The organism is Bordetella tumulicola (assembly GCF_965138755.1).
Classification (GTDB): Bacteria; Pseudomonadota; Gammaproteobacteria; order Burkholderiales; family Burkholderiaceae_B; genus Bordetella_A; species Bordetella_A tumulicola.
In genome coordinates, this window is record NZ_CBCSFP010000010.1 from 1 (window position 1) to 115,343 (window position 115,343).

Consider the following 115,343-nt stretch of genomic DNA (forward strand, 5'->3'; position numbering starts at 1 on the left):
CCCCCCGGCTCCCCCAAACCACCCAAAAGAACTCAACAACCCCCTACACGCAAGACAAGGCAGCGTGCAAGCAGGCAGCCGGAACGCAAACAAGGGTGCAGCAAAAGAAAAGAGACGCCCTCGAATAAACGAAAGCGCCTCTTAAGAACCTAACGCACCCGACCGAAAATCGAGTGCAAAAAACGTATTACTTACCCTGAGCCGCCAAAGACAAGGCAGCGGCGTTGACTACCGCAGCGATACGGCCGACGTCGCGGAGTTGTTCGACGCTGAAGCCGTCTTTCTTCAGGTTTTCGTAGTGGGACTGTACGCAGAAATGGCATTTACCGATGATTGATGCGGCCAATGCGAACAGTTCGAAGCGTTTTTTGTCCACGCCGCCATGGGTCGAGTAGGCATTCATACGCAATTGGGCGGGCAGGGTCTTGAGTTGCGCGTCGCCGGTCATTTCAACGTAGGGGTACCAGACGTTGTTCATGCCCATCAGGGCCGAGGCGGTGAGGGCGGCGTTGGCGTCGGTTTCCGACAGGCCGCTCTTGAAGGCTTCGATCAGGACCGGGCTGCGGGCGGCAAAAGCGGCCGACAGGGCGGCGCCGACGGCGTCTTCGGGGGCCAGGGTGGAGCGTGCGATAACTCCGTCCAGATTCAGGCGGATGTCTTTGGCCCAGTCTGGCAGTTGTTCCTTGATTGCTGAGAGGAATTCCATAGTTTTTACCTATAATCTGGATCAGGAAAAGCCCGGCAGGGCCGGGCTAAGAAATTACAGCGTTGCGCCGCCAACCGTACGGTTGCAAGGGCACAGCTCGTCGGTTTGCAGACCGTCGAGCAAGCGCAGCACTTCTTCAGGGTTACGGCCGACGTTCAGGTTGTTGACCGAAACGTGCTGGATCGTGTTGTCCGGATCAACGATGAAGGTTGCGCGCAGGGCGACGCCTTCTTCTTTGTCGCGGATACCCAGTTGGTCAACCAGGGCGCCGGTGGTGTCGCCGAATTGGTAGTGACCCAGCTTGTTCAAGTCCGGGTGCTCGCGGCGCCATGCCAGCTTGACGAATTCGTTGTCCACGGAACCACCCAGCAGGACGGCGTCGCGGTCTTCGAAGTCTTTGGCCAGGTTGTTGAAGCCGACGATTTCGGTGGGGCACACGAACGTGAAGTCTTTGGGGTAGAAGTAGATCACCTTCCACTTGCCGGGGAAGGAGCTTTCGGTGATGTCTTCAAAAGCCGACACGCCGTTTTCTTCGTGCTGATTGAAGCCGGGTTTGACGCCGGAAACCTTAAAGGGCTCGAGCTTGTCGCCAACAGTTTTCATGAATGCTCCCGTAAGTTGTTGGGTGGAAAAAGGCACTGAATATCGTGCGCTAAGACCCAAATTTTACGCTATTGGCTATCGGTGTCTAATTGATAATTTCTAAAACGGGCTTTAGGAATCTCTATCCTTGCGGTCAGGCCGCCACCTTGGCGTTCGAGCATTTTGAGTGAGCCGCCGACGTGTTTGAGCAGGCGTTCGACGATGGCCAGACCCAGGCCGGCGCCACTGACGCCGGTGCGGGCGGCTTCGCCGCGGGAGAAGGGGCGAAGCAGGCGGTCGACGTCGTCGGGGGCGATGCCGGGACCACGGTCGGAGACCTCGATAATGTGGAAATTGCCCTCGGTGTGCAGGTTCATGCTGAGGTGGGCCTGGCCATCGGTGGAGCGGCCATAGCGACGGGCGTTTTCGATGAGGTTGCTGACGACGCGCCTGAGGTCAAGAGCAGTCACTCGGGCGAGCAGGTCGGGCTCGATCGAGGCGTCGAGATTGCCTCCCAGCGAGGCGGTGTGGCTGCGCTCGCGTTCGTAGAGCTCGTTGAGGACGGCGGAAATGTCGGTGGCGGTTTGGGGCAGGGAGCCAGCCGGGCGGGCGTATTCCATGAGCTGGCCGATGCTGTGATCGATTTGGCCCAGGTCGTCGTCGATGGCTTGGCGGGCGTCTTCGGATACGCCGCTCATTTCGATTTCGAGCCGCATGCGTGCCAGAGGGGTACGCAGGTCATGGGAGATGCCCGCCAGCATCAGTTCGCGGTCCGCTTCGGCTCGACGCAGGTCTTTGGACATGCGGTTGAAGGACGCGTTCAGGTCGCGGATCTCGAGTGGTCCGTTTTCAGGGAGTGGGGCGGGGGTATCGCCGCGGGAGAGGACTTGTGCGGCGCGCGCCAGGCGCGAGAGTGGACGGTTGACGAAGCCCACGCTGACTGCCGCGCCGACGAGCGAGAGCAGCAGGGCGGTGGCGCCCCAGCCTAGCCATTCGATACCACCGGTCAGGCCGATTTGCTCGCGCTCGAAGACGAGCCAGTACAGGTCCTGGTTGATCTGAAAGCTGACCCAGAAGCCCGGTACTTGATTGACGCCCCACATGATCTGGGTTTCAGGACCAAAACGCGTGCGGATGTGCTGGGCGACCCGTTGCCAGTAGTCGTCCTCGGGCAGGGCCTCGGTGAAGTCGGTGACTTCGCGGGGATAGACCTGGATCCCCTCGTTGGTGGCCAAGTCGAGCAGCAGCTTGCTGCGTTCGGTGCCGTCAGCGTAGATCAGCGCCGTCCGGGTGATATTGACGGCAGTGATCACCCGCTGCGCCATTTGGTTGGCGCGCGGGCCGAGCTCCATGCTGAAGAAAACTTGCAGCCATGCGCCCAGACTCACCAGCATCAGGGCTGCCAGCAGCAAAAAAGTGCGGCCGAACAGCCCCAATTTGAGGCGAGAGGTCAGATTGCGAAGGATCCTGCGTAAACCGGGCACGAGACGTCGTGCGTGTCGAGGTCCTGTGGCGTGATCAGCTGCCGCCATCCGGAACAAACACGTAGCCCAGACCCCAGACCGTCTGGATGAAGACCGGTTTGGACGGATTGGGTTCGATCAGCTTGCGCAGGCGCGAGATTTGCACGTCCAGGCTGCGATCGAAGGCTTCGTATTCTCGGCCTCGGGCCAGTTCCATCAGTTTGTCGCGCGACAGCGGGATCTTGGGGTGGCGTGCGAAAACTTTCAGGACGGAAAATTCGCCCGTGGTGATGGGAACCTGCTCATTATTGCGCGTGAGCGTACGGGTCGACAGGTTGAGCACATACGGCCCAAAGACGATGGATTCGTTTTCCTGGCTGGGAGCACCCGGGTGTTCTTCGGTACCGCGGCGGCGCAAAATGGCATTGATGCGAGCCAGCAGTTCACGGGGGTTGAATGGCTTGGACAGGTAGTCGTCGGCGCCCATTTCCAAGCCAACGATACGGTCGATTTCCTCGGCCTTGGCCGTCAGCATGATGATGGGCGTGTTGTCGTGGCCGCCACGCAGGCGGCGGCAGATCGACAGACCGTCTTCGCCGGGCAGCATCAGGTCGAGTACGAGCAGATCAAAGTGCTCGCGCTGCCAGAGCTTGCCCATTTCTTTCGCGTCTTCGGCGACAAAGACGTTGAACCCTTGCTCCGACAAGTACCGCCGTAGCAGATCGCGCAGACGCGGATCATCATCGACGACAAGGATTTTGCGGATGGGGTTGGTGTTTTGCGTGTTCATGGCCCGAAATGTAACAGTGACGAGAATCAACGGCTAGTAGCCATTCACAAGATATTACACATTGCGAGATAAGGTTGAAATCCCCCTTACACGTTCAAGAGACATTCTTGTGACTTAATGGGCCGTTCTTGTGATTTCGTACAATCGTCATCTATGGATTTGAACCTGTTGGCTCTTGAGACGTCCTCCTCGCGTTGCGGGGTGGCCCTTTTGCGCGAAACCGATGCGGGCAGCACGGTTTGCGTGCTCGAACACGAGGGTGCACAAGAGCACGCCGAGCGCTTGCTGCCCATGGCGGGCGAGCTACTGGCGCGGGCTGGGCTGGCGCCGACGGACTTGCACGCCGTGGCGTTTGGCCAGGGGCCAGGCGGCTTTACGGGGCTGCGGATCGCCTGCGGGGTCGCACAGGGCATGGGATTGGCCTTGGGGGTGCCTGTGGTGTCCGTGGTGTCTCACCTGGCGGTGGCGCACGAGACGGGCGCCGAACCCGGGGATGTCGTCTTGGTGGCCCTGGATGCACGAATGAACGAGGTCTATCTGGCGGCCTATGCGCTTGGCCGGGATGCGGATAATCCCTGGGTGACGCTTCAGGCCCCGATGTTGATCGCGGCGGCTGAGGTGGTGCCTTGGGCTGCCCATCACCTGTCGATCTGGTCGGCCAGCGAGCCGGTGAGGGGTTTGGCCATTGGTCTGGCCAATGGCGTTGGCGATGGGCTGGTGCGCGGCGACGCGTCCTCGCTGACAGTGGCCACGCCGGTCTTGGCGGGTGATGCCTGGGATGTCTATGCGGCCGAGATGGCGGCGCCGTCGGACTGGCGCCGCAGTGCGGCGACGCGTCCCCAGGCGCGTGACGTGGCCTATTTGGCCCGGCAAGCCTGGCTGCGTGGCGAAGGCGCCGCGCCGGAGCTGGCCGCGCCGCTCTACGTGCGCGACAAGGTGGCATTTACGACGGCCGAGCGTGATCGCGGGTTAGGGGGCAATCCCAAGGCCGCGCCGACCTGGTCTGCTCCTGTGCTCGAGCCGATGGCGCAAGCCGATCTGGACGAGGTGGCTGACCTCGAGGCGAATCTGCAGGCGTTTCCGTGGACGCGGGGCAATTTTGCCGATGCGCTGGCGTCGGGCTACGAGGCCTGCGTTTTGCGCCAGGCGGGCAAGGTCGTCGGATTTTGCTTGGTCATGCTGGCCCCGGATGTGGCGCATTTGCTGGTGATAGGGGTGTCTCGCGCGCACCATCGCCAGGGTATGGGCAGTATGCTGCTGGACTGGTGCGTGAAGCTCGCACGCGCCCAGGATTTGCCGGCAGTGATGCTTGAGGTTCGGCCCTCGAATCAGCCGGCTGTGGGTTTTTATGAAAAGCGCGGATTTCAGCGTATCGGCGTGCGTCGGGGCTATTATCCGACCGGTCAGGGGCAACGCGAGGATGCTTTGGTGATGCAGAAAATATGGGTGGACGAAGAGGAACCGTCGTGACGATGGTGGCGCCCCGCATCAATGCGTTGCAGAAGCTCTGGCTGCGCGAAATCGGCATTGAAAAGACCTGGCTGCAGGTTGCCGAGCCGGTAGTGGTGCCGCAGGCGTCGACCCAGGCGGAATCGTTCCATGACGAGTCGACGCAGGCCAGGGGGGCGAACGCCCCGGCAGGCGACGATTCGGTCGGAGTAGGCGGGGCCGCCAGAACGGCGGATGGCCCAGCCGCGGCGCTCAGTGCGGTGCGGGCCGCCGATGCTACAAAAGGCGAGCGCGCGGTGGCCAAGGGGCCGCTCAACGTTTCTGTGGTCCCTGCGGCCCCTGTCGCGGCGCCCCGGCCGCCTCGATCCTCGCCTTCCATTAAGCAGCCTCAACCTGCGGCAGAGTCTCGTTCGGTCACCGAGCCGGTGATTCCCGCGACCGATTTTGACGCGCTGCGCGACCAGGTTCAGCAATGCACCTCTTGTGGCTTGTGCCAGGGGCGTCGTCACGCGGTGTTTGGCATGGGTGCGCGGCCCGCTCGCTGGATGGTCGTAGGTGAGGCGCCGGGCGAACAAGAAGACCGCCAGGGCCTACCCTTTGTCGGGCGGTCCGGCCAGTTGCTGGACGCCATGTTGAGCGCGGTGGGGATGAGTCGTGAAAAAGACGTCTTTATCGCCAACGTCATCAAATGCCGTCCGCCGGGCAATCGCAACCCCAAGCCCGAGGAAATCGCGGCCTGCAGCCCCTACCTGAAGCGGCAGATTGAGCTGATTCAGCCCGAACGTATTTTGGTGCTGGGTCGTTTCGCGGCCCAGACCCTGCTGGGAACGGATGCCACGATTGGCAATCTGCGCGGGCGTCAGCACGCACTGACGACGGATGACGGGCGCAGTATTCCGGTGATTGTCAGCTATCACCCCGCGTATTTGCTGCGCAGCCCCACCGAAAAGGCACGGGCCTGGCAAGACCTCAGGCTCGCCGCGACCTCGGGCTGACGCCCGGCACAAGGTGTGTCGGCTCTGTCCGGTATTTGGCGTGTGTTCATGCGGGTTGACTCCCCATGCAGGGGCGTCGTGGCGCATAGCGCGTTTTGCGGTTCAATGCGGGGTGTCGAGCGCCCGGCCGTGACCTTCCTGGCCAATTTGCTCTTGCAGGGCGGGATTGGCAGACATGTTGCGGCGACTCCAGCGCATGAACAGCACCATCAGGATGGCGACCAGCAGGCCAAACAGCACGATCACCGTGTTGATCGGGATTTGCAGCCACAGCATCAGGGTGTACATGGCCACCATCAGCAGAATATTGAGCTGTTCATTGAAGTTCTGAACGGCAATGGAGTGCCCGGCCGATAGCAGGACATGGCCGCGGTGCTGCAAGAGGGCGTTCATGGGCACGACAAAGAATCCGGCAAGCCCGCCTGTCAGCAACAGGAGAGCGTAGACGGCCCAGGTCGCTTTGACCAGTGGCATCAACAGCACCACCAGGCCCATCAAGGCGCCCACTGGCAGCACGCACAAGGCTTTGCGCAGCGGGATGCGCCCGGCCAGAATAGAGCCCACAACCGTGCCGACTGCCGCCACGCCCATCAACATCGAGGCCTCATCCAGGCGGTATCCCAGGTGGCGTCTGCCCCATTCGATGACGATCAATTGCAAGACGGCGCCGGCGCCCCAGAAGAGCGTGGTGACGGCGAGCGAGATTTGACCCAGCTTGTCATTCCACAGGACTCGCACATAGCTGGCAAAGGCCCTGGTCAGTTTGATGGGGTTTTTTTGTTGCGGCGGGTAGCGCACGTGTGTGTGCGGAATCAGCAGGTTGCACAGCGACGCCAGCAGATACACAAAGGCAATGACCAAAATGGCCGCCTCTGCCGGCGTGTGCACCCATTTGCCGATAAATTGGTGATCCAGCAACACGAGCGAAGCAGCAGGAGAAATCAGGACGCCGCCCAGGACGGTACCCAGGATGATGGAGAACACCGTCAGGCCCTCGATCCAGCTATTGCCCTTGACCAGCATTTCGGGCGGCAGCATTTCGGTGACGATGCCGTATTTGGCCGGGGAGTACGCCGCGGCGCCCACGCCGACCAGCCCATACGCCAAGCAGACCAAATAGGTCTGGTATTGCTCGGAAACCCCTAGATTGGCATACAGGAACATCATCAGGCAGCCGCAGATCTTGAGGGCGTTGGTGGCGAACATCACCCGCCCTTTGGGGAAGGAGTCGGCCAGTGCGCCAACGAAAGCGGCCAGCACCACGTAGGACAGTGCGAATGACCACTTCATCAGCGGCGCCATCCAGTCAGGGCCATGCAATTCCAGTATCAAGGCGATCGCTGCAATGAACAGCGCATTGTCCGCCAGAGACGAGAAGGCCTGAGCAGCCATGACCAGATAAAACCCACGTTTCAAAAGACAATCCCCGGTGGCTGCCGGTCTGCTGGCAGCGGTGAAAAATCTGTATCGTATGGAAAAAAGTGTCAGCGAGTATAGCGTCTGGCGCGTGAGGCCGGGCGTTATTGTCGATTCCTGACTAAGCGCATCGACGGGCTGGGGTATCATACGAACCACATCTGATTCGCCATTTTTGGCCCTGCGGGCCAGTCTGGCATTCCCGGTTTTCCATTCCGGGTTTGTCATGGGTACGGCAGGTCTGTTCAACGCGTTTCGTTTAACCCCACCCGTCCGTCATCGTACAGTGCGCCTTACACAACTAAAACTCGCCGGATTCAAATCATTCGTCGATCCTACCGTGATCCCCGTCCCCAGTCAGTTGGTCGGCGTGGTGGGTCCCAATGGCTGCGGTAAATCCAATATTATCGATGCCGTGCGCTGGGTGCTGGGCGAGGCCAAGGCCTCCGAGTTGCGTGGCGAGTCCATGCAGGACGTGATTTTCAACGGATCGGGCCATCGCAAACCCGCCGGGCGCGCATCGGTCGAAATGGTATTCGACAATAGTGAAGGGCGTGCCGCTGGCCAATGGAGCGCGTATTCCGAGATCGCGGTGCGTCGCGTGTTGACGCGCGACGGTACCAGCAGCTATTACGTCAACAATCAGCAGGTTCGGCGTCGCGACATTCACGACATTTTCCTGGGCACCGGCCTGGGTGCGCGTGGCTACGCCATCATCGGGCAGGGCATGATCAACCGCCTGATCGAGGCGCGCCCCGAAGAGCTTCGCGTTTTCCTCGAAGAGGCTGCGGGCGTCTCGCGCTACAAAGAGCGGCGCCGCGAAACCGAAAACCGTTTGTCCGATACCCGCGAAAACCTGACACGGGTCGAAGATATCCTGCGCGAGCTGGGCTCGCAGGTGGAAAAACTCGAGGCTCAGGCCGAGGTAGCTCGGCAATACCGTGGATTGCAGGCCGATGGCGAAAAGAAGCAGTTCGCCCTGTGGCTATTGAAAGAAACCGGTGCGCGCGATGAGCGCCAGCGCAAAAACCAGGAGATGGCCCAGGCCCAGACGAACCTGGAGGCGGCCATCGCAGGGCTGCGCGCGGGCGAACTCGAGCTGGAATCACGTCGCCAGGCCCATTACGCGGCCAGTGACGCCGTGCACACGGCACAGGGGCATCTATACGAGGCGAACGCGCAAGTCAGCCGCCTCGAGGCCGAAATTCGTCACGTCGTGGATTCGCGCAACCGTCTGCAAGCACGCCGGGATCAATTGCAGCAACAGATTGCCGAATGGGAGTCCCAACAAGCGCACTGTATCGAGCAGATCGCACAGGCCGAAGACGACCTGGCGACCGGCGCGGCCCGCACCGAAGAGGCCCGCGCGCTAGCCGAGGAGGCCCAGGCCAGCCTGCCCGATACCGAGTCCCGGGTACGGGATGCCGCCGCCTCGCGCGACGAGATGCGCAGCGGGTTGGCACGCGTCGAGCAACACCTGGCGCTGGCGGCGCAAACCCAGCGCGATGCCGACCGCCAGTTGCAAAACCTGGAGCAGCGCCGAGAGCGCTTGCAGCAGGAATTACGCGAACTGCAGGCGCCGGATCCTGTCCGGCTGGAGCAACTGGCCGGCGACCGTGCCATGGGCGAGGACCAACTCGACGAGGCCCAGGAAGCGTTGGCGACGCTGGAGGGTCAGGTACCTGAGGCGGACGCCGAGCGTAGCCGCGCCCAGAACGCCGCCCAGCAAGACGCGCAAAGCCTGTCACGACTCGAGGCTCGTTTGGCCGCATTGGCCAAACTCCAGGAAGACGTCCAGAAGCAGGGGACGCTCGAGCCTTGGCTGACCAAGCACGAGCTGACCGGTCTGGCGCGCTTGTGGCAAAAACTGAATATCGAGCCGGGCTGGGAAAACGCCCTCGAAGCCGTGTTGCGCGAGCGCATGACGGCAATGGAGGTGCGCAACCTGGACTGGTCGCGTGCCTTTGCCGAGGACGCACCACCCGCACGCCTCGCGTTTTACCAGGTGCCGGTCGCGGCCCCCGCGCCGGCCGCGCCATCGGGCCTGACGCCGCTGTCGAGTCTATTGCGCGTGACGGATCCCGATCTGCGCACCATGCTTAACGCGTGGCTGGGCAGCGTGTATATCGCCGACGATATCGGCCAGGCCCTGGCCCTGCGCGCCACTTTGCCGCCCGGCGCGGTATGTGTGGTGCCGGCGGGCCATTTGGTCGATGCCCATAGTGTGCGGTTTTATGCGCCAGACTCCGAGCAGGCCGGCATGTTGGCACGCCAACACGAAATCGAGAACCTGCAGCGCGAAATCAAGGCGCACCAGTTGATCTCCGATCAGGCGCGTGCTGCCGTGGCGCGTGCGGAAAGCATCTGGCAACAGGTTTCGCAAGCGATCGCGCCGGCACGTCAGCGTGTGGCCGAAGTCACGCGTCGGGTGCATGACATCCAGCTTGAGCATTCACGCTTGCAGCAACAGGCCCAGCAGTCCGGTGAGCGTGCCGAACGCCTGCGTCAGGATCTCGCAGAAATCTCGGCGCATGAAGAAGACCTGCGCGCGACTCGCGAAGAGGCCGAAGCCCGATTCGAGACACTGGACGAGGAACTGGCCGACCATCAATCGCGTTTTTCCGATGCCGAGATCGCCGGTGAAGACCTGGCGGCACAAGCCGAGGCGGCGCGCGCCCGACTGCGTGAGCTCGAACGTGCCGCTCAGGAGGCCGAGTTCGCCGAGCGCGGCGTGCAGTCGCGCATCGCGGATCTGCAGCGCAATCGACAATTGGCCATTGATCAAAGCCAGCGCGGAGCCATCGAGCTCGAGCAATTGCAGGCCGAGCTGGCCGAGTTTGACGAGACCGCTTCGCAAACCGGCCTGCAGGACGCGCTCGAAGCCCGGGCCGAGCGCGAGGAATCCCTGACGCTCGCACGCCAGGAGCTCGATAATTTGGCGGCCTTGCTGCGCGGGGCTGACGAAGACCGGATGCAACAAGAGCGTACGCTCGAGCCGTTGCGTGCGCGTATCACTGAATTGCAATTACAGGAGCAGGCCGCTCGCCTGGCCGAAGAACAATTCACCGAGCAGCTCAATGCCCGCGAGGTCGATCGCGAAACCTTGGCCCGAGAATTGTCCAATCAGCCGGAAGAATGGCGCCGGGCCAACTGGCTGCAGTCCGAGGTCGGTCGCATTTCGCGTCAGATCGAGAGCCTGGGCTCCGTCAACCTGGCCGCCCTGGACGAGTTGAATGCGTCTCGCGAGCGCAAGGAGTTTCTGGCTGCTCAGCAACAAGACTTGCTGACGGCCATCGATACCCTCGAAGACGCTATCCGCAAGATCGATCGCGAAACACGCGAGTTGCTGCAGGCCACGTTCGATACCGTCAATGGCCATTTTGGTGAACTGTTCCCTCGGTTATTCGGGGGTGGCGAGGCCAAGCTCTCCATGACGGGCGACGAAATCCTGGACGCCGGCGTGCAGGTCATGGCGCAGCCCCCGGGCAAGCGCAACAGTACGATTCATTTGCTGTCGGGTGGGGAAAAAGCCCTGACCGCGACGGCATTGGTATTTGCCCTGTTCAAGCTCAACCCCGCCCCATTCTGCCTGCTGGACGAGGTGGATGCCCCGCTGGATGACGCTAACACCGAGCGCTATGCCAATCTTGTCAGAAGCATGAGCGAGCAGACGCAGTTCTTGTTTATCTCGCACAACAAGATTGCCATGCAGATGGCAAAGCAACTGGTGGGCGTTACCATGCAAGAGCAAGGGGTTTCGCGTATCGTTGCTGTTGATATTGACTCGGCCGTGCAAATGGCCTCCGAAGCCGCATAACCACTAATAACGGAATGGCGCTGCTTGCTGGCGCAGGATTGACACATGAGTAATTTGCAGATCGGTCTGATTGTCCTGGGTGTACTTCTGATACTACTGGTATTGGGTTTCAACTGGTGGCAAGACCGTCGTGCGCGCAGTCGTATGCAGGCACGGTTCCCCACCTCGGAACAGGATCCCTTACTGAGTGACGGTGAGGGGGCGGTACGTTCGAGCGCAGACGCCAAACGTCGGGAACCCGGTATGGGTCCGGAGCATGTCGCGGCAGCCGCGACTGCCGCCGCCGCTGCACCTGCGAATGACGTGGACGACACCGAAGAGCCCGATCCCGGTTGCGAAGTGGTGATTGAGATTCACCTCGGCGAGCCGATGCTTGGCGCCGAGTTGCTGCCGGCCATACAGGGCGTGCATCAGGTGGGGACCAAACCCGTGCGTGTGTTTGCCACCACCGAGGCGGGTCGTCATCGTGCCCGTATTCATCCCGAAGAGTCGTACGCGTCGTTGCAACTGGCGGCACTCCTGGCCAATCGCAGCGGGCCTTTGACGGCGATCGAGTGGTCGCAGCTCTGGGCGCGTGCCCAAGAATTGGCGGACCGTTTCGAGGCTACGATCGAAGGGCCGGATCAGCAAGTCGTGCTCGAGCGCGCCGTCAAGCTGGACGAACTCTGTGCGGCACTGGATGCCCAGGTTGGACTGACGTTGTTGCTGCGCGAGCCGCGATCCACGATCGACGTAATCAGCGTGGCACGAGAGTTGGGTTTCGCCGTGGACAATACGCGTTTGCTCTGGCTGACTGATACTGGCGCGACACGCTTTACGTTGTCGCGTGGCGATGGGGCAGGTTTTGACGATGGCATGGCTGCCGTCAGTCGTCTTGTGCTGCTGCTTGATGTGCCGTGCAGCCCGGCCGATTCGCGCGCGTTTGGGCGTATGGTCGATGTGGGCCGGGATCTGGCCGCGCGGTTGCAAGCCGAGTTGGTGGACGATCAAGGCAGACCCGTCGTCGACGGCATGGAAACGGGCATTGACGAGCAACTGCAAACGTTGTTCAGCAAGCTGGATCAGGCTGGACTGCCTGCAGGCAGCGTGCGCGCACAACGGGTGTTTGCTTGATGGCTGAGCACGCCAGCGCCACACAAGCGGCGCAGCGGGCGAGCGAGCTGCGTCACGAGATTGAACAGCATAACGTGCGCTACTACGTGCACGATGCGCCCGCCATTTCCGATGCGGACTACGACGCGCTGATGCGCGAGCTCGTCCAGCTCGAAACAGATCACCCCGAATTAGTGACACCCGAGTCGCCCACGCAGCGCGTGGGGGCGGCGCCCGTCGCGGCGTTTGGCAGCGTACGGCACGCCGTGCCGATGCTGTCGCTGGGTAACGCCTTCGAGTCGGATGACGTGCACGCGTTTGACCGCCGCGTATCCGATACGCTGCGCGGCGCGGGGTTGTTGCGGCCAGACGAATCACCCGCCTATTTTTGTGAATTGAAGCTCGATGGCTTGGCCATCAGCGTGCGATACGAGAACGGAGTGCTGGTACAGGCCGCCACCCGGGGTGACGGTCAGACGGGCGAAGACGTCACCGCCAATATTCGTACGATACGCACGATCCCTCTGCGCCTGAAGGGCGCCGCGCCGCGTGTGCTGGAAGTGCGTGGCGAGGTCCTGATGAATCGCGCGGAGTTCGAGCGCCTGAATCGTAGCCAGGCAGCGCGGGACGACAAGGTATTTGTCAATCCACGCAATGCCGCGGCCGGTAGCTTGCGTCAATTGGATCCGCGCATTACGGCGCAACGCCCCTTGCGGTTTTTTGCCTATAGCTGGGGCGAAGTCCAGGGTTTGCCCGAAACGCAGGCAGAGCGGTTCGAAGAATCCACGGGTAACGCCCGTCGGGAATCGACGCTGCCATACGACACGCATGGCGCCATGCTGAGCTGGTTGGCGACATTGGGCTTGCCCGTCAATACGCAACACAATCACCGCGTCACCGGGGCCGAAGGCTTGCTGGCGTTCTACGAGCAGGTCGGCCGCGAACGGCCCGGTCTGGCGTACGACATCGATGGGGTCGTCTACAAGGTCGACTCCCTGCCGGCCCAAAAGGTACTAGGTTTCGTCGCGCGTGCACCGCGCTTTGCCGTGGCGCACAAATTCCCCGCCGAAGAAGCCTCCACGCGGTTGCTGGATATCGAGGTCCAGGTAGGCCGTACGGGTGCGATCACGCCGGTGGCTCGGTTGCAGCCGGTGTTCGTCGGGGGCGTTACCGTGACCAACGCGACCCTGCACAACGAAGACGAGATCCGTCGCAAAGACGTACGCATAGGTGACACCGTGATCGTACGGCGCGCTGGCGACGTGATTCCGGAAGTCGTAGCGCCGGTGCTCAGTCAACGGCCCGAGGACGCACGTGAGTTCGTCATGCCGACCCGATGCCCCATCTGCGATTCGGCGATCGAGCGTACGGAAGACGAGGCGATCGCCCGTTGTACCGGGGGCCTGTTTTGTGCCGCCCAACGCAAACAAACGCTCTGGCATGCGGCCGGCCGCAAGGCACTGGATATCGATGGTCTGGGTGAAAAACTGGTCGATCAATTGGTCGACAGTGGGCGCGTGAAATCGTTGGCCGATCTCTATAGCCTGACCGCTTTTGAGTTGGCCGCCCTGGATCGTATGGGCAAGAAGTCTGCCGAGAATCTGGTGCAGGCCATTGACAAGGCGCGTACGCCTTCGCTGGGGCGTTTGCTGTTTGCCCTGGGCATCCGTCACGTAGGCGAGACGACCGCGCGCGATGTGGCGCGTCACTTTGGCAGCATCGAGAGCATCATGGATGCTGACGAGGAGGCCCTAGTCGGCGCACCCGATGTGGGGCCCGTTGTGGCTGCCTCTATCCGCCGATTCTTTGCCGAGGCGCACAACCGCGAAATCATCGATCTGCTCACAAAGCAGGGCGTACACCCTGTTGCCGAAGCAGGACCGCAGGGCAACGCTCTAGCGGGCAAGACATTCGTCTTGACCGGCACGATGCCCAACTGGACACGCGACGAAGCCACCCGTCACATCCTGGCCGCAGGCGGCAAGGTCAGCGGCTCTGTCTCCAAGAAAACCGCTTACGTGGTGGCGGGCGAAGACGCCGGCAGCAAACTCACCAAAGCGCAGGAATTAGGTGTGACGGTGTTGGACGAGGATGCCCTGAAAGCCTTGCTGGGCGTTTGAGCTTTCTGAATCATCGTTGTTTTTTGAAATTCTATCGTTTTGCGCAAGTCTTCTGAGCGAGATATCGGCTTGGCTTTTGATTGAATGCAATCAATCACGCCTCGCCTCAACCATCAAACAAAACACCCCAAAAATCGGACAAATATCCAACCTTTGGGGTGCAGGTTCAAGCCTGGCCGCAGCCAGGCATATCGCCGCTTTACTTGATCGTGGCTTTTTCGCGCAGTTCTTTCTGGTACTCGCCCAACGTCTGTTGACGCAGCATTTCTTCGAGTTGCGGGCGAACTTGATCCAGCGGCGGGAACTCCACCGGACGGGTGTCTTCGACCTCGATGATGTGCCAGCCGAACTGCGTCTGTACGGGTTTGTCGGCTAATTGCCCCTTCTTTAGGCTGCTGACGGTGTCGGCAAACGGTTTGACGTAGTTGGTGGGGGCAGCCCAACCCAGATCGCCGCCCTTGGCGCCACTGCCGGGATCCTTGGAGTTTTTCTTGGCCAGATCGGCGAACTTGCTTTTGTCGGCCTTGATCTGGGCGAGCAGATCGTTGGCGGTCTTTTCGTCTTCGACCAGGATGTGGCGAACCTTGAATTCCTCTTGGCCGGCCTGTTGCTTCTTGGCCTTGTCGTATTCAGCCTGGATTTGCTTGTCGGTGACGGGGTGCTTTTGCAGGTAGTCGGCCATCAGGGCGCGTACCAGAATGCCTTCGCGGGCCAGCGCGATCTCGGTCTCGGTATCGGCCTGTTTGGCGATGCCGGCTTTTTCGGCGGCCTGGACGAAGATCTGGCGATTGATCATTTCCTGCTTGACCTGTTCGCGCAATTGGGGCGAATCCGTCGCGCCCTGGCTGACCAGCAGTTTGACGAATTGATCCAGACTTTGCTGAGAGATTGCCTTGCCATTAACGGTAGCGACGTTCTGCGCAAAGGCGGGAATGGCGACCGCACAAGCGGCGGCCAGCATCACGATGCGTTTCATGGGTTTCCTTTAGGGATTTGTCAGAGGAGCTTGGGCATCAAGCGCAAGCGCATGGATGGGAAAAGGGATCAAATCTTGCAAAAGATCATACACCAGGCGGTGTCGCGCCACCGGCGACAAGCCGGCAAAGCGTACGGAAACGATACGCACATGGTAGTGCCCCGCGCCGCCCTCGGCACCTGCATGTCCCGCATGTAGATGTGAGTCGTCGCGGATGTCCAGCGCCGTGGGTGCCAGCGGCGCCAGGCGGGTACGTATCAGTGCAATGCGGTCAGTGGTGTCAGTCATCAGTAGAGCAATCAAGCACGGGAAAAATGGCCAAACATGAGGGGCCGAACCTAAGCAGGTCAAACCCAAACAGGCGAGTCAGCCGTAAAACGCCCGGCATGCCGGGCGGGAAATCAGTCCTTGCCGATTTCGCGCGGGGGTGTCTCGCCAGCCTCTGGCTGAGTGGGATGCTGCATATGTTTGCTCAGCCACAGCGACTGGCCAATCACGAAAACCAGCAACAGCCCCATCAATCCGAAGACCTTGAAATTCACCCACTGGGACTCGGTGAAATGGCCGGAAAACGCCACGTACAAATTGATGGCGCCTGCCGCTAAAAAGAACAAACCCCAGCTCAGGTTCAGTTTGTCCCAGGCGGCGTCGGAAAGTTCAATTTGACTGCCCAGCAAGCGCCGCATGATATTGCGGCCAAATAATTTTCCGCCCAATAACGCCGCACCAAATAGCCAGTACAAGACGGTGGGTTTCCACTTGATAAAGACATCGCTGTGTAGCCACAAGGTCGCACCACCAAAAATGACAATCACCGAGATGTTGACCCAGTGTGTCATTTCGATACGCTTGCCTGTGGCTCGTAACCAAATCAGTTGGGCAACCGAGGCCGCAATGGCCACCGCCGTCGCCGTATAGATATCGGCGTAGCGATACGCGACAAAGAAAAGAATCAGCGGGAACAGGTCAAACAGAAATTTCTTCATCAGTCTTCGATGGGTTCGAATTTGAGCGATACCGAATTAATGCAATAGCGCAGCCCGGTGGGCTCGGGGCCATCCGGAAATACGTGGCCCAGGTGGGAATCGCAGATATTGCACAGTACTTCGGTCCGGACCATACCGTGGGCCGTGTCGCGCTCTTCGCGCACACGAGCGGGGTCGATCGGCTCGAAATAGCTCGGCCAGCCACAACCCGCATCGAACTTGGTGTCCGACGCGAATAGCGGGGTACCACAGCCGACACAGCGGTAGATCCCCAGCGTAGTGGTATTCCAGTAACGCCCCGTAAAGGCACGCTCGGTCCCTTTTTGACGGGCCACCGCGTATTCTTCGGGGGTGAGTTGCGCACGCCATTCGGCGTCAGTTTTGTTGACTTTGTCCATATCTACTCTTTGAGTCCGCGTATAGGAATAGGTTCGATCAACGGCTTCGGGCATAATTTCGCCCCATGTTAATCGAGTTTGATCAGACCGTTGTTGCCACGCCGCATTCCCAAGCCCTGCGGGGCGTGAGTGTGGCTATTGATCAGCGCCGTGTGGGCGTGGTTGGCCCCAATGGCGCGGGCAAAAGCACGTTTGCCAAACTGCTCAATGGTTTGGTGTTGCCCACGGCGGGACGGGTGACGCTCGACGGGCTGGATACCCGTCGCGATCTCAAGGCGATACGCCGACAGGTGGGATTCGTCTTCCAGAACCCCGAAAACCAGATCGTGTATCCCATCGTGCGGGAGGACATGGCTTTTGGCCTGAAGGCACAGCGCCTGCCGGCCGACGAAAGCGCCCGCCGCATACAGGCCAGCCTGGACAGTCTGGGTGTCGGGCATTTGGCGGACCGAGCCAGCCATATGCTCTCGGGCGGCGAATGCCAGTTGGTCGCGCTGGCCTCGGTATTGGTGATGCAGCCGGCACTGGTGGTCTTTGACGAGCCCACGACGCAACTGGATTTGCGTAATCGCAATCGCGTCAGTCGGGCAATCGCCGGATTGACGCAGCAGGCGATCGTCGTCAGTCACGACCTGGAGTTATTGCAAGACTTCGATCGTGTCCTGGTCGTGGTCGATGGCCGCATTGCCGTCGACGATACGCCCGGCGCTGCATTGCGCTGGTACCGAGAGCACTGCGCATGATGATCGAACCCTTATATTTACCGGGCAATAGCCTGTTGCACCGGCTGCCGGCCGCGCCCAAATTGGCCGCACTGGTGATCGCCGGCATTGCGCTGTTTGCCATGCACAATGTGTGGCTACTGGGTACGGCGGCGGTCGTATCGGGCGTGCTGATCAGGTCGACAGGTGTCAGCGCCGCGGCCTTGTGGCGCCAGGTTCGCGGTCTGGTCTGGATATTGGTGTTGATCGGCGTCTTTGCCGTGGTTTTCCAGAGCTGGCAGCAGGCGGCAGCCGTCTTGTTGCGCATTGCGGCGCTGGTGGGCCTGGCCTTGGCCGTCACGCTATCGACCCGAACGTCGGACCTGATAGCGGCCTGCGAGCGCGCCTTGTTGCCCCTGGAACGCCTAGGGTGGGTGAATGCCGGCAAGATCTCGCTGGCAATGGCGCTGACATTGCGTTTCGTGCCCGAAATCTGGCGCCACTATCAGGAAATCCGCGAGGCACAGGCTGCGCGTGGCCTTGCCCGGCATCCGTTGGCGCTGATCGTGCCGCTGGTCGTGCGCACGCTGAAACGGGCGCAGCAGGTGGCACAGGCTATCGACGCGCGCAGCTAATCCATCACCACATACGGCGTGGCATGCATGTCCTTCATGATTTCTGACACTTCGTCCCGGAGCAAATGATGAAAACCCAAGACACTGTGCTGATTGCACTGTTTGCCGCGCTGATCGTGGTGCTGAGCTTGATGCCCCCGATCCCGATGCCCGTGGTTCCTGTGCCTATCACGCTGCAGACGCTGGGGGTCATGCTGACGGGGGCGATGCTGGGCCCCGTGCGGGGCGGGCTGGCGTGCCTGTTGTATCTGCTGCTGGCGGCGATTGGCTTGCCCGTCTTGCCTGGCGGGCGAGGAGGGCTTGGGGTGTTTTTTGGGCCGACGGGCGGTTTCTTGGTAGGCATGGCGCTTGGCGCCGTCGTGACGGGTTGGTTGGCTCGCCGTTTGGTCCTTTCATCTAGCGGTGGCGCCATGGCCGCACTGATGTATTGGCTGGCTTGCATCACCGGGGGGATTGTGGTGGTGTACGCGATCGGCATTCCCTGGTTGGCTGTCGTCACCCAAATGGGGTGGGGCAAGGCTGCATTGGCGATGACGGCTTTTGTGCCGGGCGACTTGATCAAGGCCGCGATTGCCGCTTGGGTGGCCTGGCGCGTGGAGCGGGTGTGGCCGATGCTCCGGGAATCCCCTTAATGGCGCCGCTTGCGCAAACTAGGGAAGTCACGGGGGTCGATTTGAGATGTATTTGATACACTTATCAAGATAAATCCCTATTTTCTGTATAACATTAGCTGGGCTCACTTTTCCTCATCCGGGGCCATAACAAGAGCCTAAACAGGAGACAAAACATGATGCGCAAGCATTTCAGCTTGTCCGTAGCCGCAGCCGCGGTTGCTCTGAGCCTGCCGTTGCTCGCCAGCGCACAGGTCAAGGTAGGTGTGACCGTCGCCAGCACCGGCCCGGCTGCCTCGCTGGGTATTCCCGAGCGCAACACTGTCGCGTTGCTGCCCACCGAGGTCGCGGGTCAGAAGATCGAATGGATCGTGCTCGATGACGCGACCGATACGACCCAGGCCGTGAAAAACTCACGCAAACTGATCTCGGACGACAAGGTCGACGTTCTGATTGGCACCTCCATCACGCCGGGCTCGCTGGCGATGGTCGATGTGGTGGCGGAAACCAAAGTCCCGATGATCAGTGTGGCCGCCAGCGCCAAGATCGTCGAGCCCGTCGATGACAAGCGCAAGTGGGTATTCAAGACGCCGCAAAATGACGTCCTGATGGCGAGCGCGTTAGCGGACGCCATGGCCAAGGCCAAGGTCAAGACGCTGGGCTTTATCGGGTTTGCCGATGCCTATGGGGATAGTTGGTTGACGGTGATGCGTGATGCCGCCAAGGCCAAGGGCATCGAGATCACGGCTGTCGAAAAGTACGGTCGTACCGATACGAGCGTGACCGGCCAGGTACTGAAACTGGTCAGCGCCAAGCCCGACGCGATTCTGATCGCCGGGGCAGGTACGCCCTCCGCGCTGCCTCAGAAGGAACTGCGTGCGCGCAACTATCAAGGCACGATTTACCAAACCCACGGCGCCGCCAACAATGATGTGCTGCGTGTCTGCGGCGCTGATTGCGAAGGCATGCTGTTGCCGGCCGGCCCCCTCCTGGTCGCTGCGCAGTTGCCCGACAGCAATCCCGTGAAAAAATCGGCAATGGCCTATACCAAGGCCTACGAGGACAAATACGGCGCTGGCACGACCAATACCTTTGGCGGCCATATGTGGGATGCCGGTCAACTGGTCGTGACCGCATTGCCTGTCGCCTTAAAGACGGGTGCCAAACCCGGTACGCCGGAGTTCCGGGCTGCGTTGCGCGATGCCATTGAGGGCATCAAGAACCTGGCCGCCTCGCAAGGCGTATTCAATATGAGCCCCACCGATCATGCCGGCTTCGATGAGCGTTCGCGCGTGATGGTCAAGGTCGAAAAGGGCAAGTGGGTCTATCAGCCCGATCTGTAATGTGCATGCTGTTGGCGTAGCGTTATGATCGCTCGCCGATCTATCTACGCACCGGCCCGAGGGCCGGTGCGTCATTTGAGGCAGCTCCATCCGCCAACCCCATAAGGCAGTTTCATGGATTTTTCAATTGCGCTCATCCTGCTGCAGGACGGCATCGTCAACGGTGCCATCTATGCCTTGCTGGGCATGGCGCTGGTCCTGGTGTTCACCGTTACCCGCGTCATCTTTATTCCGCAGGGTGAGTTCGTCGCATTTGGCGCGTTGACCCTGGCGATGCTGGTCAATGGCCGCGTGCCTGGCACTGCCTACCTGTTGCCCCTGCTGGGCGCGATGGTGCTGGTGCTGGAACTACTGCGCGCCGTGCGGATTCGCAATGCAAGCGCGTTGCCCAAAGTGCTGGTGACCTGCGTGGTCATACCCCTGGCACTGCTGTGGCTGACAAAGGCCTACGCGGGACCGGAGAACTCCTTGTGGCTGAACATGCTGCTCGCCCTCGTGCTGATTATCCCGATGGGCCCCATGATCTATCGCATTGTTTATCAACCCTTGGCAGAAGCCTCCGTGCTGGTGCTGTTGATTGTCTCGGTCGCGGTGCACTTCGCGTTGACGGGCCTGGCCCTGGTGTTCTTTGGCGCAGAGGGATGGCGTACGCCGGCCTTTGTCAGCGGGCAATTCACGCTGGGTGCGGCGACCTGGTCCGCACAAAGTTTGTTCGTCGTCGGAACATGTGCGTTGTTGATCGTGGCGCTGGCGCTGTTCTTTGGCAAAACCCTGTACGGTCGCGCATTGCGCGCCACGGCAGTCAACCGTCGCGGCGCGCGCCTGGTGGGCATCAGCACCACGATGTCCGGCAGCTTGACCTTTACCCTGGCGGTCGCGATCGGCGCCATGTCGGGCATGTTGATCGCACCCATCACCACGGTGTACTACGACACCGGCTTTTTGATTGGCTTGAAAGGATTCGTCGGCGCCATTATCGGCGGCCTGGTCAGCTACCCGATTGCCGCGGCGGGCGCCGTGCTGGTCGGGATACTGGAGGCTTTTTCTTCATTCTGGGCCAGCGCCTACAAGGAAGTCATTGTGTTCACGCTGATCATTCCCGTGCTCGTGTGGCGATCGTTCAGCAGCCATCATACGGATGACGAGGAATAATCGCCATGAACCGTATTCTGTTAATCGCATTCATTGTCGTACTGGCCATTCTTCCGATGTTGCCATTTACGCCGGAGTTCTGGATCACGCAGCTTAACTACATCGGACTGGCCGCCTTGGTGGCGCTGGGCCTGGTGTTGCTGACGGGCGTGGGAGGCTTGACCTCGTTCGGCCAGGCGGCCTTTGTGGGCCTGGGGGCCTATACGACGGCCGTGTTGACCAGCCAATACGACACCTCGCCCTGGCTGGCCTTGGTAGCCGGATTGTCGCTGACCGCCGTGGTGGCCTATCTGCTGGGCCTGATCACGCTGCGCCTGTCGGGGCACTATCTGCCCTTGGGCACCATCGCCTGGGGACTATCGCTGTATTTTCTGTTCGGCAATCTGGATTGGCTGGGCAAGCATGACGGCATTGCCGGCCTGGAACCCATCAGTCTGTTTGGATTCTCATTGGCCAGCGGTCGCCATATTTACTATCTGATCTGGGTGTTCATGCTGTTGTCGATATGGGCGACCAGCAACTTGCTGAACTCACGTCCCGGCCGTGCCATTCGCGCCCTGAAAAGCGGCGCGGGCATGGCGGAGTCGATGGGGGTCAACACCGCTTCGTACAAGACCATCATCTTTATCTGGGCTGCTTTGCTGGCCTGCCTGTCGGGCTGGATCTACGCACACATGCAACGCGCCGTCAGCCCCAGTCCATTCGGTATCAACTACAGCATCGAATATTTGTTCATGGCCGTCGTCGGCGGTGCAGGTCATGTTTGGGGCGCCGTGGTGGGCTCGGCGGTGATTCTGGGACTGAAAGATCAACTGCAAAATCTGTTGCCCAAATTATTGAACACCAACGCGAACTTTGAGCTCATCGTTTTCGGGGTGTTGCTGATCTTGATGCTGCAATATGCCGCCAATGGCTTGTGGCCGATCTTGTCCTCGGCGTGGGCGCGCTTGACCGGCAGCGCCGGCTCGCGCCGTCACCTCGCGCCGCCACCCAGTGCCGAAGCCTTGCCGCAACGCGGGCGGCCGCAACGTGGCGAACTGGTCCTGGAGGTCGACGCGATTCGCAAAGAGTTCGGCGGCCTAGTGGCAGTCAACGACATTACGTTCAATGTGCGCGCGGGCGAGATTGTCGGGCTGATCGGTCCGAACGGGGCGGGCAAGAGCACGACCTTCAATCTGATCAGCGGCGTTCTGCCCGCGACGCGCGGTCAAGTGCGCTTTCTTGGCGAACACATCAATAGCTGCAGCGCACGCGAGATCGCCAGACGCGGCGTCGGACGGACCTTTCAGCACGTCCAGTTATTGACCGGTATGTCCGTACTGGAAAACGTGGCTTTGGGTGCACACATGCGCGCCGACGTGAGCGTGATCGCGGGCGCCCTGCACAGCGAACGCGCAAAAGAAGCCCGCCTGTTGCACGAGGCCGCCACTCAACTCAAGCGTGTCGGCCTGGGCGACTATCTGTACGAGCAAGCGGGCAACCTGGCTCTGGGCCAGCAGCGCATCCTGGAAATTGCACGTGCCCTGGCCAGCGACCCCGTTCTGTTATTACTGGATGAGCCTGCCGCGGGCCTGCGCTACAAAGAAAAACAAGAACTGGCCCAGGTGCTTGAGCAACTGCGTGCCGAAGGCATGAGCATCCTGTTGGTAGAGCATGATATGGATTTCGTGATGCGTTTGACTAACCACCTGGTGGTGATGGATTTCGGCACCAAGCTGGCCGAAGGCGTCCCGGCCGAGGTTCAACAGAATCCGGCTGTACTCGAGGCCTATCTGGGCGGCATCGACGACGATTTGCCCGGCACCGATCAGGCCACGCCTGTCACCGGGAGCGTGCAATGACCCCCCAACAAAACCCGACGCAAAATGCCATCCTCGACGTCTGCGCACTCAGCGCCCGCTACGGCAAAGTCGGCGCGCTCAACGAAGCAACCTTAACTGTGGCGCCCGGCAGCATCGTGACGGTCATCGGCGCCAACGGGGCCGGCAAATCCACGCTGCTCAATGCCATGATGGGTTCGCTGCCCACGACAGGCCATGCGTCGGGCCCCATCCATTACGCCGGCGCCGAGGTATCCGGCTGGAGCGTAGAGCGCCGCGTCGCCGCAGGCATGTCCCTCGTACCGGAACGCCGCGAGTTATTCGGCAGCATGTCCGTCGAGGACAATCTCTTGCTGGGCGGTTTCCGTCGCTATCGAGCCCGTGAGAGCGGCTGGCGCAATACACTGGACGAAGTCTTCACGCTGTTCCCCCGACTGCGAGAACGCCGCCACCAGGAGGCCGGCACATTATCTGGCGGCGAACGCCAAATGCTTGCCGTCGGTCGCGCCCTCATGGCCAAGCCTCGTCTGCTCATGCTCGACGAACCCAGCCTGGGCCTTGCACCCCTTATCGTCCGCGAGATCTTTCATATCATCGCGCGTCTACGCGAGACAGGCGTCGCCATCCTCCTCGTCGAACAAAACGCCCGCGCAGCCCTGCAGGTCGCCGACTACGGCTATGTACTGGAAACCGGCGAGGTCATCTTGCATGGCCCGGCGCGCGAACTGGCGGGGAACCCTCGAGTCATCGAAAGTTATCTCGGGCTCGGGAAGAACACCGACGGTTGATGTTGGGTGTTCTTTTGGGGCGGTGTTGTTGCTTGCTGTTGCAGGGTGTCTCTATGGTGACGTTCGGGGAGCGTGCCAGGGCGTGGGGGTGGCCAAATCACCTCGGCTCGGGCGCATGCAGGCGCCCTCGGTCCCGCTGCGCGGGACTGCCCGAGGNTCAAAAGGCTGGCGGTGGCCATTTACACGGAGGCAACGGCTCAAATATCTGGCAACCCGACCGGAGCGCTCTACTACCGTGAGTTTCTGGGGCGTGCGAAGGGGCTTGTGTCGGCCNGTTTGAGAAATGGGCAGTCCCNCGNAGCGGGACCGAGGGCGCCTGTATGCGCCCGAGCCATTTCGATCTGGCCGACACAAGCCCCTTCGCACGCCCCAGAAACGTCTCAATAGAGACAATCCCCGCGAGCAGAGAAACTTGCTACGCTAGAACTAGAGCAACGCCACTTAATCGATGTCCTCGATGCTTTTGACGTCGTCTTTGTTGAGTCGGACGTTGCTGCCGTCTTTTTCGTATTCGTAGAAGCCGGTGTCGTCGTTGTATTGAGGCTCGTCAGCGGTCGTGATTTGACTGCCATCGCGCTGGGTGATGGTCGACGGTGTTGAGCAACCCGCGAGTACAGCAACGCCAGCGACAATCGAGACGAGCGTGAGGGTCTTTAGGTTCATGAAACAGTAACTCCGTAAAGCGTGTACGAATGTTCACTGTAGAACCTGGTTCACCCCTATTCCGTGACGGGATGTCGCCAAAATGCGTAAGACTGTAATGACACCACCCTGTAGGGCGGTGTCATAAATAGCCTGCAACGCACGTTACACTTTGGCATGGGCCTCGATGTAGTTGCGTACCAACAGAGCGTCGCAATCCATGATTTCGACGCGTTGGGGCAATGATTCGAGGTTGGCCAGGGCGGCTGGGGGAGGCACGGGCTTGCCGAGGGCGGCTTCGATGGTCTCGGAGAACTTGGCCGGCAAGGCAGTTTCCAGGACTAGCATGGGGATGCCTGGTTCGACGAACTCGCGTGCGACCTTGACGCCGTCGGCGGTGTGCGGATCGATCAGTATGCCGCTGGTGTCCTGCGTGGAGCGGATGACCGACAAGCGGTCTTCGTGTGTACTGGTGCCCGCCACAAAACCGTATTGCGTTTCGAATGCAGGCTTCAGATCGGATAAATCGAAAAAGCCGTCGCGCGCCAGATCGGACCACAGTGCTTTGACGCGTTGCGAATCACGGCCGACCAGATCGAACACGAAACGCTCGAAGTTGGATGCGCGCGAGATGTCCATGGAGGGACTGGAGGTGGCGTAAGTGCGCTCTGCGCCGCGCGGTCGGTAGATACCGCTACGGAAGAATTCTTCGAGCACGTTGTTTTCGTTGGTGGCCAGCACCAGGCGACGCACTGGCAAGCCCATGCTGCGGGCGATGTAGCCCGACAGGATGTTGCCGAAATTGCCCGAGGGTACGGCGAAGGAAACTTGTTGGCCGGGGCCGGACGTGGCGCGTAGCCAGCCGTGAAAGTAATACACCACTTGGGCAGCAATGCGCGCCCAGTTGATGGAGTTCACGGCGCCCAAACGATATCGGGTCTTGAAGTCCAGGTCACCCGCCAGGTTCTTGACGATGTCTTGCGCTTCGTCAAATACACCACGCACGGCGATGTTGTGAATGTTGTCGTCTTGCAAGGAATACATTTGGGCGCGCTGAAACGCGCTCATGCGACCGTGGGGCGACAACATGAAGACGGACACGCCACGCTTGCCGCGTAAGGCGTATTCGGCGGCAGAGCCTGTGTCGCCCGAGGTCGCGCCCAGGATGTTCAGCGTCGCGCCACGTTGCGTCAGCACGTATTCGAACACTTGGCCCAGGAACTGCATGGCGATGTCTTTGAAGGCCAGCGTCGGTCCTTCGGACAGTCCTAGCAATTGAAGCCCACCATCGAGCGGTCGCAACGGCACGATTTCCGCGCTGTTGAAAATGCCCTCGCGATACGCGGCATGCGTCAGGCGACGCAGGTCATCGGCCGGAATATCGGTGGCAAACGTGGACAGTACCTCGAAGGCGAGATCCGCATACGACAGGCTGCGCCACGACTCGAGCGTCTCGGCGGTGATTTGCGGCAGGGTTTCGGGCATGGCCAAGCCGCCATCCGGCGCCAGGCCTTCGAGGAGAATATCGGTAAACGCCTGCGGCGCCATACCGCCGCGGGTGGAGATGTATTTCATAGCAGATTCTCGACGCGCAAGCGGGTCACGCTGGAACGTACAAACGGCAGTTGTTCGATGGTGTGGATGGCGTGATCAATATTGCCCTCCATGGCTTGATGCGTCAGGAAAATAATCTCGGCGCCGCCAATATGCGAAGGCTGTTGAATCATGGATCCGATGGAGATGCCGCGTTCTGACAAAACGCGGGCGATATCGGCCAGCACACCGGGCTGATCATCGACACGCAGGCGCAAGTAGTAAGACGTGCTGATCTGATCGATCGGCAAAATAGCCATGTCGGACAGCGCATCGGGCTGGAAGGCCAGGTGCGGCACGCGATTGCCGGGATCCGCCGTATGCAGGCGCGTCACATCGACCAAGTCCGCCACCACAGCCGATGCGGTGGGCTCTTCGCCCGCGCCTTGACCGTAATAGAGCGTTGGGCCCACTGCGTCGCCATGCACCAGGACCGCATTCATGGCGCCTTCGACATTGGCCAGCAAACGCTCGGCAGGCACCAGGGCGGGATGCACGCGCAACTCGATGCCGTCGGCACGACGCCGGGTGATACCCAGCAGCTTGATGCGGTAGCCCAGACGCTCGGCATGAGCGATGTCTTCTTGGGCAAGCGTTGAAATGCCCTCGATATAGGCCTTGTCGAACTGAACCGGTATGCCAAAGGCCAACGACGCCAACAACGTAAGTTTGTGTGCAGCGTCCACACCTTCGACGTCGAAAGTGGGGTCGGCCTCGGCGTAGCCCAGACGTTGGGCTTCGGCCAACACCTCGGCAAAGGGCAACCCGCGCGACCGCATTTCGGACAGGATGAAATTGGTCGTGCCGTTGATGATGCCGGCCAGCCACTCGATGCGATTGGCCGTCAGGCCCTCGCGAATGGCCTTGATGATGGGGACGCCGCCCGCGACTGCGGCCTCGAACGTCACCATCACGCCTTGTGCGGAGGCGGCTGCAAAAATCTCGTTGCCATGTTTGGCCAACAGGGCCTTGTTGGCGGTGACGACATGCTTGCCGTTTGCAATGGCCTCGAGCACCAGCTCGCGTGCGAGCGTGTCGCCGCCAATGAGTTCGACCACGATATCGACATTGGGGTCGCGCACCAGGGCGTGTACATCGGTATCCACCGGCAGGCTCTCGCCAATGCGACTGCGCGCCTTGGCGACGTCACGCACGGCGATGCGGCTGATCTCAATGCGCCGGCCCGCGCGACGCGCGATTTCTTCGGCATTACGGGTCAGCACGCTCCAGGTGCCACCGCCCACGACGCCTAGGCCCAAGAGACCAATCTTGATGGGTTTCAGGTCGGTGCTCGGCTGAACTGCCCCCGAGACGGGCTGGGTACTTGCAGCGATTTTCATTTCAGATTTCCAGAGTGCGATGCCCTGCCCATCGCGCGTAAATCGACAAGAAACAGGGTCATTTCAACAGGCCGTCCTTGCGGAACATCTCTTTGATACCGCGCACGGCCTGACGCGTACGTTGTTCGTTTTCGATCAGGGCAAAACGCACGTACTCGTCGCCGTACTCGCCAAACCCGATACCGGGCGATACCGCGACCTTGGCTTCCGACAGTACACGCTTGGCGAACTCCAGCGACCCCATGGCCCGATACGGCTCGGGAATCTGTGCCCAGATGTACATGGATGCCTTGGGAATTTCGACATTCCAGCCAGCCTCGTGCAAACCGCGCGCGAGCACATCACGGCGGCTGCGGTACTGCTCGACGACCTCGTTGACGCACTCTTGAGGGCCATCGAGCGCGGCAATGGACGCGACCTGGATGGGCGTGAACGTGCCGTAGTCGTGATAGCTCTTGATACGTGCCAGGGCATTGACCAGCTCGCGATTGCCCACCATGTAGCCAATGCGCCAGCCAGCCATATTGTAGCTTTTGCTCATGGTGAAAAACTCGACCGCTACATCGCGCGCACCCGGCACCTGCATGATGGACGGCGCCACATAGCCGTCAAAACAGATATCCGCGTAGGCCAGATCGTGCACCACCAGGATGTCGTGTTCTTTGGCGAGTGCAACCACGCGTTCAAAGAACGACAGATCCACGCACTGCGCGGTGGGATTGCTGGGGAACCCCAGCACCATCATCTTGGGCTTGGGGATCGACTCGCGAACGGCGCGTTCGAGCTCTTCGAAGAAGTCCACGCCCGGCGTCATACGTACCGAACGAATATTGGCGCCGGCGATCACCGCGCCATAGATATGGATAGGATAGCTGGGGTTGGGTACCAGCACAGTATCGCCACGATCCAGGGTGGCCAGCATCAGGTGGGCCAGGCCCTCTTTGGATCCGATCGTGACGATCGCCTCGCTGTCGGGATCGAATTCGACGTCATAACGGCGCTGATACCAGTCACAAATCGCTTTGCGCAGACGCGGGATACCCTTGGACACCGAGTAGCCATGGGNGNNGGGCCGCNGCGCGNCCTCGACCAGCTTGTCGACGATGTGCTTGGGCGTCGGGCCGTCGGGATTACCCATGGACATGTCGATGATGTCCTCGCCCCGGCGCCTGGCGGCCATCTTGAGCTCGCCGGTAATGTTGAACACGTACGGGGGCAGACGCTCGATGCGGGAGAATTGCCTCATGGGGACTATTCCTTGATGTGGGCGGGGAGTGACGGACATTTGCAGTGCAGCAAAACTCAGTAATCTAGCGCAAGCGGGCCCAAGCGGCAAATGGGTGTATTCCGTCCCCATTCCCAATTGATACCCTGCAACATCCCTTTGGTCTGATGCGCTATTATCTGACGCAGATAGACGGAGTTTTTATTGAAGCTGCACACCGACCCTGCATCGGCCCTGAATACCGTCACCGCCTACGGCGACGGATACATTGAGGTCAACCAGGTGCGATTTTCCCACGCCGTGGCCTTCGGCCCTGAAGGCACTGTCGCCGAATGGCCCGTTCAGGCCGCCGCGGAAATCACCACCTCTCTCTTACAACAGGCTGCCGGGCTCTCCGAGACCAGGCGCGACCCCCTGGACTTTCTGGACGAACCCGAAGGCGGTTCCCCGGCCCATGGGATCGGGCCCGAAGTGCTGATCGTGGGCACCGGGGGCCGGCAACGACTGCTGAGCCAGGAAGTCTTGCGCCCTCTGTTGATGGCCGGCATCGGCGTCGAGGTCATGGACACCCAGGCCGCCGCCCGTACCTATAACATCCTGATGGCAGAAGGCCGGCGCGTCATCGTCGCCCTGCTGCCGACCCAAGGAGATCTGCCCGCATGACCACGCTCATCGGTAAACCCGCCCCTCTTTTTACCGCCGAAAGCACAATAGGCCCGATCAGCCTGGAGCAATGCCAGGGTCGCGCCGTCGTGCTGTATTTCTATCCCAAGGACAACACCCCGGGTTGCACCACCGAAAGCCAGAATTTCCGTGATTTGCATGCCGACTTTCTCGACGCAAGCACGGTCGTCGTGGGAATCTCGCGCGACTCGCTAAAGTCACACCAGAATTTCCAGGCCAAGCAAGAATTGCCTTTTCCCCTTATCTCGGATGCGGACGAGACGGTATGCAATCTGTACGGTGTCATCAAGCAGAAGAACATGTACGGTAAACAGGTAAGAGGCATCGAACGCAGTACGTTTTTGATTGATGCTTATGGTCGGCTCGTTCAGGAATGGCGCGGGGTAAAAGTCCCCAATCACGCCAACGAAGTCCTGCAAGCCGCCCGCAGTATTGGTTAAGTCCCGTCTAGGAATCCTAGTCAGGCGCTAGAGCTGGCCCCCCAGGAGAAAACCCTATATGCCACTACCTAAGTTGCCCTCCCGACCCGCAGCTATCCTGACGTTCCCCTCGGGCGAAGCCGCCCGAACCAGCACCCGCAGCAAAAAAACCACACCTCCCCCATCATCGGCGCCCGTCGAGGCGATCAATGATCAGTCGGTGCAACCCGAACTAGAAGGCCTCAAATCCCAGGCCCAATCGCCGGCGACAACACCCGATATCACCCCTCTTGCCCCCGCCGCGAACGTGCGCGGCGCCCGCGCCAAGCCGGCCACGACGCCGGCCCGCAAACCCAAAGCGCGCACGCAGACCGACGTTCGCAAACTGTTTGTCCTGGACACCAACGTCCTGCTTCACGATCCCAGTTCGCTGTTCCGATTCGAGGAGCACGACATTTTCCTGCCGATGATGACGCTCGAAGAGCTGGATCATCAAAAGAAAGGCATGTCGGAAGTCGCCCGCAACGCGCGCCAGGTCAGTCGTTCACTCGACGCTCTGGTCAACGATGCGGAGCAATTGGACAAGGGGCTGGAGCTCAGCGCGCTGGGCAATAAAGACGCTACGGGTCTGCTTCTATTCCAGACCACGGCCATACACAGCACCCTGCCCGCCGATTTGCCCATGGGCAAGGCCGACAACCAGATTTTGGGTGTTGTGCGCGCCTTGCAGGAAAAATACCCCCAACGCGAGGTCGTGCTGGTGTCCAAAGACATCAACATGCGCCTGAAGGCCCGCGCCCTGGGCATGGCCGCCGAGGACTACTACAACGACCACGTCCTCGAAGACTCGGACCTGATGTATACGGGCGTGATGCAATTGCCCGATGACTTCTGGAACCGGCACGGCAAGGACGTCGAGTCGTGGCAACAAGGTGGCACCACGTTCTATCGCATTCATGGACCGCTGTGCTCGCAGTTCATGGTCAACCAGTTTGTGTACTTCGAGGGCCAACTACCCTTGTATGCGCAGGTCCGCGAGGTCAGCGGTAAAACCGCCGTGCTTGCCACGCTGCGAGACTACACACATGGCAAGAACAATGTGTGGGGTATCACTGCGCGAAATCGCGAGCAGAATTTCGCCATGAACCTTCTGATGAACCCCGATTGTGATTTCGTATCACTGCTGGGTCAGGCAGGGACGGGCAAAACGCTATTGGCCCTGGCCGCGGGCATTACCCAGGTACTCGAGACCAAGCGCTACACCGAGATCATCATGACGCGCGTGACGGTACCGGTCGGCGAAGACATCGGTTTTTTGCCCGGCACCGAGGAAGAAAAAATGCTTCCCTGGATGGGGGCACTGGAGGACAACCTCGACGTGCTCAACATGAACGAGGCCGACGGTGGTGGCGACTGGGGCCGCGCGGCCACGATGGATCTGATCCGTTCGCGCATCAAGGTCAAATCGCTGAACTTCATGCGGGGCCGCACGTTCCTGAACAAGTACCTGATCATCGACGAGGCCCAAAACCTGACGCCCAAGCAAATGAAAACGCTGGTAACCCGGGCAGGTCCGGGCACCAAGGTGGTTTGCCTGGGTAACGTCGCGCAGATCGATACCCCCTACCTGACCGAAGGCAGCTCCGGCCTGACGTTTGTGGTGGATCGATTCAAAGGTTGGCCTCATGCGGGACACGTCACGCTACAACGTGGCGAGCGCTCGCGCCTGGCCGACTATGCGGGCGACGTGCTGTAATCTTTTTCCTGCCTTGGCAGAATGCCGCCACCCAGCGTCCTCGTGACACAAGGTGGCGGTTTTTTTCTCTGAATCGCAATGATTATGTCTACCCTCCTTCCCGTCGGCATCACCATGGGCGATGCTGCCGGCATTGGCCCGGAAATCATCGTCAAGGCCTGTGCGCAGGGCTTGAGCGCTCCGACTATCGTCTACGGTGACGTCGCCACGCTGCGGCGTGCGGCCAACACACTCGGCGCGCGGCTGGAGATTGTCGAGATCGATGATGTCAGCCATGTCACCGGTACGCCGGCACGCATCGAGGTGATTGCCCGCAGTGCACCGCTGCCGGCCGATCTCCCGCTGGGGCACATCAGCGCCGCCGCGGGGCAGGCGGCCTACGACTATCTCTGTGCCGCGATCGACGATGCACAGGCCGGCCACATTCGGGCAATCGTGACGGCGCCCCTGAACAAGCACTCCATGCATTTAGCCGGCATCGACCAGCCCGGGCATACGGAGATTTTGGCGGAGCGCTCGCAGACGACCGATTTCGCCATGATGCTTGCCAATGACGAACTCCGCGTGTTGTTGGTGACCATCCACATGGCATTGGCCGATGTGCCGCGTGCGATTACGCTGCCCGCTGAACTGCGCGCCATCCGCCTGGCCGATCGCGCCTGTCGCCAAATGGGGATTGCCCAACCGCGTATCGCCGTCGCAGGGCTGAATCCGCATGCGGGCGAAGACGGCAAGTTTGGACGCGAAGACCTGGACGTCATTGCCCCGGCCATCGAACAAGCTCGCGCCGAAGGGCTGCAGGTTTCTGGTCCCTGGCCTGGCGACACGATTTTCATGCGTGCCCGACGCGGTGAGTTCGACATTGTCGTCGCCCAATATCACGATCAGGGATTGATTCCCGTGAAGTATCTGGGCGTCGATCAGGGCGTGAATGTCACCGTGGGCCTGCCGTTCATACGCACCAGTGTCGATCATGGCACGGCTTTCGATATTGCAGGCAAAGGTATCGCCGATCACTCGTCGCTCGTGGCGGCGTTTGATTTAGCGCTGGCAATGACGCCGTAGCCGAGGCAAGTCGGGCTGCGACTATCGTCTTTGCATGAAATGCCTATTTTCTGTTTCTGAGTTCGGCCGCTAGCCGAGTGCGTGCCAGCCTGCCCGCGGCAGCCCTGCTGGCACCTTGCCAGTATTCCGGATCCACATTCTGGATGCGTCCTGCGGTATTCAGCATATGGTGAAACGCCGTAGCGCGTGCCGCATCGACTTCCTGGTTTTCAATTGCCGCGCGTATCGCCTCGTGTTCGTTGCGCACATCGTCAGCCAGTTGCGCCTGACGTGCCTCGTTGCCGCGCGTAACCCGTATGGCATCTTTCAACGCTCGGGTCAGCATGCCAAGCAGCGCCGGGTAATGCGGATTCCCGGTCGCCCGGGCGATGGCAATATGAAAAGCCAAATCTTCTTCCACGCCATCCCCTCCCATCTCAACGGCGCGATCGATGTCGGCGAGCGCCCGATTGATGCGCAGCATATCCTGCGGGGTGCGTCGCTCTGCCGCTAAAGCAGCCATTTCGCCTTCCAGGCCACGGCGCAGCTCAATGATACGCAGTACGCCACGAGCAAGATCTTCGTCGGGTTGGCCAAGCCGGAACGAATCGCTGGACGAGGGGTCGAGCACGACCGTACCGCTACCCTGACGGGTGTCCACCAAGCCCGCCGACTTGAGGCGCGAAAGCACTTCTCGGACGACCGTACGGCTGACGCCATACTGCTCCGTCATGAATCTTTCAGTGGGCAGCCTTGAGTTCACGGGATATGCGCCGCAGCGTATCTCCTGAGCGAGCATATCCGTAAGCCGGTCGGACAGTGTCCTTTCACCGTTTTTATTGTTCTCTTGCATGACTCTACGAGTCCCTTTTAATCCCTGTTTGCAGGGCTGGAAGCTTAGCCTCTTATCCGGCGATCTGGCCGCGACGACTAGGGAAATACTAGGCGTTCGAAATCTTGTTGATAAATTGGTACTATGAATTGATAATATCAAAAAAACAAACAGGAGGCATGGTGCGAGATGGAAGCCAACGGAACAAAACCCAAGGCATACCTGTGCCGTCGGTTCACGGAAAATGTCGAAGCCGCGATGGACGATCGGTACGATTTGCGTCGCAACGAGCACGATGGCATCTTGTCCCCTGACGAGATCGTGCACTGCGCGCAAGGATCCGAAGTGCTGTTCGCGAGCGCGACCGAGCAAATCAACGAAGGCGTTCTACGTCGACTCGCTCCCACGTTGCGCTACGTCGCAACACTGTCCGTGGGCTACGACCACATCGATATGGCCGCGGCGGACGAATTAGGCATCGGGGTCTTGCACACGCCGGACGTATTAAGCGATGCCTGCGCAGAAGTGGCAATGATGTTGATGCTCAATGCATGCCGTCGTGGATACGAAGCCGATCGCATGGTGCGCACGAACCAGTGGCCGGGATGGGCTCCCACCCAATTATTGGGAATTGGCCTGAAAGCAAAACGGGTTCTGGTGTTCGGCATGGGCCGCATCGGTCGAGAAGTCGCGGCACGCGCCCGAGCCTTCGGCATGGAAATTCACTATCACAATCGTCGCGCGCTTGCGCCGGAACTGGCCGCCGGCGCCCTCTATCACGCGGACCTCGACGACGCACTACGCATTGCCGATGTACTGGTCATCGCCGCACCCGGCTCCCCTGAACTGAAAGGCGTCATCAATGCTGAGCGTATCGCGCTCATGCCCCCGCGTGCTGTATTGGTGAATATATCGCGCGGTGACTTGGTGGACGATGACGCGTTGATCAGCGCACTATCAACTGGGCGCCTGTTTGCCGCGGGACTCGATGTCTATGCCAATGAACCCAACATCGACCCGCGCTACCGCACGCTCGACAACGTGTTCCTGTCCCCACATATGGGTAGCGCCACCCAGGAAACCCGCGATGCCATGGGCTGGCTATTACTCAATGGCCTGGATGCCCTCCGCCAGGGCGACATGCCCGACAACTTACTCAATCCACGCAGCACTCCCCCTTTTTCATGAGGCCCCACGATGAACCTGAAACGCCCTGAACTATTTCGACAACAATGCTATATCGATGGCCAATGGATCAATGCTTCCAGCGGGACGACCATCGACGTCACCAACCCTGCCGATGGATCCGTGCTCGGCACCATACCCTCGCTCAGCGGACCCGATGTACGCCAGGCCATCGAGGCAGCAAATCGTGCGCTACCCGCATGGCGCGCGATGGCGGCCAAGACGCGTGCGCAAGTGATCCGTCGATGGTTCGATTTATGCATGGAGCACCAGGAGGATCTGGCCAAGTTGCTGACCCTGGAACAAGGTAAGCCGCTCAAAGAATCACGGGGTGAGATTGCCTACGGCGCCTCCTTTCTGGAGTGGTTTGCGGAAGAAGCAAAACGCGTTTATGGCGACATCATTCCGGCCGCCAGTGCCGACCGCCGCATTGTCGTCATCAAGCAGCCTGTCGGGGTCGTGGCCGCGATTACGCCATGGAACTTTCCCAACGCGATGATCACTCGCAAAGCGGGCGCCGCGTTGGCCGCAGGCTGCACGATTGTCATCAAGCCCGCCACCGCTACGCCGTACTCTGCCTTTGCGCTTGCCGAATTGGCGCACGAAGCGGGCATTCCGCCCGGCGTGCTGAATGTCGTGACAGGAAAATCCAGTACCGTAGGCGGGGAAATCACCAGCAATCCCCTGGTGCGTAAGCTCTCATTCACGGGTTCGACCAGCGTCGGCAAATTGCTGATGGAACAGTGCGCTGGCACCATGAAGAAAGTATCGATGGAGCTTGGCGGCAATGCGCCTTTCATCGTGTTCGATGATGCCGATCTCGACCAGGCCGTGGCGGGTGCCATGGCCTCAAAGTTCCGAAACGCGGGCCAGACCTGCGTGTGCGCAAACCGAATTTTCGTCCAGGACAGCGTCTATGATGCGTTCGCCGAGCGCCTGAAGCAGGCCGTCCTGTCCTTGCGAGTGGGGGATGGCCTGAGCGACGAAATCGATCTCGGGCCACTGATCGACCAAGCGGCCGTCGACAAGGTGCAGGAGCACGTGGACGACGCAGTGTCTGGCGGAGCCAGCACGCTGATTGGCGGTCGTGCACATGAACTCGGCGGCTTGTTTTACGAACCCTCCATTCTCGTCAATGTGTCCCGGCAAGCAAAGCTGATGCAGGAGGAAACATTCGGGCCCGTGGCGCCGCTGATACGGTTCAGCACGGAGCAGGAAGTCATCGAGCTTGCAAACGATACGCCGTTTGGGCTGGCCGCCTATTTCTACACGTCGGATTACCGTCGCGCGTGGCGCGTCGCAGAGGCGCTCGAGACGGGCATCGTGGGGCTCAATGAGGGCATCATCTCGACCGAGTTGGCGCCGTTCGGCGGGGTCAAGGAATCCGGCATGGGTCGCGAAGGATCGAAATACGGCGTGGACGATTACGTCGAGATCAAATACATCTGCGCCGGCGGCCTGGGCAACGCCTAGGACAAACCGCACACCTTCCAGGAGCAATTTCTATGACAGAAAAAAAGCCGCATATTGGCCTGATTGGCGCCGGGATGATGGGATCGGGGATTGGCGCCAGCCTGTTGCGCAACGGCTTTCCGTTGACCGTGCTGGCCCACCCGGGCAACCAGCCTTTGGATCCGCTGCTCGCGAGCGGGGCAAACATCTGCCAGCAGGCTGCCGAGCTAACCGCGCAGGTCGATATATTAATTCTGTGCATCACCGGATCCCCCCAAGTGGAAGAAGTTCTCTTCCAGCAAAATGGCGTGCTGCAAGGCCTGAAGCGCGGCACCACCATCATCGACTGTTCCACTGCGATCCCCTCTTCGACTCGCAAGATTGCCAAAGCCGTGCAGGATGCGGGCGGGTATTTCCTGGATGCCCCGATGACGCGCACCCCAAAGGAAGCCGCGGAGGGCCGTCTGAATTTGATCGTGGGTGGCGACAGGCAAGTGTACGAGCAGTGCTTGCCGGTGCTCCAAAGCTACGCCGAGAATATTGCCTACGCGGGCGGCGTGGGTTGCGGCCATCAGATGAAGTTGCTGCATAACTATGTGTCGCTTGGATTCTCGGCTGTCTTGGCTGAAGCCGCCGCATGCGCGCGCCAGGCCGGGACAGAACCGACGACATTCTGCGACATCTTGGCCGCGGGTGGCGGTGGTGGCGTCGTGCTGAATCGACTGCGCCCCTATATCGAATCCGAAGATCCCTCGGGATTCCTGTTCTCAATGTCCAATGCATTGAAGGACATGGGCTACTACTGCACCATGGCCCAAGAGCAAGGCGCGCGTGACGAACTGGCTTTGGCCACCAGGCAGCTCTATGAACATGCCGCCCAGGACGGCCACGGGCAATCGCCTGTGGCCGCACTGATTGATCGCCTGGGTAAAAGCGGCACAGCCGAACGCAAGGAGATTTCGTGAAAATTACCCGCATCACCGCGATACCCATTTCCTACCGTCTGCCCGAAGGCAAAACCGTGACCATGGGGGTGGGCAGCACGTTAAAACGCGATGCCATCATCGTGCGCGTGGAGACTTCCGAAGGCATCGTGGGTTACGGCGAATCACATCCTGGCCGTAGTCCCGGCGCGATAGTCAGCCTCATTCACAATACGCTGTCGCCGCTGCTCGTCGGCATGCCTGCCACGGACGTCGTGGGGGCCTGGCAGCGCGTGCATCGCATGCAATTTTCGAGTCACGGCCTCGGGGCTGGCACCGCCTTGGCGCTGTCCGGCATCGACATGGCTTTGTGGGATATCCGCGGCAAAGCGGCCAACATGCCGCTCTATGAATTACTGGGCGGCTCGCGCAAACGCCTGCCGGCCTATGCGGGCGGCATTTCCATGGGATACCAAGCGCCGCAGGCGCTCGCAGAGGAAGCACAGTCATACATCGAGCAGGGCTATCGCGCGATCAAACTGCGTATCGGTGACACGACCAAAGACGACATCGCACGCTGCCTGCATGTACGCAAAATAGTGGGCGACGACATCGATATCATGACCGATGCGAACACGGCCTACACCATTGCCCAGGCACGCCGCGTGCTGCCCGTGCTGGCGGACATCCAGGCAGGCTGGCTAGAAGAGCCTTTCGCATGCAATGACTTCGCATCCTATCGCGAGGCGGCCAAGATCACGCCGATTGTCCCTCTAGCAGCAGGCGAGAATCACTTCATGCGGTTCGAGTTCGCCCAGATGCTCGAAGCGGGGGCCGTACAAGTCTGGCAACCGGATCTCTCGAAGACAGGCGGTATCACAGAGGCCGTACGTATCGCCGCCATGGCGTCCGCCTTCCGTATACCGATCAATGCGCACAGCTCGGCCACCGGCCTGAATCACGCGGCAACGCTGCATTTTCTGGCCGCAACCGAAAACGCGGGGTATTTCGAAGCCTGCGTCTCGCATTTCAATCCGTTCCGGGACATGTTTGGCTCAACGTTCGCGATCGGCGCAGATGGTTGCGTGGAGCCGCCCTCCGGCCCCGGTCTGGGGATAGAAGTGGACGAATCCATATTCGATAAATTCCCGGCGGTCGATGGACCAGGATATGTCGTGAAGTTCTAGATCAATAAAACACAAGACCCTCTGGGTCGAGGAGACAATAATGAATATCCATAAGCTGATCTCGCTAATAGGCGGCTTAAGTCTCGCGCTGGCATCGGTCGGCCCGCTTGTTGCCAATGCGGCAGAAACCTATCCAGGCAAGCCTGTCCGGATCGTCGTCCCGTACCCGCCCGGCGGCTTCAATGACACGCTCGCCAGAACAGCCAGTGAATACCTGACCAAAACCTGGAAACAATCCGTGGTGGTCGAGAACAAGCCGGGCGGCAACACCTTGATCGGCAACACGCTGGTGGCGCAGTCAGAACCCGACGGCTACACCTTGCTGATCACGCCACTGCCGTTCTCGGCCCTGCCGGGGTTGTACCGAAGCAAGATGCCCTACGATGCGCTCAAAGATTTTGAGCCAGTCATCTGGGCAGGCAGCACGCAGAATATTCTTACGGTGCGTGCCGACTCGCGGTTCAAGAGCGTCAAAGAGCTTATTGCTTACGCGAAAGCCAATCCAGGCAAGGTCAACTATGGCTCGACGGGTTCGGGCTCGTCGAACCATCTATCGATGGAGCTGTTTCTGGAGTTGACCGGAACCAAGATGACTCACATCCCCTATAAAGGCAGCGCTCCCGCTGTCACGGCGCTTCTTGCGGGCGACATCGATGTCCTGTTCGACAATCTGCCCAACGTCTATCCCAACCTCATGGCAGGCAAACTCACCGGACTCGCCGCCACCGGCGCCAAGCGTGCTCCCCTGTTGCCGAATATTCCAACCGTGGTCGAAGCGGGCGTACCAGGGTATGAGGTGACGGTGTGGTTTGGCATGCAAGCCCCGGCGGGTACCCCTGTCGACGTCATCAAGAAAATAAACGCGGGCATGGTGGGGATGCTGCAGGAAAAAGACGTGGTCGAGAAATTCAGCAAACAAGGAGTTGAAATCGTGGCCAGTTCCCCGGCACAGTTCAAGACCCTGGTCGCCGCCGAAGTACCGAAATGGACTGGCGTCATTGATCGTGCTGGAATCAAGATCGAGTAGCCCGCTCAACGCTACCCTACTGGAAGCTGAACGGGGCGGCAGTCGTAGCGGTCTACAATAGCGGACTTTGGCCGCTACGGCCGTGATCGTTCTGCAGCCCCTTCCATGTCACGCTACACGCGCTTTCTGCCCGACCGTTTTACCCTCCTTCTTGTCACCACCGTCATTATCGCCAGCTTGGTGCCTGCCCATGGTCAGGGCCTGGTGGCGTTTGACTGGATCACCAACTTAGCCATTGCGCTGCTGTTTTTCCTGCACGGTGCACGTCTGTCGCGTGAGGCGATCATTGCCGGCGCCCTGCACTGGCGCCTACATCTGACGGTTTTCTCCGCCACGTTCATCATGTTCCCCGTTCTTGGGGTCGCGCTCAAGCCCGTGCTAGAGCCGCTGGTCACGCCCGAGCTTTATACCGGCATCTTGTTTTTGTGCTGCCTGCCCGCGACCGTGCAATCGGCGATCGCATTCACGTCCATGGCGCGCGGTAATGTGCCTGCGGCGGTTTGCAGTGCGTCGGCGTCGAGCTTGTTGGGTATTTTCCTGACGCCGCTGCTAGCGGGAACGGTTGTGGTCGCCAGCGCGAATGTATCGATGTCTTTTGACGCCGTCGGCAAGATCATGCTGCAGTTGCTACTGCCGTTTGTGCTGGGCCAGATCATGCGCCGCTGGGTCGGTGCCTGGGTACACAAACGCAAGTCAGTCCTGAAGTTTGTCGATCAGGGGTCGATCCTCCTGGTCGTGTACACGGCCTTCTCCGAGGCGGTGAACGAAGGGCTATGGCGCAATACGCCTATCCCGGCGCTGATCGGGCTGGTGGTGTGCTGCGCTGTCTTGCTGGCGCTGGCGCTGTTGGGCTGCGTCATCCTGGGCAAGGTTTTCAAATTCGATATTGCGGATCGCATCACGCTGCTGTTTGGCGGCTCGAAGAAAAGTCTCGCCACGGGTATTCCCATGGCGCAGGTGATCTTTGCGGGCCAGGCGGTCGGCGCGATTGTGCTGCCGCTGATGTTGTTCCATCAGATTCAATTGATGGTGTGTGCGGTCCTGGCCGCGCGCTTTGCGAAACGGCCGCACTAAGCGGCCCTTGGGCGTGCACCATCAATGCAAATGGCCGGGATTGATCCCGGCCATTTGCATTGGCTATCCCGCCATCAGTTTGCACCAGCCGTCCCATCCCAGGCGCTGTAGCGTACTGATGTTCTTTTCGTAGATTTCTGAGGCATCCGAGAACGCTTCGACCGCGCGATCGATGCTGTCTTCGCGCAAGAGATGCAAGATCGGATGCGGCGAACGGTTGGTACAGTTTTCGATATCGTCGGGCTCCGTATCGGCAAACTGAAAATCCGGGTGGAACGTGGCCACCTGCAGATCGCCTACCAGACGCATGCGTTTGAGCAGGCGCTCGGTATTGTCCTCAAAATCGTTGAACTCATAAAAATCGCCCAACGCATCCGGCAACACCAGCAAGGTGGTATCGATCTGGTTCGGATCGGCCTGCGAGATCAATAGCAGCTCGCTTTCCAGATCGGTCAGAACACCCTCGGCGTCGGTTGCATCGCTGACGGCGTAGCGAATCTGGTTCTTGACGTGTACGGCCTTGGCAAACGGACAGAGGTTCAGGCCGATCACGGCCCGCTCCACCCATAAACGCGTGTCGTCGATAATGCGCTGATAAGCGCCGTCGGTGTGAATCATAGGTCTAGGTGCAAGCCACTGATCAGACTGGCAGGGCCGCCATGATTTGTGCCACCGATGCTGTCAGTCTCTTGCCGTAGGGCACGTGCAGAAACTCGTTGGGGCCATGGGCATTGGAGCGCGGTCCCAATACGCCGCAAACCATGAACTGCGCTTTGGGAAAACCCTCTTGCAGCAAGCTCATCAACGGAATCGTGCCACCCTGCCCGATATAGCCGCACGGCGCATCATAGTACTGGCGCGACGCCGCATCCAGGGCTTGCGTCAGCCAGGCCTCGGACGCGGGTGCATTCCAGCCGGTCGCGCTGTGCTCCGCCTTGAAGATGACCTTGGCGTTGTAAGGCGAGTCTGCCTCTAGCAACTGCTTGATTTCATCCGACGCCGCCGCGGCGTCGATCAACGGTGGCAGGCGCAACGACAGCTTGAACGAGGTGCGCGGACGCAGCACGTTACCGGCGCTCGACAGCGGTGGCAGCCCTTCGGCGCCGGTCACTGACAAGGTCGGGCGCCAAGTGCGATTGAGCAAAGCCTCTTCGGGCGCGGAGGTCATGGGCAACACAAAGCTGCCGTCGCCACCACAGCTCCAGGGGAAACGGCGCCAGACCTCGTCACCCAGAACGCGAGCGGTTTCGCGCACTTGTTCTTGGCGGTCCGTCGGAATTTCGCAATGCAGGCTTTGTGGCAACAGGCGACCGGTGCCACTGTCTTCGAGGCGATCGAGCAGATGACGCAAAATTCGGAAACTGGAGGGCACCACGCCACTGGAGTCGCCGGAATGCACGCCTTCGTCGAGCACTTGCACCTCGAGCGCGCCCGCGACCATGCCGCGTAGCGAGGTTGTCATCCACAATTGATCGTAGTTACCAGCGCCGGAGTCCAGACAGAGGACGAGGGCCACATTGCCCAACCGGTCGCGCAACGCATCGACGTAGGGCAGCAAATCGTAGCTGCCTGATTCTTCACAGGTCTCGACGATACCGACGCAGCGCGGGCGAGGAATACCCTGCGCATCGAGCGCCATGATGGCGGTGATCGACGCGTAGATGGCATAGCCGTCATCAGCGCCGCCGCGGCCATAGAGCTTGCCGTCCTCGTATTTGGGCGTCCAGGGACCCAGATCTGAGCGCCAGCCCGAGAATTCGGGTTGTTTGTCCAGATGGCCATACAGCAGCACGGTATCGCCGTTGTCTGCCCGCGTGGCGGGCACATCGAAAAAGATGACGGGGGTACGGCCCGGCAGGCGCACGATCTCGAGCTTCAGGCCCGATACCTTGCGTGACTCGACCCACTGCGACGCATCGCGCACGACCCGCTCGAGGTATGCGTTTTGCTCCCAGTCGGCATCAAAAGCCGGGCTTTTGGCCGGCACAGCGATGTAGTCCGTCAGGGCCGGGATGATTTCATCGTCCCACTGGCGATCCACAAACGCCTGCAGGGCATCCGGGTCGAGGGTGGACGGCAAAGCGTCGTCGGGAATGCGGGCATTCATGGCAGGGTCCTATACGAAGAAGAGCAAACCTTGATTCTATGCCTCGCCGCCCAAAGTCGACAACCGCCATCGGTGTTGGTGCAACGTGAGAATGTCCGGTGTGGACGGACATTTCTATTTAGCGTTGACGGCCGCCATCGCCACCGCACCGCCGGGCAGCCATCAGGCTCGGCGGGCGGTGGTACGGATCAGCCCACCCACACCCGTGCGTTGCGGAACATGCGCATCCAGGGCGTATAGGCGCCACCACTATCGGCATCGCCCCATTCGGGCGGCGCCCACGACATCATCACGTTGCGCGTGACGCGTTCGGGGTGCGGCATGATCACGGTAAAGCGTCCATCGGCCGTCGTCACCGAGGTTTGCCCATCAGGGCTGCCGTTGGGATTAAAGGGGTACGCTTCGGTGGCATTGCCGTGGTGATCGATAAAGCGCGCGGCCACCAGCACTTTGCCGGCATCGCCTTGCTTGGTGTAGTCGGCATAGCCTTCGCCGTGCGCGACCGCCACGGGGACACGGGTGCCCTCCATGTCCTTGAAGAAGATCGAGGGCGACTTTGCCAGCTCGACCAGCGACAAACGGGCCTCGTACTTTTCCGATTGGTTGCGGGTAAAGCGCGGCCAGAACTCGGCGCCAGGGATCATCGGGGCCAGGGCAGCCATCATCTGGCAGCCGTTACACACACCCAGCCCAAAAGTATCGGGACGGGCGAAATAGGCCGCGAACTGATCTGACAGGCGGCTGTTGAAACGAATGGTGCGCGCCCAGCCTTCTCCTGCCCCCAACACGTCGCCATAGCTAAAACCACCGACGGCGACCAGGCCTTGCATGGTGCTCAGATCGATGCGTCCCGCCAACAGGTCGGTCATGTGGACATCGACAGCATCAAACCCGGCCGTGTCAAAGGCCCATGCCATTTCGACCTGGCTATTGCAGCCCTGCTCACGCAAGATCGCGACACGCGGGCGCTTGCCCGTGGCAATGAACGGCGCGGCGATATCTTCCTGGGGATTGAATGTCACGCGCGGCGACAAACCGGGATCGGTGACGTCGTTCCATGTATCGAGCTCTGCCTGTGCGCAAGCGGGATTGTCGCGGCGCGCCATAATGCGATAACTCACATCGCTCCAGGCACGGCCCAGATCGGCACGCGGTTGACTCCAGATTTTTTTACCATCACGATAAAACTCGACAGTATCCGAGCCATTCAAACCACCGATCACATGCGAATGCGCCGAGAGGCCCGCGCCGCGCAGCACCTGCAAAACCGCGTCGCGCTGCGCCGCCGGCACTTGAATCACCGCGCCGGCCTCTTCGGTAAACAACGCCTTGAGCGTCAGTTCGTCACGCTGCACGGCGACCTGCTCGGGACGGATTTTATAGTCGCCCCAATCCGCCGAGTTGGCATCGAAGGTCAACATGTCGAGGTTGACGGAAATACCGGTACGTCCGGCAAAAGCCATTTCGCACAGCGTGGCAAACAGACCTCCATCGGAACGGTCGTGATAGGCCAGCAACACACCCGCCTCGGCCAAGGTACGGATGGTCACGAAAAACGCGCGCAAGTCTTGCGGGTTGTCGATATCCGGCACGCTCTCGCCGACCTGGTTGTAGGCCTGTGCCAGGATAGAGCCACCCATGCGATGACGACCACGGCCCAGATCGATCACGATCAGGACGCTGTCGCCCACGTCGGCGCGCAACTGCGGCGTCAGGCTGGCCCGGGCATCGCCCACCGGCGCGAATGCCGTCACGATCAGCGATACCGGTGCCACGACCTGACGATTTTCACCGTCCTGATTCCAGGAGGTTTTCATGGACAAAGAGTCTTTACCGACCGGAATCGACAGGCCCGTTGCCTGGCAAAGCTCGCTGACGGCAGACACCGTATCAAACAAGGCAGCGTCCTGACCGTCCACCCCGCAGGCCGCCATCCAGTTAGCCGACAGTTTGATGTCTTCGAGGCGCGCCACATCGGCGGCCACCAGGTTGGTCAGGGCTTCGGCAACTGCCATGCGGCCCGATGCCGGCGCATTCAGCACGGCCAGCGGCGTGCGTTCACCCATGGCCATCGCCTCGCCACGGAAACCCTCGTAATCGGCTAGTGTGACAGCGCAATCCGCCACCGGGATTTGCCATGGCCCCACCATCTGATCGCGGCTGGACAGTCCACCAACGGTACGGTCACCAATAGTGATCAGGAACGACTTGTTTGCCACGGTAGGGTGACGCAACACGCGGTATGCCGCCTCGGTCAGATCAATGCCCACTAAATCCAGGGGCTCTGATACACCCGGCATGCGCTGCACGTCGCGCGTCATGCGCGGCGGCTTACCTAAAATGACATCGATCGGCACATCGACAGGACGTGCGCTGGCGTCGTCCGCCGCGACCGGGGTATCCAGGCCCGGCAGGCCCTCGCCGTCAACCACGCGCAGTTGGCGCTCTTCGGTCGCCACGCCCACGACAGCATAAGGACAACGCTCGCGACGCGCGATCGCGTCAAAGCGCTCCAGGTCCTGGGGCAAGATCGACAGCACGTAGCGCTCTTGCGATTCGTTGCTCCAGATCTCGGCTGGTGACAGACCGGACTCCTCGAGCGGCACGCGTTTGAGGTCAAACACGGCGCCACGGCCGGCGTCGTTGACCAACTCGGGGAATGCGTTGGACAAGCCACCCGCGCCCACGTCGTGGATCGCCAGGATGGGGTTGTCGGTGCCCTGCTGCCAGCAACGGTCGATGACCTCTTGGGCACGGCGTTCGATTTCGGGGTTGCCACGCTGCACCGAGTTGAAATCGAGTTCGGCGGCGTTGCTGCCCATGCTGATGCTGGAGGCCGCCCCTCCCCCCATGCCAATACGAAAGCCCGGGCCACCTAACTGGATCAGCAAAGCCCCCGGGGGAATGATTTCTTTGTGGGTCAACTCGGCATCGATGCTGCCCAATCCGCCCGCGATCATGATGGGCTTGTGATAGCCCCAGCGCGTATCGCCCGCCGTTTGCTCGTAGGTACGGAAATAGCCCAGCAGGTTCGGTCGACCGAATTCGTTATTAAATGCCGCACCACCGATCGGCCCGTCGATCATGATGGACAAGGGCGAGGCGATGCGATCGGGCAAGCCATGATGATCGCTTTCCCAGGGTTGCAAGGCATCGGGAAAACGCAAGTGCGACACGGTGAAGCCCGTGAGGCCGGCCTTGGGCTTGGAGCCGCGGCCGGTCGCGCCCTCGTCGCGGATTTCACCGCCCGCACCCGTGGCGGCCCCCGGGAATGGCGCAATCGCCGTAGGGTGGTTATGCGTCTCGACCTTCATCAAGGTATGCACGGTGGCATCGCGGCGTACGTAGCGCGCGGCATCGCCTCCCTGACCGTCGGCCAGCGGCACCCCTGCTTGAAAGCGCTGCGCCGCTCCGCCTTCCATGACGGCGGCGTTGTCGGAATACGCGACCACGGTGCCTTGCGGCTGTGCTTTGTGCGTGGCACGAATCATGCCGAACAGGGTTTCCGATTGCGGCTGACCGTCGATCACCCACTGCGCGTTAAAAATCTTGTGGCGGCAATGTTCGCTATTGGCCTGGGCGAACATCATCAACTCGACATCGGTGGGATCACGCCCCAGGCTGGTAAACGATTGCGCCAGGTAGTCGACCTCGTCCTCTGACAACGCCAGGCCCAGCGCGGTATTGGCCTCGACCAGGGCATCACGCCCTTGAGCCAGGACGGCTACCGTGCGCATGGGTTTGCCCGCAAGCACCTGGAACAAGGCTTGCCCATCGAACTCCGAACCAACCACGGTTTCGGTCATGCGGTCATGCAGGCAATCGGCCGCACGCGCCAGCATGGCGTCGTCCAGTGACTTCGCCCCCAGCAGCCCGCGCTCGGGCACCAGAAAATAGCGCACCCCGCGTTCAACACGACGCACCGAGGCCAACCCGCAGTTGTGGGCAATGTCCGTGGCCTTGCTGGCCCAGGGAGAAATCGTGCCCAGACGCGGAATCACCAGCAACGCGAGGCTCTTGGCAGGCGCGTCGGCAGCGGCGACGCCGTAGTCCAGCAGTTGGGTCAATTGCTGCTGTTGGCCGTCATCCAACTCGGCATCCGTGCAAATGAAGTGCTCGTAGCGGGCGCTGACGTCCGCGATGGGCAGGCCGGCCTCTTGCAGTTGTGCCAGCAAACGCTCGCGACGAAAGGCGGAAAGAACTGAAGAACCGGGCAAATGCTGGACGAGAGACACGATGCGGGCGCCGTTTGGTAGGTGAAAAGGAGCAAAACGGAGATTTTACCTTCTCAGGGATATCCCCGAGCGAATTCCCCCAATATCGCCGCATGAACAAAATTTGGTCGAGTTACAAAATTATTCAACACCGCTTGGCATCGAAATGATGCAACGCATCAAATCCCCCGATTTTCCAGAGAAACAGGCAGATCATTCGACCCTTTTCAGTCATTAGAATCGGGCCTGTTTTTTGCACTGCAATATGTTGCGAAAGTCCCCCACCCACGGGAAAACACGCACTAACGTAGAGCCAGACGAACGGTAGCATGCTGCGATCCTGGCCCTATTCCAAGCTGCTGTTGCCCATGTCCCGCCCTGACGTCTCCGTCGACTCGACCGATCCGGTCCAACCCATCCTCCCCATAGAATCTGACCCCGACGTCAAAGTCCCGCTGGCGATCGAAGACTGGCTGGCGGTCAGCATACTGGCGGTGCTCGCCCTGATCACCTTCACCAACGTATTGGTGCGCTACTTCAGCGACCAATCGTTTGCCTGGACAGAAGAAATCTCGGTGTTCCTCTTGATCGTGCTGACCATGGCGGGCGGCAGTAGCGCCTTTGTCCGAAATCATCATATCCGCATCGAAGCCGTCGCCGACAAGGGTTCACCGTCACGACAGCGCCGCCTGGCGATTCTCTCGCACACGGTCGTTCTGCTGTTTTTCATCTTGCTGACCGTACTGTCCGCACGCCTGGTGATGGATGAATACCGGTATGAGGAAACGTCGCCCGCCATCGGCGTGCCGACGTGGTGGTATTCGATCTGGCTGCCCACCATGGGAACAGCGATCGTGCTGCGTATCGTCGGCATCCTGCGCCGCCTGTTGCGGAGCAACGTCCAATGATCGCCGCGCTGCTCTTTGTCGCTTTTGCCATCCTGATGATCATCGGTGTACCGGTCTGCGTTGCGTTGGGCGTGGCCGGTACGCTGGCGATTGTCCTGTCGAATCAGGACGTCGCGTGGTTCGGGCTGTTGGCGGTACCACAGAATTTTTATGCGGGCCTGGCCAAATACCCGCTGCTCGCCATTCCGATGTTTGTGCTGGTCGGCTCTATTTTTGATCGCTCGGGCGTCGCGCGCCGTTTGGTCGATCTCGCCATTGCGATCGTGGGCCGAGGCCCGGGCATGCTGCCCTTGATCGCTATTGCAGTCGCCATGTTCCTGGGGGGAATCTCGGGGTCCGGCCCCGCCTGCGCCGCCGCGGTGGGCGCCGTCATGATCGCCGCCATGTCGCGTGCCGGTTATCCCGCGCCGTTTTCCGCATCGGTCGTCGCTGCCGGCGCCGCCACGGACATTCTGATTCCGCCTTCCATTGCCTTCATTATTTATTCGGTATTGGTCCCAGGCGCGTCGGTGCCGGCGCTCTTCGCGGCGGGCATGGTGCCTGGCATTTTGGCGGGCATTGCCCTCATCGTGCCGGCCGTCTGGCTGTCGCGCAAACACAAGATGGGCGCACTGGAATCCCATCTACCCCGCCCTCCTTTTTGGGCCAGTTTGCGCGAAGCCGTTTGGGGCCTGGCCGCGCCGGTGCTGATTTTGGGCGGGATGCGCCTGGGCTGGTTCACGCCGACAGAAGCCGCCGTGGTGGCGGTGTTCTACGGCTTGTTCGTTGGCATGTTCATCCATCGCACGATCAAGCCGCGCGACCTGTTCATCATTTTCCGCGAGGCGGCTGAACTCTCGGCCGTCATCATGATGGTGGTCGCCCTGGCCGGCATCTTTGCCTGGGCGCTCTCCACGCTGAGCATCATCGATCCCATCACCCACGCGATCGTCAACTCGGGATTGGGCGAATGGGGCGTGCTGGCCTTGCTGGTCGTGCTGTTGATGGTCATGGGAATGTTCCTGGACGGCATCTCGATTTTTCTGATTTTTGTGCCGTTGCTCATGCCCATCGCGAACGCCTATGGCTGGGACCCCGTTTGGTTTGGCGTCATCCTGACATTGAAGGTCGCGCTGGGTCAATTTACCCCACCGCTGGCCGTCAATCTGATGGTATCTTGCCGTATCGCCCGGGTCCCCATGGAGTCGACCATCCCATGGGTGCTATGGCTGCTGGGTGCGATGTTCCTGGTGCTGGTCGCGGTGTTGGTATTCCCCCAACTGGCGTTGTGGTTGCCGCATCATCTGGGGTACTGATCACGTGCCTGACCGATTTATTGAAAACACATAATTCCATATCCACAAGGAGACAATCTCATGAAGCTACGCAATCTGATCAGCGCCGCCCTGTGTGCGGCAGCCGCGCTGGCCCTCACGCCAGCGCATGCCCAAAAAAACTACAAATCGGAATACAAGCTCTCCATCGTCGTCGGCACGAGTTTCCCGTGGGGCCAGGGCGCCGTGATCTGGTCCGACCTGGTACGCGAGCGCACCGATGGCCGAATCAACATCAAAGTCTATCCCGGCACGTCGCTGGTACAAGGCGACCAGACGCGCGAATTCACCGCCATCCGTCAGGGCATTATCGACATGGCCGTCGGCTCGACTATTAACTGGTCGCCGCAAGTCAAACAACTGAACCTGTTCTCGCTGCCTTTCCTGATGCCCGACTACGCGGCCATCGACGCCTTGGTACAAGGCGAAGTCGGCAAAGAGCTGTTCAAAGTCATCGAGAAAGCCGGCGTTGTGCCCCTCGCCTGGGGCGAAAACGGCTACCGCCAACTGAGCAACTCGCGTCACGTCGTCGCCAAGCCCGAAGACCTAAAAGGCCTGAAGCTGCGTGTTGTCGGCTCACCGCTCTACATCGACACGTTCACGGCCTTGGGCGCCAATCCGACGCAAATGAGCTGGGCCGATGCGCAACCCGCGCTGGCGAGCGGCGCCGTCGATGGACAGGAAAACCCGCTATCGATCTACACCGGCGCCAAGCTCTACGACGTCTCGCAAAAATACCTGACACTGTGGAATTACGTGTCCGACCCGCTGGTTTTTGTCGTGAACCGCGAAGTCTGGGAATCCTGGTCTGAAGAGGATCGCAAAATCGTACGCGAAGCCGCCCTCGAAGCCGGCAAGAAAGAAATCGTGATCGCCCGCAAAGGGGTCACGCCGGAAGACCCATCGCTACTCAAGGAAATCGAAGGCCATGGCGTTACCGTCACCACACTGACCGAAGCGCAACATGCGGCCTTCGTCGCTATCACCAAGCCGGTCTACGACAAGTGGAAACCGCGCGTCGGCGAGGATCTGGTGAACCTGGCCGAAAAGTCGATCGCCGCCCGCAAGAAATAAGCAGCAGCCCAGGGGATCTGGCGGCATCAGCCGCCAACCAGGAGATGCGGCCGCCAGAGCCGCCTCCAGCACGGACGCCGAATGGCGTCCGTGTTTTTTGTGGGAACGGGTGCAGGCTCGTGGTATCCATCGCTCGCGAAGAAACCTAAGACCGCTTGCGCACCTCGGTAGCTACCGGCGACAAAGCGCCGCCGTCTTTCGCCCGTGGCGTCATCAAAGGCACGGGTTTGCCCGTACCCTTGTCAATCAGCACCGAATGCCCTTCGCCACGCCGGAACAGGTGCCTTTCTCCCCATTGCCGTAGCGCCACCACCACAGGGAACAAACTTTCCCCTTTCGCCGTCAGCACATACTCCTGATACGAGGTGCCATCCGACGCCGCCCGCATTTCCAGGATGCCGATGTCGACCAACTTGCGCAGGCGGTCGGACAGAATGTTGCGAGCCACGCCTAAGCTACGTTGAAAATCACCGAAGCGGCGCATGCCATCGAAGGCATCACGCACGATAAGCAGCGACCAGCGGTCTCCCACCACATCAACAGAGCGCGCAACGGGACAGGGTTCGTCATTCATGAGTTTGCGGGGTGGCATCACATCTCTCGATCATTCTTTACCGTTCTACTAGTTGCATTTTAAAACTACATCACCTAGCATTCAACTAGTTTTGTTTTGAAACCAGATTAGAGGAACCCTGCCATGATGAACACTGCTTGCGTTGCGATCGGTTCTCCCCAGGATGGCCGCGCCGCAGCGACGACAGCGAGGATGCCTCGCGGCCTCATCATTCTGTTTGCCACGGCAAGTGGACTGAGTGTGGCGAACGTGTACTACGCACAACCGTTGCTCGATGCGTTGGCATTGGAGTTCCGGATCAGTCATGCCGCCGTGGGTGGCGTCGTTACCGCGACGCAACTCGGCTGCGCACTGGCCTTGCTACTGCTGGTGCCACTGGGGGACTTGATCGAACGCCGCCGGCTGATGGCAATACAGCTCCTCGCGCTCGTCGCCTCACTCGTAGCCGTGGGGTTGGCGCAATCGGTCATGGGACTATTGGCCGGCGTACTGGGTGTGGGCCTACTGGGCACCGCCATGACGCAGGGACTGATTGCGTACGCGGCCAGCGCCGCCGCCGCCAACGAGCAGGGACGCGTGGTAGGTGCGGCACAAAGCGGCGTGTTCATTGGCCTGTTACTGGCAAGGGTATTCGCCGGAGGGATCAGCGATCTGGCCGGCTGGCGCGGCGTGTACTTCTGCGCCGCTGCGCTCATGCTGGCCATCGCTGTGCCTCTGTGGCGGCGATTGCCATCCGTACCTGTTAGCACCAACAAGATGAGCTACCCACGCCTGCTCGCCTCTATGCTGATCTTGCTGCGTCAAGAACGCGTACTGCAAGTACGCGGCATACTGGCACTATTGATGTTTGCGGCATTCAACGTCTTTTGGAGTGCTCTCGTACTGCCGTTGAGCGCGCCACCCTATCAGTTTTCACACACCGTCATCGGCGCCTTCGGTTTGGTTGGCGTGGTGGGTGCGCTCATCGCAACGCATGCGGGACGGTGGGCCGACCGAGGATATAGCCAGCGCACCAGCGCAATAGCGCTCGCCCTACTCCTGCTGGCGTGGTGGCCACTGTCGCTGATGTCATGGTCGCTATGGACCCTCGTAGTGGGTATTGTGCTGCTCGACCTGGGCGGTCAGGCGTTACACGTTACCAACCAGAGCTTGATCTTTCGTACACGGCCCGAAGCCCACAGCCGGTTGGTAGGTCTTTACATGCTGTTCTATGCCGTGGGCAGTGGGCTGGGCGCAATCGGCGCCACCACGACGTATGCCTATGCCGGCTGGCAAGGAGTATGCCTGCTAGGCTCAGCCGTCAGCCTGCTTGCCCTACTATTCTGGTGGATGACTCGGCGAATCCTGCCCGTAGCGCCGCCTTCGACCCGAAGCTGAAAGTCGTAAACCTACTCGGGATATTGCACTTCCAGAATATCGAGTTCTTCTATGCCACCCGGTGTGCGCAGGACAACGGTGTCTCCTTCGCGAGCCTTGATCAGGGCGCGCGCCACCGGGGAAATCCAGCTGATTTTCCCGGCCAGAGGCTCGGCTTCGTCGACACCGACAATTGTGACGACATGAGTATCGCCCGTCTTGTCCGAATAAGTAACGGTGGCGCCGAAAAACACCTGATCGCGATTCGGTTGCACGGCGGGATCGACAACCTCGGCGATATCCAGACGTTTGGTCAAAAAGCGCATGCGCCGATCGATCTCTCGCAGACGTTTCTTGCCATATAAATAATCGCCATTTTCTGAGCGATCACCGTTGGACGCGGCCCACGACACGACCTGCACCACGGCCGGCCGCTCGACATTCATCAACTGCACAAGCTCGTCACGCAGGCGAGCATACCCCGCTGGCGTCATGTAGTTGCGCGTTCCCGCAGGCAATGCTTGCGCGTCCGGCAAATCCTCGTCGTCGTCGCGATCCGACTCTTTAACAAAAGCCTTGTTCATGATTTTTTAGAACCAGCCGTGCCAGACTGGCTTTAAGTCATCCGGTAAGGGGGGCAATGTGCCTAGATCCGCCTTGCTTTCAGTCGGGCTATGGAAATCGGAACCCCGCGACGATAAAAATCCAAAACGCCGCGCCACACCCGCGTAATGACGCGCCTCGTCAGCCGTATGGCTGCCCGTGACGACCTCTATGCCGACACCGCCGAGTTGTAAAAACTCGTCGAACAGCGCATTGAATTGCAGCAACGAATACTTGTAGCGCCCGGGATGCGCAATCACGGCGCGCCCGCCAGCGCCCACGATCCAGGTGACAGCTTGCTCGAGCGTCGCCCATTGCATCGGCACGTGTCCCGGACAATCATCGCCCAAGTATTTGTTGAAGACGGTCTGCACGTCGGGGCAATAGCCCGCCTGGACCAAATAGCGCGCAAAATGCGTGCGACTGACCAACTCGGGATTGCCTGCCAGGGGAATTGCCCCCTCATAAGCGCCGGGCATGCCCATATCGGCCAGGCGTTCGCCCATGCGATGCGCCCGCTCGGCGCGGCCTGAACGCGTATGGCGCAGGCCTTCCACCAGAGCGGTGTTTTGGGGGTCAAACCCCAAGCCAACAATATGCACGGTCTGGCCCGCCCACGTCACGGAAATCTCGCTCCCCGTGATGAACTGCATACCCACGTCGCGCGCGGCATCGCCGGCCTGCGCTACGCCTCCGACCTCGTCGTGATCAGTCAGCGCCCAGACATCCACGCCATTGGCGTGCGCACGCCGTGCCACCTCGGCCGGCGGTAAAACACCGTCCGATACGGTGGAATGACAATGCAAGTCGATGTTTAGCGAAGTGGCGTACATATGATCTATTGTACGGCGGTCGCAGCCGGTCGTCGCCCCTACCAAAACAAGCACCTCCACCGACCCTTTAGCGCCCTCTTTTAGCGACCCAATAAAAAGCGCGCGACCGGATCGATTTGCGCCTCGTCCATGAGTGTCGGCGCATGCCCAACACCGGGTATCGTCACCAGACTGGCTCGGGGATGACGGGCCAGCATTTCGTTGGCGGTCGCTTCGGAGAGCAAATCAGACTCGGCGCCGCGCATGATCAGCACCGGGCAATCCAGCGTTTCGTAAGCATTCCACAAAATCTGTTCACCCGTGGAATACGCCTCGGCGGCCTGCGATGCCAGCGGCAGGGCTAAATTCAAGTCGTAGTGCTTGACCCACTTGGCACCGCGCTGCACATACACATGGCGCGAGAGTTCTTCCCATTGTACGTCCGTATGCGGCCCGAACGGCGCGGAGGCCTCGCGCACAGCCTGCACGGCCTGGGCAAAGGATTCAAACTCGCCTGACTGGCCGACGTATTGACCGATACGCCCCAGCGCTACCGGATCCAGGCGCGGCCCCACATCATTGAGAACCATGCGGTCGAAATGGATGTCTTGATCGGCGGCCCAAGCCTGCGGACGAGGCTGCGTGGCGTGCATCATCCGGGCGAAAGTGGCGATACCTGCGAGGCCCAGGCCAATCAGCCCCCCCATCGAGGTGCCCACCCACGACAGCGACGCGGGCCGCAATCGCGCGATCAACGTCACCATGTCGCTGACATACTGCGGCACGCTATACAGCGCGGGGGTCGACAACCAATCGGAACGGCCACGCCCAACGACATCAGGACAAACAACCCGAAAATCACTCGCCAGCGATTGGGCAAGACGATCAAAATCACGCCCCGTGCGTGTCAGTCCGTGGACGCATAACAAGACACGGTCATTATCGGGATCCCCCCATTCGGTATAGGCCATACGATGCAGTCCTGCCGGGCTGGCACATGTGACAAAATCGAATCGAGGTTCCGACATAAGAGCTCCTGCGCGGGAGAAGGGATTCCACATCTTATAGCAGGCGCATATTAATGCGGATCGCGGTGCCAATATCGCCGCGAGACTTGTGCCTGCGCCCGCACATGCAGCCCCGACGCATCGGACGTGGCGACGACGGCGCCATGATGATCGGTACGCCAAAAACGCGCCCCCGCATCCAACCACCGCTGCTGCACCACTGGCGCGGGATGCCGGAAGCGATTCATATATCCCGCCTGCGCGATGACGTGCGCCGCGTCGCTGGCGCGTACGAGGGCATCACTGGATGATGTCGTTGAACCATGATGCGGCGCGATCATGACGTCAACACGCGGCAGAGCAGACGTGAAACGACGCTCCTGCGCCACACCGATATCGCCGGGTAATAACGCGGTGTGTTGGTGCCCTTGGATGAACAACACGCAACTGCGTGCATTACCCGGCGCATCTCGCTGATCCAGTGCATCGGGATGCAAGAACCGGAATCTCACACCATCGACCTCCCACGTATGATCGATCTCGCAAAGGCGCATGGACGCCGGCGTACGCGGCACGACATTACTGCCGGACATCGCTGCGCCGCGCGCGCGTTTGCGCAATAACGCCGCGAGATCAAATGAAGCATACGACTGTCGTACTGGCAATGCGGCCAGGACACTGGTCAAGCCACCCGAGTGGTCCATATCCGCATGCGACACCACCAGGCCATCCAGGGACCGGTAGCCGCGTGCGCGCAGAAATGGGGCCACGACCCGCTCGCCGGCATCGGTCGCCAACCCACCACCAGGACCGGTATCAAACAACCACACTTGCGTTGCGGTCTCGATGACCAACGCGGCGCCCTGCCCGACATCCAATGCCGTTAGCGTCCAGTAACCCGGCGCGGGACGCTCGGGACGCCAGCACAGCATCGGCAGCATCAACAACCACCCCGCCGCACGGACGGGCCACCCTGATGGTTGCAAGGCCCATGCGACACCAGACAGAGCCAACATCATCCATGGCCACGGTGCTGCTGCGACGTCCAGCACGGCCCAATCGGACGTGCTCATCCAGGTGACCAGCACCATCATGGTGTCAAAGATGGCATGCCCGACGACACCCGAAAGGTGCGCCAATATCTGTAACCCGGGGACCGCGCCAAATATGGCACATACCAGGGCCAGTGGTGTCACCAAAAAGCTGACGATGGGAATGGCATACACGTTGACGAGCGGCGAAGCCAACGACACCTGATTCATCAAATAAGCCAGCAAGGGCACCAAGCCCAGCGTGATCGCAGACTGTACCCAACCGAACTCCACCAATATGGACCGCAGCCTGGCGCGCCAACCAGGTCGTCGTGTCGATGCGCCGGACGCCATGCACGCACCAACCTTGAGCAACATCGCCACCGCGCCAAACGACAGCCAGAAACCGGCCGCCAGGGTCGACCAAGGATCGAGCAAGCACACGGCGGCCCCCGCCAAGGCCAAAATACGCGAGGGCGACAGTGGCAAGCGCGCGATGGCGGCCAGAGCGACCACGGCCAACATGAAAAAGGTACGGCGGGCAGGGACACCCCACCCGGCTAGCAAGCAATACAGCAACGCCACACACAAAGCCGCTGCCGCTCCCACAACCTGTGCGGGTAGATATTCCGCTACGCCCGTGCCACGCCATCGCGCACGCCGCCAAAGAAATACCGTGAATACACCGCCGACCGCCGCAATCAGCGTGACGTGCATTCCACTGATCGAGACCAAATGCGTGATACCGCTGCGATTGAATATTTGCCAGTCCTCGCGAGCGACGGCGGCCTGGTCCCCCATCGCCAAGGCAATTAGCACGGGCGCGTAACGACGATCGCCCAAAGCCTGCTGCATCCCTTGCCGCACCCAATGGCGCACGCGTTCGATCAGAATGCCAGCACTGCTCCAGGGCTCGTCGCGCAGCAAATGCGGCACACCGCGTACGGTGGCGGTCGCACGAACGCCGAGTGCGAATAATCGGCCCTCGGCGTCGTAGCCATGCGGGTTACGCACCGCATGGGGATAACGCAGTATCAGCGCCATCCGCCAAACCTGGCCGGGCTTTAGATCAGGTAACGTCGCATCGGGTAAGGCGTGCCACCCCACCGAAATACGCGACGGAATGCCAGCGGGGCGATCCTCATCCAACTCGACCATAAAACGTCGGTGTTTGGCATCGCCCTGCGGCAAATCGGCAATGCGCACGACCAAACGACTGACCACGTCATGATGTCGATCGGCCAGTCCATCGTCGAGGCGGCGCTGTGCCTGCCAGATCGCCGATACCACGCCGACGTAGATACCAAACACGGCGGCAGCAATACACCCTGCAATGCGCAACACCGTAGACCATCGCGACGGCATGCCCACAGGCCGATACACGTGACGCAATGTGCCACACAGTACTATCACGGTCGTGACAATGGCCAGCGCATCCAGCGCCAGCCAACGTTGCCGCGGCAAGACCGACAGCGTCTGCACCCATCCCGACCCCGCCACAACCCCCAACAAACACAAACGACCAGTGATGTTCGACTCCCAAAGCGAACAGCTTAGGCCGTGGCTTGGTTATCGAATGAATCAGTGAGCAGAAATGTCCGTGCGTAGTTGCTGCAAAGTTTCGGCGCACATGATCAGCACCACCGATATCGATGCTGAATTGCGCTTAAACCGCCAGACGCGGCAGCACTCGCCGTGCGGTAGCCGTCGTGGTCGCTTCGATGTCCGCGATGCTCTGCCCCCTTAGCGTTGCAAGCACCTGGGCAATACGAGGCAACTGATCAGGCGCATTGCGCCGATTGGGTGCGTACAACCACGCGGGCGGAATATCGGGCGCGTCGGTTTCCAGAACAAGATGATCGAATCCGATTTCGACGGCGTGCCGACGGATCTGCAAGGCTCGGGGATACGTCATCGCCCCGCCCAGCCCCAAGGCAAAGCCCCGGTCGACAAAGGTTCGTGCTTGCTGTGCGCTGCCATTAAACGCGTGAGCGATGCCACCCGGCACGCCGGTGCGACGGCGCAGGTATTTCATGAGTACATCCTGAGAACGGCGCACGTGCAGCAATACGGGTAGATTGAATTCCGCCGCCAAGGCCAACTGCGCATCGTAGAAATATTCCTGGCGTTCGCGCGGCTTGCCGGAGGCGATTTCCGCGACAAAAAAATCCAGGCCGATTTCGCCGATGGCAACGAAGCGCGGATCATCCAATGCGGTGGCCACCGCTTGGCGCAAAACATCGAGATCGGACGCTTGGGCACGTGCGACATAGAGCGGATGAATGCCTAGCGCATAGGCCCCGCCGGGAATCTGTGCCGCCAGATTGCGGACCGTACCAAAATTGGCGCATTCGACCGCGGGAATCACGATTCCGCGGACATTGGCCGCCCACGCTGACTCGGCTACTTGAATTCGGTCGGAATCGAATTCTGCAGCATCAAGATGGCAATGCGTGTCGATCAGCATGGCGGCCTGCCCCCCGCAAGTGGACTACCCGGAAACGAGTTGCCCGCGCTCCATCAGCAACTGGCGATCGGCGCGTGCGGCCAATTCGACGTCGTGCGTCACGATGGCAAATGCGGTGCCCGACTCACGATTGAGCTGGGTCAACAACTCGAACATTTTATGCGCGGTGCCGCGATCCAGGTTGCCCGTCGGCTCGTCGGCCAATATGCAAGCCGGCCGCGTGACCAGGGCGCGGGCCAGCGCGACACGCTGACGTTCGCCACCGGACAGTTGCCCCGGATAATGCCCTTCGCGTTCGGCCAGCCCCACCAGTGACAACACGTTGCGCGCCGCCTCGCGGGCAGTATCGCGATTTTCGCGTCGCACGATCAGCGGCATCGCGACGTTGTCCAAAGCGGAAAACTCGGACAACAGATGATGAAATTGATAGACGAAACCCAGACTGCGATTACGCAACGTACTTTTCTGGCTCTCGGACAAGCCCGCTGCCAAGGTCCCATCGACCGTGACTTGGCCTGAGCTGGGTACGTCCAGCAACCCCAGGATGTGCAGCAGGGTGCTTTTGCCTGAGCCCGAAGCCCCCACAATCGCCACCATCTCGCCGCGCTCGACCGTCAGGCTGACGTTGTCCAGCACTTGAATGCGGGCGGGGCCTTCGTCGTAGACCTTGGACAGGCCGCTGGCCTGCAAGGCGGGAGTATCGCGCGTCGGCGTCAATACGGTATCAGTCATGGCGCAGCACCTGAGCGGGTTGCAGGCGCGATGCGCGCCAACTCGGATACAGGGTCGCCAGCAAGGACAGCACCAGCGACGTCACGGCGATCACAATGACGTCACGCGACTGCAGATCCGAGGGGAGTTCGCTAATGAAATAAATTTCGCGCGGCAGAAAGTGAACGCCGAGCAGGCTTTCGATGAACGGCACGATGACGTCCACGTTATAGCCAATCAGCATGCCAAGCGCCACGCCCAGGGCCGTACCCACTACGCCAATCAGCATGCCCTGTACCAGGAAAATACGGGCGATGACACCGGGTCCGGCGCCCAAGGTGCGCAGAATCGCGATGTCGGATTGCTTATCTTTGACCACCATCACGAGCGACGACAGCAAGTTGAACGCAGCCACTGCAACGATAATCGCCAGGATCAGGAACATCATGCGTTTTTCAGTCTGCACCGCGGCAAACCAGGTGCGGTTGTTGCGTGACCAATCGCTAGCCATCACATAGGGAGGCAAGGTCTTGGACAGCTCGACAGCGACTTGGGGCGCACGCTGCATGTCCTGAATCCGCAACCGCACGCCACCGGTACCGCTGTCGCGGAACACGCGAGCGGCATCTTCGGTGTCGACAAAGGCCAGGCTCGAGTCGTACTCATAGTGACCAGACGCGAACGTGCCCACCACGGTGAACTGCCGCATGCGGGGGGTAAAACCCGCCGGGCTGATGGAACCCTGGGGGGCCAACATCATCAGCGTATCGCCGACAGCCACCCCTAGCATGTTGGCCAGATCATTGCCGAGAATCACCCCAAAACCGCCGGGTTTCAGGTCGGAGAGCTTGCCAGTGACTATCTGCTTGGGGATATCGGAGACCTGCCCTTCGAGCTCGGGATCGATACCGCGAACCTGCACGCCGCGCAGGGCTTGCCCGCGCGCCACCATGGCTTGCGCGGCCACAAAGGGCGCGGCGCCTTTGACCTCGGGATTGCGCTCGGCAATGTCGGCGAATTGGCGCCATTGCTCCACGACCCGCTCGGGCGAAGCCCCCGGGATATATAGCTCGATGTGCGGCAACACCGACAGCATGCGATCACGCACTTCCTTTTGAAAGCCGTTCATCACGGAGAGCACCACGATCAGGGCAGCAACGCCCAGCGCAATACCCACCATGGAACTGGCAGAGATAAAGGAAATAAAGCCGTCGCGGCGCCCGCGGCGCTTGCGGATTCGGGCCAGACCCGCATAGCGGGCGCCGATCCATAGTTCGTAAGGTAATTTCAGCACGCGTGCATTATGGCATTAACGAAGGTGTGAGTTTGAGCGCACCCCCCATCAGCGGTTCCCGGAATGCGCCCCGCCTCTGGACACGCATCGTCACCAGACGTTCCAAGACCCTACACGCTCGGGGTCACAGGACGTTGCGGGGTGTGGCCCACCCCGTGCGCTGCGAGGCGCTCCCAACCCGGCTGCCGGATCGCCCTTAACGACTACAATCATCGCCATGCTTATTGTGATTCCGGGTGCGCTACCCTCCTTGCCTGTTGCCGCCGAACTGGCCCGACTGCTTCCGCAGCGAGCGCCGGTACTACACGGATGGTTGCAAGCCGCCATCGCCCAAGTCGAGGCCTTCGACGCGCGCGCGCAAGGCTGTACGCCGTTTGAAGCCTGGCAATTGGAGCAAGCGGGCTATCGGCCTGCTGCGGGGACGCCCATAGGCGCTGGGCTGGGACCGCTCTTGGCGGGACCGGCGGTCACGGACGATCAGCCGGTATGGCTGGCGGAGCTCGCGCATCTGTCCCTGGGCACAGACCAGGCCACATTGGTGGATCCCGACCTGATGGATATCCGTGAGGACGAGGCCCAGGCCCTATTGCTCGCGGCGCGTCCCAGCATCGAGGGTGCGGGTTTCGGAGTAACGGCCCTGGCGCCACAGCGCTGGCGCTTGACATTGCCCGACGACGTACAACCCCGCACGGCCAGCCCTGCCGTCGTCTCCGGACGACCGCTGCGCGACTGGTGGACCCAGGATGCCGCCATGCGTCCCTGGCGACGCCTGGTCAACGAGATACAAATGGCCTGGTACGAACATCCGGCCAACGAGGATCGCGCGGCGCGCGGACTGCCCCCCATCAACGCGCTCTGGTTATATGGCGGCGCTGCCACCTGGCCCGGCGCCACCGCCACGGGGCATGCCAGCGCGGAGGCCGCGGCGACGCCCCACCTCTTCACGACGCTTGATGCCGCCCACCGCGCCCAGGATTGGGCCGCTTGGCTGGACGCGCTCACGCAACTGGACACACAGCATCTGCGCCCCTTGGGCGGCGCGTCCGGTTTGCCTACGCAACCGGTACAACTCATTCTGCTGGGCGCCGACCGGCGCGCCACGCTGACTTTACAACCGCGCAACCGCCTGCTCGCCTGGCTACCGGCGCCTAAAAAGAACTGGAATACCTGGTGGTCTCGCCCCGTCTAACTGTCCGATCGACCAATCACGATGCCCGCCAAATCCTGGAAGCCGCAGGCATCCATCCGCTATTGGCCCGGCTGTGGGCAGCGCGCGGCATCACCCGCCCCGAGCAGACCCGCCTGGCGTGGCCCGCGCTCATTCCGCCCAGTGGCTTGACTCACGTCGATGACGCCGCCCGCATCCTGGCCGACGCCATCGCCGAGGGTAAACGGCTGCTCATCGTGGCCGATTACGACTGTGACGGCGCGACGGCCTGCGCCGTCGGATTGCGAGCCCTGAGGGCATTTGGGGCAAACGTCGATTTTTTGGTGCCCAACCGCTTTGAAACCGGCTATGGTCTGTCGCCCGCGGTCGTCGATCTGGCCTGCAAGCATCACAACGGCAAACCGGACCTGATCATCACGGTCGACAACGGAATCGCCAGCGTAGATGGTGTCGCAGCCGCCAACGCGGCCGGCATCGGCGTGGTCGTCACCGACCATCACCTGCCCGGCGACACCCTGCCTGACGCGCTAGCGCTGGTCAACCCGAATCAGCCCGGCTGCGGCTTCCCCTCCAAAAACTTGGCGGGCGTCGGGGTCATTTTCTACGTCATGCTTGCCGTGCGCGCAGAACTGCGCCGCCGCGGCGTTTACCCGCCCGACGGTGGCCCGCGCCTGGATGCGCTGTCAGACCTGGTCGCGCTGGGCACCGTGGCCGACGTCGTCAAGCTCGACAACAACAACCGTCTGCTCGTCACGCAAGGCCTGCAACGCATGCGTACGGGCCGAATGCAGCCCGGCTTGCGTGCCCTCTTTGCCGTCGCCTCGCGCGAACCGCGCAATGCCAGCGGCTTTGACCTGGGCTTTGCGGTGGGGCCGCGCATTAACGCGGCCGGCCGGTTGGCCGATATGAGCCTGGGCATTGCCTGCCTGACCACCGATGACGAAGCCGACGCGCTAGACATGGCGCGCCAACTGGACCAGATCAACCGTGAACGCCGCGGCATCGAGGCCGAAATGCGCGAACAGGCGCTGGCCGCCATGGAGAACGCGGGCGCCGCGCCCGGCGCGACGGTCTGCGTATTTGATCCCGGCTGGCACCAAGGTGTGGTCGGGCTGGTGGCCTCGCGCCTGAAAGAAAAATTCTGGCGTCCCACACTGGCTTTTGCCCCCGCAGACGATGACGAGATCCGCGGATCGGGCCGTTCTATCCCCGATGTCCACTTGCGAGACGTGCTGGATCTCGTGTCCAAACGCCACCCGGGACTGATCCGCAAATTTGGCGGGCATGCGATGGCGGCCGGCCTGACGCTGGGCCGCCAGGATTTTGCGATGTTCGCGCCCGCCTTTGATGCCGCGGTCCAGGAGCTCACCGGCCGCGACCATTTCGAACCGATGCTGGAAACGGACGGCTCACTGGAAACCGGCTACGCCAATGCCGACGTGGCGACGTTGTTACAACAACAGGTCTGGGGTGCGGGCTTTGCTCCCCCGCTGTTTTTGGACGAATTCATCGTACGCAATCAGCGTCTGGTCGGCGAAAAGCACCTGAAACTGTCCCTGGAACGCGGCCATCAGCGCTTTGACGCGATCTGGTTCGGGCACGACCAGTCACTGCCCGAACATGTGCAAATCGCGTATCGCCTGGAACCCAATGTCTGGAACGGCGTGGTGTCGGCGCAGCTCGTCGTCGAGCACGCCGAGTAATCCACGCTAAAATGCTGGGTTTCGCACTAATAGCTATCAGGAAGCACCATGGAAGCCGAACGCCAAAACCAGCTCGCTGCCCGCCTCGCCGACTACGCGGAGCGCGAGCAGGCGCTACGGGGGTATCTTTGACTACGATCTGAAGGCCGAACGCCTGCAGGTCGTAAACGCGGAACTCGAAGACCCCGCCGTCTGGAATGACCCCAAACACGCCCAGGATCTGGGTCGTGAAAAGAAGTCCCTCGAGGACGTCGTCGAAACGCTGAGCGCGCTGCGCAGCGGCGTATCCGATGCTTACGAGCTTTTCGAGATGGCCGCCGCCGATGACGACGACGACACCCTCGAATCCATCGAAGGCGACGCCAACGGTTTCCAGCAACAACTCGAAGGTCTCGAGTTCCGCCGCATGTTCTCGAATCCCGCCGATCCGCTGAACTGCTTCCTGGACATCCAAGCGGGCGCAGGCGGCACCGAAGCTCAGGACTGGGCCTCGATGCTGTTGCGGCAATATCTGAAATACGCGGAACGCAAGGGCTTCAAGGCCGAGGTCCTCGAAGAATCCGACGGCGAAGTCGCGGGCATAAAGTCCGCGACCATCAAGCTCGAAGGCGAGTACGCATTTGGTTTTCTGCGCACCGAGACCGGCGTGCACCGCCTGGTGCGCAAGAGCCCATTCGACTCGTCTGGCGGTCGTCACACGTCGTTCGCCAGTGTATTCGTCTACCCCGAGATCGACGAATCGTTCGAAATCGAAGTCAATCCGGCCGATTTGCGGGTGGACACCTATCGCGCCAGTGGCGCGGGCGGCCAGCACATCAACAAGACCGACTCGGCCGTACGCTTGACCCACATACCCAGCGGCATTGTGGTGCAGTGCCAGAACGACCGCTCCCAGCACCGCAACCGTGCCGAAGCCATGCAGATGCTGAAATCCAAGCTCTACGAGCTGGAGATGCGCAACCGCATGGCCGAACAGCAAAAGCTCGAAGACTCCAAGACCGATGTGGGTTGGGGCCATCAGATCCGCTCATACGTGCTCGACCAAAGCCGTATCAAAGATCTGCGCACCAACGTCGAAATATCCAACACCCAGAAGGTACTGGATGGCGACCTGGATCCCTTCATTCAAGCCAGCCTGAAGCAAGGCGTGTGATCTCATGGGCGCCCCATCCGGGCGCCCTATTCCTCAAGAGGCAAGCGCATGACCAATACGATTGCAATCCTGACTGGCGCCTCGCGCGGCATTGGCGCCGGGCTGGCACGCGGGCTGCTCCGCCCGGGCACGCAGCTCATCACCCTGGCTCGCCGCGCCGATCCCGACCTGGCCGCGCAAGCACAGGCCAAGGGCGTGCCGCTCGAGCAAATACAAGTCGACCTGTCCGATTTGCAGGCCGCCGAGCAAACCGCCGAACGACTCTGCAAAGCCCTGCCCCGCAACGCCGCGCGCTATCTGCTGATCAATAACGCCGGCACCGTCAAGCCCGTCGCAGCCGCAGGCGAACTCACGGATAGCGCCGTGATCAACATCGCCTTCAATCTGAACGTATCGGCGGTCATGCTGCTGACAGCGCGTTTCGTGGCCACGGTACAAGATCTGCAAGCTGACCGACGCGTCCTGAATATTTCATCGGGAGCCGGCCGCAATCCGAACGCAGGCTGGGGCGTATATTGCGCCACCAAAGCCGCGCTCGATATGTACACCCGTGTACTCAAGCAAGAACAAGGCGCCGACGGTGTACGCACGGTTGCCTTGGCTCCTGGCATCGTCGACACCGGCATGCAGGAAACGATCCGCGCCAGCGATCCCAGCAGCTTTCCGGCGCTTGAAAAATTCCGGGAATTCCATGCGACGGGCAAGCTAGCGGCGCCCGACGCCGTCGCTACCCAGATCCTGGCCTATCTCGACCGTGACGATTTCGGCACCACCGAAATCGACGACATCCGCAATTACGACTGATCCACCATGACCGACCACACGCCCGCCGCCCCGTCCACCCAAGATGAAAACCGCTTGATTGCCGAACGGCGCGCCAAACTGACCAAGCTGCGCGAAACCGGTGTCGCCTATCCCAACGACTTTGTTCCGGATGCGCGCGCCGCCGACCTGCACCGCCAGTACGACGACCACGAACAACAATCCCTGGCCGATGCCGGCGTGCAAGCCAAAGTCGCGGGCCGCATGATGCTCAAACGCGTCATGGGCAAAGCCAGCTTCGCCACCGTGCAAGACAGTACGGGCCGTATTCAGATCTATCTGGAACGCGGTACCCTGGGCGACGACGTCTATGCGGCATTCAAGCAATGGGACATCGGCGACATCATCGCCATCGAAGGGTCGGTTTTCAAGACCAACAAGGGCGAGCTCTCGATACACGCCAACACGGCGCGCCTGTTGTCGAAATCGCTGCGACCGCTGCCTGACAAGTTCCATGGGGTGGCTGACCAGGAGCTACGCTACCGCCAGCGTTATGTCGACCTCATCATGACCGAGGGCACCCGGCGTACCTTCGAAATGCGCAGCAAAGCCATCGGCAGCATCCGCCAGGTGATGCTGGATGCGGGCTTTCTCGAAGTCGAAACGCCGATGCTGCACCCCATTCCTGGAGGCGCGGCGGCCAAACCGTTCGTCACCCATCACAATGCGCTCGACATGGAAATGTTCTTGCGCATCGCGCCCGAGCTCTACCTCAAGCGCCTGATCGTGGGTGGTTTCGAGCGCGTCTTCGAGATCAACCGCAATTTCCGTAACGAAGGGGTGAGCCCGCGCCACAACCCTGAGTTCACCATGATGGAATTCTACGCGGCCTATGCGGATTACCGCTGGCTGATGGACTTCACTGAACAGATCATCCGCCAGGCCGCCGTCGCCGCCACGGGTAGTGCCGTCCTGACCTATCAAGATCGCGAGCTGGATCTCTCCAGGCCCTTTGACCGCTTGACGATCTGCGAAGCCATTCTGAAATACACCACCGGCTATACCCAGGCGCAGCTCGACGACGCCGATTTTGTGCGTGCGGAATTAAAGAAAAAGGGCGCCGACGTAGAGGGCCCTGTCCTGTCGCGCGCGGGCCTGGGCGCCCTGCAACTGGCCTTGTTCGAAGAAACGGCCGAATCCCAGCTGTGGAACCCCACCTACATCGTTGACTACCCAATCGAAGTCTCGCCCCTGGCGCGTGCCTCGGACACGCGTCCCGGCATCACGGAACGCTTTGAGCTGTTCATGACAGGCCGTGAAATCGCCAACGGTTTCTCTGAGCTGAACGATCCCGAAGATCAGGCCGAGCGTTTCCGCTCACAGGTCGAAGCCAAAGATGCGGGCGACGAAGAAGCCATGTTCTACGACGCAGACTACATCCGCGCACTAGAGTACGGCATGCCTCCCACTGGCGGCTGCGGCATCGGCATCGACCGGCTGATCATGCTGCTGACCGATAGCGCCACCATTCGCGACGTCCTGCTGTTCCCGCACCTGCGCCGCGAAGACTGACCGGAGGATCGACCGCCATGCTCGTCAAAATACTGATCATTGCGGTCGTCATTGCGCTGATCATGTACGTGGTGCTTCCCAAGCGCCGCCGCGTACCAGCCCCGGCCGTTTCTCGTCCCAAGGGCAAGGGCCGGCTGGCGTTGATGCTGCTGACCAGTTCGGCCATGGTGCTGTTCATTCTGGCGTTGTTCTGCGCCCTGCTCTGGCTAGGCGGGCTGTCCGGCATCATCACGGGCGGCGGCGACGTCCTGGGCGGTACCGGTCTGCTGCGAATTGGCGGCGTCCTGTTCATGTTGTCCATCGCTTGCGCGGTGGCCGCATGGATGAAGCGGCCACGCTGACACGCAGAGCTATCGACTTGGTTTATATCGCCTGACGCTTGAGTGCGGCGTGGGCCCAGCGCCGTGCAACAGACGGCGAGGTCGCACATGTGGCGGTTGCAGTCACCACGCGTACGGCGCGCTCCAACAACTGAATATCGGCCTCGTGCTGACGTGCAACGTGGGGATCCTCAAAAAAGATCACGCGCTGGCATTGATGCTCGAGTACTAACTCGGCAATCTGGGCATCACCACCCAATGGACCGCTCAGGTAACGCGTCACCCAGGGCGTGTCTTTGGGCCAGCCACGCGACCACGCCAGATCATTCAAACGTCCGCCGGTGGTGCCCGTCGCCACACGTCGAGCATATTGCGACAAAAGATCGAAGTACTCATCGGCAAAAGCCACCATGTCTTCTTTCAGGGCATCATGCGCGATCAGGGCGAGGGTTTGGCCCTCAAAATTGAACAGCCTAGACAGCGCCGGATCGGGCGGCAAATCAGCCAATACACGCTCGACTTCAATCCACTCAATGGCACCAGACAGCGTCGAAATAAACGGCCGGCCATGTGTGATGCACTGACGCTTGAGCGCCAATGCCTCGGGAAAAATAGAGGAAGGATCGACCGGATCGATCAGGTAGATAGCCCCATCAAATGGCGCTTGACCGTCGCGACCTTCGGTCACGCGGGCCACCAACTTCATCAAGCCGCCTTCGCGACCGTAGGGGTAACGAATCAAGCCCTGATAGCCTTGCAGCATGCCCTCGCGAACAATCGCATCGTGAGTGCGGCCAACCGTATGTAGCTGGATACCCATCTCGCGAATAGATGCCCCGGATGCACGCAACCAAGTAAACAAGGCGGCATCGGGCGTTTCGTGATGCAAGCGGTTCGCCGCCAAACCAAAGCGTAGGGAAGGCACGGTCATGGTGCTAGATAGAATTTGATGAGCACAGGACAATCATATACCGCTAGGCGCTCGATTTTGTGAATCCCGCCCAGGGCTTGCGCATGGCCGAGAAAATCAGCCTGCGTAAACTCAAGCTGCCTCGTCGATCCAGGCCATCTGAATCGCCTCGAGAATTTTCTCGCCACTGTGGCTGGGATCGTCGTCGAAACCGGGCAAGGCCATCACCCACTCGCGCAACTGTGTAAAACGTACCGTGTTCGGATCCACATCGGGATGCGTATCGGCCAGCGCGGCAGCAATATCGTATGTATCAACCCACTTCATCAGTGTGCCTCTTTGGCGTGATTAATGGTGTACTTCGGAATCTCGACGGTCAAATCGGTGTCCGCCACGATCGCCTGACATGACAGGCGTGACGTCGAACTCAGGCCCCAGGCCTTGTCCAGCAAATCCTCTTCGTCGTCAGAGGCGTCTTCGAGCGAAGAAAACCCCTCGCGCACAATCACGTGGCATGTGGTGCAGGCACACGACAGTTCGCATGCATGTTCGATATCAATGTGATTATCAAGCAGCACACGGCAGATCGATTCGCCTTTGGGCGCGTCTTCGATCACCGCCCCCTCAGGGCAGACATCGGGATGAGGGAGTACAGTCAATTTAGGCATACGTTCAAGCAATCTCGTCTAATTTACGCCCAGCCAGCGCGGCGCGAATACCGCGATCCATGCGACGGGCGGCAAAGTCCTCGGTGGCGTCGGACAGCGCTTGCACGGCAGCGCGTACGGCGTCGACGTCATCGGCGTCTTGCGCCGCTGTAGCCGCTGCCAGCCGTTCGTCGATCAGTTGACGCTCGGCGTCATCCAGCAAATCAGCGTCCTTGGCCAACGCAGCCCGCACCGACTCGACCAACTGACGCGCGTCGACCTGCTGTTCGCGCAACATCCGCGCCCGAGCATCGCTGTCGGCCTGAGACACACTATCGGCCAACATGCGCGTCACCTCATCATCGGACAAACCATACGAAGGCTTGACCGAGACTGATGCTTCTACGCCGGTACTTTGTTCGCGCGCACTCACGCTGAGCAAACCGTCGGCATCGACCTGAAAGGTCACACGAATGCGTGCCGCGCCCGCGACCATGGGTGGAATGCCGCGCAACTCGAAGCGCGCCAGCGAACGGCAATCGGACACCAGTTCGCGTTCGCCTTGCACGACGTGCACGCTCATCGCGCCTTGGCCATCCTTGAATGTGGTGAACTCCTGGGCGCGTGCGACTGGGATCGTGCTGTTGCGCGGGATGATACGTTCGACCAGCCCGCCCATGGTCTCCAGACCCAGCGACAGGGGCGTGACGTCCAGCAATAGCCAATCCTCGCCGGGCATGCGATTACCGGCCAGCAAATTGGCTTGCAACGCCGCGCCCAGCGCCACGACCTGATCAGGATCCAGATCTACCAGCGGTTCTGTTCCAAACAACTCGCCCACCGCACGACGGATCACTGGCATGCGGGTCGCACCGCCTACCATCACGACGCCCTTGACGTCGGATACCGTCAACGCCGCGTCACGCAGTGCGGCGCGCGCACGATCCAGCGTGCGGCGTACCAGAGGCTCGGCCATCGCCTCGAACTGCGCACGGCTGAACGGCAAATCCAGCGTACGTCCGTCTTGCAGCGTCGCGTGCAGTGTGGTGCTGTCAGCGTCGGACAAAGCCTCGCGGGCCGCACGCGCAGCAACCAGCAAGGTGCGTCGGTCGGCCGGCGCCAGGGCTTGCGCCGACGTATCTGCCAGCGCCGCGCGCGCATACTCGCTGATCAACCAGTCAAAATCGTCCCCACCCAACGCCGTGTCACCGCCGGTCGAGATCACCTCGAATACGCCCTTGGTCAGACGCAGGATAGACACATCAAACGTGCCGCCCCCCAAGTCGTAAACCGCATAGACACCCTCGGCGGCCTGATCCAGGCCATAAGCAATAGCGGCCGCGGTCGGCTCATTGAGCAAACGCAGCACATTCAATCCCGCCAGTCGCGCCGCGTCTCGCGTCGCCTGACGTTGGGCGTCATCGAAATACGCGGGTACGGTAATCACCGCGCCCACCAGATCATCGCCGAGCACGTCTTCGGCACGCTGGCGCAATACCGCCAGAATCTGCGCGGACACTTCGACGGGGCTCAGGTCGCCCTGTACCGTGCGCAGCCGCACCATTCCTGGCGCGTCGACAAATTCGTAGGGCGCGCCACTGGCCACGGCTTCATTGAGCGAACGCCCCATGAAACGTTTGACCGATACCACGGTATTAAAGGAGTCTGCGGCTTGCTGCGCCAGTGCCTGATGGCCGATAGCCACCTTGCCGTCGGCAAAGTAACGCACTGCGGACGGCAATAACGCCTGACCATCTGCGTCGCGCAATATTTCAGGGGTGCTACTGCGCACAGCGGCAACCAGGGAATTGGTCGTGCCCAGGTCAATGCCGACCGCCAGCTTGCGCTGGTGCGGCGCGGGCGATTCACCGGGCTCGGAAATCTGCAATAAGGCCATGATTATGCTTCGAATCGGAAAGCGAAAAGGCTGTGCGGCATGCGCAATGCGGCACTATACCTGCTGGGAGGTGACTTGCGCGGCAGCGAGTTCTTGTGCCAGTTTCTCGACGAACATCCACTCGCGCACCTTACTGCCCGCCGCGGGGTAATCCCGCTGTTCGTCCAGCAATGTCGTGAGCGCCTGGTTCATCTGTTGGCGCGCCTGAGCCAACTCGGCTTCGAGGGCCGCGTACGCCTCGGGGTCATGGCGCGCGTCGTCCAGCATTTCGCGCCACTCCATTTGCTGCATCAAGAAAGCAGCGTCCATCGACGTGTTGCTTTCAGTTTGCAGATCGACCCCCGACTGCTCGCACAGATAGCGCGCGCGCAACAACGGATCGCGCAACTGGCGGTACGCCTCGTTGGCGCGTGCCGCCCATTGCATGGCCACCCGGCGTTCAGCGGCGCTGGCGGTTGCAAAGCGATCAGGATGCACCTGCGCGGCGACCGCGCGCCATGCGCGTTCGAGGGCCTGACTATCCATTGCAAACCGCGCTGGCAAACCAAACAGGCTGAAGTGATCGTCTGCCGCCAAGGGCTACACCGTGAACGACTCGCCGCAGCCGCAGGTCGCCTTTTCGTTGGGGTTGCTGAACTTGAAGCCCTCGTTGAGGCCTTCGCGCGCGTAGTCGAGCTCGGTGCCGTCCAGATACGACAAACTCTTGGGGTCGACGAACACCTTGACGCCAAAGCTCTCGAAGACCTGGTCCTCGGGTACGGGCTCGTCGACGTATTCGAGCTTGTAAGCCATGCCCGAACATCCCGTCGTGCGCACACCCAGACGCAAACCGACACCTTTGCCACGCTTTTGCAGGTAGCGCCCGATATGCGAGGCCGCCTGTTGGGTCAACGTCACCGACATATATCAGCTCGCCGTCGCAACCGCCGCGTCCGCGTCAACCGGCGCAGCAGCAACGTGTTTGTCTTTGTAGTCCTTGACCGCGGCCTTGATCGCGTCTTCGGCCAAGATCGAACAGTGGATCTTCACCGGCGGTAACGCCAGCTCTTCAGCGATGTGGGTATTACGGATATTGAGGGCTTCGTCCAACGTCTTGCCCTTGACCCATTCGGTCACGAGCGAGCTGGATGCGATGGCCGAACCACAGCCATAGGTCTTGAAGCGCGCGTCTTCGATCACGCCCGATTCGCTGACCTTGATCTGCAATTTCATCACGTCGCCACAGGCCGGCGCGCCGACCATGCCGGTGCCGATCGACTCGTCACCTTTTTCGAACGAGCCCACGTTGCGAGGATTTTCGTAGTGATCCAGAACTTTGTTGCTGTATGCCATGATGTTTCTCCAGTGTCAGACGCGTGGCGGCTTGGTTAGTGAGCAGCCCACTGCACGCTATTCAGGTCGATGCCTTCTTGGGCCATTTCCCACAGAGGCGACATGTCGCGCAATTTGCCTACGCGGCTCTTGATGAGATCAATCGTGAAATCGACTTCTTGTTCGGTGGTAAAGCGTCCCAACGTAAAACGAATCGAGCTGTGCGCCAACTCGTCATTACGGCCCAGGGCGCGCAACACATACGACGGCTCCAGGCTGGCAGAGGTACAGGCCGAGCCACTGGAAACGGCGAGCTCTTTGATCGCCATGATCAGCGACTCGCCTTCGACGTAGTTGAAACTGACGTTCAGATTGTGCGGCACGCGCTGATCGATATCGCCATTCAGGTAGGTCTCTTCGATTTGCGAGAGGCCCGCCCACAGGCGATCACGCAGCATGCGGATCCGCTCGTTTTCGGTGCCCATTTCTTCGCGCGCCAAGCGGAAAGCCTCGCCCATGCCGACGATCTGGTGCGTAGCCAGCGTACCCGAACGGAAACCCCGCTCGTGACCACCGCCATGCATCTGCGCCTCGATGCGCACACGCGGCTTGCGGCGCACATACAGCGCACCGATGCCCTTGGGACCATAGGTCTTGTGCGCAGAGAACGACATCAAATCGACTTTGAGCTTTTGCAGATCGATCTCGACCTTGCCGGTGGCTTGCGCCGCATCCACGTGAAAAATGATGCCTTTTTCACGGCAGATCTCGCCCAGAGCCTCAATGTCCTGGATCACGCCGATTTCGTTGTTGACCATCATCACCGAGACCAGAATGGTGTCGGGACGCAACGCGGCCTTGAATACGTCGAGGTCCAGCAAGCCGTCGTCGCGGACATCCAGGTAGGTCACCTCGAAGCCCTGACGCTCTAGCTCGCGACCGGTATCCAGTACGGCTTTGTGTTCAGTCTTGAGTGTAATGACGTGCTTGCCGCGCTCGGCGTAGAAATTCGCCGCGCCCTTGATGGCCAAGTTGTCGGACTCGGTCGCGCCGGAGGTCCAGATGATCTCGCGAGGATCCGCATTCACCAGCTTGGCGACCTCGTTGCGGGCGTTTTCCACGGCCTCTTCGGCATCCCAGCCGAATGCATGGCTACGCGAAGCCGGGTTACCGAAATTGTCGTACAGCCACGGCACCATTTTGTCGACCACACGAGGGTCAACGGGGGTGGTGGCAGAATAATCGAGATAGATGGGACGAGTGGTCATGAAATGCTGCTCCTGCTTATACGGTAGCGTCGACGGCAACGGCGGGTACGGGAACGGAGGCTTCGCCAACTGTTCCACGATCCATCCGTACGGCGGTACAGCCCTGCGCCGCCTTGGTGGCCTCCTGCAACTGGCGCAGTCGTTGCTGATCGACCAAGTCTTGCAGGGACACGGAATCCAGGTAGTCGACCATTTTGCGGTTTAGCGTGGTCCAGAGTTCGTGCGTCATGCACTGGCCGCCGGACTTGCCGTCGCGGCCGCTGGTGCAATCGTGCTTGCCACCGCAATTGGTGGCGTCCAGGGGCTCGTCTACCGCGAAAATGATATCGGCAACGGTGATGTTGCGCGCCAACCGGGCCAGCGAATAACCGCCGCCGGGGCCACGCACACTATCGACCAGCTCATGCCGGCGCAGTTTGCCGAAGAGCTGTTCAAGATAAGAAAGCGAAATATTCTGGCGTTGACTGATTGCCGCGAGCGTTACCGGACCGCTGTGCTGCCGCATGGCCAGGTCGATCATCGCGGTAACCGCGAAACGTCCTTTTGTAGTGAGCCGCATGGTGGATTCCTGTGCAAACGTGCTGGCGCCCATCATCGGGCAACCAATACCTGAGTAATTGGGTCAAGTATAGCAAATTCCCGACTAATTTGCTAAGTCATCCTGGAATATCGATATACCCATCTACCCAGAAACCCCGGCCGACCCGACTAACGAATGGCCCGACTCACGCCCCATCCCACGCCGACCCTGCGCTCTCGCGGCAGTTTGGCTCCAAAGTGGATGCCATAAAAAACCGCGCTATAGCGCGGTTTTCTGCACTGGCCTCGGCCAGCGATAAGCCAATCTATCAGGCTGCCTGGTATTGGGTGGCCCGCTTGCGGACCAACTCCAGCACGCCTTGACAGGCGTCTTCGAGGTAATCAAGTACCTTGCCGAAGCCATCAAGGCCACCATAGTACGGATCAGGTACAGTGGCTTCCTCGAACTCGTTAGCGAAACGCATCAACAACATCAGCTTGTGCTGATAAATTTTGGGGCATTGCTGTTGCAGCGCGGAGAGATTGTCCCAGTCCATGGCCAGGATGAGATCAAAATCCCGGAAGTCGTCCGCCGTCACCTGGCGGGCCTCGCAGTGATTGATCTCATAGCCACGCTTGCGAGCAGCGGCCTGGGCACGGGCGTCTGGCGCCTCGCCAATGTGATAGGCATGCGTACCCGCGGAATCTACACCCACGACGTCGCCCAAACCGGCGTCGCTCACCAAATGGCGAAACACGCCCTCTGCGCTGGGGGAGCGGCAGATGTTACCCATGCAAACGAAAAGTACCTTGGTCATCATGGGTGTAAGTCTGAGGGAAAACCCGGAATATAGCAAGTTTTTTTTGCAATTGCGTAACGGACAGGCAAGCTGTAAAAAATAGGTATTTATTATTAATAATCAATAATATAAGAGATTAATTTAAAGTATTACATTGATTTTTTGCGGCGTTCCAGACGACAAATCCATTTGGCTGTCCCCGCACTGCAACAGTGCCATCATTGCCTACCTGTGTTTTCTTACTTGCAACAAAACACACCGGCTCAGACATTGCCACCCAACAGCACTTGTTGCTTGAGCGCGTTGAGCGCGTCTCGCGCCGCGGCAGCCTGCTCGAACTCCAGATTGCGGGCGTGATCGGTCATGAGCTTTTCAAGGCGGCGTATCTCGCGGGCGACCGCTTTTTCATCACCCAAGAGATGCGGATCGATCGCTGCTTCGAGTGTATCGTGCCGCACCGGCGCCACAATACCGTCGATCAGTTCGCGCACCGCCTTGTTGACGCCGCGCGCCGTAATGCCATTATCAATATTGAATTGCAGCTGCTTGGTACGCCGCCGTTCAGTTTCGTCCATGGCACGCCGCATCGACGCCGTGATGCGATCCGCATACAAGATCGCATGTCCGTTCAAGTTGCGCGCCGCCCGCCCAATGGTCTGTATCAGGCTGCGCTCGGATCGCAGAAAACCCTCTTTGTCCGCATCCAGGATAGCCACCAGCGAGACCTCTGGGATATCCAGGCCTTCTCGCAGCAAGTTAATGCCCACCAGCACATCAAAAACGCCCAGGCGCAGATCGCGGATGATCTCCACCCGCTCGACCGTATCGATATCGGAGTGCAAATATCGCACCCGTACGCCGTGCTCGGACAAATAATCGGTCAGGTCCTCGGACATACGTTTGGTCAACGTGGTGACCAGCACCCGCTCCTGGACGGCCACGCGAAGCTTGATTTCCCCCAGCAGATCGTCAACCTGTGTGATCGCGGGCCGCACCTCGACCTCCGGGTCCACCAGGCCAGTCGGCCTCACCACCTGCTCGACGACGTTATCCGCGTGCTCTTGTTCGTAGGCGGCCGGCGTGGCCGAGACGAACACACATTGACGCATGCGCTCCTCGAATTCCTCTAGCTTGAGTGGCCGGTTATCCAGCGCCGAAGGCAAACGAAAACCGTACTGAACCAGCGTTTCTTTACGAGCCCGGTCGCCGCGGTACATGCCACCCAACTGCCCGATGGTGACGTGGCTTTCGTCAATAAACATGAGTGCGTCGGGCGGCAGGTAATCGATCAGGGTTGGCGGCGGTTCGCCGGCCGCCGCGCCTGACAAATGGCGGGAATAGTTTTCGATACCCTTGCAAAATCCGAGCTCTTGCAACATCTCCAGATCGAAGCGCGTTCGTTGCTCAAGCCGCTGCGTTTCAACCAGCCTGCCTTCCGTGGTCAAGAACTTCAGACGCTCGCGCAGTTCTTCTTTGATGGTCTCGATAGCGCGAAGCACGGTGTCGCGCGGCGTCACATAGTGAGACCCCGGATACACCGTGAAACGCGGCACCTTTTGGCGTACGCGGCCCGTCAGGGGATCAAACAGTTCCAGTGTTTCGACTTCGTCGTCGAACAGGGACAGGCGCAGGGCAAGCTCCGGGCTTTCCGCCGGGAAGATATCGACCGTCTCGCCGCGCACCCGAAACGTGCCACGCGTGAAGTCCGCGTCGTTGCGCGTGTATTGCATGGCCACCAGTCGCGCCAGTATTTCGCGCCGCGAAATGCGATCGCCGGCACGCAGAACCAGCACCATGGCATGGTAGTCGCCAGGATTGCCAATACCGTAGATGCACGACACGGTGCCCACGATAATAGTGTCGCGGCGCTCCAGCAGGCTCTTGGTCGCCGACAATCGCATCTGCTCGATATGTTCGTTGATCGACGAGTCTTTTTCGATAAACAGGTCGCGGGTCGGGACGTAGGCTTCGGGCTGGTAGTAATCGTAGTACGACACAAAGTACTCGACCGCGTTCTTGGGAAAGAACTCACGCATCTCGGCATATAACTGTGCGGCCAGCGTCTTGTTGGGCGCCAACACCAGGGCGGGTCGACCTAGTTCGGCAATGATATTAGCCATGGTGTAGGTCTTGCCAGACCCAGTGACCCCCAGCAATGTCTGGCACATCAGGCCATCCCGAATGCCCTCGCGCAGGCCCGCGATCGCGGCAGGTTGGTCGCCTGCGGGCGGGTACGGCTGGTACAAGTGAAAGGGGCTGTCGGGGAAATCGACGAATCCAGGGGCTGTCATGCTAGACTGTTTCAGGGTAAACCCCCCATTATCCACAGCAGTGCCTTCTGAGTCTATCTACCGTTAGCGAATCCTCATGAGCTCTCTTTTCGATTCCGTCGAACTTGCGCCGCGCGACCCCATCCTGGGGCTGAACGAACAATACAACGCCGATACCCGTCCCGGTAAAGTCAATCTGGGCGTGGGCGTGTATTACGATGACGACGGTCGCATCCCCCTGCTGGCCGCAGTACGCCAGGCCGAAATGGCGCGCATCGAAGCCGCCGCCGCTCGCGGCTACCTGCCCATCGAGGGCATCGCCGGCTACAACAAGGGCGCCCAAGCGCTGCTGCTGGGTGCTGACTCAACGCTGGCCGCGCAAGGCCGCGTGCTGACCGCCCAGGCCCTGGGCGGTACCGGCGCGCTGAAAATCGGCGCCGATTTTCTGCACCAGCTACTGCCCCAATCCAAGGTGCTGATCAGCAACCCTAGCTGGGAAAACCATCGTGCGTTGTTCGAGCGTGCCGGTTTCCCGGTCGACACCTACGCCTATTACGACGCCGCCACACACGGCCTGGACTTCCAGGGCATGCTGGCCTCGTTGCAGGCCGCGCCTGAACAAACCATCGTGGTGCTGCACGCGTGCTGCCACAACCCCACCGGCGTGGATCCTACTGCCGAGCAATGGGAACAAATCGCCCAGGTGGTCAAGACCCGCAACCTGGTGCCTTTCCTGGACATCGCTTACCAAGGCTTTGGCGCCGGCTTGCAAGAAGACGCCTCCGTGGTGCGTCTGTTTGCCGATCTGGGCCTGACCATGCTGATCAGTTCGTCGTTCTCCAAGTCGTTCTCGCTCTATGGCGAACGCGTCGGCGCCTTGACTGTCGTGGCAGGCAGCCAAGACGAATCCAAGCGCGTCCTGAGCCAACTCAAGCGCGTGATCCGCACTAACTACTCCAACCCGCCCACGCACGGTGGCACGGTGGTGTCTTCAGTGCTCAACACGCCCGAACTCTACACCCTGTGGGAACAAGAGCTGGCCGGAATGCGTGACCGCATTCGCCTGATGCGCCAACAACTGGTCGAAAAGATCAAGGCCGCGGGCGCTACGCAGGACTTTAGCTTTGTGCTGCAACAGCGTGGCATGTTCTCGTACTCGGGTCTGACCTCGGCCCAGGTCGATGTGCTGCGCGAGGAACACGGCATCTACGCCGTATCCAGCGGCCGTATCTGCGTGGCGGCTCTCAACAGCCACAACATCGAGATCGTGGCCAAAGCGATCGCCGCCGTCATCAAGTAAGCAAGACCTGAAGACAAGGCAATAAAACGCGCACGGTTCGCGCGAAATCAGGGGCCCCGACGCCAGGACGGGCCCCTTTTTTCGTTCGGACCCTGCGTTGTTCTGTCTGGTGTTGTGCTGCCTGGTGTTGCCCACGCTCCATCCCGCCAGGCTTTGTTTTGTCAAAGCCACTGCCGTATTTACGCTGGACAGGTTTGTCATAACCCGACTTGCTTTTTTTTGCAGGGTCGTCCAGAATTGATGCTGTATATTCATACAGTCAAAAGCGGATTATTGCCATGGCTAGCAAACTCACCGAACGCCAACAGGAAATTTTGAACCTCATCCGGCAAACGGTGGCACGTACCGGTTTTCCCCCTACCCGCGCAGAAATTGCCCGGGCATTGGGCTTTCGTTCCCCCAATGCCGCCGAGGATCACCTCAAAGCCCTGGCCCGCAAAGGGGCGATCGAATTGACAGCTGGCGCATCCCGCGGCATTCGTCTGGTCGAAAGCGCCGATACGGCCGCGACGACCTCCCTGGCTTCCCGGGACAACGCCAGTTCGTCCTCGATAGCGAGTTTTGCGGATGCCATGGGCCGGCTTTTGCTTCCCCTGGTAGGCCGTGTCGCCGCTGGCAGCCCTATTCTGGCAGCGGAGCACGTTGAACGCGAGGTCGGCGTCGATCCCGGCCTGTTCGCCCAAACGCCCGATTATTTGCTCAAAGTCCGCGGCATGAGCATGCGTGATGCCGGCATCCTCGAGGGCGATCTACTTGCCGTCAAACGCGCCAGCGAAGCCCGCAATGGCCAGATCGTTGTGGCCCGCCTGGGTGACGACGTCACCGTCAAACGGCTGCAGCATCGCAAGGGCCATATCGAGCTGCTGCCCGAAAATCCGGATTTCTCTCCCATCCTGGTCGATGGTACCCAAGAGTTCGCGCTGGAAGGTATTGCGGTGGGCCTGATTCGCACGCAGGCGCTGCATTAAGGAAAAAAGACCAAGGGTCTGAGCTGACGCAGTCAGCTCACCCTTCCCCTAATGGAGCCTTACTGGCCTAAAAAAATGGCGCCCCGATGAAACCATCGAGGCGCTATTTTTGTTGCCGCGCCCCGAAGGGCACAGCATGGTCATGCTGACTTAGTGCTTGAACATCGGATCACCCGGCACAGCCGACTCGGCTGGCTTGGCGACCAGAGGTTCTTTGGGGGTCTCGTCGTCGGCCAGCGGCTCGGGATAGCGTTCCAGAGCGAGCTCAAGAACTCTGTCAATCCACCGTACCGGCACGATCTCGAGGTGGTTTTTGACGCTATCCGGGATTTCTGCCAGATCTTTGACGTTTTCCTCGGGGATCAGCACCATCTTGATGCCGCCACGATGCGCCGCCAGCAGTTTTTCCTTGAGGCCACCAATCGGCAGTACCTCGCCGCGCAGGGTGATTTCCCCTGTCATTGCGACATCGGCACGTACGGGAATGCGCGACAAAGCCGAGACCATGGCGGTCGTGATGGCGATACCTGCAGACGGACCGTCCTTGGGTGTGGCGCCTTCGGGGACGTGAACGTGCATGTCGTGCTTTTCGAACACGCTGTCCGTGAAACCCAGACGGCGTGCACGGGAACGCACCACGGTGCGAGCCGCTTCGACTGACTCTTTCATCACATCGCCCAGCGAACCGGTACGCTGGATAACGCCCTTGCCGGGCATGTCGGCGACTTCGATCGTGAGCAGATCACCCCCGACTTCGGTCCAGGCCAAGCCCGTCACTTGACCGACCTGGTTGTCCTTTTCGGCCATGCCGAAGCTGTAGCGCCGCACACCCAGGTATTTGCTGAGGTTCTCGGCATCGACCTTGACGGGCTCAGTTTGCGGTACAACGGCTTTGCCATCCGCCTTGGCCTTATCGGCCTGCGCCAACATTTCTTTCACGACCTTGCGGCAGATCTTGCCGGCTTCGCGTTCCAGCGCACGCACGCCGGCCTCGCGGGTGTAGTAACGCACGATATCGCGCAGGGCCGAATCATCGACCACGAGCTCGGTTTCTTTGACGCCATTGTTTTTCATCAGCTTGGGCAGCAGATGGTCGCGAGCGATATGGATTTTTTCGTCTTCGGTGTAACCCGACAGGCGAATGACTTCCATACGATCCAGCAACGCCGGCGGAATGTTTAGCGTGTTGCTGGTGGCCACAAACATGACGTCCGACAAATCAAAGTCGACTTCGATGTAGTGATCCTGGAACGTGTGGTTTTGTTCGGGATCAAGAACCTCGAGCAACGCCGATGCCGGATCACCACGGAAGTCCATGCCCAGCTTGTCGATTTCATCAAGCAGGAACAAGGGGTTGCGCACGCCCACCTTGCTCATGTTTTGCACGATCTTGCCTGGCATGGAACCAATGTAGGTGCGGCGATGGCCACGGATTTCGGCTTCGTCGCGCACGCCGCCCAGCGCCATACGCACGAACTTGCGGTTCGTGGCACGCGCGATGGACTGGCCGAGCGAGGTCTTGCCGACACCCGGAGGGCCAACCAGGCAAAGAATCGGCGCCTTGACCTTGTCGACACGCTGCTGCACCGCGAGATACTCGACGATGCGTTCTTTGACTTTTTCCAGCCCGTAATGATCGTTGTCCAGCACAGACTCGGCATTACCGATGGAGTTGTTGATCTTGCTCTTTCTCTTCCAGGGGAGGTTGATGAGCGTATCGATGTAGTTGCGCACCACCGTGGCTTCGGCGGACATCGGCGACATGAGCTTGAGCTTTTTGAGCTCGGCATCGGCCTTCTTGCGCGCATCCTTGGGCATGTGCGCAGCGATGATTTTCTTTTCGAGCTCTTCGATATCCGCGCCTTCTTCGCCCTCGCCCAGCTCTTTCTGGATGGCCTTTACCTGTTCGTTCAGATAATAGTCGCGCTGGCTTTTCTCCATCTGCTTTTTGACGCGGCCACGGATACGCTTTTCGACCTGGAGAATGTCGATCTCGGTTTCCAGTTGCGTCAGCAGGCCTTCGAGGCGCTGAGAGGTACCCAACACCTCCAGCATCGTCTGCTTTTGCTCGAGCTTGAGCGGCAAATGCGCAGCGATGGTATCGGCCAATCGGCCAGCATCATCAATACCGCCCAGCGAGGTCAGAATCTCGGGCGGGATTTTCTTGTTGAGTTTGACGTACTGCTCGAACTGGGCCACGATCGCGCGGCGCAGGGCTTCGGTTTCAGAGCTTTGGGCGGCATCGAGTTCGACCGGGGTGACCTGGCACACGAAGTGTGTTTCAGCGTCATCGATGGAGTCTATGCGCGCGCGTTGCGTGCCCTCGACCAACACCTTCACGGTGCCGTCAGGCAGCTTCAACATTTGCAAAATACTGGCCACGCAGCCGATTTCGTAGACGTCTTCGGGCGTAGGGTCGTCTTTGCCGGCGGATTTTTGTGCCACCAACATGATGCTTTTGCCCGACTCCATGGCGACTTCGAGTGCCTTGATTGAGCGAGGGCGGCCCACAAATAGCGGAATAACCATATGCGGGAACACCACCACGTCACGCAACGGCAGCAGCGGCAGATCGATGGGTTCGGACGGCAGGGTCTGACTGGCAGACATAGAGGATTCCTTCATTTGACTCGGCGTAGTAAAGACGGGACATCAGGCAAGCCCGACAATCCACATTCGTTACGTTTGATATGGGAACAATAGCCGAAAATTCAAGTGGCCGTCGTCCGTGCAATCCCCAAAATGCAAAAAAACCCGTTACGAAACGGGTCTTTTTGCAGTTTTTTTGCGTTATTTAACGAAATCGTCAAGCAGCGGCGCCTCGTACTCGGGGTTGTTGGGCAGGCTTTTCGGAGGAGGAAGCGTCGTCAGCATAGATCAGCAAAGGCTTGCCATCGCCGTCGATGCCATTCTCGTCCAGCACGACGCGGCTGACATTACCCTGCGAGGGCAAGTCGTACATCGTGTCCAGCAGTGCACCTTCAATGATAGAGCGCAGGCCCCGGGCACCCGTCTTGCGCTTGAGTGCCTTGCGAGCGATGGCTTTGAGCGCGCCCGAACGCACGTCGAGCTCGGCCCCTTCCATGGCAAACAGCTTTTGGAACTGTTTGATCAAGGAATTCTTGGGCTCGGTCAGGATTTGAACCAACGCAGCTTCGTCTAGCTCGTCCAGCGTGGCGACCACAGGCAGACGGCCGACCAGCTCGGGGATAAGACCGAATTTGATCAGGTCTTCGGGCTCGACTTCGCTGAACAATTCGCCCACGCCGCGCTCGGACTTGGCCCGCACCGATGCCGAAAAGCCGATGCCGGATTTCTCGGTACGGTCGCGAATGACCTTTTCCAGACCGTCAAATGCCCCACCCACGATAAACAGGATGTTGGTGGTGTCGACCTGGACGAAATCCTGGTTGGGATGCTTGCGGCCACCCTGCGGCGGCACGGATGCGACCGTGCCTTCGATGAGCTTGAGCAGCGCCTGCTGCACGCCCTCGCCCGAAACATCACGGGTGATGGAGGGGTTGTCGGACTTGCGCGAGATCTTGTCGATTTCGTCGATATAGATGATGGCGCGCTGAGCCTTGTCGACCTCGTAGTTGCAGTTCTGCAGCAGTTTCTGGATGATATTTTCGACGTCTTCGCCCACATAACCGGCTTCGGTCAGGGTGGTGGCGTCGGCCATCACAAACGGCACATTGAGCATGCGCGCCAGAGTCTGGGCCAACAGCGTCTTGCCCGAACCCGTAGGCCCGATAAGCATGATGTTGCTCTTGGAGAGCTCTACCTCGTCACCTTTGATTTCGCCATGGCGAATGCGCTTGTAATGGTTGTAGACAGCCACCGCCAACATGCGTTTGGGCGAGGTCTGGCCAATGACGTATTGGTCCAGGAATGTCTTGATTTCTGCCGGCGTGGGTAGCTCGGACTTGATAGCCGCGCGCGCGGTCGCCTGCGCTTCTTCGCGGATGATGTCATTGCAGAGGTCGATGCACTCGTCGCAAATGAACACCGATGGCCCCGCGATAAGCTTGCGGACTTCGTGCTGGCTCTTGTTGCAGAATGAACAATGCAGCACTTTGGCGTCGGCCGATCCCTTTTTGTCAGGCATATGTGTTTCGTATCTCTGGTGAGAATGCGCCTGCCACGAGGGGCCTGGCGCATTCAACGCTTACTTGGACGTGACGGCACCGCATCAGGCCCCGGGTGCTTCGTGAGCCTAGCCCTCGGAGCGGGATGCGAGAACCTTGTCCACCAAACCATACGATACCGCATCTTCGGCCGACATGAAGTTGTCACGTTCGGTATCGATCTCGATGCGTTCGACGGGTTGACCGGTATTTTCGGCCAAAATGCGGTTCAGGCGCTCGCGCAGATCAAGGATTTCGCGGGCCTGGATCTGAATATCCGAAGCCTGACCTTGAGCACCGCCCGACGGCTGATGAATCATGATACGCGAGTTGGGCAAGCTGAAGCGCTTGCCTTTCTTGCCTGCAGACAACAGGAAAGCGCCCATGCTGGCAGCCAGACCCGTGCACAAGGTAGAGACATCAGGTTTGACGAACTGCATGGTGTCGAAAATGGCCATCCCGGCGTACACAGACCCGCCAGGCGAGTTGATGTACAGCGAGATGTCCTTATCGGGGTTTTCCGACTCCAGGAACAGCAACTGCGCCACAATCAGGTTGGCCGTATTGTCATTGACTGGGCCCACCAGGAAGATCAGGCGCTCGCGCAGCAAGCGCGAATAGATGTCATAGGCACGCTCACCGCGCCCAGACTGCTCGATGACCATGGGGATATAACCCAGGCCAGTGGGCGTGACCGAAGCCCCGCCGTTCATTGCTGCATAGAAATCGGTAAACCGCTGCATACGTTACGCCATCCCCATCAACTGATCGAAAGGTACTTGCTCTTCGGTGACTTTGGCTTGATCGAGTACGTGCTGCACGACGTTGTCTTCGAGCACGATGGCTTCGATTTCAGCGCGACGCTGACGGTCAGTCAGGTAGTAGCTGATCACCTGAGCAGGTTGCTCGTAGTTTTGTGCAAACTCTTCGATGCGGGCACGCACCTGTTCGGGCTTGGCTTGCAATTGGGCTTGCTTGACCAGTTCGGAAACCAGCAGGCCCAGACGCACGCGACGCTCGGATTCGGTAGAGAAGGTTTCGGCCGGGATAGGCACGGAGTCCGCATTGGGAATGCCACGCTGTTTGAGCTCTTCGCGGGCAGCCTGGACGCGACTTTCGACGTCACTGTCGACCAGGGCCTTGGGCACGTCAAACTGACCGGCTTCGACCAGGGCGTCCATGACGCTGGCTTTGGTGCGGCCTTGCGAACGGGCTTTGACTTCGCGCTCGATATTGGTGCGGATGTCGGCCTTGAGCTTTTCCACGTCGCCTTCGGCCTGACCCAGCGCCTTGGCGAACTCAGTGTCGACTTCGGGCAACACGCCTTCGGCGACTTCTTTGACGGTGATGGTGAACTCGGCCGTTTTACCAGCGACTTCTTTGCCTTGGTAGTCTTCGGGAAAGCTGAGCGGGAACACTTTGGTTTCGCCAGCCTTCAAGCCTTTGGCTGCGGCTTCGAACTCGGGCAGCATGCGGCCCTGGCCCAACACAAAGGGAAAGTCTTCGGCTTTGCCGCCATCGAAAGGCACACCATCGATCGTGCCTACAAAATCCAGCGTGACGCGGTCGCCGTCTTCGGCAGCACGGTCTTCGCGGGCTTCGTAATTGGCACGCTGCTTGCGCAGCACATCAAGGGTTTGCTGGACTTCGGCGTCAGAGACGGCAGTGCCGTAACGGGTCACTGCCAACGTCGCGAGGTCGGGCGCGGAGACTTCGGGATAAACCTCGAAGGTAGCCGTGAAAGCCAGCGTATCGTCAGCAACGCCTTCGGTCTTGGGTTCAAGCGTGGGCGCACCAGCCACACGGAGCTTGGCACCGTCGATAGCTTGTTCGAAAGCGCGGCCGACCTGGCCATTGATCACGTCGTAGCGGATGCCGGGGCCATGGCTACGCTCAAGCATCGCGAGCGGCGCCTTGCCAGGACGGAATCCAGGAACTTTGGCCGAACGGGCGACGCGTTTCAATTGCGCCTGGACTTCCTTTTCGACGTCGGCCACAGAAACCGACAGGTCTACGCGGCGTTCCAGGCCAGAGAGGGTTTCAACCACAGGCTGCATCAAAATTTATCCGAGAAATGAGTGAACGAACAGGGAAACCGGGCATTTTACCGGAAAGTTAAAAGCCACTGGAAAAACAGGCTGGCGCGCCGGGAAATCCTCGTCCGGGCCAGCATGCCGGCACCCCAAAAAACCCCACGCTGCGCCTTCGGCTTGCTGTCCACCTCGCGGCGGGCAGGCCACTCGGATTCGCCAAGGGCGCTTTTTGCCTTGAGGCCGCGCGGCGGTAAAAATACGTGCGCTGTGTCCCCTTGGGGCAGACAGCAAAACGCTCCCGATGACAACAAGCCAATCGGGAGCGCGACAGGCCTAAGCCCGTGTCAGGTCGGTCAGGCCGCGACGGTGATGTTCTTGGCGCTAGGACCCTTAGGGCCCTGGCCGACTTCGAACGTCACACGCTGATTTTCCTGCAGGGATTTGTAACCATCGCTGCGGATTTCCGAGTAATGCGCGAAAAGATCTTTGCTGCCGTCATCGGGCGTGATGAAACCGTAGCCCTTTTCCGAGTTAAACCACTTAACGATACCTGTTGCCATGAGTGTGTCCTTCACCTTCTAGTAGCGATAATTCGCGGGAGCGCCAGATGATCAAGGAGAGGCAACTACTGGGTACCATGACGGCGACAGGAATAACAACCGCGTCGCTTGAAAATCTCGCGCGTCCAGTGTAGAGGCCTGTTTGCAGTACGTCAAACTTTGCAAATCGACACATCAAGATAAATGCATCATTTTCAGAGTAGCGACGCATCATTTTGAAACAATCCTGACGTAAAAAAAGCCCCGAAAGGGGCTTTTTCGTCGAGCTCTGTTTTATTTACAGAACTTCGATTTTCGTCGCTTGAGGACCCTTGGGACCATTAGCCGTCACGAAACTGACGCGTTGGTTCTCTTCCAGCGACTTGAAGCCGTTAGCCTGGATTTCAGAGAAGTGCGCGAACAGATCTTTGCCACCCGCTTCGGGGGTGATAAAGCCGTAGCCTTTTTCCGAGTTGAACCACTTAACAACGCCGGTTTCCATACTGTATTTCCTAAAGATAATTTGAGCAAAAACGCCCGGGGGTCACGAATCAGTCAAGAAGGGGACAGTAGAACAATAACGCCGGCCGAAAAGGCTCTGCACTGAACGAAAATCACAACGCTTGAGATCGTGTGCCGTCACTATCGTCAGGTTCCCCGAACAAGTCAACAAAATCCTAAAGAATGCGTACCAATATTGCAACAAAGCGCAACGTCTGCGCGGCAAATCGGGAACTATTTTCAGTAGAAACTGTCGCTCGCCTTATTCCTATGATCAGAGCACGACTATCAAGGCACTATGGGTAGCCCAAGCAGGTCAAGCGCCGCGTTATAGGCATCCTCGTCGGCGCACAGAAACACAGCAACATCGCCAGGATTGAGGTTTTCGAGCACTTGGTCGATGTGCTCTTGTGCGGTGTCTATCTCGTCGACGGCAGCGACATGAATTTCCGCGCCGGCATCCACTTTTTCTGTGGGCACGATATCGGCGATGGCTTCGAGATCAACGATGCCCGTGACCACATAAGCGTCGATACGCTCCCCATCCAGCGTGGTTTGCAGGGCGACGCCGCCGGGAACGTCGGCGACCTTGATACTGGTGATATCCATAATGCGTGCTCCTTTTGGTGCTTTTGGTGCGCGGGACGGGACTATAACAGCCCTACGAAGACCGTACTGCCATCACACGGCTGATGTATGGTTCTATTTGAAACCAACCCGATAGAGGACCTGACCATGCAACGCGATTTTGATCTCGTGGTAACCATTCTGGGCGAATTACGCGACGCGGATACCGCCGCGCTATCTCAGGATGAAATCGAAGCCGCCGTCCAGGCGAGCGCACCGGAGACATCCTCCGCGTCGTTAATCGCGCATCATCTGGATATTTTGGCCGATGCAGGCCTGATCACATCGGTCCCCTCTCTGGACAGCAACGATACGGATGCGTATTGGCGGCTGACCTGGAAGGGGCACGACGCGCTGGAGCAAGAAGAGGAAGACGCGGATGAGGACGAAGACGACGAGGATGAAGACGATTAACTGAAGACGATTAACGTCGTCGACCGGTTCACCTCGTCACGACGTTTGCTTGCTTGACCCGGAACGGGCCTGCCGCTCGCGCAAGACGCGGCGGGCCACGAGCGTGGCGGCCGTACCGATCACCATCGAAAACATGAATGCGGCGATGCCCAACAGGGCCACCATGTCGCCTGCCCCCACCTGCGTCGCACAATAGGCCACCACAGCCAGCACCACCACCGACTGCACCGCGACCCCGATCAGGCTATGAACTGCGCGGGCACAGCGCCCCAGCAGTGCGCCACCCACCAGGGCGGCGAACACCACAATAGCCATACCCCAAAAAATGGATTCGTAAACTTGCAATGGGTTCGCGTATCTAATGAACTCGATGGCGGCCAGAATAGCATGTGACGACAGGCTGCAGCCGCGCGCTTGCTAGAATCGCGCTCCCGTTGTTTTCTTACGTATTCCTGAACAAACATGATTCCCTCCGCTCAGCCTCCCCGTCCATTGCGTCCTCTGTCCGCGCTCATTTTTAGCTCTCGCTGGCTACAACTCCCCCTCTATCTCGGCCTGATCCTCGCTCAGGGCGTCTATGTCGTGCTGTTTCTCAAGGAACTCTGGCACCTGATCTCGCACGCTTCCAGCTTTGGCGAACTGGAAATCATGCTGATCGTGTTGGGCCTCATCGACGTCGTCATGATTTCCAATCTACTCGTCATGGTGATCGTGGGCGGATACGAGACCTTTGTCTCGCGCCTGAACCTGGAGAATCATCCCGACAGCCCGGAATGGCTCAGCCACGTCAATGCCAGCGTACTCAAGGTCAAATTGGCCATGGCGATCATCGGAATTTCATCGATTCACCTGCTCCGTACGTTTATCGAGGCAGGCGACATCGGCGCCCCCAATGCGCGCGTCACGGAAACCGGGGTCATGTGGCAGACCATCATCCACGTCACGTTCATTTTGTCGGCAATGGGCATCGCCTATGTAGACAAATTGCTAGCGGGCACGGTCAAGGCACACTGAGCGCTGCAACCGTTGCTGATAAATGCTTTTCCTCGCTTATGGGGAAGCGGCCGGGGAAGAGTCGAAAAGAAAATCCCCCAAACACGTAATGTCAGGGGGATATGCAGATAACGTAGCGATTGGACGGGAAAGGCTATTCGCACCTACTCGCCACGAAGCGNCTGGCCGCTTGCGCTGGCCAGACGGGGCGCGTGACTTGTTGAGCCTGCTCGCCGTTGTAGCGTACCTCTATTTTTTCTGCTGCAAGCTCTGTTTCAGGCCGGTTTGCTCGGCCGCGATGCGCGAGGCGTTCAGCTTGGCCGCAATCACTTCCTTAAATTCGCTGGGTGAATTCCCGGTGGGTATGAATCCCATCGATTCGAATTTCGAGCCCAGTGCCGGGTCTTGTAACACCTCTTGCACGGCTGCGTTGATTTCGGTCTTCAGTTGCTCGGGCATTCCTTTGGGACCGACCACCCCGTAAAAGAAGGTGCTTTCTAGGCCGGGAATGCTTTCGGACAGCGTCGGCACGTCGGGTAGCCCCGGCCAACGCTTGGCCGAGCCCACCGCCAGAATCCGAACGCCGTGACTCTTGATAAACGGCAGCGCTGCGCCCAGTGGCAGTACCAGGGCATCACTGTGACCCGCCACCACGTCCGTCAGAGCGGGGCCGGTGCTCGCGTAGCCAATGATGGCGTTCTTGATACCGGCCGCAGCCTCGATACGCAGGCTGTCCAAGTGCATGCCACCGCCGGCGACGACGGCAAAGTTCACTTTACCGGGATTCTGTTTCGCGTATGTCACGAACTCGCTGAAGCTTTTGACAGGCAGCGACGGGTTCACCACCAGCACCGTGCCGCCTGCAGCAAGCTGGCTGATATGGTCAAAATCCTTCACCAGGTCGTAATCCAGGTCATCGCGCACAGCCGCGTTGCCTACGTCTGAATCCGTCCAGATGCCCAACGTATAGCCGTCGGGTGCAGCAGCCTTCAGGTCACGGATGCCGATCACGCCGGTTCCGCCCGGCCGGTTTCTGACAATGACTTGTTGACCCCATTTGCGAGACAGCACATCCGCTACGCTGCGTGCCACGATATCGGTACCGCCACCCGGCGCGTATCCCACAATAAAGGTAACGGGGCGCGCGGGAAACTGACTGGCATGTGCGCCTGGCGCGAACGTCAGCAAAACCGACCATATACCCACAGACAAGCTGGCTAGCAATTTCATTTCGGTTCCCTCCTCAGGGTAGCTACCGGCTGTGCGTCCGCCTTATGCCTTGCGGTAAGAACGAGCCCGTGGAACGACTATACAAAAGAACACATAAAATGCAAAGAAAATAATTGTCTTCTATAGAAGACTATATTTATTGAAAATAGCAAATAGCAGTCTGTCCAGATGCAGCCCGGTACAGCGGAATCAAAGCTTGCTTCGGAGAGACGCGTCGTCGCTAGCCACGGGGTAGCGACACAATCTATGGCCGTTCTTTTTGTCTTCTATAGACGACAATAGATATCCATTGCAAACAATGGATGTGTCAATTACCATGATTGCCGTAGACCCGTCCCGGGCTCAGGCACGGCGGCCGCCTCGCTCGTACTGCATCCGACGTTGCAGCCGAGCCGAGGTGCCACCAACAGGAGAAGAGATGTCCGAAGTCACCCCAAGCAACTCAGATGGGCAGGCCGCGCGTGAACAAGTCGACGTTCTGGTCGTCGGTGCAGGATTTGGCGGCCTTTACGCCATGTACCGGATGCGGGCGCTGGGCCTGCGTGTCAGATGCATTGAGGCGGCCGACGGCGTGGGCGGCACATGGTTCTGGAATCGCTATCCCGGCGCACGCTGCGATGTCGAAAGCCTGGATTATTCCTATTCGTTCTCGAACGAACTGCAGCAGGAATGGCGCTGGTCGCACCGTTACGCCGAGCAGCCTGAGATCCTGGCGTACCTGAACCACGTCGCCGACCGATTCGAGCTGCGGCCCCATATCCGTTTCGAAACACGGGTGACTGCCATGCAGTACGACGCTGAACGCGCCACATGGGTCGCGTACACAAACCACGGCCCCCGGGTCGAAGCCCGCTTCGCCATCATGGCAAGCGGTAATCTGTCAGCGCCGCGCATTCCTGATTTCCCCGGCATCGAACGCTTCAATGGGGAATGGCATCATTCGGCCCGCTGGCCGAAGGATGGCGTGGACTTCAGCGGTAAGCGCGTGGCCTTGATCGGTACCGGCGCGACGGGTGTACAGATGCTGCCCAAGATTGCCGCCCAGGCCAGCATGGTCACGGTCTTCCAGCGCACCGCGAATTTCAGTGTTCCAGCGCGCAATTACCCCATGCCCGAAGACGAAGAGCGTGAACAAAAGGCGCATTATCCCGCGCTGCGCAAGGCCGCGCGTCTGCAAAATTCCGGTATGTCGCGCGTGCCAATTCCCACCCGGTCGGCGCTCGAGCTTTCGGACGATGAAAGGCTACGGGTCTACGAAGCGCTGTGGCAAAAAGGTGGCAGCGCCCGCATGATGGGCGCCTTTACCGACCTTATGCGCAATGCGGCGGCAAACGAGACACTCGCCTCGTTCGTGCGCGAGAAAATCCGCTCTATCGTGAAAGACCCGGCCAAGCGTGAGATTCTCACTCCGTGTGACCACCCCATTGGATCACGACGGCTTTGTGTCGATACCGACTACTACGAGACCTTCAACCGCGATAACGTGGCATTGGTCGACGCCCGCCGCACACCTATACAAGAAATCACCGAGCGCGGGGTACGCACTACAGATGCCGAGTACGAGGTTGACGCCATCGCCTTCGCCACCGGTTTCGACGCCATGACGGGTGCGCTGAATGAAGTGTCGATTACTGGACGCGACGGCATCCGCCTGCGCGACAAGTGGGCGGCTGGGCCGGCCACCTACCTGGGCCTGATGGTGCACGGCTTTCCGAATCTGTTCATTGTCACCGGCCCCGGCAGCCCATCGGTCAAGGCAAACATGGTTACCGCCATCGAGCAGCACCTGGAATGGATCTCGGACTGCCTGACCTATCTTGATGAACACAACCTCGCCACCATCGAGCCCACCGCCGATGCCGAGGACCGATGGGTGGAGCACGTCAACGAGGTCGCCAACGGTACGCTATTCCCCAAGGCGACCAATTCCTGGTATGTGGGCGCCAATATTCCCGGCAAGCCGCGCGTCTTCATGCCTTATGTCGCGGGTCTGCCTGCGTATATCAAGATCTGCGACGAGGTGGCCGCGGATGGCTACCGCGGCTTCGAGTTGCAGAAGGCCCTGTGCCTCGTCACCGGACACTCCTGAAGGAAAATCATGAGTACCCAAAGCGTGTTTGTAGTAGGAGGCGCGTCCGGGATCGGCCTGGAAGCGGCACGATATTTCGTTGATCAAGGTGTGGCCACCACCATCGTCGATGTCGACGACGCCAAGTTGCGGCAAGCCGAACGCGCTCTGGCCCGACCTGGAGCCCGCCTGTTGGCGCTGGCGGCAGACGTCCGAGACCGTGCCAGCGTGGATCAGGCGTTCGCCACGGGAGCAGCCCGCCACGGGGATATCGACGCGTTGATATATACCGCGGGCGTGCTGCTTCCGGCCACGTTGGCCGACATGACCGAGTCCGATTACGATCTGACTTTCGATGTGAACACCAAGGGCTTCTGGCGATGCGTACAGGCCGCGATGCCACGCTTTGCCGGGCAGGGCGGATCGATCGTGGCGGTGTCTTCGTCGTCGGGACAACGTCCGAAGGCCGGCAACGGCGCCTATGCGGCATCCAAGGTGGCACTACAGTTCCTGGTCCGCGCGTTGGCTCTGGAAACTGCCCCTCGCCAAATCCGGGTCAATTGCGTATGTCCCAGCATGCTCAAGACACCATTGACCGACAAGCTGCTGGCCGATCCCACCCGAGGCAGCTTCCCGTTGTCCGCGACCACGCCGCTGGGTCGGCTCTGCACCGAAGCCGATGTGGTGCAAGCCATTGCGTTCTTGTGTACGCCCCAGGCAGCGTTCATTACGGGCACGGCGATCGCAGTGGACGGTGGCGCCACAGCGGGCGTGCCCTTGAAACCTTGATGTCGGCCCGGTCATCCACACCGCCCTAGCCGCAGAACATAGGCGGTAGACAGGCAAGACGATATGTCTGTCTAAGGTATTATTGATTTCAACTAGAACACAGCAGTTCTCTCACGGAAACAACAATATCCTTGGCTATCGCTGTGACCAGCAGCAACCGGCCGTCATTGGGGACCTTTCATTTTGACTACTGAGCACAAGGCTGAGCCGCAATCGAACAAGCCTAATAGACCTGCAAAGACCCGACGCGGAGACACGACCGAAAAAGTCGTAGGCAAACCGGTAGGCGCCATCATCTCCGGACTGGCCGTGCTGCGCGCCCTGCATCGAGCACAGCGCCCCCAACGAGCCAGCGAAATCGCCCGGGAAACCGGCCAGCATCGCGGAACGGCGTTCAATATTCTTCGAACGCTGCAGCGCGAAGGCATGGTGGCATACAACGAACGCGACCAGACCTACAGCATAGGAATCATGATGCTTGAACTGGCCCACGGCGTGCTGCGCACCAGCGGACTGCTCGATGTCATCAGGCCCGAAATGTTCTCGCTGGCTGAACGCGTGGGCGTAACGGTTGCATTGGCGAAAGTCGAAAAAAGCTACGACCTCGTCTTGCTCGATTTCGTAGGTGGCGGTTTTCGTGTCGACAGCTATTTCAGCGTCGGCCGCCGATCACCCCGATTTTCCGGCGCATCGGGATTGGTCATGGCGGCGTTCTCCGGGGCGTCCCCAGAATTCATCGAAGCAGAATTCGACCAGACGGAATGGTTCAGGCGCCCTACGTTCGAAGAGTATGTCGAACGTCTGCACGCCACGCGCGAACGCGGGTTCGCACTGGATCAGGGCAACAGGCGTAGTGGGCTGACGCAGATTGCGGTGCCGATCTTCTCGCAGGAAGGGCCGTTGGCGCTGGTGCTGACCGCGGCGAATTTCAGCTACACGATGAATGATCAGAAAATTGCCGAAGTCGCGGAAGCGATGTTGGCGTTTGCCGACCGCATGTCGCCCGAGCTTGGCCGCCTTCGGCTCGATTAGCTCATCGGCTTGAGCCGCTGCAATCACCAGACTGGGCCGGCCGCCGAGATGCCGGCGTAGCGCAGACCCGCTTCGAGGCAGGCCCCAGACGATTACCAGCGTTCAGCGGGCTCAGGCAACGCCAATGCCTGGCGCAGCGCCGCGCACATCTGGTGGAACTCAGTATCGACCGCCGCGCTTAGCCGGCGCGCCCGCAAAAAGCCGTGGATCATGCCGGTGCCGACGCTCACCTGTACCGGGTTGCCCGCGGCGCGGAGTTTTTCGGCGTAGCGCTTGCCATCATCAAGCAAGGGGTCTTGATCGGCCAGCAGTAGATAAGCTGGCGGCAGACCCGTGTGGCTCTCGGCGCGCATGGGCAGTGCATAGCCATCGTGCCGGGTATCCGCCGACGGCAAAAACGCTTCCAGCGCGACCCTCATGGCGTCGCGCGTCAGGAAGGCGTCTTCGGTGTTGTGTAGATAACTCGGGGTATCGAAATCGGCATCCAGCGTCGGATAAATCAGCGCTTGCATGCGTAAGTGCGGGCCGCCACGATCGCGCGCCAACAGCGTGCAGGCAGCCGCCAGATTACCGCCGGCGCTGTCGCCCGCCACGGCGATACGAGTGGGGTCGATGCCCAGCAGATCGGCTTCGCGCGCAGCCCAGCACAGGGCTTCGTATGCGTCATCGGTCGGTGCAGGATAAGGGTTCTCGGGTGCCCGCCGGTAATGCACGCTGAGCACTAGGGCACCCGTGTTGCAGGCCAGGCTGGCGGTGATGAAATCATGGCCTTGCGGGCTGCCCGCCATGAAGCTGCCGCCATGCAGGTACACGATGGCCGGCAACGGCCCCTGCGCGCGCGGGCGGTAGACCCGCACAAGCAGCTCGCGCCCGGTCAACACGATATACGTGTCATTGACCTCCAGCCAGGCCGGATAAGGTTCGTTGATCAGTGCCGCGGTACGGTCTGCGCGCGCGCGTCGCTGCGTCAGTGTCAAGGCCCCCAGGTCGGCCATGTCTCCCAGCGCATTGCGCGTACGATCGACGTACGCTTGAATACCCGGATCGTAAGCCATCGTTGGACCACCCGCCTGAACGATTAGAGAGAGGAAGCCTACTATTAGTCAGCACAAGGCTAACCGGGTAATACATAATCTTGGTGCGAAGGGGGGGACTCGAACCCCCACACCTGTTACGGCGTCAGGACCTAAACCTGGTGCGTCTACCAATTTCGCCACCTTCGCGGTACCAAGCCCGCTATTGTAGCTTGCTTGCTAAAATCCTGCTTATGAATCCACGACTCGATACCCTGCATCCCTATCCCTTCGAAAAATTGCGTGCTTTGCTGAACGAGGCAGGGGCGCCACCCGAAGGGCTTGCGCCGATCAATTTGTCGATTGGCGAGCCCAAGCATGCGGCGCCGGCCCGTGTTGGCGAAGCGCTCTGCAATAGCTTGCAAGGACTATCGGTCTACCCAGCGACCAAGGGTGACGCCGTCTTGCGGCAAACGATCGCGCAATGGCTGGCGCACCGCTATAGCATCCCGGCCCCGGACGCCGACCGCGAGGTCTTGCCTGTGCTGGGCTCGCGCGAAGCGTTGTTTGCCTTTACGCAAACCGTCGTCGATCCGGCTGCCAATGCCCTGGTGGTCTGCCCGAACCCGTTTTATCAGATCTACGAGGGGGCGGCGCTGCTGGCCGGCGGGACGCCCTATTACGTGAATGCCGACCCGGCGCGTGATTTTGGCTGCGACTGGGATAGCGTGCCGGCCGATGTCTGGAAGCGAACGCAGATGGTGTTCGTGTGTTCGCCTGGTAATCCGGCCGGCAACGTCATGTCGCTCGACGAATGGCGCGTGCTGTTCGACCTTTCGGATCGCTATGGCTTTGTCATCGCTTCGGATGAGTGCTATTCCGAGATTTATTTTGACGAAGGCAATCCACCTCTGGGCGGACTGCAGGCGGCCCGGCGCCNGGGCCGCGACGACTATGCCAATCTGGTCGCCTTTTCCAGTCTGTCCAAGCGTTCGAACGTCCCAGGTATGCGCTCGGGATTTGTGGCGGGCGATGCCAAGCTGATCGGCCGCTTCTTGCTGTACCGCACTTATCATGGCAGTGCGATGAGTCCGGTGATTGCGGCGGCCAGTGTGGCCGCCTGGACCGACGAAGCCCACGTTGCCGACAACCGTCATCAATATCGAGCCAAATTCGAAGCCGTAGTGCCTATTTTGCAGCGCGTGCTGGATGTGCGCATGCCGCAAGCGTCCTTTTATCTGTGGGTGCCGACACCCGGATCGGACGTCAGTTTTGCGCGAAACCTGTATGGTCGCACCGGTGTTACCGTACTGCCCGGCAGTTTTCTGGGCCGCGAAGCGCACGGTATCAATCCCGGCGCGGGTCGCATACGTATCGCCCTCGTTGCGCCGCTGGCACAATGCGTCGAAGCTGCAGAGCGTATCGCCCATTTTGTCCAAACTTCTGCTTGATCAACCTTTTCAATATAAAGAAAGTGTCATGACTCTCGACCTGCAAACCACTATCGAACACGCCTGGGAAAACCGGGTCAATCTGTCGCCTAGCGATGCCAGCGCCGAAGTGCGTGACGCCGTTGAGCACACCATCGCTGCCCTGGACGAAGGCCGCCTGCGCGTGGCTGATAAGTCGAGCGGCGCATGGGTGGTGCACCAGTGGGTCAAAAAGGCGGTGCTGCTGTCGTTCCGCCTGCAAGACAACGTCGTTATGGGTCAGGCTCCCCTGACCTTCTTTGACAAGGTGCCGACCAAGTTTGCCGACTTCGGCGCGACCGCATTCCAGGCCGGCGGTTACCGCGTCGTGCCGCCGGCCGTCGCTCGCCGTGGTGCGTTTATCGCCAAGAATGTGGTGCTGATGCCCTCGTACGTCAACATCGGCGCCTACGTTGACGAAGGCACGATGGTCGACACATGGGCGACCGTCGGCTCATGCGCGCAGATCGGCAAGAACGTGCACTTGTCGGGTGGCGTCGGCATCGGCGGCGTGCTCGAACCCCTGCAAGCCAACCCCACCATCATCGAAGACAACTGCTTTATCGGTGCACGCTCCGAAGTGGTCGAAGGCGTCGTGGTCGAAGAAAACTCCGTGTTGGCGATGGGCGTTTTCTTGTCGCAAAGCACCAAGATCTATGACCGCACCACGGGCAAAATCGTCTACGGCCGTGTACCTTCGGGTTCTGTGGTCGTGCCGGGTTCTCTGCCCTCGGAAGACGGCTCGCACAGTTTGGCTTGCGCCGTCATCGTCAAGCGTGTCGACGCGCAAACGCGTGCCAAGACCAGCATCAACGATTTGCTGAGAGCTTAATGCGTAATTCCGCCGTACTGGATCTGGTCAAAGACCTGATCGCCCGCCCCTCGGTCACCCCCGATGACGAGGACTGCCAGCAATTGTTGGCCGAGCGTCTGAGCCGACTCGGTTTTCATTGCGAAACCATCGCGCAAGGCGGTGTGACGAATCTCTGGGCCCGCCGTGGCACCGAAGGTCCGCTGGCCGTCTTCGCCGGGCACACGGATGTCGTGCCACCCGGCCCGCGCGAAAAATGGCAAAGTGATCCGTTTGTGCCGACCGAGCGTGACGGGTTTCTGTACGGCCGCGGCGCGGCCGACATGAAGAGTTCAATCGCCGCTTTTCTGGTGGCGGTCGAGGAATTTGTGGCGGCCCACCCGCAACACCCCGGCTCGCTTGCCTTTCTCATCACCTCGGACGAAGAAGGCCCGGCCATCGACGGCACGGTGATCGTTTGCGACGCCCTGAAAGCCCGCGGCGAGCAACTCGATTACTGCATCGTTGGCGAACCCACCTCCACCGCTGATCTAGGCGATATCTGCAAAAACGGCCGCCGCGGCTCGCTATCGGGCCATTTGACGGTCAAGGGCATTCAAGGTCATGTGGCCTACCCTCACCTGGCCCGCAATCCCGTGCATCAACTGGCACCCGCCTTGGCCGAACTGGTGGACATCGAATGGGACCGTGGCAATGAGTATTTCCCGCCAACGACGTTCCAGGTGTCGAACCTGAATGCGGGCACCGGCGCCACCAATGTGGTCCCCGGCGAGGCTGTCGCACTGTTCAATTTTCGCTTCGCCACGGCCAGTACGCCTGATTCGCTGAAAGCCCGCGTGCACGAGGTGCTGAATCGCCATGGCCTGGAGTATGACTTGCAGTGGAACCTGGGCGGAGAGCCTTTCTTGACACCGCGAGGCTCATTGACCGACGCACTGTCCAGCGCCATTGAAGCCGAGACGGGCCTCAAGACCGAGCTATCCACCACGGGCGGCACATCGGATGGGCGCTTCATTGCCAAAATCTGCCCGCAGGTTATTGAGTTTGGCCCCTGCAATGCCACGATCCACAAGGTGAACGAATGCATTGCGCTCGACAGCCTGGATCCCCTGAAGAACATTTACCGGCGCACGTTAGAAAACCTGCTGCTGGCTCACTGAGGCGCTATGCCGTCATCTGACCGCCACGAATTGCAGACCCTGCGCGACCTGATCCGCTATGCGGTGTCGCGCTTTAACGCGGCCCACATCGCGCTGGGCCATGGCTCTGACAACGCCTGGGACGAAGCCGTCTATCTTGTGCTGCACGGGCTGCATTTGCCGCCTGACACGCTAGATCCTTTTTTGGATGCACGAGTCACATCCGACGAACGTGCGCAGGTACTGCAGTTGATTGACCGACGTGTTGCCGAACGCCTGCCAGCGGCCTATCTGACGCAGGAGGCTTGGCTGCGGGGCCATCGCTTTTATGTGGATCAGCGCGTCATCGTGCCGCGCTCGCCCATCTCGGAGCTGCTCGATCAGGGCCTGTCTCCCTGGGTACGCGACCCGTTGTCGGTGACACGCGCATTGGATATGTGTACAGGCTCGGGCTGCCTGGCTATCTTGACGGCCATGGCCTTTCCGTATGCACAGGTGGATGCGGTGGATCTCTCGACCGATGCATTGGAAGTCGCCCGCCGCAATGTTGATGACTATGGTCTGCAAGATCGCTTGACGCTGCATCACAGCAATCTGTTTGATGATCTATCAGAAACGGCGTACGACGTGATCGTCTGCAATCCTCCTTATGTGAATAGCCAGTCCATGGACGAATTGCCAGACGAGTACCGGCACGAGCCCTCGCTGGCGCTGGCCGGCGGCACCGACGGTATGGACCTGGTGCGTCGCATTTTGCAGACGGCGCCCCGCTATCTGGCTCCCGAAGGCGTACTGGTGTTAGAGATCGGCCACGAACGAGAGCATTTCGAGGCGGCCTTTCCCGATCTCGAACCTGTTTGGCTGGACACCGAAGAAGCCTCGGACGAAATTTTGCTACTGACCCGCGAGCAGTTGTGATACGTGCTTCTGGATTGACGCTGCGCCGTGGCACCAAGGTGCTGCTCGATGGCGCGGAATTTGTCGTAAACCCCGGTGAGCGGGTCGGTTTTGTCGGTAAGAATGGCGCGGGCAAGTCCTCGCTGTTTGCGTTGCTCACGGGTGCGCTGGATCAAGATGCGGGCACGCTAAGCGTGCCGGCAGGATGGCGCATCGCTAGCGTGCAGCAAGAGCTCGCCGCCGATGACCGCCCTGCCCGCGAATTCGTCATCGACGGGGACGTCCACCTGCGCGCGTTGCAAGCCGAGCGCGCGACCGTTCACGATGACCACGGCACACGTATCGCCGAGCTCGAGGCGGCCTTGGCCGAAGCCGGCGTCTGGAGCGCGAATTCGCGCGCCGAACAGTTGCTGGCCGGCCTGGGGTTTGCCCCGGATCAATGGATGAAACCCGTTGCCAGTTTCTCGGGCGGTTGGCGTATGCGTTTGGCGTTGGCCCGCGCGTTGATGGCGCCGTCAGAGCTTTTGCTGCTCGACGAGCCGACCAACCACCTGGATCTGGACGCGATGTTGTGGCTGGAAAAGTGGCTGACAGCGTATCCCGGCACCGTGCTGTTGATTTCTCATGACACCGAGTTTCTGGATGCGGTGGCCCGTATCATCTTGCATTTTGATCATGGCAAGCTGATACGTTATCGCGGCGGCTATCAAGATTTCTTGACGCAGCGTGCCGAGCGCCTGCGTCAAGTCAGTATGGCGCACGAACGCCAGAATCGCGAAACGGCAAGGCTACAAAGTTTTATTGATCGTTTCAAAGCCAAGGCAACGAAGGCTAAACAAGCCCAAAGCCGTGTCAAAGCCCTGGCGCGCATGCAGACCCTGGCACCGCTGCATGCCGAAGCAGGTATCGATATCCGCATTCCCTCGCCCGAGAGTACGCCAGACCCACTCTTGGTATTAGAAAAGGTAGCGGCGGGTTATACCGACAAGAATGGACAGCCAGTGTCCATCCTGAAAGACATCACACTGATGGTGCGTGCGGGCGCCCGTATCGGCGTGCTGGGCGTCAACGGTGCGGGCAAAAGCACCCTGATTAAAACGCTGGCCGAAGAGCTACCCGTACAAGCAGGAGAACGTCGCGCGTCGAAAGGGCTGGCCATCGGTTATTTCCATCAGCACCAGTTGGATATGCTGGACGTGAATGGCACGCCGCTCGAGCATCTGGCCAGGCTGGCCCCGGATGCACGTGAACAGGAACTGCGTAACTATCTGGGAGGGTTTGGTTTTTCTGGTGATACGGTCAACGGCAAAGTCGGCCCGATGTCGGGCGGCGAAAAAGCTCGCCTCGCGCTTTCCTTGATCGTCTGGCAAAAACCCAATCTGCTGCTGCTGGACGAACCCAGCAATCACTTGGATGTGGAAACGCGCGAAGCCCTCGCCACCGCCCTGGCCGAATTTTCGGGCAGCATGCTGCTGGTGTCGCACGATCGCCATTTGCTGCGCACGACCGTCGACAGCTTCTGGGTAGTGTCCGATGGGCAAATGCACGAGTTTGACGGTGACCTCGAAGACTATCGGGATTGGCTGAACGTGCGTAACGCGCAGGCCCGCGCCGACACGCGAGCCGAAACCCGTGCAGAGGCGGACCCGGGCAACGAAGAGCCTGTCGTCGACCGCAAAACACAACGTCGCCTGGAGGCCGAACAGCGCCAAAAACTGGCAACGCTACGCAAACCACTGCAAGCCAAGCTGACCAAAGTGGAAAGCGAGATGGACAAGCTGCGTGCCCGGCAACAAATCCTGGACGCGCTGATCGCCGACACAGATTTGTATTCGGATGCACGTCGCGCCGAGCGGCAACAAGTCATGGCCGAGCACGGTGAACTCGGCAAACGGGTGGACACACTCGAAGAGGAATGGCTCGAGATTCAAACCGCTTTGGAGGAAATCGAGCAAGAGGCCGACAGCTAGGTCACCCCCGGGTGGGCGCGGACCCGCGGCCCACAGGGATGCGCCGTTTGGCCATGTTCCCTGCCCGCTCGCGGCAACGGTACGAGACGGGGACAGGAGAACGGCAGACCGACTGCCTATGACGGCGCAATGCCGTGGCCTTAGCCCTGAATAATGTCCAGCTTGGCGATCCCTAGCGCGAGGGTTTTGGCGCCGACATCGCGGAACTGAATTTGCGCTTGCGCGTCTTGTCCGGATCCGCTCAGGCCGATGATGGTGCCATCGCCAAATCGCGCATGGCGCACCCCTTGGCCAATACGAAACTGCCGATCGCCCACCATCACGCCCGAGGTCACACCACGCGGGGCGCGCGGTGCAATAGTACCGGTGGGCCGACGCCCAAAAGCATCGCCGCGACCAAACCGTGCCGCCGATTCGCCAAAGCCCGCATGTGCATGCGCGATACCTGCTTTGGGAGACAACCATTTCAGGTGCTGTTCGGGGATTTCTTCCAGAAACCGCGAACGCATGGCGTAACGGGTCTGGCCGTGCAACATGCGACTCTGGGCCAGGGTCAGATAGAGACGCTCGCGCGCACGTGTGATAGCCACGTACATCAACCGGCGCTCTTCTTCGAGGCCCGAGGGCTCGAGAATACTGTTTTCGTGAGGGAATAAACCCTCTTCGAGGCCGGTGATGAAAACTGCGTCGAACTCCAGCCCCTTTGCTGCATGCACAGTCATGAGTTGCACTGCATCCTGACCGGCCTGAGCCTGATTGTCCCCGGCCTCGAGCGAGGCATGCGACAGGAATGCCGCCAGCGGCGTCATGCCCGAATCAGTCACGAGCGGCGCGTCCGCCATGCCGGGTGTCAATGCGCTGTCACCTGAGTCTTCGGGCACCACGTCGGATGTCAATGCGCTGTCGCCTGAGCCGTCGGGTACCACGCCGGCAGGCAAGCCCTCGAAGTTTTCCTCAGCGGCAAACACTGCCGCGGCGGTGATGAGCTCGTTCAAGTTTTCGAGGCGCTCAGCGCCCTCGCGTTCGCCCTTGTAGTGCGCCACGAGGCCGCTGGTTTCGAGCATGTGCTCAACCAACTCGGGAAGCGGCAGATCGCGCGTTTCGTGCGCCAGACGGCCGATCAACTGCGCAAACTGCGCCAGATTGGCACCCCCCTTGCCCCCCACGCGAGCCACGGCATCGTACAGACTGGTGTCCTGCGAGCGTGCGGCATCGGTGAGTTGTTCTAGCGTGCGTGCGCCAATGCCCCGCGTCGGGAAATTGACGACTCGCATCCAGGAGNNNNGTATCGTCGTGTGGATTGGACATCAGACGCAGGTAGGCAAGCGCGTGCTTGATTTCCTGGCGCTCGAAAAAGCGCAAGCCGCCGTAGACCTTGTAGGGAATACCGGAAGAAAACAGCGCGTGTTCGATGACACGGGATTGCGCGTTGCTGCGATAGAGCACGGCGATCTCGCGACGCAGGCTACCCTCGTTGATCAGCGAGCGAATCTCGTCGACCAGCCATTGGGCTTCCATGCCATCGGACGGCTGCTCGATGACACGGACAGGCTCGCCTTCGCCTTGTTCGGTCCAGAGATTTTTGCCTAGTCGACCGCTGTTGTGGCCAATAAGCGCATTGGCCGAATCCAGGATGTGCCCGTATGAACGGTAATTTTGCTCTAGTCGAATGACGGTGCCGTGCGCATAGTCGCGCTCGAAATCCGCCATGTTGCCCACGTTGGCGCCACGAAATGCATAGATGGACTGATCATCGTCGCCCACCGCAAATATCGCCGCCCCGCCGCTAGCCAGCAGCCTGAGCCACTTGTACTGCAGCGTGTTGGTATCTTGAAACTCGTCGACCAGGATATGACGAAAGCGCCGTTGGTAGTGTTCGCGCACAGGAGCATTACGCGTCAGCAACTCGTAGGCGCGCAGCAGCAGCTCGGCGAAATCGACGACGCCCTCACGTTGGCACTGCGCCTCGTAAAGCTGATAGATCTCGATCAGACGACGTCGGTGACTATCGTAGGCCTCGACATCGCCCGGACGTTCGCCACCCTCTTTCGCACCGTTGATAAAACGCTGTACGTCACGCGGAGGATATTTTTCGTCGTCGACCCCGTTCGCTTTCAGCAGGCGCTTGATCGCGGCGAGCTGATCCGTCGTATCGAGAATCTGAAAGGCCTGGGGCAAACCGGCGTCACGATGATGTGCGCGCAACATGCGATTGCACAAACCATGAAAGGTGCCGATCCAGAGGCCGCGCGTATCAATGGGCAAAATGGCCGACATACGCGAAAGCATTTCGCGTGCGGCCTTGTTGGTGAACGTAACGGCCAGCAGCCCAAATGGACTGGCCTGGCTGGTTTGAATCAGCCAGGCCATGCGTGTCGTCAAGACCCGGGTCTTGCCGCTGCCCGCCCCGGCGAGTACCAGGGCATGCTGCGGATCAAGGGTTACTGCTGCGCGTTGTTCGGAATTGAGCTGCTCTAACATCATGCCGCGTAGCGGCTGAGACGATGAGCAAACTGCTCGAGCCCGGCGATGCCGCTTTGCTGGGCGCGCTGGCACCAGGCCTGCAGATCATGGAGCAACTGTTCGCTGCTGGCGCTGGAACTTTCCCACAAGCGACCCAGCTCGCGGCGCATTTGCACCAGCGTCGACAAGGACTGATTGTTAGCGATGGCCTTATCCACCTCGGCACGCTGCTCGGGATGGAGCACGTCTTCGTTGCGGCTGAGCCAGCGGCGAACACGTTGCAGGCGGGTGCCGTCTTCGTGGGAAGGCTTGAGCTTGGTGAGCTCTTCGCTGACGGCAGTCTTGATGATCTCGCCATAGCGGGCCATTACCTCGTAGCGGTGCGTGATCACGCCCTGCAACGTGCGCAAATCGATGGCTTTGCCGCTGGATTCGAGCTTGAGCTTGGGCGCGACCTTGCGGACCTTGGCCAAGCCAAAGAAGCGCAGGATCTGGATATAACCCCAACCAATATCCAACTCGTACCACTTGGCCGAGAACTTGGCCGACGTGCCATGAGCATGATGGTTATTGTGCAGCTCTTCGCCACCGATCACGATGCCCCATGGGAATACGTTGGTACTGGTATCCGGGCTGTTGTAGTTGCGATAGCCCCAGTAGTGGCCAATACCGTTGACCACACCAGCCGCCCAGAACGGGATCCAGGCCATTTGCACTGCCCAGACGGTCAGGCCGATCGCGCCAAACAGGGCCAGATCGATCGCCAGCATCGCCAGCACGCCCCACAGGCTGTGCTTGGAATAGATGTTTTGCTCGAGCCAGTCGTCCGGCGTGCCGTGGCCGAATTTGGCCATGGTTTCTTTGTTGGCCGACTCAACGCGATATAGATCGGCACCGCGGAACATGACTTTCCAGATGCCAAACAGCATGGGCGAATGCGGATCGCCCTCTTTTTCGCATTTGGCATGGTGCTTGCGGTGAATGGCGACCCATTCCTTCGTGACCATACCCGTCGTCATCCAGAGCCAGAACCGGAAGAAATGCATGACTGCGGGGTGCAAGTCGAGACCGCGGTGCGTCTGGCTGCGGTGCAGGAAGATCGTGACACCCGCGATGGTGATGTGTGTCACCACCAGCGTGAATAGGACGATCTGCCACCAGCTGGCTTGGGTGAGCCCGCCGGAGAGGAAGGAAAAGATTTGATCCATAAAGCTTTTAGCGACCCTCGCATAAAGGAATAGAGGCAGTTTAGCTTACCTGACTTTCTTATGACAGCAAGAATACAAAATAGTTTTTGTGATAAATCAAGGACTAAGCGGTTCCGGGGCGGCAAATGACGGCTTTTTTCCCCTTCGGAGGACCGCTACCGGGGCGGGGCCCGCCACCCCGCCTTTCTGTCGAATGTACATTTCGAAACAGGTCACTCTGCGGGGTGTGGCTTTTCTGTCTCGTCCTCGGGTTCCCTGGGAGCAGGTGCCGTAGCGGCCGCCTTTTTACGCTGGAGTACTGCAGCAAAAAAGCCGTCGGTGCCGTGCACGTCCGGACGCAGTTGTACGTAGGGGCCCGTCAGGTTCAAATCCGGGCAACGACTGGCCAGCAATTCGGCGGCATCCTGCAATTCGAAATCGGGGTGCGAATCCAGGAACTGTTGTACCTGAACCTCATTTTCCTCGGCCAACAGGCTGCACGTGGCATAAACAAGACGGCCGCCCGGGGCCACACAACGTGCCGCACCATTCAATATGCGCGTCTGCAACGCACCCAATTCCGCCAGCGCCTCGGGATGCTGGCGCCATTTCAGGTCGGGGTTGCGGCGCAGCGTACCGATCCCGCTACACGGAGCGTCAACGAGCACGCGCTGGGCTTTGCCGGCCAGGCGCTTGACGCGAGTGTCGTTCTCGCTGTCGATCACGACCGGTACCACGTTGGACAATCCGCTGCGCGCGAAACGCGGTTTGGCTCGCGCTAACCGGGCGGCCGACACGTCAAACGCATACAAGCGCCCGGTAGAACGCATGAGCGCGCCCAGCAGGAGCGTCTTGCCGCCCGCGCCTGCGCAAAAATCGATGATCATCTCGCCGCGACGCGGGCCCACCAGCAACGCCAGCAGTTGGCTGCCCTCGTCCTGGACCTCGAGACTGCCGTTCTCGAATTGGGGCCAGCGGTTGACCGCGGGCCGGCCGGTCAAACGAATGCCCCAGGGGGAATATGGCATCGGCTGAGGTTCATAGCGCGCGGCCGGGCCGTCGCGCAGATCCGCCAGGGCGACATCACGCTCGACTTTGAGCGGATTCACCCGTAAATCGAGTGAAGCCGGTCGGTTGAGTGACGCCATCAGCGACTCGGCATCCTCCCATTTGCCCAGACGCTCATCCAGCCAATCCGGCATGCTCGCGCGCACGGCGCGCGGCAGAGTCGCGGGGTCGATGCGATCCACGCGCTGCAGCCACTCGTTTTCGGCAGCGTCCAGCCCCTCTTCGAGCGTTTGCACGCCCAATGTCGCGGCCAGCCCCAGAATCGCCAGACGGCGCGAAGCCGGGCCGCTGCCGCTTTCGGCAAGCTGGCGATAACGCCGCAAGTGACGCAGCACGTCGTAGACGGCTTCGGCGACTTCGCCACGGTCTCGCCCACCCAGCGTGGGATGGGCGCGAAACCAATGGGACAAGGTAGCATCCGCGGGATAGGTCCACTGTAGGACTTCGCCGAGCACACGCTGGACCTGGTCAATACGGATGGCCGCGCGAGGGACGCGCGGCTGGTCCGCCTCCGGTTGCCGGGACTGGGGACCCGATGCGCGCCGTGCGCCACCACGCGCCGCTGATTCGGAGCGGTTTGCGGAATAAGCGCCTGCGGAACGCGGGCGGGAGGCGGGATTCTTGCTCATGATATTTCCATGCAGGGCCAGGGCAGCGCCGTGGCCAATATGAACTCAGGGCTGACGCGATATCGCGTCAGCGAAAAACTACCAGGGAGCCAACGATGCACTCTACGCGCCGTCGCTCCAAATAAATAGGCGTTGTGGTTCGCCATCGACCTCGACACGCTGATCAGGGGTCAAGTGAACCCGCCCCTCGACCAACCAGCGTGCGGCGGAGGGATAAGCCTGATGCTCGAGCGCCAACACACGATTCGCGAGCATATCAGGCGTATCCGTGGCCAGCACCGGAACACAGCCCTGGGCAATGATGGGGCCGTGGTCCAGGACCGGCGTCACAAAATGTACCGTGCAGCCATGCAGCCTCACCCCTGTCGCCAGGGCCTGGGCGTGCGTATGCAACCCCGGAAACATCGGCAACAATGAGGGATGGATGTTGACCAGGCGTCCCGCATAATGATTAACGAAACCCGGTGTCAACACCCGCATGAACCCGGCCAGCAGCACGTAATCGGGCTGATACTGGTCAATTTCACGCATCAAGGCCGCGTCAAACGCCTCGCGGCTGGGAAAATCCTTGTGATACAGGGCGCCGGTCGGAATATTCTGCTCGCGGGCCCACTGCAAGCCCCCCGCATCGGGCCGGCTGGCGATGACGGCACCGACCGTGGCCGGCCATGCCTGATCCTGACAGGCACGCACCAGCGCTTGCATATTAGTTCCCCGGCCCGAAATCAGAATGACCAGGCGACGTTTTGAGGATGAAGATTCGAGCAAGATGAGATATTCCAAAGCAAGCCAACCTAAAATTGTAAACTCTCGGTCGTGAAAACCTTGCTGCACCTCTATCGATCGGCGCCGCCACTCGCGCGGCGATCCCCCTGCGCGCTGACCATCGGCAATTTTGATGGTGTTCATCGCGGCCATCAGGCCATCTTGGCGCGCGTGCGGCAGGCGGCACACGAACGGGGGCTGCAGCCTTCGGTGCTGACCTTCGAACCCCACCCTCGCGAGTACTTCGCGACGCTGAACCAGCGGCCAGAGCTTGCCCCGACCCGCATTTCGGGTCTGCGAGACAAACTCGAAGCGCTGGCCGGCCAGGGCATGACCCAAATTGTCATCGAGCGCTTTGATGCGCGCCTGGCCGATATGTCGGCCAATGCCTTTATCGAAGATCTGTTGGTCGACCGCCTGCAAACACGCTGGCTGCTCGTGGGCGAAGACTTCCGTTTCGGCCGCAAACGCAGCGGTGACCTCGATCTGCTGCGCGAGGCCGGCATGGTACATGGATTCGAGGTGCAAACGCTGGCCGACATTACTGACCGCCACGGACATCGGGTCTCCAGTTCAGAAGTCCGGACTGCCCTGGCTGTCGGCGACCTGGATCGCGCCCAATATCTCTTGGGACGCCCCTTTCAGATCAGCGGACACGTGGTTCACGGCCAGAAACTCGGCCGTACCTTGGGATTTCCGACACTGAACCTGCGTGTCGCGCCACGCTGCGCCGCACGCTCGGGTATTTATGTGGTGCGTGTGCATGGTCTCGGAGAGCATCCCCGACCGGCTGTCGCCAGCCTGGGCGTACGTCCCACCGTCGAAGATCACGGACGTGTGCTCTTAGAGTCACACCTGCTCGATGGGCCGGCTGACGCATACGGTAAACTCATACGAGTTGAGTTCCTGCATAAATTGCGGGACGAAGAAAAATTTCCCAATCTCCCTGCCCTGACAGCCGCCATCGCCGACGACGCGCAAAACGCGCGTGCCTATTTTGCCGTTCATGGACTATAAAAAAACCCTCAATCTGCCCGACACCTCCTTTCCGATGCGAGGTGATCTTGCCAAACGCGAACCTGCCTGGGTTACCCAGTGGGAAGAAAACCACGTGTATCAAGCCATACGCGCAGCCAGTCGTGGCCGGCCGCGCTTTGTGCTGCACGATGGCCCTCCCTACGCCAACGGCGATATCCATATCGGTCATGCCGTCAACAAGATCCTGAAGGACATCATCGTCAAGAGCCGCAATATGGCGGGCTACGACGCGCACTATGTGCCGGGCTGGGACTGTCATGGCATGCCGATCGAAATCCAGATCGAAAAGAAATTCGGCAAGCACTTGCCCGTGACCGAAGTCCAGTCCAAGGCACGTGCTTACGCCCTGGAACAGATCGACCGCCAGCGCCAGGATTTCAAGCGTCTGGGTGTGCTGGGCGAATGGGACCGTCCCTACCTGACGATGAACTTTGCCAACGAAGCCACCGAGATCCGGGCGTTGGGCGGCATTTTGCAAAAGGGCTACGTATTCCGTGGCCTCAAGCCGGTGAACTGGTGCTTTGACTGTGGTTCGGCCCTGGCCGAAGCCGAAGTCGAATACGCCGATCGCGTCGATCCCGCTGTTGATGTGGCCTTTCCGTTTGCCGACAAGCCCGGCCTGGCAAAAGCCTTTGGCCTGGAGGCCATCGACGATGGCGCCGTCGTGATCTGGACCACGACGCCCTGGACCATCCCCGCCAACCAGGCCGTCAACATGCACCCCGAACTGGAATACGCCCTGGTGCGTGTTTCACCCGCGCCGGCGCATGGCCCGTTGCTGCTGCTGGCCACCGAGCGTGTCGAGACCTGCCTCAAGGCCTGGAACCTCGAAGGCGAAATCATCGCCACCGCGTCGGGTACCGCGCTCGAGGGCATGCGTTTCCACCATCCGTTGGCATCGGCCGATGCCGGCTATGCCCGCACTGCGCCGGTCTACCTGGGCGACTATGTCACCACCGATACCGGTACGGGTGTCGTGCACTCCGCCCCCGCCTACGGTATCGAAGACTTTGTGTCGTGCAAGGCACACAACCTGGCCGACGACCAGATTCTGAATCCCGTGATGGGTGATGGCAAATACGCTGAGAGCCTGCCGCTGTTTGGCGGTCTGTCCATCTGGGATGCCAATTCGCGCATCATCGATGCCCTCAAGGCCGCGGGCTCGCTCATGCATGTACAAAAGCTGTCGCACAGCTACATGCACTGCTGGCGCCACAAGACACCCGTCATCTATCGCGCGACCAGCCAATGGTTTGCCGGCATGGACGTCAAGCCTGCCGAGGGCGGCCCCACCCTGCGCGAAAGCGCCCTGGCCGGTATCGACGCAACAGCGTTCTATCCGTCCTGGGGTCGCGCCCGACTGCACGCCATGATCGCCAACCGACCGGACTGGACATTGTCGCGTCAGCGTCAGTGGGGCGTTCCCATGGCATTTTTTGTGCACAAAGAAACCGGCGCCCTGCATCCGCGTACGGTCGATCTGCTGGAGCAAGTCGCGCAGCGCGTCGAGCAACATGGCATCGAAGCCTGGCAATCGCTGGATCCGCGCGAGCTGCTGGCCGACGAGGCGGATCAATACGAGAAAAACCGCGACACGCTTGATGTCTGGTTCGACTCTGGCACCACCCATGCCACGGTACTGGGTGGTAAGGACCAGGTCCTGGGCGGCTCGCACGGCGCCGAACTGGCGTGGCCGGCCGACCTCTACCTGGAAGGCTCCGACCAGCACCGCGGCTGGTTCCACTCGTCGCTGCTGACCGGCTGCATGCTCTTTGGCCAACCGCCATACAAGGCCCTGCTGACGCACGGTTTCGTGGTCGATGGTCAGGGCCGCAAGATGAGCAAATCCGTAGGCAATGTGATCGCGCCGCAAAAGGTGTCCGACTCGCTCGGCGCCGAGATCTTGCGCCTGTGGGTCGCCTCGACCGACTACTCTGGCGAGCTGTCGATTTCCGACGAAATCCTCAAGCGCGTCGTCGAAGGCTACCGCCGTATTCGCAATACGCTGCGCTTCTTGTTGGCCAATCTAGCCGACTTCGATGCTGTCGGCCAGGCCGTCCCGTACGACCAGTTGCTCGAGATCGATCGTTACGCACTGGCCATGACGGCTCAAATGCAAACCGAAGTCATGGCGCTATACGAGCGCTACGATTTTCACCCGGCAGTCTCGCGCCTGCAGACGTTCTGCTCAGAGGACCTGGGCGCGTTCTATCTGGATATCCTCAAAGATCGCCTTTACACGACGGCCGCCGACGGCGTGGCCCGGCGTTCGGCCCAGACGGCCCTGCTGGAGATCACGCAGACGCTGCTCAAGCTGATGGCGCCGATTCTGTCGTTCACGGCCGAAGAAGCCTGGAAGATCCTGGCCGACTCCGCCTTAAAACATCAGGCAGATGTTGCGCGGACGACCATTTTCACCGAGGTGTTCCACACCCTGCCTCCCTACGCCGAAACACTGCCAGCCAAGTGGGCGCGCCTGCGCGCGATCCGTGCAGACGTTCAGCGCAAGCTCGAAGAAGTCCGCACCACGGGCAGCATCGGCTCGTCGCTGCAGGCCGAAGTCGATCTGCACGCCAACGGTGACGATCTCGCCCTGCTGCAAAGCCTGGGTGACGATCTGCGCTTTGTGCTGATCGTCTCACGCGCCACCGTCCACTCAGGCCAAGGCGAATTGCGCATCGACATCACCCCGTCGGCGCACAAGAAATGCGACCGTTGCTGGCACTGGCGCCTGGATGTCGGCAGCGATGCCGATCATCCCGAGATTTGCGGCCGCTGCGTCTCCAATCTGTTCGGTTCAGGCGAATCGCGCGACAAGGCCTGAAAATCATGTCGCGTGACGTACCTAGACATCCGACTGCGAGTCCGACCAATGATGCCGGCCATCAGCCGGGTCAACCATCGGAACACCACCCCAAGCCCGCGCCCCGACTGGGGCATTGGCTGACCCTCGCCCTGCTCCTGATCGTACTGGACCAAGTCACCAAACTGTACTTTGACTCGGCATACACGTACGGGCAGCGTGTCAACGTGTTGCCGATCTTTGACTTCACCCTGATGTACAACCGTGGCGCGGCATTCAGTTTTCTGGCGTCCGAAGGCGGGTGGCAGCGCTGGTTCTTCACCGTGCTGGGCATTGTCGCTGCCATCGTCATTGTATGGATGCTACGTCGCCATACGGCACAACCGCGCTTTAGTCTGGCTCTCACGTTGATACTAAGTGGCGCACTGGGTAATGTGATCGATCGCGTGGCCTATGGCCACGTTATCGATTTCCTGCTGTTCTACTGGAAAGACTGGTATTACCCGGCCTTTAACGTCGCCGACATCTGCATTACCTGCGGCGCCGTGCTGCTCGTGCTCGATGAGGTGCTGCGCGCGCGCAAATCACGTCGCTAGACATCCGGCGATCGTCAGCAACTGTTCCTTGGTGTGTCTGGCCCTCCGGCAGTCCTTCGGGCGAGCCCGAGCCTTTTTGCAGCATAATGGCGAAATTCGCAATCTAGATTCACACCCATGCTCGATCTCGCCCGTAAACGCATTGTCCTCGGCCTGACTGGCGGTATCGCCTGCTACAAAATCGCCGAATTGGTACGACGCCTGACCGAACAGGGCGCCGTGGTGGATGTCGTCATGACCGAAGCCGCGACGCACTTTATTACGCCGGTCACCATGCAGGCGCTGTCGGGTCGTCCCGTGTTTGTTGACGCCTGGGATGCGCGTATCGGCAACAACATGGCCCACATCGAACTGACGCGCGGCGCGGATGCGGTGCTGATCGCCCCTGCCAGCGCCGATTTCATGGCCAAGCTGGTCCACGGATCTGCTGACGACCTGCTATCCACGCTGTGCCTGGCGCGCGCCTGTCCGCTATTGGTGGCGCCCGCGATGAACCGTGAGATGTGGGCGAACCCGGCCACCCAGCGCAATGTCGCCCAATTGCGTGCCGATGGCATCACTGTGCTGGGTCCGGCATCAGGCGAGCAGGCCTGCGGCGAAACCGGTGACGGCCGCATGCTCGAGGCCCATGAATTACTGACCGATCTGATCGCTTTTTTTCAGCCCAAGGTCCTGGCGGGCCGCCATGTGCTGTTGACGGCGGGCCCGACCTCGGAACCCGTGGATCCGGTACGGGTGTTGACCAATCGGTCGTCCGGCAAGACGGGCTATTCGCTGGCACGCGCGGCGCGCGAGGCGGGCGCACGCGTGACGCTGATCACGGGAGCTACCGCCCTGCCCTTGCCTCGTGGCGTTACCGCACTGTCCGTGACAACGGCGCGCCAAATGCATGATGCGGTAATGGCCAATGTGCATGACGCGGATATTTTCATCGCCGTGGCGGCCGTGGCCGATTGGCGGGTAAAAAATGTCAGCAGTCAAAAGCTAAAAAAGACCAGCGAAGGCGCCGGCGCCCCGCTTATGGAATTCGAACCCAACCCCGATATTCTGGCCGAAGTCGCCAAATTGCCACAGGGTCCCTGGTGCGTCGGCTTTGCCGCGGAAACCGAAAAGCTGGCGGAACACGCCGAAGCCAAACGCGTTCGTAAAGGCATTCCCCTGCTGGTGGGAAATCTGGCCCACAAGGTCATGGATGCCGACACGACGGAGCTGGTGCTTTTTGATGCCAAGGGATCACACCCTTTGGCAGCAGGATCAAAGCTGGATGCGGCACGCCGACTGATCTCGGAAATCGCCGTGCGCCTGCCGGCCGCCTAACCTCCTGCGACCTCCTACCGTACGCAGCCGCCCGGCGCACTGGCCGCCGGGTACCGCTATGTGGTCAGCGCCTCGCGTCATATCCCACGTTACTCTCCTGCCAGCACGGGCTGTGTCGCGTACGCGGCCCAATCGGCCAACGGTAACGGTACTCCGCTATCAAAAATCCGCGCCAGCATCATCTGCATTTGCCCCCAGCTCCCTCGTTCACTGGGCCAGCGATACGGTGTCACGGCGTGCCAGATTGCATCGTTGCCACGCTCGGCCATGACGAAACGAAAGGTGTAGTACCCCGCGACACCCATACGCAAATCCGTCACCACCAATTTATTATCGAGCGCGTCATAACGCAGCCAATCATTGGTGAACCAGCGTAGACGATCGTGCAACGGCACACCATTTAATGCCTCTGCTACCGGCAAATTCAGGGGTAGGCGCAGCATTTCTGGGGGACCATTGTCGAGCCATCCGCTGACAGCCTCGTAGTAGTTTCCCGCGTCATCTTTGGCCAACACCCGCCACAGCAAGGTATTGAACGGCATGGGCGTCGCCAACAACGCCGTCGGCTGTACGCCCTGCTGACGTAGCTCCTGCTCTACCCGGTCTTCAGCATGCCAACGGCCCACCAGCGATACTCCAAGATACGCCGTACTGAATACGAGCGCGGCCGTCAGCGCCACCCTGGCGCGCGGCGTGCATCCCACCACCATAGTGGCCAGCACCGCCAGCGCCAGGGGCACGGTGTAGAACGGGTCGATAATGAATACCGCCGACCAACTCTCGGGGATACGCGCCAACGGCCAAAATAGCTGGGTGCCATACACCGTGAACGCATCCAGCACGGGATGCGTCACCAGTACTAGCCAGAGCGTGAGAAACAATCGCCTGCCACTGTAGGGGGCTTCTGGCCACTTTTTGCGTATCAACCACGTCAATATGATGGCCAGCGCCGACAAGACGAACACTGAATGGGAAAATCCCCGATGAAACGTCATCTGGGAGACCGGATCGGCATAGCGCACCAGGACGTCCATATCCGGCAAGGTGGCCAGCAGGCCGCCGTACAGCAAGGCCTTGCGACCCTGGCTACGCCCCAGCAGTGCCCCTTGAATACCCGCGCCCAGCACGGCTTGTGTAATTGAATCCATCTTGTCAGAACGGTTACGCTAAGAATCATCGTGGCGCCCCGGCGCCGCCTCGCCTGGAGCATGCCACAAGCGACAGGCGTTAAGATACCGCACGGATCCTTCCGTCGGTTTTTTTACAGGATGTGTTTCATGACCACTGATGGCGAACCTAAAGACGGCGATTTCGTACGCTATATCCAGAGGCTGAATAGTCCGGCTGGCCACACGCCTGGCGAAGTGTCGCCGCGCAAAGGCTTCGGAGGTCTGCTGAACAAACAAAAAACGGCAGAGATCGTCGACTCGCCGGAGTCGGTGTATTCGTATATGCCGATCCCGGACGCAGCCCCCCCGCCCTCATCTCGCAAACCGTCACGGCAAGAGACGACGACAGACGACCAGGATCCCGAAACCGCCACGCTGGCCTCGCGCAGCGCTAATCGTACCTTGTCATTTGGCCTGAAAATCGCCGGTGCCATTGCCCTCTGGAGTGCGATCAGCAAGCTGCTCACCGCGACTAATAACAACGCCCTTGATACGGACAGCCTGATTCCCGTTGTCTTTTTGTTTGTGTGTGCGTACATGTTGTTCAAGGGCAGCCGTGCCGTGGGAAAAAAGCAAGACAAACCCCTGGCCAAGTTTTCTCCCTTGGCGGTCCCGCCCATCGGCAAGAAGCCCCGGCGTTAATACCACTTGGTGCTAACATTTCGGACCCATGGCACCCTTGCCTATTGATTTGACGGAGCGAACGTGAGCAACACCCCAGCCGGATTGACCGCTGCTCAGGCAGCAACGATGCTGACCCTGCAAGACCGCCTCAACAGCATCATCAACCCTGACTGGGTCAATGGTGGTGCGCGTTTCCTGCGAGCGGCCTTTGTCGAGTCCGCCGAAGCGCTGGAGCACCACGGCTGGAAATGGTGGAAGAAACAAACGATCGACTTGCCCCAGGTGCAGATGGAGCTGATCGACATTCTGCATTTTTATTTGTCGCACACGCTCGTTTCGGCCGCAGGTTCCGCCGCCGAAGCCACACGCCTGCTGATGGCCGATCTGACATCGTCCGATACCATTGCGCTGGATGGCCAAAAGTATCGACTGGCCGAACTAGATGTACCGCAATTGCTGGAATTGATCGGTGGCCTGGCCGTGTGTGGCCGCGCCAGCTATAAAACGCTAGCGCAAACGATGACGCGCTGCGAGCTAAGCTGGCAGGACACCTTTACGCAATACGTATCCAAAAACGTACTGAATCTGTTTCGCCAGGAGAACGGCTATAAGACCGGCACCTACGTCAAGATCTGGCACGGCGAAGAAGACAACGTCGTACTTGCGCGATTGATGTCCGAACTCGATCCCAACCGCGCGGATTTTGCTCAGGCGCTGCATACCGGTCTGCAACAGGCCTACGCGCAGATCACTACCTAGAGGTCGGGGGAGATAACGGTCATACGTCCGCTCCCCTCAGACGTCCTCAGATCCGCGTCAGACCACCCTCATACCGCTTCGATCACGGACTGCAGAAACTGCTGTGTGCGTTCTTCCTTGGGTTTGGAGAACAACACAGCGGATTCCGCATCCTCGACAATGTTGCCCTGATCGAAAAACAAGGTTCGATCCGAGCTTTGTTCCGCAAAACCCATCTGATGGGTGACGATAATCATCGTCATCGTGCGCTTGGCCGCGAGGTCGCGCAATATCTGCAAAATCCCGCCGACCAGCTCCGGATCGAGAGCAGACGTGACCTCGTCGAACAACATGATTTCCGGATGCATCGCCAACGCGCGAGCGATCCCCACACGTTGCTTTTGTCCGCCCGAGAGTTGCGCCGGATAGGCGTCGAACTTGTCGCCTAATCCGACCAGATCCAGATATTCGCGAGCCCGCTGAGTGGCCTCGTCACGCGACAAACCCGAGACATGGATCGGTGCCTCCATGACGTTGCCCAGCGCGGTCTTGTGCGGGAATAGATTGAAGTGCTGAAACACCATGCCGATCTTGCCGCGTACGCGTCGCACGTGCGCGGAATTCGGACCTTGGACACGGCCTTGCGCGTCGACCCACATGGACTCATCATCGATCAGGATCTCGCCGCTGGTGGGCCGATCCAGTGTCATCAACAGGCGCAATAGCGTCGATTTTCCCGACCCCGACGGGCCGATGATCGACACAGTCTGCCCCGCGGGGATCTCCAGATCGATGCCGCGCAACACCTCCAGCTCGCCATAGCGCTTACACAGTTGATTCAGGCGAATGCTCGCACTCATCGTGATCCTCCGAATTTTTTCAGCCAGGCTTCCAGGCGGCGAACGCCCCACGCAGCGAACAGGCTCAGCAGCAAAAACAACACGCCGACCAACGTCAATGGCTCGGTGTAGCGAAACGTCGCGGACCCGATGATCTTGCTTTGTTGCAGCAACTCAACCACCGTGATGGCCG

Annotated in this window: 103 protein-coding genes, 1 tRNA gene and 3 pseudogenes (1 of these 107 running past the window's edge); 51 read left to right on the forward strand and 56 right to left on the reverse strand. The window is 60.2% G+C overall.

Translation table 11 applies throughout. From position 1 onward, the window contains the following. Positions 1-187: 187 nt before the first annotated feature. The 4 genes from ACNAZS_RS20205 to risA form a co-directional block, all read right to left on the reverse strand. Complete coding sequence (locus ACNAZS_RS20205) at positions 188-706, reverse strand: carboxymuconolactone decarboxylase family protein (RefSeq protein ID WP_415792309.1); 519 nt, start codon at positions 704-706, stop codon at positions 188-190. Positions 707-760: 54 nt separating this feature from the next. Continuing rightward, positions 761-1,309: a peroxiredoxin gene (locus ACNAZS_RS20210; RefSeq protein ID WP_415792310.1), complete on the reverse strand. Its 549-nt coding sequence runs from the start codon at positions 1,307-1,309 to the stop codon at positions 761-763. Positions 1,310-1,377: 68 nt separating this feature from the next. Beyond that, positions 1,378-2,772: a sensor histidine kinase RisS gene (gene risS / locus ACNAZS_RS20215; RefSeq protein ID WP_460475296.1), complete on the reverse strand. Its 1,395-nt coding sequence runs from the start codon at positions 2,770-2,772 to the stop codon at positions 1,378-1,380. A 34-nt stretch (positions 2,773-2,806) separates the two neighbouring features. Next, a complete protein-coding gene (risA, locus tag ACNAZS_RS20220; protein ID WP_415792312.1) occupies positions 2,807-3,541 on the reverse strand; it encodes a response regulator transcription factor RisA in 735 nt (244 codons plus the stop codon). 153 nt (positions 3,542-3,694) lie between these two features. Between risA and tsaB the strand changes: the two genes are divergently transcribed. Continuing rightward, positions 3,695-5,011 carry a tRNA (adenosine(37)-N6)-threonylcarbamoyltransferase complex dimerization subunit type 1 TsaB gene (gene tsaB, locus ACNAZS_RS20225; RefSeq protein ID WP_415792313.1) on the forward strand — a complete coding sequence of 439 codons (1,317 nt, stop codon included), beginning with the start codon at positions 3,695-3,697 and terminating at the stop codon, positions 5,009-5,011. Next, the gene (locus ACNAZS_RS20230) at positions 4,984-5,985 is read left to right on the forward strand and encodes a uracil-DNA glycosylase (protein ID WP_415792314.1); all 1,002 of its coding nucleotides are present in this window, start codon (positions 4,984-4,986) and stop codon (positions 5,983-5,985) included. Before tsaB ends, ACNAZS_RS20230 begins: the two co-directional genes overlap by 28 nt. Before the next feature lie 102 nt (positions 5,986-6,087). Here ACNAZS_RS20230 and lplT read toward each other — a convergent pair whose 3' ends face one another. Further along, complete coding sequence (gene lplT, locus ACNAZS_RS20235; RefSeq protein WP_415792315.1) at positions 6,088-7,401, reverse strand: lysophospholipid transporter LplT; 1,314 nt, start codon at positions 7,399-7,401, stop codon at positions 6,088-6,090. 286 nt (positions 7,402-7,687) lie between these two features. On the opposite strand from lplT, the gene smc reads away from it, so the two are divergent. Genes smc through ligA form a run of 3 tightly spaced genes read left to right on the forward strand, consistent with a single transcriptional unit; the run spans position 7,688 to position 14,430 of the window. Then, positions 7,688-11,218 carry a chromosome segregation protein SMC gene (gene smc, locus ACNAZS_RS20240; protein WP_415792497.1) on the forward strand — a complete coding sequence of 1,177 codons (3,531 nt, stop codon included), beginning with the start codon at positions 7,688-7,690 and terminating at the stop codon, positions 11,216-11,218. Between the two features lie 45 nt (positions 11,219-11,263). Further along, positions 11,264-12,331 carry a cell division protein ZipA C-terminal FtsZ-binding domain-containing protein gene (locus ACNAZS_RS20245; RefSeq protein WP_415792316.1) on the forward strand — a complete coding sequence of 356 codons (1,068 nt, stop codon included), beginning with the start codon at positions 11,264-11,266 and terminating at the stop codon, positions 12,329-12,331. After that, on the forward strand, positions 12,331-14,430 hold the full coding sequence (gene ligA, locus ACNAZS_RS20250; protein WP_415792317.1) for an NAD-dependent DNA ligase LigA: 2,100 nt from the start codon (positions 12,331-12,333) through the stop codon (positions 14,428-14,430). The genes ACNAZS_RS20245 and ligA overlap by 1 nt, the downstream gene beginning before the upstream one ends. A 199-nt stretch (positions 14,431-14,629) precedes the next feature. Here ligA and ACNAZS_RS20255 read toward each other — a convergent pair whose 3' ends face one another. The 4 genes from ACNAZS_RS20255 to msrB all read right to left on the reverse strand — a co-directional run bounded on the left by ACNAZS_RS20255 (position 14,630) and on the right by msrB (position 16,790). Continuing rightward, the gene (locus ACNAZS_RS20255; RefSeq protein ID WP_415792318.1) at positions 14,630-15,406 is read right to left on the reverse strand and encodes a peptidylprolyl isomerase; all 777 of its coding nucleotides are present in this window, start codon (positions 15,404-15,406) and stop codon (positions 14,630-14,632) included. A 9-nt stretch (positions 15,407-15,415) separates the two neighbouring features. Continuing rightward, complete coding sequence (locus tag ACNAZS_RS20260) at positions 15,416-15,694, reverse strand: BolA family protein (RefSeq protein WP_415792319.1); 279 nt, start codon at positions 15,692-15,694, stop codon at positions 15,416-15,418. 113 nt (positions 15,695-15,807) lie between these two features. Then, entirely contained in the window at positions 15,808-16,392 is a 585-nt protein-coding gene (locus tag ACNAZS_RS20265) for a septation protein A (RefSeq protein ID WP_415792320.1), read from the reverse strand. After that, positions 16,392-16,790 (reverse strand): peptide-methionine (R)-S-oxide reductase MsrB, encoded by a 399-nt coding sequence (gene msrB, locus ACNAZS_RS20270; protein WP_415792321.1) that lies wholly within the window; start codon positions 16,788-16,790, stop codon positions 16,392-16,394. Before msrB ends, ACNAZS_RS20265 begins: the two co-directional genes overlap by 1 nt. Before the next feature lie 65 nt (positions 16,791-16,855). On the opposite strand from msrB, the gene ACNAZS_RS20275 reads away from it, so the two are divergent. The 7 genes from ACNAZS_RS20275 to ACNAZS_RS20305 all read left to right on the forward strand — a co-directional run bounded on the left by ACNAZS_RS20275 (position 16,856) and on the right by ACNAZS_RS20305 (position 23,840). Next, positions 16,856-17,533, forward strand: a complete 678-nt coding sequence (locus tag ACNAZS_RS20275; RefSeq protein ID WP_415792322.1) for an energy-coupling factor ABC transporter ATP-binding protein — start codon at positions 16,856-16,858, stop codon at positions 17,531-17,533. Further along, positions 17,533-18,126, forward strand: a complete 594-nt coding sequence (locus ACNAZS_RS20280) for an energy-coupling factor transporter transmembrane component T family protein (RefSeq protein ID WP_415792498.1) — start codon at positions 17,533-17,535, stop codon at positions 18,124-18,126. Before ACNAZS_RS20275 ends, ACNAZS_RS20280 begins: the two co-directional genes overlap by 1 nt. Positions 18,127-18,194: 68 nt before the next feature. After that, positions 18,195-18,758, forward strand: coding sequence for a biotin transporter BioY (locus ACNAZS_RS20285; protein ID WP_415792499.1), 564 nt, complete (start codon positions 18,195-18,197; stop codon positions 18,756-18,758). A gap of 158 nt (positions 18,759-18,916) precedes the next feature. Then, positions 18,917-20,080: an ABC transporter substrate-binding protein gene (locus ACNAZS_RS20290; RefSeq protein WP_415792500.1), complete on the forward strand. Its 1,164-nt coding sequence runs from the start codon at positions 18,917-18,919 to the stop codon at positions 20,078-20,080. A gap of 114 nt (positions 20,081-20,194) precedes the next feature. After that, positions 20,195-21,232, forward strand: a complete 1,038-nt coding sequence (locus tag ACNAZS_RS20295) for a branched-chain amino acid ABC transporter permease (RefSeq protein WP_415792323.1) — start codon at positions 20,195-20,197, stop codon at positions 21,230-21,232. A gap of 5 nt (positions 21,233-21,237) precedes the next feature. Next, the gene (locus ACNAZS_RS20300) at positions 21,238-23,073 is read left to right on the forward strand and encodes a branched-chain amino acid ABC transporter ATP-binding protein/permease (RefSeq protein ID WP_415792324.1); all 1,836 of its coding nucleotides are present in this window, start codon (positions 21,238-21,240) and stop codon (positions 23,071-23,073) included. Then, positions 23,070-23,840 (forward strand): ABC transporter ATP-binding protein, encoded by a 771-nt coding sequence (locus tag ACNAZS_RS20305; RefSeq protein WP_415792325.1) that lies wholly within the window; start codon positions 23,070-23,072, stop codon positions 23,838-23,840. The genes ACNAZS_RS20300 and ACNAZS_RS20305 overlap by 4 nt, the downstream gene beginning before the upstream one ends. A gap of 441 nt (positions 23,841-24,281) precedes the next feature. Here ACNAZS_RS20305 and ACNAZS_RS20310 read toward each other — a convergent pair whose 3' ends face one another. The 5 genes and pseudogenes from ACNAZS_RS20310 to ACNAZS_RS20330 all read right to left on the reverse strand — a co-directional run. Further along, positions 24,282-24,503: a YgdI/YgdR family lipoprotein gene (locus ACNAZS_RS20310; RefSeq protein WP_415792326.1), complete on the reverse strand. Its 222-nt coding sequence runs from the start codon at positions 24,501-24,503 to the stop codon at positions 24,282-24,284. A gap of 144 nt (positions 24,504-24,647) precedes the next feature. Continuing rightward, complete coding sequence (thrC, locus tag ACNAZS_RS20315; protein ID WP_415792327.1) at positions 24,648-26,057, reverse strand: threonine synthase; 1,410 nt, start codon at positions 26,055-26,057, stop codon at positions 24,648-24,650. After that, entirely contained in the window at positions 26,054-27,358 is a 1,305-nt protein-coding gene (locus tag ACNAZS_RS20320) for a homoserine dehydrogenase (RefSeq protein WP_415792501.1), read from the reverse strand. The genes thrC and ACNAZS_RS20320 overlap by 4 nt, the downstream gene beginning before the upstream one ends. A 115-nt stretch (positions 27,359-27,473) precedes the next feature. After that, the coding region (gene alaC / locus ACNAZS_RS20325) for an alanine transaminase (RefSeq protein WP_415792328.1) at positions 27,474-28,480 on the reverse strand (1,007 nt) is incomplete at its 5' end. 18 nt (positions 28,481-28,498) lie between these two features. Beyond that, positions 28,499-28,661 (reverse strand): annotated as a pseudogene (locus ACNAZS_RS20330) (alanine transaminase); the annotation flags it as partial. Between the two features lie 183 nt (positions 28,662-28,844). On the opposite strand from ACNAZS_RS20330, the gene ACNAZS_RS20335 reads away from it, so the two are divergent. The 4 genes from ACNAZS_RS20335 (at position 28,845) to pdxA (ending at position 32,564) form a co-directional block, all read left to right on the forward strand. Continuing rightward, positions 28,845-29,303, forward strand: a complete 459-nt coding sequence (locus ACNAZS_RS20335; RefSeq protein WP_415792329.1) for an Mth938-like domain-containing protein — start codon at positions 28,845-28,847, stop codon at positions 29,301-29,303. Further along, positions 29,300-29,764 carry a peroxiredoxin gene (locus ACNAZS_RS20340; RefSeq protein ID WP_415792330.1) on the forward strand — a complete coding sequence of 155 codons (465 nt, stop codon included), beginning with the start codon at positions 29,300-29,302 and terminating at the stop codon, positions 29,762-29,764. Before ACNAZS_RS20335 ends, ACNAZS_RS20340 begins: the two co-directional genes overlap by 4 nt. Positions 29,765-29,822: 58 nt before the next feature. After that, complete coding sequence (locus tag ACNAZS_RS20345; RefSeq protein ID WP_415792331.1) at positions 29,823-31,499, forward strand: PhoH family protein; 1,677 nt, start codon at positions 29,823-29,825, stop codon at positions 31,497-31,499. Between the two features lie 84 nt (positions 31,500-31,583). Next, the gene (gene pdxA, locus ACNAZS_RS20350) at positions 31,584-32,564 is read left to right on the forward strand and encodes a 4-hydroxythreonine-4-phosphate dehydrogenase PdxA (protein WP_415792332.1); all 981 of its coding nucleotides are present in this window, start codon (positions 31,584-31,586) and stop codon (positions 32,562-32,564) included. 43 nt (positions 32,565-32,607) lie between these two features. Here pdxA and ACNAZS_RS20355 read toward each other — a convergent pair whose 3' ends face one another. Further along, positions 32,608-33,396: a FadR/GntR family transcriptional regulator gene (locus ACNAZS_RS20355; RefSeq protein ID WP_415792333.1), complete on the reverse strand. Its 789-nt coding sequence runs from the start codon at positions 33,394-33,396 to the stop codon at positions 32,608-32,610. A 168-nt stretch (positions 33,397-33,564) separates the two neighbouring features. On the opposite strand from ACNAZS_RS20355, the gene ACNAZS_RS20360 reads away from it, so the two are divergent. From ACNAZS_RS20360 to ACNAZS_RS20385, 6 genes are all read left to right on the forward strand, one after another. Continuing rightward, positions 33,565-34,563, forward strand: a complete 999-nt coding sequence (locus tag ACNAZS_RS20360) for a 2-hydroxyacid dehydrogenase (protein ID WP_415792334.1) — start codon at positions 33,565-33,567, stop codon at positions 34,561-34,563. A 9-nt stretch (positions 34,564-34,572) separates the two neighbouring features. After that, positions 34,573-36,033: an NAD-dependent succinate-semialdehyde dehydrogenase gene (locus tag ACNAZS_RS20365; protein ID WP_415792335.1), complete on the forward strand. Its 1,461-nt coding sequence runs from the start codon at positions 34,573-34,575 to the stop codon at positions 36,031-36,033. A gap of 32 nt (positions 36,034-36,065) precedes the next feature. Next, on the forward strand, positions 36,066-36,977 hold the full coding sequence (locus tag ACNAZS_RS20370) for an NAD(P)-dependent oxidoreductase (protein ID WP_415792336.1): 912 nt from the start codon (positions 36,066-36,068) through the stop codon (positions 36,975-36,977). After that, positions 36,974-38,122 carry a mandelate racemase/muconate lactonizing enzyme family protein gene (locus ACNAZS_RS20375; protein WP_415792337.1) on the forward strand — a complete coding sequence of 383 codons (1,149 nt, stop codon included), beginning with the start codon at positions 36,974-36,976 and terminating at the stop codon, positions 38,120-38,122. The genes ACNAZS_RS20370 and ACNAZS_RS20375 overlap by 4 nt, the downstream gene beginning before the upstream one ends. Before the next feature lie 40 nt (positions 38,123-38,162). After that, the gene (locus ACNAZS_RS20380; RefSeq protein WP_415792338.1) at positions 38,163-39,149 is read left to right on the forward strand and encodes a Bug family tripartite tricarboxylate transporter substrate binding protein; all 987 of its coding nucleotides are present in this window, start codon (positions 38,163-38,165) and stop codon (positions 39,147-39,149) included. A gap of 105 nt (positions 39,150-39,254) precedes the next feature. Then, complete coding sequence (locus tag ACNAZS_RS20385) at positions 39,255-40,223, forward strand: bile acid:sodium symporter family protein (protein WP_415792339.1); 969 nt, start codon at positions 39,255-39,257, stop codon at positions 40,221-40,223. Between the two features lie 63 nt (positions 40,224-40,286). Here the strand turns inward: ACNAZS_RS20385 and ACNAZS_RS20390 are convergent, their stop codons facing one another. The 3 genes from ACNAZS_RS20390 to purL form a co-directional block, all read right to left on the reverse strand. Further along, positions 40,287-40,841, reverse strand: coding sequence for a DUF1415 domain-containing protein (locus ACNAZS_RS20390; RefSeq protein WP_415792340.1), 555 nt, complete (start codon positions 40,839-40,841; stop codon positions 40,287-40,289). Between the two features lie 22 nt (positions 40,842-40,863). After that, a complete protein-coding gene (locus ACNAZS_RS20395; RefSeq protein WP_415792341.1) occupies positions 40,864-42,330 on the reverse strand; it encodes a M20 family metallopeptidase in 1,467 nt (488 codons plus the stop codon). 188 nt (positions 42,331-42,518) lie between these two features. Next, positions 42,519-46,565, reverse strand: a complete 4,047-nt coding sequence (gene purL / locus ACNAZS_RS20400; RefSeq protein ID WP_415792342.1) for a phosphoribosylformylglycinamidine synthase — start codon at positions 46,563-46,565, stop codon at positions 42,519-42,521. A 347-nt stretch (positions 46,566-46,912) separates the two neighbouring features. On the opposite strand from purL, the gene ACNAZS_RS20405 reads away from it, so the two are divergent. From ACNAZS_RS20405 to ACNAZS_RS20415, 3 genes are read left to right on the forward strand one after another with little or no spacing between them, the layout of a single operon-like run. Next, positions 46,913-47,452, forward strand: a complete 540-nt coding sequence (locus tag ACNAZS_RS20405; RefSeq protein ID WP_415792502.1) for a TRAP transporter small permease — start codon at positions 46,913-46,915, stop codon at positions 47,450-47,452. Then, positions 47,449-48,747 carry a TRAP transporter large permease gene (locus tag ACNAZS_RS20410; RefSeq protein WP_415792343.1) on the forward strand — a complete coding sequence of 433 codons (1,299 nt, stop codon included), beginning with the start codon at positions 47,449-47,451 and terminating at the stop codon, positions 48,745-48,747. The genes ACNAZS_RS20405 and ACNAZS_RS20410 overlap by 4 nt, the downstream gene beginning before the upstream one ends. A gap of 60 nt (positions 48,748-48,807) precedes the next feature. Then, positions 48,808-49,839, forward strand: a complete 1,032-nt coding sequence (locus ACNAZS_RS20415) for a DctP family TRAP transporter solute-binding subunit (protein WP_415792344.1) — start codon at positions 48,808-48,810, stop codon at positions 49,837-49,839. A gap of 145 nt (positions 49,840-49,984) precedes the next feature. On the opposite strand, the gene ACNAZS_RS20420 is transcribed toward ACNAZS_RS20415, so the two are convergent. Next, positions 49,985-50,431, reverse strand: a complete 447-nt coding sequence (locus tag ACNAZS_RS20420) for a winged helix-turn-helix transcriptional regulator (RefSeq protein ID WP_415792345.1) — start codon at positions 50,429-50,431, stop codon at positions 49,985-49,987. A gap of 174 nt (positions 50,432-50,605) precedes the next feature. Here ACNAZS_RS20420 and ACNAZS_RS20425 point away from each other — a divergent pair, with 174 nt between their 5' ends. Then, the gene (locus ACNAZS_RS20425) at positions 50,606-51,790 is read left to right on the forward strand and encodes an MFS transporter (RefSeq protein ID WP_415792503.1); all 1,185 of its coding nucleotides are present in this window, start codon (positions 50,606-50,608) and stop codon (positions 51,788-51,790) included. A gap of 11 nt (positions 51,791-51,801) precedes the next feature. Here ACNAZS_RS20425 and greB read toward each other — a convergent pair whose 3' ends face one another. The 7 genes from greB to ACNAZS_RS20460 form a co-directional block, all read right to left on the reverse strand. Further along, the gene (greB, locus tag ACNAZS_RS20430) at positions 51,802-52,353 is read right to left on the reverse strand and encodes a transcription elongation factor GreB (RefSeq protein WP_415792346.1); all 552 of its coding nucleotides are present in this window, start codon (positions 52,351-52,353) and stop codon (positions 51,802-51,804) included. A gap of 6 nt (positions 52,354-52,359) precedes the next feature. Continuing rightward, positions 52,360-53,205 carry a 3',5'-nucleoside bisphosphate phosphatase gene (locus ACNAZS_RS20435; RefSeq protein WP_415792347.1) on the reverse strand — a complete coding sequence of 282 codons (846 nt, stop codon included), beginning with the start codon at positions 53,203-53,205 and terminating at the stop codon, positions 52,360-52,362. A gap of 80 nt (positions 53,206-53,285) precedes the next feature. After that, on the reverse strand, positions 53,286-54,212 hold the full coding sequence (locus ACNAZS_RS20440; protein ID WP_415792348.1) for an alpha/beta fold hydrolase: 927 nt from the start codon (positions 54,210-54,212) through the stop codon (positions 53,286-53,288). A gap of 50 nt (positions 54,213-54,262) precedes the next feature. Then, positions 54,263-56,704: a DNA internalization-related competence protein ComEC/Rec2 gene (locus ACNAZS_RS20445; protein WP_415792349.1), complete on the reverse strand. Its 2,442-nt coding sequence runs from the start codon at positions 56,702-56,704 to the stop codon at positions 54,263-54,265. 184 nt (positions 56,705-56,888) lie between these two features. Then, the gene (locus tag ACNAZS_RS20450; protein WP_415792350.1) at positions 56,889-57,689 is read right to left on the reverse strand and encodes a TatD family hydrolase; all 801 of its coding nucleotides are present in this window, start codon (positions 57,687-57,689) and stop codon (positions 56,889-56,891) included. Between the two features lie 24 nt (positions 57,690-57,713). Continuing rightward, a complete protein-coding gene (locus tag ACNAZS_RS20455; protein ID WP_415792504.1) occupies positions 57,714-58,406 on the reverse strand; it encodes an ABC transporter ATP-binding protein in 693 nt (230 codons plus the stop codon). A gap of 7 nt (positions 58,407-58,413) precedes the next feature. Then, positions 58,414-59,646, reverse strand: coding sequence for a lipoprotein-releasing ABC transporter permease subunit (locus ACNAZS_RS20460; protein WP_415792505.1), 1,233 nt, complete (start codon positions 59,644-59,646; stop codon positions 58,414-58,416). Positions 59,647-59,911: 265 nt separating this feature from the next. On the opposite strand from ACNAZS_RS20460, the gene ACNAZS_RS20465 reads away from it, so the two are divergent. From ACNAZS_RS20465 to ACNAZS_RS20490, 6 genes are all read left to right on the forward strand, one after another. After that, positions 59,912-60,883, forward strand: coding sequence for a hypothetical protein (locus ACNAZS_RS20465; RefSeq protein ID WP_415792351.1), 972 nt, complete (start codon positions 59,912-59,914; stop codon positions 60,881-60,883). Next, entirely contained in the window at positions 60,865-62,565 is a 1,701-nt protein-coding gene (gene recJ, locus ACNAZS_RS20470) for a single-stranded-DNA-specific exonuclease RecJ (RefSeq protein WP_415792352.1), read from the forward strand. Before ACNAZS_RS20465 ends, recJ begins: the two co-directional genes overlap by 19 nt. A gap of 48 nt (positions 62,566-62,613) precedes the next feature. After that, a protein-coding gene (gene prfB, locus ACNAZS_RS20475) for a peptide chain release factor 2 (RefSeq protein ID WP_415792353.1) occupies positions 62,614-63,718 on the forward strand; the annotation gives its coding sequence in 2 pieces (ribosomal slippage) (positions 62,614-62,694 and positions 62,696-63,718; 1,104 coding nt in all). A gap of 48 nt (positions 63,719-63,766) precedes the next feature. Next, positions 63,767-64,522, forward strand: a complete 756-nt coding sequence (locus tag ACNAZS_RS20480; RefSeq protein WP_415792354.1) for an SDR family oxidoreductase — start codon at positions 63,767-63,769, stop codon at positions 64,520-64,522. A 6-nt stretch (positions 64,523-64,528) separates the two neighbouring features. Continuing rightward, positions 64,529-66,052 (forward strand): lysine--tRNA ligase, encoded by a 1,524-nt coding sequence (gene lysS / locus ACNAZS_RS20485; protein WP_415792355.1) that lies wholly within the window; start codon positions 64,529-64,531, stop codon positions 66,050-66,052. Positions 66,053-66,069: 17 nt separating this feature from the next. After that, positions 66,070-66,393, forward strand: coding sequence for a hypothetical protein (locus ACNAZS_RS20490; protein ID WP_415792356.1), 324 nt, complete (start codon positions 66,070-66,072; stop codon positions 66,391-66,393). A gap of 22 nt (positions 66,394-66,415) precedes the next feature. Here the strand turns inward: ACNAZS_RS20490 and ACNAZS_RS20495 are convergent, their stop codons facing one another. The 11 genes from ACNAZS_RS20495 to uvrB form a co-directional block, all read right to left on the reverse strand. Beyond that, entirely contained in the window at positions 66,416-67,303 is an 888-nt protein-coding gene (locus ACNAZS_RS20495) for a methylglyoxal synthase (protein WP_415792357.1), read from the reverse strand. A 111-nt stretch (positions 67,304-67,414) separates the two neighbouring features. Further along, positions 67,415-67,609, reverse strand: a complete 195-nt coding sequence (gene iscX / locus ACNAZS_RS20500) for a Fe-S cluster assembly protein IscX (RefSeq protein WP_415792358.1) — start codon at positions 67,607-67,609, stop codon at positions 67,415-67,417. Beyond that, positions 67,609-67,950: an ISC system 2Fe-2S type ferredoxin gene (gene fdx, locus ACNAZS_RS20505; protein WP_415792359.1), complete on the reverse strand. Its 342-nt coding sequence runs from the start codon at positions 67,948-67,950 to the stop codon at positions 67,609-67,611. Before fdx ends, iscX begins: the two co-directional genes overlap by 1 nt. 4 nt (positions 67,951-67,954) lie before the next feature. Beyond that, the gene (hscA, locus tag ACNAZS_RS20510; RefSeq protein WP_415792360.1) at positions 67,955-69,826 is read right to left on the reverse strand and encodes a Fe-S protein assembly chaperone HscA; all 1,872 of its coding nucleotides are present in this window, start codon (positions 69,824-69,826) and stop codon (positions 67,955-67,957) included. A gap of 54 nt (positions 69,827-69,880) precedes the next feature. Continuing rightward, positions 69,881-70,402 carry a Fe-S protein assembly co-chaperone HscB gene (gene hscB / locus ACNAZS_RS20515; RefSeq protein ID WP_415792361.1) on the reverse strand — a complete coding sequence of 174 codons (522 nt, stop codon included), beginning with the start codon at positions 70,400-70,402 and terminating at the stop codon, positions 69,881-69,883. A gap of 3 nt (positions 70,403-70,405) precedes the next feature. Continuing rightward, on the reverse strand, positions 70,406-70,729 hold the full coding sequence (iscA, locus tag ACNAZS_RS20520; RefSeq protein ID WP_415792362.1) for an iron-sulfur cluster assembly protein IscA: 324 nt from the start codon (positions 70,727-70,729) through the stop codon (positions 70,406-70,408). Positions 70,730-70,732: 3 nt separating this feature from the next. After that, the gene (iscU, locus tag ACNAZS_RS20525) at positions 70,733-71,158 is read right to left on the reverse strand and encodes a Fe-S cluster assembly scaffold IscU (protein WP_415792363.1); all 426 of its coding nucleotides are present in this window, start codon (positions 71,156-71,158) and stop codon (positions 70,733-70,735) included. Between the two features lie 35 nt (positions 71,159-71,193). Further along, positions 71,194-72,405 (reverse strand): IscS subfamily cysteine desulfurase, encoded by a 1,212-nt coding sequence (locus tag ACNAZS_RS20530; protein WP_415792364.1) that lies wholly within the window; start codon positions 72,403-72,405, stop codon positions 71,194-71,196. A gap of 16 nt (positions 72,406-72,421) precedes the next feature. Further along, positions 72,422-72,964, reverse strand: coding sequence for a Fe-S cluster assembly transcriptional regulator IscR (gene iscR, locus ACNAZS_RS20535; protein ID WP_415792365.1), 543 nt, complete (start codon positions 72,962-72,964; stop codon positions 72,422-72,424). A 289-nt stretch (positions 72,965-73,253) separates the two neighbouring features. After that, positions 73,254-73,745 carry a low molecular weight protein-tyrosine-phosphatase gene (locus ACNAZS_RS20540; protein WP_415792366.1) on the reverse strand — a complete coding sequence of 164 codons (492 nt, stop codon included), beginning with the start codon at positions 73,743-73,745 and terminating at the stop codon, positions 73,254-73,256. A 242-nt stretch (positions 73,746-73,987) separates the two neighbouring features. Further along, a complete protein-coding gene (gene uvrB / locus ACNAZS_RS20545; protein ID WP_415792367.1) occupies positions 73,988-76,015 on the reverse strand; it encodes an excinuclease ABC subunit UvrB in 2,028 nt (675 codons plus the stop codon). 76 nt (positions 76,016-76,091) lie between these two features. Between uvrB and ACNAZS_RS20550 the strand changes: the two genes are divergently transcribed. Both ACNAZS_RS20550 and lexA read left to right on the forward strand, forming a co-directional pair. Next, positions 76,092-77,294, forward strand: coding sequence for an amino acid aminotransferase (locus tag ACNAZS_RS20550; protein ID WP_415792368.1), 1,203 nt, complete (start codon positions 76,092-76,094; stop codon positions 77,292-77,294). 278 nt (positions 77,295-77,572) lie between these two features. After that, entirely contained in the window at positions 77,573-78,262 is a 690-nt protein-coding gene (lexA, locus tag ACNAZS_RS20555) for a transcriptional repressor LexA (RefSeq protein WP_415792369.1), read from the forward strand. 150 nt (positions 78,263-78,412) lie between these two features. On the opposite strand, the gene lon is transcribed toward lexA, so the two are convergent. The 7 genes from lon to ACNAZS_RS20590 form a co-directional block, all read right to left on the reverse strand. Continuing rightward, positions 78,413-80,872 carry an endopeptidase La gene (lon, locus tag ACNAZS_RS20560; RefSeq protein WP_415792370.1) on the reverse strand — a complete coding sequence of 820 codons (2,460 nt, stop codon included), beginning with the start codon at positions 80,870-80,872 and terminating at the stop codon, positions 78,413-78,415. 196 nt (positions 80,873-81,068) lie between these two features. Continuing rightward, positions 81,069-82,370 carry an ATP-dependent Clp protease ATP-binding subunit ClpX gene (clpX, locus tag ACNAZS_RS20565; protein WP_415792371.1) on the reverse strand — a complete coding sequence of 434 codons (1,302 nt, stop codon included), beginning with the start codon at positions 82,368-82,370 and terminating at the stop codon, positions 81,069-81,071. A gap of 108 nt (positions 82,371-82,478) precedes the next feature. Beyond that, positions 82,479-83,132: an ATP-dependent Clp endopeptidase proteolytic subunit ClpP gene (gene clpP / locus ACNAZS_RS20570; RefSeq protein ID WP_415792372.1), complete on the reverse strand. Its 654-nt coding sequence runs from the start codon at positions 83,130-83,132 to the stop codon at positions 82,479-82,481. A 3-nt stretch (positions 83,133-83,135) separates the two neighbouring features. Further along, positions 83,136-84,446: a trigger factor gene (gene tig, locus ACNAZS_RS20575; RefSeq protein WP_415792373.1), complete on the reverse strand. Its 1,311-nt coding sequence runs from the start codon at positions 84,444-84,446 to the stop codon at positions 83,136-83,138. Between the two features lie 329 nt (positions 84,447-84,775). Beyond that, positions 84,776-84,982 (reverse strand): cold-shock protein, encoded by a 207-nt coding sequence (locus tag ACNAZS_RS20580; protein WP_415792374.1) that lies wholly within the window; start codon positions 84,980-84,982, stop codon positions 84,776-84,778. Positions 84,983-85,259: 277 nt separating this feature from the next. Further along, complete coding sequence (locus ACNAZS_RS20585) at positions 85,260-85,463, reverse strand: cold-shock protein (RefSeq protein WP_415792375.1); 204 nt, start codon at positions 85,461-85,463, stop codon at positions 85,260-85,262. A 287-nt stretch (positions 85,464-85,750) separates the two neighbouring features. Continuing rightward, positions 85,751-86,071: a hypothetical protein gene (locus ACNAZS_RS20590; protein WP_415792376.1), complete on the reverse strand. Its 321-nt coding sequence runs from the start codon at positions 86,069-86,071 to the stop codon at positions 85,751-85,753. Between the two features lie 126 nt (positions 86,072-86,197). Here ACNAZS_RS20590 and ACNAZS_RS20595 point away from each other — a divergent pair, with 126 nt between their 5' ends. After that, positions 86,198-86,503 carry a DUF2513 domain-containing protein gene (locus ACNAZS_RS20595; protein WP_415792377.1) on the forward strand — a complete coding sequence of 102 codons (306 nt, stop codon included), beginning with the start codon at positions 86,198-86,200 and terminating at the stop codon, positions 86,501-86,503. A 36-nt stretch (positions 86,504-86,539) separates the two neighbouring features. Here ACNAZS_RS20595 and ACNAZS_RS20600 read toward each other — a convergent pair whose 3' ends face one another. Beyond that, positions 86,540-86,818, reverse strand: coding sequence for a hypothetical protein (locus ACNAZS_RS20600; protein WP_415792378.1), 279 nt, complete (start codon positions 86,816-86,818; stop codon positions 86,540-86,542). 147 nt (positions 86,819-86,965) lie between these two features. Between ACNAZS_RS20600 and ACNAZS_RS20605 the strand changes: the two genes are divergently transcribed. Then, complete coding sequence (locus tag ACNAZS_RS20605) at positions 86,966-87,517, forward strand: TIGR00645 family protein (protein ID WP_415792379.1); 552 nt, start codon at positions 86,966-86,968, stop codon at positions 87,515-87,517. A 228-nt stretch (positions 87,518-87,745) separates the two neighbouring features. Here the strand turns inward: ACNAZS_RS20605 and ACNAZS_RS20610 are convergent, their stop codons facing one another. Further along, the gene (locus tag ACNAZS_RS20610) at positions 87,746-88,726 is read right to left on the reverse strand and encodes a Bug family tripartite tricarboxylate transporter substrate binding protein (RefSeq protein ID WP_415792380.1); all 981 of its coding nucleotides are present in this window, start codon (positions 88,724-88,726) and stop codon (positions 87,746-87,748) included. A 418-nt stretch (positions 88,727-89,144) separates the two neighbouring features. On the opposite strand from ACNAZS_RS20610, the gene ACNAZS_RS20615 reads away from it, so the two are divergent. The 3 genes from ACNAZS_RS20615 (at position 89,145) to ACNAZS_RS20625 (ending at position 92,615) form a co-directional block, all read left to right on the forward strand. Then, positions 89,145-90,815, forward strand: a complete 1,671-nt coding sequence (locus tag ACNAZS_RS20615) for a flavin-containing monooxygenase (protein WP_415792381.1) — start codon at positions 89,145-89,147, stop codon at positions 90,813-90,815. A gap of 9 nt (positions 90,816-90,824) precedes the next feature. Then, the gene (locus ACNAZS_RS20620; RefSeq protein WP_415792382.1) at positions 90,825-91,583 is read left to right on the forward strand and encodes an SDR family NAD(P)-dependent oxidoreductase; all 759 of its coding nucleotides are present in this window, start codon (positions 90,825-90,827) and stop codon (positions 91,581-91,583) included. A 183-nt stretch (positions 91,584-91,766) separates the two neighbouring features. Further along, the gene (locus ACNAZS_RS20625; RefSeq protein WP_415792383.1) at positions 91,767-92,615 is read left to right on the forward strand and encodes an IclR family transcriptional regulator; all 849 of its coding nucleotides are present in this window, start codon (positions 91,767-91,769) and stop codon (positions 92,613-92,615) included. 92 nt (positions 92,616-92,707) lie between these two features. Here the strand turns inward: ACNAZS_RS20625 and ACNAZS_RS20630 are convergent, their stop codons facing one another. Further along, the gene (locus tag ACNAZS_RS20630; protein WP_415792384.1) at positions 92,708-93,670 is read right to left on the reverse strand and encodes an alpha/beta hydrolase; all 963 of its coding nucleotides are present in this window, start codon (positions 93,668-93,670) and stop codon (positions 92,708-92,710) included. 81 nt (positions 93,671-93,751) lie between these two features. Then, a tRNA-Leu gene (locus tag ACNAZS_RS20635) sits at positions 93,752-93,838 on the reverse strand. Between the two features lie 44 nt (positions 93,839-93,882). Here ACNAZS_RS20635 and ACNAZS_RS20640 point away from each other — a divergent pair. From ACNAZS_RS20640 to ACNAZS_RS20665, 6 genes and pseudogenes are all read left to right on the forward strand, one after another. Beyond that, the coding region (locus tag ACNAZS_RS20640; protein ID WP_415792385.1) for an aminotransferase class I/II-fold pyridoxal phosphate-dependent enzyme at positions 93,883-94,567 on the forward strand (685 nt) is incomplete at its 3' end. Position 94,568: 1 nt separating this feature from the next. Further along, positions 94,569-95,079 (forward strand): annotated as a pseudogene (locus tag ACNAZS_RS20645) (aminotransferase class I/II-fold pyridoxal phosphate-dependent enzyme); the annotation flags it as partial. 28 nt (positions 95,080-95,107) lie between these two features. Further along, positions 95,108-95,929, forward strand: a complete 822-nt coding sequence (dapD, locus tag ACNAZS_RS20650) for a 2,3,4,5-tetrahydropyridine-2,6-dicarboxylate N-succinyltransferase (protein ID WP_415792386.1) — start codon at positions 95,108-95,110, stop codon at positions 95,927-95,929. After that, a complete protein-coding gene (gene dapE, locus ACNAZS_RS20655; RefSeq protein WP_415792387.1) occupies positions 95,929-97,068 on the forward strand; it encodes a succinyl-diaminopimelate desuccinylase in 1,140 nt (379 codons plus the stop codon). The genes dapD and dapE overlap by 1 nt, the downstream gene beginning before the upstream one ends. 6 nt (positions 97,069-97,074) lie before the next feature. After that, positions 97,075-97,965 carry a 50S ribosomal protein L3 N(5)-glutamine methyltransferase gene (prmB, locus tag ACNAZS_RS20660; protein WP_415792388.1) on the forward strand — a complete coding sequence of 297 codons (891 nt, stop codon included), beginning with the start codon at positions 97,075-97,077 and terminating at the stop codon, positions 97,963-97,965. Then, positions 97,962-99,914: an ABC-F family ATP-binding cassette domain-containing protein gene (locus tag ACNAZS_RS20665; RefSeq protein WP_415792390.1), complete on the forward strand. Its 1,953-nt coding sequence runs from the start codon at positions 97,962-97,964 to the stop codon at positions 99,912-99,914. Before prmB ends, ACNAZS_RS20665 begins: the two co-directional genes overlap by 4 nt. 140 nt (positions 99,915-100,054) lie before the next feature. Here ACNAZS_RS20665 and ACNAZS_RS20670 read toward each other — a convergent pair. The 5 genes and pseudogenes from ACNAZS_RS20670 to purN all read right to left on the reverse strand — a co-directional run. Further along, a partial coding sequence (locus tag ACNAZS_RS20670) for a 3'-5' exonuclease (protein ID WP_415792391.1) occupies positions 100,055-101,195 on the reverse strand: 1,141 nt, incomplete at its 5' end. A gap of 4 nt (positions 101,196-101,199) precedes the next feature. Beyond that, a pseudogene (locus ACNAZS_RS20675) lies at positions 101,200-102,398 on the reverse strand (UvrD-helicase domain-containing protein); the annotation flags it as partial. Continuing rightward, positions 102,395-103,585, reverse strand: coding sequence for a DesA family fatty acid desaturase (locus tag ACNAZS_RS20680; protein WP_415792392.1), 1,191 nt, complete (start codon positions 103,583-103,585; stop codon positions 102,395-102,397). The gene ACNAZS_RS20680 and the pseudogene ACNAZS_RS20675, both read right to left, overlap by 4 nt. Positions 103,586-103,797: 212 nt before the next feature. Then, entirely contained in the window at positions 103,798-105,087 is a 1,290-nt protein-coding gene (locus ACNAZS_RS20685; protein WP_415792506.1) for an RsmB/NOP family class I SAM-dependent RNA methyltransferase, read from the reverse strand. Positions 105,088-105,363: 276 nt separating this feature from the next. Beyond that, complete coding sequence (gene purN, locus ACNAZS_RS20690; protein ID WP_415792393.1) at positions 105,364-106,029, reverse strand: phosphoribosylglycinamide formyltransferase; 666 nt, start codon at positions 106,027-106,029, stop codon at positions 105,364-105,366. Between the two features lie 48 nt (positions 106,030-106,077). Here purN and ACNAZS_RS20695 point away from each other — a divergent pair, with 48 nt between their 5' ends. The 4 genes from ACNAZS_RS20695 (at position 106,078) to coaBC (ending at position 111,780) form a co-directional block, all read left to right on the forward strand. Further along, complete coding sequence (locus ACNAZS_RS20695; protein ID WP_415792394.1) at positions 106,078-107,043, forward strand: bifunctional riboflavin kinase/FAD synthetase; 966 nt, start codon at positions 106,078-106,080, stop codon at positions 107,041-107,043. Further along, on the forward strand, positions 107,033-109,888 hold the full coding sequence (gene ileS, locus ACNAZS_RS20700; protein ID WP_415792508.1) for an isoleucine--tRNA ligase: 2,856 nt from the start codon (positions 107,033-107,035) through the stop codon (positions 109,886-109,888). Before ACNAZS_RS20695 ends, ileS begins: the two co-directional genes overlap by 11 nt. Before the next feature lie 5 nt (positions 109,889-109,893). Then, a complete protein-coding gene (gene lspA / locus ACNAZS_RS20705) occupies positions 109,894-110,463 on the forward strand; it encodes a signal peptidase II (RefSeq protein ID WP_415792395.1) in 570 nt (189 codons plus the stop codon). 117 nt (positions 110,464-110,580) lie between these two features. Next, positions 110,581-111,780, forward strand: a complete 1,200-nt coding sequence (coaBC, locus tag ACNAZS_RS20710) for a bifunctional phosphopantothenoylcysteine decarboxylase/phosphopantothenate--cysteine ligase CoaBC (protein ID WP_415792396.1) — start codon at positions 110,581-110,583, stop codon at positions 111,778-111,780. A gap of 89 nt (positions 111,781-111,869) precedes the next feature. Here coaBC and ACNAZS_RS20715 read toward each other — a convergent pair whose 3' ends face one another. Beyond that, complete coding sequence (locus ACNAZS_RS20715) at positions 111,870-112,928, reverse strand: metal-dependent hydrolase (RefSeq protein WP_415792397.1); 1,059 nt, start codon at positions 112,926-112,928, stop codon at positions 111,870-111,872. 129 nt (positions 112,929-113,057) lie between these two features. On the opposite strand from ACNAZS_RS20715, the gene ACNAZS_RS20720 reads away from it, so the two are divergent. Both ACNAZS_RS20720 and ACNAZS_RS20725 read left to right on the forward strand, forming a co-directional pair. Further along, on the forward strand, positions 113,058-113,591 hold the full coding sequence (locus ACNAZS_RS20720; RefSeq protein WP_415792398.1) for a hypothetical protein: 534 nt from the start codon (positions 113,058-113,060) through the stop codon (positions 113,589-113,591). Positions 113,592-113,654: 63 nt separating this feature from the next. Beyond that, positions 113,655-114,332 (forward strand): dUTP diphosphatase, encoded by a 678-nt coding sequence (locus ACNAZS_RS20725; RefSeq protein ID WP_415792399.1) that lies wholly within the window; start codon positions 113,655-113,657, stop codon positions 114,330-114,332. A gap of 68 nt (positions 114,333-114,400) precedes the next feature. On the opposite strand, the gene ehuA is transcribed toward ACNAZS_RS20725, so the two are convergent. Beyond that, entirely contained in the window at positions 114,401-115,171 is a 771-nt protein-coding gene (gene ehuA, locus ACNAZS_RS20730) for an ectoine/hydroxyectoine ABC transporter ATP-binding protein EhuA (RefSeq protein WP_415792400.1), read from the reverse strand. Further along, a protein-coding gene (ehuD, locus tag ACNAZS_RS20735; protein WP_415792401.1) for an ectoine/hydroxyectoine ABC transporter permease subunit EhuD crosses the window boundary here: on the reverse strand, positions 115,168-115,343 show its final stretch. The gene runs 496 nt beyond the window's last position; the window shows 176 of its 672 coding nt (coding positions 497-672); the start codon falls outside the window, past its right edge — the gene reads right to left on this strand; it ends in the stop codon at positions 115,168-115,170. Before ehuD ends, ehuA begins: the two co-directional genes overlap by 4 nt.

Coding starts and splice junctions, on each gene's coding strand:
- ACNAZS_RS20205 (WP_415792309.1), bottom strand. CDS start 706: ATGGAATTCCTCTCAGCAATCAAGGAACAACTGCCAGACTGGGCCAAA.
- ACNAZS_RS20210 (WP_415792310.1), bottom strand. CDS start 1,309: ATGAAAACTGTTGGCGACAAGCTCGAGCCCTTTAAGGTTTCCGGCGTC.
- risA (WP_415792312.1), bottom strand. CDS start 3,541: ATGAACACGCAAAACACCAACCCCATCCGCAAAATCCTTGTCGTCGAT.
- tsaB (WP_415792313.1), top strand. CDS start 3,695: ATGGATTTGAACCTGTTGGCTCTTGAGACGTCCTCCTCGCGTTGCGGG.
- ACNAZS_RS20230 (WP_415792314.1), top strand. CDS start 4,984: ATGGGTGGACGAAGAGGAACCGTCGTGACGATGGTGGCGCCCCGCATC.
- ACNAZS_RS20245 (WP_415792316.1), top strand. CDS start 11,264: ATGAGTAATTTGCAGATCGGTCTGATTGTCCTGGGTGTACTTCTGATA.
- ligA (WP_415792317.1), top strand. CDS start 12,331: ATGGCTGAGCACGCCAGCGCCACACAAGCGGCGCAGCGGGCGAGCGAG.
- ACNAZS_RS20255 (WP_415792318.1), bottom strand. CDS start 15,406: ATGAAACGCATCGTGATGCTGGCCGCCGCTTGTGCGGTCGCCATTCCC.
- ACNAZS_RS20260 (WP_415792319.1), bottom strand. CDS start 15,694: ATGACTGACACCACTGACCGCATTGCACTGATACGTACCCGCCTGGCG.
- ACNAZS_RS20265 (WP_415792320.1), bottom strand. CDS start 16,392: ATGAAGAAATTTCTGTTTGACCTGTTCCCGCTGATTCTTTTCTTTGTC.
- msrB (WP_415792321.1), bottom strand. CDS start 16,790: ATGGACAAAGTCAACAAAACTGACGCCGAATGGCGTGCGCAACTCACC.
- ACNAZS_RS20275 (WP_415792322.1), top strand. CDS start 16,856: ATGTTAATCGAGTTTGATCAGACCGTTGTTGCCACGCCGCATTCCCAA.
- ACNAZS_RS20280 (WP_415792498.1), top strand. CDS start 17,533: ATGATCGAACCCTTATATTTACCGGGCAATAGCCTGTTGCACCGGCTG.
- ACNAZS_RS20285 (WP_415792499.1), top strand. CDS start 18,195: ATGAAAACCCAAGACACTGTGCTGATTGCACTGTTTGCCGCGCTGATC.
- ACNAZS_RS20290 (WP_415792500.1), top strand. CDS start 18,917: ATGCGCAAGCATTTCAGCTTGTCCGTAGCCGCAGCCGCGGTTGCTCTG.
- ACNAZS_RS20295 (WP_415792323.1), top strand. CDS start 20,195: ATGGATTTTTCAATTGCGCTCATCCTGCTGCAGGACGGCATCGTCAAC.
- ACNAZS_RS20300 (WP_415792324.1), top strand. CDS start 21,238: ATGAACCGTATTCTGTTAATCGCATTCATTGTCGTACTGGCCATTCTT.
- ACNAZS_RS20305 (WP_415792325.1), top strand. CDS start 23,070: ATGACCCCCCAACAAAACCCGACGCAAAATGCCATCCTCGACGTCTGC.
- ACNAZS_RS20310 (WP_415792326.1), bottom strand. CDS start 24,503: ATGAACCTAAAGACCCTCACGCTCGTCTCGATTGTCGCTGGCGTTGCT.
- thrC (WP_415792327.1), bottom strand. CDS start 26,057: ATGAAATACATCTCCACCCGCGGCGGTATGGCGCCGCAGGCGTTTACC.
- ACNAZS_RS20340 (WP_415792330.1), top strand. CDS start 29,300: ATGACCACGCTCATCGGTAAACCCGCCCCTCTTTTTACCGCCGAAAGC.
- ACNAZS_RS20345 (WP_415792331.1), top strand. CDS start 29,823: ATGCCACTACCTAAGTTGCCCTCCCGACCCGCAGCTATCCTGACGTTC.
- pdxA (WP_415792332.1), top strand. CDS start 31,584: ATGTCTACCCTCCTTCCCGTCGGCATCACCATGGGCGATGCTGCCGGC.
- ACNAZS_RS20355 (WP_415792333.1), bottom strand. CDS start 33,396: ATGCAAGAGAACAATAAAAACGGTGAAAGGACACTGTCCGACCGGCTT.
- ACNAZS_RS20360 (WP_415792334.1), top strand. CDS start 33,565: ATGGAAGCCAACGGAACAAAACCCAAGGCATACCTGTGCCGTCGGTTC.
- ACNAZS_RS20365 (WP_415792335.1), top strand. CDS start 34,573: ATGAACCTGAAACGCCCTGAACTATTTCGACAACAATGCTATATCGAT.
- ACNAZS_RS20370 (WP_415792336.1), top strand. CDS start 36,066: ATGACAGAAAAAAAGCCGCATATTGGCCTGATTGGCGCCGGGATGATG.
- ACNAZS_RS20380 (WP_415792338.1), top strand. CDS start 38,163: ATGAATATCCATAAGCTGATCTCGCTAATAGGCGGCTTAAGTCTCGCG.
- ACNAZS_RS20385 (WP_415792339.1), top strand. CDS start 39,255: ATGTCACGCTACACGCGCTTTCTGCCCGACCGTTTTACCCTCCTTCTT.
- ACNAZS_RS20390 (WP_415792340.1), bottom strand. CDS start 40,841: ATGATTCACACCGACGGCGCTTATCAGCGCATTATCGACGACACGCGT.
- ACNAZS_RS20395 (WP_415792341.1), bottom strand. CDS start 42,330: ATGAATGCCCGCATTCCCGACGACGCTTTGCCGTCCACCCTCGACCCG.
- ACNAZS_RS20405 (WP_415792502.1), top strand. CDS start 46,913: ATGTCCCGCCCTGACGTCTCCGTCGACTCGACCGATCCGGTCCAACCC.
- ACNAZS_RS20410 (WP_415792343.1), top strand. CDS start 47,449: ATGATCGCCGCGCTGCTCTTTGTCGCTTTTGCCATCCTGATGATCATC.
- ACNAZS_RS20415 (WP_415792344.1), top strand. CDS start 48,808: ATGAAGCTACGCAATCTGATCAGCGCCGCCCTGTGTGCGGCAGCCGCG.
- ACNAZS_RS20420 (WP_415792345.1), bottom strand. CDS start 50,431: ATGCCACCCCGCAAACTCATGAATGACGAACCCTGTCCCGTTGCGCGC.
- ACNAZS_RS20425 (WP_415792503.1), top strand. CDS start 50,606: ATGCCTCGCGGCCTCATCATTCTGTTTGCCACGGCAAGTGGACTGAGT.
- greB (WP_415792346.1), bottom strand. CDS start 52,353: ATGAACAAGGCTTTTGTTAAAGAGTCGGATCGCGACGACGACGAGGAT.
- ACNAZS_RS20435 (WP_415792347.1), bottom strand. CDS start 53,205: ATGTACGCCACTTCGCTAAACATCGACTTGCATTGTCATTCCACCGTA.
- ACNAZS_RS20440 (WP_415792348.1), bottom strand. CDS start 54,212: ATGTCGGAACCTCGATTCGATTTTGTCACATGTGCCAGCCCGGCAGGA.
- ACNAZS_RS20450 (WP_415792350.1), bottom strand. CDS start 57,689: ATGCTGATCGACACGCATTGCCATCTTGATGCTGCAGAATTCGATTCC.
- ACNAZS_RS20465 (WP_415792351.1), top strand. CDS start 59,912: ATGCTTATTGTGATTCCGGGTGCGCTACCCTCCTTGCCTGTTGCCGCC.
- ACNAZS_RS20480 (WP_415792354.1), top strand. CDS start 63,767: ATGACCAATACGATTGCAATCCTGACTGGCGCCTCGCGCGGCATTGGC.
- lysS (WP_415792355.1), top strand. CDS start 64,529: ATGACCGACCACACGCCCGCCGCCCCGTCCACCCAAGATGAAAACCGC.
- ACNAZS_RS20490 (WP_415792356.1), top strand. CDS start 66,070: ATGCTCGTCAAAATACTGATCATTGCGGTCGTCATTGCGCTGATCATG.
- ACNAZS_RS20495 (WP_415792357.1), bottom strand. CDS start 67,303: ATGACCGTGCCTTCCCTACGCTTTGGTTTGGCGGCGAACCGCTTGCAT.
- iscX (WP_415792358.1), bottom strand. CDS start 67,609: ATGAAGTGGGTTGATACATACGATATTGCTGCCGCGCTGGCCGATACG.
- fdx (WP_415792359.1), bottom strand. CDS start 67,950: ATGCCTAAATTGACTGTACTCCCTCATCCCGATGTCTGCCCTGAGGGG.
- hscA (WP_415792360.1), bottom strand. CDS start 69,826: ATGGCCTTATTGCAGATTTCCGAGCCCGGTGAATCGCCCGCGCCGCAC.
- iscA (WP_415792362.1), bottom strand. CDS start 70,729: ATGTCGGTGACGTTGACCCAACAGGCGGCCTCGCATATCGGGCGCTAC.
- iscU (WP_415792363.1), bottom strand. CDS start 71,158: ATGGCATACAGCAACAAAGTTCTGGATCACTACGAAAATCCTCGCAAC.
- ACNAZS_RS20530 (WP_415792364.1), bottom strand. CDS start 72,405: ATGACCACTCGTCCCATCTATCTCGATTATTCTGCCACCACCCCCGTT.
- iscR (WP_415792365.1), bottom strand. CDS start 72,964: ATGCGGCTCACTACAAAAGGACGTTTCGCGGTTACCGCGATGATCGAC.
- ACNAZS_RS20540 (WP_415792366.1), bottom strand. CDS start 73,745: ATGATGACCAAGGTACTTTTCGTTTGCATGGGTAACATCTGCCGCTCC.
- uvrB (WP_415792367.1), bottom strand. CDS start 76,015: ATGACAGCCCCTGGATTCGTCGATTTCCCCGACAGCCCCTTTCACTTG.
- ACNAZS_RS20550 (WP_415792368.1), top strand. CDS start 76,092: ATGAGCTCTCTTTTCGATTCCGTCGAACTTGCGCCGCGCGACCCCATC.
- lexA (WP_415792369.1), top strand. CDS start 77,573: ATGGCTAGCAAACTCACCGAACGCCAACAGGAAATTTTGAACCTCATC.
- lon (WP_415792370.1), bottom strand. CDS start 80,872: ATGTCTGCCAGTCAGACCCTGCCGTCCGAACCCATCGATCTGCCGCTG.
- clpX (WP_415792371.1), bottom strand. CDS start 82,370: ATGCCTGACAAAAAGGGATCGGCCGACGCCAAAGTGCTGCATTGTTCA.
- clpP (WP_415792372.1), bottom strand. CDS start 83,132: ATGCAGCGGTTTACCGATTTCTATGCAGCAATGAACGGCGGGGCTTCG.
- tig (WP_415792373.1), bottom strand. CDS start 84,446: ATGCAGCCTGTGGTTGAAACCCTCTCTGGCCTGGAACGCCGCGTAGAC.
- ACNAZS_RS20580 (WP_415792374.1), bottom strand. CDS start 84,982: ATGGCAACAGGTATCGTTAAGTGGTTTAACTCGGAAAAGGGCTACGGT.
- ACNAZS_RS20585 (WP_415792375.1), bottom strand. CDS start 85,463: ATGGAAACCGGCGTTGTTAAGTGGTTCAACTCGGAAAAAGGCTACGGC.
- ACNAZS_RS20590 (WP_415792376.1), bottom strand. CDS start 86,071: ATGGATATCACCAGTATCAAGGTCGCCGACGTTCCCGGCGGCGTCGCC.
- ACNAZS_RS20595 (WP_415792377.1), top strand. CDS start 86,198: ATGCAACGCGATTTTGATCTCGTGGTAACCATTCTGGGCGAATTACGC.
- ACNAZS_RS20600 (WP_415792378.1), bottom strand. CDS start 86,818: ATGGCTATTGTGGTGTTCGCCGCCCTGGTGGGTGGCGCACTGCTGGGG.
- ACNAZS_RS20605 (WP_415792379.1), top strand. CDS start 86,966: ATGATTCCCTCCGCTCAGCCTCCCCGTCCATTGCGTCCTCTGTCCGCG.
- ACNAZS_RS20610 (WP_415792380.1), bottom strand. CDS start 88,726: ATGAAATTGCTAGCCAGCTTGTCTGTGGGTATATGGTCGGTTTTGCTG.
- ACNAZS_RS20615 (WP_415792381.1), top strand. CDS start 89,145: ATGTCCGAAGTCACCCCAAGCAACTCAGATGGGCAGGCCGCGCGTGAA.
- ACNAZS_RS20620 (WP_415792382.1), top strand. CDS start 90,825: ATGAGTACCCAAAGCGTGTTTGTAGTAGGAGGCGCGTCCGGGATCGGC.
- ACNAZS_RS20630 (WP_415792384.1), bottom strand. CDS start 93,670: ATGGCTTACGATCCGGGTATTCAAGCGTACGTCGATCGTACGCGCAAT.
- dapD (WP_415792386.1), top strand. CDS start 95,108: ATGACTCTCGACCTGCAAACCACTATCGAACACGCCTGGGAAAACCGG.
- dapE (WP_415792387.1), top strand. CDS start 95,929: ATGCGTAATTCCGCCGTACTGGATCTGGTCAAAGACCTGATCGCCCGC.
- prmB (WP_415792388.1), top strand. CDS start 97,075: ATGCCGTCATCTGACCGCCACGAATTGCAGACCCTGCGCGACCTGATC.
- ACNAZS_RS20680 (WP_415792392.1), bottom strand. CDS start 103,585: ATGGATCAAATCTTTTCCTTCCTCTCCGGCGGGCTCACCCAAGCCAGC.
- ileS (WP_415792508.1), top strand. CDS start 107,033: ATGGACTATAAAAAAACCCTCAATCTGCCCGACACCTCCTTTCCGATG.
- lspA (WP_415792395.1), top strand. CDS start 109,894: ATGTCGCGTGACGTACCTAGACATCCGACTGCGAGTCCGACCAATGAT.
- coaBC (WP_415792396.1), top strand. CDS start 110,581: ATGCTCGATCTCGCCCGTAAACGCATTGTCCTCGGCCTGACTGGCGGT.
- ACNAZS_RS20715 (WP_415792397.1), bottom strand. CDS start 112,928: ATGGATTCAATTACACAAGCCGTGCTGGGCGCGGGTATTCAAGGGGCA.
- ACNAZS_RS20720 (WP_415792398.1), top strand. CDS start 113,058: ATGACCACTGATGGCGAACCTAAAGACGGCGATTTCGTACGCTATATC.
- ehuA (WP_415792400.1), bottom strand. CDS start 115,171: ATGAGTGCGAGCATTCGCCTGAATCAACTGTGTAAGCGCTATGGCGAG.